The organism is Methylobacterium sp. Leaf102, assembly GCF_001422425.1.
In the GTDB taxonomy this organism is placed as follows: Bacteria; Pseudomonadota; Alphaproteobacteria; order Rhizobiales; family Beijerinckiaceae; genus Methylobacterium.
Window position 1 is genome coordinate 101,682 of record NZ_LMMX01000034.1, and the last position, 111,048, is coordinate 212,729.

Sequence of the window (111,048 nt, forward strand, 5' to 3'; positions counted from 1 at the left end):
AGCTCACCCCGGCCGCCGTGCGTGCGCTCGCCACCGGCCGCTCGGACATCCACTTCCCGAAGGTCCGGGTGGTGACCATCACGCAGCCCACCGAGACGGGGCAGGTCTACACGCTTCCCGAGATCCGCGCCCTGTCGGCCACCTGCCGGGATCTCGGCCTGCGCCTCCACATGGACGGGGCGCGCTTCTCCAACGCCTGCGCGAGCCTCGGCTGCGCACCGGCCGACATGACCTGGCGGGCAGGCGTCGATCTCCTGTGCTTCGGCGGCACCAAGAACGGCATGGCCGCCGGCGAGGCGATCCTGTTCTTCGATCCGGTGCTGGCCGAGGATTTCGGTTATCGCTGCAAGCAGGCGGGGCAGCTCGCCTCGAAGATGCGGTTCCTCTCCGCGCCCTGGGTCGGGATGCTCGAAGGCGGCGCCTGGCTCGTCCATGCCCGGCACGCCAATGCCTGCGCCCAGCGGTTGGCCGCCGCGGTGTCCGGCCTGCCCGACTGGTCCGCGATGTTCCCCGTCGAGGCCAACGCGGTGTTTCTCAGGGCGCCCGCCGACCGTTTGGAGGCGCTGCGCGACAGGGGCTGGCGCTTCTACACCTTCATCGGCGGGGGCGCCCGGTTCATGTTCGCCTGGGATTCCGACCCCAAACGGGTCGACGCCCTCGCGCAGGATATCCGGAGCCTCGGCCGACGCGCGGCCTGAGGCGCGTCAACGAAGAAGGGCCAGCCTCGCGGCTGGCCCTTCTTCGTTCTCGTGCCGAGTCGGTCGCTTATATTAATTTTCAGTGAGACCGACCCATAGGTCGGTCTCACTGAGGTCCGGCGGACGACCGCCGCCGCGCCGTCGCGCGGACAGGCCTCGATGAGTCAGGCTCATCAAGGTCAGGTATTACTCGGCCGCGCTCATCTCGGGGGTGAAGTGACCGCACCAATCGGCGGCGCCCACCACCGGCCACAGGCCGTGACCCTGCGGCTCCGGCTGGCTCACCGGGGGGTTAAACCGGCACAGGCCCTCGTCGGCGGCCGCAGCCGCGCCATTGACCTTGTGCTCGTCGAAGAACTTGCAGCTCTCACACTTGGCGTTCGCCATGACCGTCGCTCCTGATCGAAATCGGCAGCGTGGCTGCCTGCAGTTGAGAATTAGAACAGATCCAATCTGGCAGTCAACGGGCTTGTTGGCGGGCGGTTCCCATGAGGGGATTGGGGGCGGCATCCTCGTTCGGTATTCATCGCGCAGGCGGCCGAATCCCCTCGCCGGAACGGCGCGACGCAACCCCGACGCGGCCACGATGGCATCCTGCACGGGGTGGCCTGCCAGGGTCGGGAATCCAGGGGGTATGGCGAGGGGTGGCACGGCCTGCGCTTTCGTGTATGTTGCGCGCGCTTCGACCCGTGTGAACGGGGCCGGGGCACAAGCTGCTTGTGGACTGACCGTGCTGGACGACATCCCGGCACCGGCCTCCCGCAAGTGTTCGCGGCCCCCTGGTTCGCCGGGGCCCGCACGATCCGAAAAACCCACCGAAAGGGATAGCGATGTCGATCACGGCAGAGCGCAAGACCGCGCTCATCAAGGAATACGCGAACGGCGGCAAGGACACCGGATCTCCGGAGGTCCAGGTGGCGATCCTCACCGAGCGGATCACCAACCTCACCGGCCACTTCAAGACCCACGGCAAGGACAACCATTCCCGCCGCGGCCTCCTGAAGATGGTTTCGCAGCGCCGCTCGCTGCTCGACTACGTTAAGGGCAAGGACGAGGCCCGCTACCGCAGCCTCATCGAGCGACTCGGCATCCGCCGCTAAGCCGGCGTTCTCCACGCGGTTCCGGGCCCGGCCCGGGGCCGCGTTTCCATAGATCGGGATGCCGGAATGGGTCCGGCCCCCCGAAACCCGGGTGACTTGAAGGCGTGCCGGCCGGGGACAGGATCGCGAGGGGCTTTTCGGACACCGAGAAAGCCCCTCGCCATCTTGCCCCTGGCGGCGCCGGGTCCGCCCGACCGCATGATGGCAAGGACAAAAGAATGTTCGACGTACAACGCGAAGAGCTGATGTGGGGCGACCGCAAGCTCGTCCTCGAGACGGGCAAGGTCGCCCGCCAGGCCGACGGCGCCGTGATGGCGACGTACGGCGAGACCTCGGTGCTCGCCACCGTCGTTTCGGGCAAGGAGCCCAAGGCCGGTATCGACTTCCTGCCGCTCACCGTGAACTACCAGGAGCGTGCCTACGCCGCCGGCCGCATTCCCGGCGGCTACTTCAAGCGCGAGGGCCGGCCCTCCGAGAAGGAGACCCTGGTCTCCCGCCTCATCGACCGCCCGATCCGCCCCCTCTTCGTCGAGGGCTGGCGCAACGACACCCAGGTGGTGGTCACCGTCCTGACCCACGACCTCGAGAACGATCCCGACATCCTCGCCATGGTGGCGGCGTCCGCGGCGCTCACGCTCTCGGGCGTGCCGTTCATGGGCCCCATCGGCGCCGCCCGCGTCGGCTACGCCAACGGCCAGTACAGCCTGAACCCCCTGGTGGCCGATCTCGAGGCCTTCTCCCTCGACCTCGTCGTCGCCGGCACCACCGACGCCGTCCTGATGGTCGAGTCCGAGGCCAAGGAGCTGAGCGAAGAGGTTCTGCTCGGCGCCGTGATGTTCGGCCACAAGCACTTCCAGCCGGTCATCGAGGCCATCGTGCGCCTCGCCGAGAAGGCCGCCAAGGAGCCGCGCAACTTCTCGGCGCCCGAGAACGGCGATGTCGAGGCCGCCGTGCTCGGCGTCTGCGAGGCCGAGCTGCGCGAGGCCTACAAGAACACCATCAAGCAGGAGCGCTACGCCGCCGTCGACGCCGTGAAGGCGAAAGTGATCGCCGCCCTGTGCCCGGCGGACGGCGAGCAGAAGTTCGCGCCCGAGAAGGTCAAGGCCGCGTTCAAGGAAGCGCAGTCGAAGGTCGTGCGCTGGAACATCCTCGACACCGGCTCGCGCATCGACGGACGCGACGTGCGCACCGTGCGCCCCATCGAGTCCCAGGTCGGCGTGCTGCCCCGCGCCCACGGTTCGTCGCTGTTCACCCGCGGCGAGACCCAGGCCCTCGTGGTCGCCACCCTCGGCACCGGCGAGGACGAGCAGTTCATCGACGCGCTGGAAGGCACCTACAAGGAGACCTTCCTGCTGCACTACAACTTCCCTCCCTACTCGGTGGGCGAGACCGGCCGCATGGGCTCCCCGGGCCGCCGCGAGATCGGCCACGGCAAGCTCGCCTGGCGCGCCATCCACCCGATCCTGCCCCCGGCCCACGAGTTCCCGTACACGATCCGCGTCGTGTCCGAGATCACCGAGTCCAACGGCTCGTCCTCCATGGCCTCCGTCTGCGGCGCCTCGCTGTCGCTGATGGATGCCGGCGTGCCGCTCCGCCGTCCGGTGGCGGGCATCGCCATGGGCCTCATCCTCGAGGGTGAGCGCTACGCCGTGCTGTCCGACATCCTCGGCGACGAGGATCACTTGGGCGACATGGACTTCAAGGTGGCGGGCACGGAAGCCGGCATCACCTCGCTGCAGATGGACATCAAGATCGCGGGCATCACCGAGGAGATCATGAAGGTCGCCCTGCATCAGGCGCAGGAAGGCCGCGTCCACATCCTGGGCGAGATGTCCAAGGCCCTGACCGATGCCCGTCCCGAGCTCGGCGAGTACGCGCCGCGCATCGAGACCATGCAGATCCCCACCGACAAGATCCGGGAAGTGATCGGCACCGGCGGCAAGGTGATCCGCGAGATCGTCGAGAAGACCGGTGCCAAGATCAACATCGACGACACGGGTACGGTGAAGATCGCCTCCGCCGACGGCAAGGCCATCAAGGCGGCCTACAACTGGATCCGGTCGATCGTGGCGGAAGCCGAAGTCGGCATGATCTACGACGGCACCGTCGTGAAGTGCATGGAGTTCGGCGCCTTCGTAAACTTCTTCGGCGCCAAGGACGGCCTCGTCCACATCTCGGAGCTCGCCGCTAGCCGAGTCGCCAAGGTGACCGACGTGGTCAAGGACGGCCAGAAGGTGAAGGTGAAGTTCCTCGGCGCGGACGATCGCGGCAAGATCCGCCTGTCCATGAAGGTCGTCGACCAGGAGACCGGCGAGGACCTCACCGAGAAGCTCAAGGCCGAGCGCAACGCCGAGCAGGACCGCGCCCGCGCCCCGCGCCAGGACGCGTAAACGAGCGTCGCCCGGGTGCGCCACGGCGCATCCGGTCACCGAACGAAGGGTGCGGCTTCAGCGGGAGCCGCGCCCTTTTTCGTCTGCGCCGGCCGATCCCGGATCAGACTCCCGGCTGCCCGCGCCTGCGGCGGACCCGCTCCGCGCTCGGAAGGGCGTCGGGCACCAGCGTCGCGCTGACGGGGTTGGGCGTATGGTCCATGGCCGCGCCCGTATAGGCATCGACACCGACGCCGATGAGGCCGCCGGCCAGGAGGTTGCCGGCCATGCCGGCGGCTCCGGCGCCCGCCACCTTGGTCCGCACGGGGACCATCGCCGGCCGGTAACCCGGCTTGACGAAGGTGACGTCGAACTCGTCCGAACGCTCCACGTCGAGGGAGCATGGGGTCGCCGGGCAGGCATAGCCCTTGGTGGTGGTCATCGCCGCCCCCGAAGGCTCGGAGAGGAAGGCCATCTTCTCGGTGGTGCCACGCGTGATGCTTCCGCACGCGCCGACGCCCGCGGCGCACAGCACCGCGACGGACAAGCCCAGGATCTTCATCGAAATCGCTCCCCTGCCGCGTTCTCCGGCGGCGGAGACGTTGTGGGCGTAGGGCGGGAATTCGGCAAGGTCGACGCAATCAAGGCGTGTGAACCGGCCGCCGCATGCGTGAGACAATCGCCGTCGCGGAGGTGTGCGCCGTCGCGGAGGCGCGGCGTCCTGCACGGGGGTGGGCGGGGCACGGCGATTCGCTTCGCGCGGAACGCCAGCCCTCACACGGCGTTCGCCTCGCGACGCACCATGAGCACGTCGCAGGAGCACGTTCCAGAATGTCCGATCCGATGATCCCGAGCCTCTTCGAAGGTGAAGCCAACCTGACCACCACCGAGCGGGCCGTGTCCGTTGTCCTCGGCCTCGGCATCGCCGCCGCCGCGGCCCAGCCGCGCCCGAACAAGTTCCTGAGCCTCGCCGCCCTCATCATCGGCGCCGGCCTCGCCATCCGTGGGGCCACGGGCCATTGCCCGGTCAAGCAGCTGAGCCACACTGCCTGAACGAAGAAAGGGGCGCCCGAGGGCGCCCCTTCCACGTTCCGGCCCGAAAGGATCGGATATCAGAACGTGTTGGTGGTGCGGCGGCCGGCGATGAAGCCGTAGATGGCGAGCACCACGATGGCACCGACGACGGCGCCGATGAACCCTGCGCCCTGGTTCGGGCCGTACCAGCCCAGCGCTTGGCCGAGGAAGGTGGCGACGAAGGCGCCGACGATGCCGAGGATCGTCGTCATGATGAAGCCCGCGGGCTCCTTGTCGCCCGGCATGATGAACTTCGCGACGACACCGGCGACGAAGCCGATGATGATGGTCCAGATGATACCCATGGTGTGATCCTCGATACGCCGACGCCCAGACTTGGCCGTTCTGTGATCATGAAACGCCGCACCGCAGCACTGGTTGCGCCGGGAGTGGCAAGATTGTCGCAACGCGACCGTGCGGAGGCCGTCGCCCCCTTTACGGTCGCCCCCGGGACGCGGCACAACGCAGGCCCGTGGCCCGCGATGGATGGGCCGGCAGCCAAGGCATCTCGCTCAGCATGACGATCCAGCGCTTCGAATCCGGCCCGCGCATGAGCCAGGCGGTCACCTACGGCGACATGGTGTATCTCGCCGGCCAGACGGCCAACACCACTGTCGGCGCCGGCGTCACCGCGCAGACCCAGGAGATCCTCGCCAATATCGACCGGCTCCTGGCGCTCGCCGGCAGCGACAAGAGCCGCATCCTGCAGGCGACGATCTACCTCTCCGACATCGCGACCTTCGCGGAGATGAACGCGGCCTGGGAGCCCTGGGTCTCGCCCGACGACAAGCCGGCCCGTGCCACGGTGGAAGCCCGCCTCGCCGGCCCCGAATACCTCGTCGAGATCGTCGTCGTCGCCGTCAAGGCCGCCGCGTGATCCGCGCGCGCACCCGCCGCAGCCTCGTCGCCGGGGCGCTGATGGCCCTGGCGGCGGGCTGGGGCGGTCCTGCGCGCGCGCAGACCGCCGCCCCCGAGCGCGTGATCAACATCTACAACTGGTCGGACTACATCGACCCGAAGATGCTCGATGCCTTCACGAAGGAGACGGGCATCAAGGTCGTGTACGACACCTACGACAACAACGAGATTCTCGAGACCAAGCTGCTGGCCGGCCGCTCCGGATACGACCTCGTGGTGCCGTCGGGCCCGTTCCTGCAGCGCCTGATCCGGGCGGGGGTGTTCCAGCCCCTCGACAAGGCCAAGATCCCGAACCTCGTCCACGCCTGGCCCGAGATCACGGGACGGCTCGCCGCCTACGATCCCGGCAACGCCTACGCCGTCGACTACATGTGGGGCACCACCGGGATCGGGGTGAATCTCGGCCTCGTGCGCGAACGCCTCGGTGCGGCCCAGCCCCTCAACACCTGGAATCTCGTCCTCAACGGCGGCCTGCTGAACAAGCTCAAGGATTGCGGGGTCATGCTCCTCGATTCGCCCGAGGATCTGATCCCGAGCCTGCTGCCGGCCTACGGCCTCAAGCCCGACACCCGGCGCTGGGACGACATCACCCAGGTCACCGACGCCCTGTTCAAGGTGCGCGGCGCCGTGCGCAAGTTCCACTCGTCGGAATACATCAACGGCCTCGCCAACGGCGACCTGTGCTTCGCGGTGGGCTATTCCGGCGACGTGATGCAGGCCAAGAAGCGCGCCGAAGAGGCCAAGAACGACGTCGAAATCGCCTATTACGTGCCGCGCGAGGGGTCGCTCATGTGGTTCGACGCGTTCGCGATCCCCAAGGACGCCCCCCATGCGGCGGAGGCCCACGCCTTCATCGACTACATGATGCGGCCCGAGGTGGCGGCGGCCAACACCAACTTCGTCTCCTATGCCAGCGGCAACGCGGCCGCGAAGAAGTTCGTCAAGGCGGAGATCCTGGGCAATCCCGGCATCTACCCGGACGACGCCACCCTGCAGCGCCTGTTCGTCAACACCGCCTGGGACGACCGGACCCAGCGCTTCGTCACCCGGGCCTGGACCCGGGTGCGCACGGGGCGCTGACGCGCCGCTACGCGACGGCCGGCGGCTCGTCGGCCTCCGGACCCGTCGGCGAATTCAGGATGTCCTCGAGTTCGTCCACGAGCCGATCGATCTGATCGGGCGTCGCCAGGACCTTGAGGGTCTGGCCGTCCTGCGTCGCGAAGGCGAGTTCGATGTCCTCGCCCGAACGGGCGGCGAGGATGCGGGCGAGGCGGTGGGTGGCGCTCATGGGGATCTCCGGGGGTGAGGCGTTATCGGACGAGGAGGGCCACGGCCACGGCCGGGCCGCAGGTGGAGGCCCAATCGGCCCCCGTCGCAGGAAGCCGGTCGGCGATGAGGTCGGTGAGCGCCACGGCCGGACGGCCGAGGCGGGTCGCCAGACGCTCGGCGACGAACCGCCCGGCGCCGCAGATCACCAGGGGGGCGTCCGCCGGCAGGTCGCTGCGCGACAGCAGCAGCGCCGCCGCATCGTGGAGCGGGCGCAGCTGCGCCTCCGCGAAGTGGGCGGCGAGCGCCCGCCAGTCCGCGGGATCGCCCTCGCCGTGGTCGCGGCCGATGATGCGGGCCAGCCGGATCTCGCTCTCGGCCAGGGATTTGCCCTTGCCGTCGGCGCTCTGCTGCTGATCGGCGTCGTCGGGCAGGTCGCCGGTGATGCGGTAGACATCCGCCATCGTGGCGAAGGTCTCGGCCATGAGCCGGGTGCGTCGGCCCCGGAACGGGGCATGGTCGCAAAGCGCGATGAGGTGGGAGCGCACCACCCCCGTGTAGACGAGTTCGCCCGTCTCCAGGCGCTCGGCATCGCTGTAGCCCGATGCCGCCGGCGTCCCCCCGACGACGGGGATCAGGTCGGCGGTGGTGGAGCCGATATCCACGAGGAGCGCGTGGGCGTGGTGCCGGCCGACCAGGGCGGCCGTGGCGTGCCAGTTGGCCGACGCGATGTCGGCGGCGGCCGTGCGGGCGTATTCCGGCGCGAGGAGACCGGCGCGGCCGCCGTAGATCCGTACGGACCCTTTGAGATGGGCGGCGGCCCAGCCGGCGAGTTGCGCCACGCCGTCGGCCCGATCCGAAAAACAGTCGGTGAGTTCGCCCGTCATGGTGACGACGTGGTCGGCGGGAGCCCGCGCCCAGTCGGGGAGCTGGGCGAACGTCTCGTCGAGGGCCGGCAGGCCGCGCCACAGGCGGCACGGCGCCTGCACCACGGTCTCAACCCGGCCGCCGCACACGAGGGCCGCCTTGACATGGACCCCGCCGAGATCCCAGCCGATGACGGGCGTTTGTGCGGGGGCGGATGCTGCTGACACGGAGGCGGGCCTGGGAACGGAGAGCGGGATGGCGGACGGATTCGAGATCATTCCGGTGATCGACCTGCGCCACGGGCAGGTGGTGCGGGCACGGGCCGGCGAGCGCGCCTCCTATGCCCCGATCGTGACGCCGTTGGCAAAGGAATCGTCGCCCGGGGCCGTGGCGCGCGGACTCATGGCAGCGGTGCGCGCGACCCGCCTCTACGTCGCCGACCTCGATGCGATCATCGACGGCACCCCGCCCGACCGGGCGAGCCTGGAGGCGATCCGGTGCGCCTGCCCGGATGCGCGGCTCTGGGTCGATGCGGGCTTCTCGCACGCCGCCGGGGTGGACGCGTTTCTTGCCACCGGCCTCGGGCGGCCGGTGATCGGCAGCGAGAGCCAGACGGATGCCGGCTTGGTGCGGGCGCTCGGCGGGCGGGCCGTGTTCTCCCTCGACACGCGGGGGAGCGAGCGGCTCGGGCCGGATGCGCTTCACGACGAACCGGCCCACTGGCCGCGCGACGTGATCGTGATGACCCTGGGCCGGGTCGGTGCCGGGGCCGGGCCGGATCTCGACCGGCTCGCCGCCCTGCGGGCTTCGAGCCCGGCGACCCGCCTCTATGCGGCGGGGGGCGTACGCGGCCCGGCGGATGTGGCGGCCCTGGCGGGGATCGGCGTCGCCGGCGCCCTCGTCGCCTCCGCGATCCACGATGGTTCGCTCGGGGCGTAGTGCAAAAAGAAGGGGCGGCCGAAGCCGCCCCATCCGAAGAGTTCATCGTCCGAGGAAGATGGATGCCAGTCGCTGGATCAGGCCCCGCGGTGCGGGCGGAGGCTCACTCTGCCCAGGACTGCCCCCAATCTAAGCGTTCGACGCGAAGGGGTGCGAAGCCGAGTTGCGCTGCTCGGTGGCCTGAGCGGCGGTGGGCTCGCCCTTGACGGCGCGCTGGATGGACAGCTTGACGGCGTCGTAGTTGTACTTCTGGATCTTGGCGTCGTCGGCCGCTTCCCAGTGAATGAACACGCCGACCAGGATGAACAGGTCGTCGGCCTCGTCGGCGGGGATGATGCCCTCGGCGACGGCGTCCTGCACTGCCTTGGCGACGCCGTGCTGGGCGGGGCCGAACATCTGGACGGCCTGACGGGCGTCGTTGATGGTGACCTTGTTGAACATCAGGGTGTTCGGCTTGCAGGGCAGGTTCGGCGCGATGACCGCGAGCAGGCTGGTGAAGCCGTGCTTGTTGTTCACGAGGCCGTTGCAGAAAGCCGTCTCGGCCGGCGAACCGCGCGGTCCGATGATGAGATCGATGTGGGCGACCTCGTTGCCATCGCCGACGAGAGCCTCGCCGACCAGAACCTTGTTGATCTTCGCCATGTGGGGTTTCTCCCAGGAGTCTTGAAAAGACGTGACCGCCCTCGAAGACGAGCGCGGCCGAAAGCTATCCTTGTTCACGGCGTCCAGCCCCCGAAAGGGCGGACCGGTTAGCCCGGATCGCGGCGCGGACCCTACTCTGGGCGTTTGCCCGGAACAACCCTGCGCGAAGCGTGGTTTCCGGCAAATTATTTGATCTGGGCCGGAACAAACGCTGACGTTGGTGAATCCGCAGTCAGTGTTTCGTCGGCGCAGGTCAGACGAGCAGATGATCGAGGAACAGGGTCGCCACGGTGAAATCGGCGCTGGTGCCGGGGTTGAGTCCGGCCGCCTTCCAGGCTCGGTCCTTCGCCATCAGGGCGTCCACGGGCAGGACCGCGAGATCGAGGTCGAGGAGATCCACGGCCTCCGCGCGCAGGGCCTCGGCGACGGGCAGGCCGTGCTTGCGCGCCACGTGACTGTCCGGCACGCCGGCGAGGTAGGCGAGGAAGACGGCCGTCGTGGTCCACGGCGCCGACAGCCCCCGTGCCCGCGTCGCCGCCAGGGCCGGCAGGCCGATGTCGAAGAGATCGGCGAACCCGGTGACGTACGCGCGGGCGATGGCGTCGCGCGGGGCCGCCTCCGCCATGCCCGTCAGCAGGGCGGGCGGGGTCCCGGAGCCGGTCACGTCGTGGCGCTCGGCCGTGCCGAGGCCGCCGGGATTGGCCAGCCGGATGGCGGCGTAGACTTCCTCCGCGTCCCGTCCGTCGAGGCCGTCGAGCACCCCGGCCAGGGCGGCGCGCAGCGGCGTGCCGGCCTCGGCCGCCAGCGCCAGGGGCGCGCAGAGGAGCAGGATTCCCAGATTGGTGTTCTGGCCCACCGCCGCCAGGGTCGCCTCCATGGCGGTGCGGACCCGTGGTCCCACCCGCGTGCCGGTTCGTGCCAGATGCGGGGCCGAGACCTCGGCACTGATGACGAAATCGCGGGTGGCCATGCGATGGCCGTCGGCGAAGGCATGGACGTTGCCGGGTTTCAGGGCGTCGAGCTCGGCGAGGCAGCTCGCCCGGTAGGCTTCGCCGATGGCCGTGAGGCGGGTCATGCGCGCGGCCCTATTCCCGGAGCCCTCATCCCAGGGCCGAGACGAGGCGCGGGGGCCGCGCCGTCCGCACGGCGGCGAGGAAGCCGCGCGCGACCGCGAGCGCGATGTCGACCTCGACGACCTTCTGCAGGCCCGACCAGGCCGGCATCGAGTTGACCTCGAGGACGAGAAAGCCGCCCTCCCCGTCCTCGACGAGATCGATTCCCGTGTAGTCGACCCCCACTGCCGCCGCGGCACGCTCGGCGAGTTCGGCCGCCGCGGGCGGCATGGTCCAGGGCAGCGGCCGCCCCCCGCGGTGGACATTGGTGATCCAGCCGTCGCCCTCGCGGATCATCGCCGCGATGGCGCGGCCCTCGCAGACGAACACCCGGTAGTCGCGCCACAGGCCGTCGCTGCGGGCGACGTAGCGCTGGAGATAGTAGACCCGGGACACCGCGTCCTCGCCCGGCAGATCGTCGGGGGTCTCGATGAGCTGGAGCCCCTCCCCTTGCGAGCCGAACAGGGGCTTCAGCACCAGGGGCCGGCCGGGACCGGCCTCGCGGGCCACGATCTCGGCCGCCGCCGCGCGCTTGGAGACCACGAAGGTGTCGGGCGTCGGCAGGCCGGCGCGGTCGATGAGCAGGCTCGTCATCGCCTTGTCGACGGAGCGCTCGATGGAAGCGGGCGAGTTCCACACGGTGGTGCCCGAGGCGACGAGGGCGTGGAGCACGCCCAGCCGCATGGTGGTGGCCTCGAAGGTGCCGCCGGCCACGGTCCGCAGCAGGACGCCGTCCGGCAGGGCGTCGGGAAAACCCGGCACCCGCAGGGGCTCCCGTCCGCCCGTCCGAATGGCGACGTCGGCCAGGGAGAACAGCACCGGCTCCGCACCGAGATGCTCCAGGGCGGCCTTCAAGCGCGCCTTGTGCCAATTGCCGTTGTCGGCCGCGAGCCCGATCCGCATTGTCTTGTTCTCACACGATATCCGGATTGATCCGGCCGGGCTGCCGCGCAGTCCCCTCGCCCCGCTTGCGGGGAGAGGGCCGTGCCGATCCTGTCGTCGTCACGGCGAGGCGGCAGCCGAGGGTGAGGGGGCGTCGGCGAAGGAGTCTCGTCCGGAGACACCCCCTCACCCTCGCTTCGGCTGGCGGCGTCGCTGGCCGCCGGGGTCCATGCGGCCCTCTCCCCGCCCGGCGGGGAGAGGGGGCAGGCGCCCTGCCCCCGTGATCCACGTCAGCCGAACGAGGCTTCCACCAGCTCCGGCATCAGCCGGCCGCCGCGAAAACTCTTGCCCGTGGTGACGGAGGTGACGATGACCTCGGCCGGGCTGAACAGGGCCCCGTCGATCTTGTAGAAATCGCCGTTCACCCGGCCGAAGATGTCGGCGAAGGGCGCGCCGTGGTCGGCGGAGGTGGTCGACGGCAGCTGCTCGGCGAGTTGGCGGGCGTCCGCTTCGTCGGCCTCGACGTAGAGGTGAACCCGGCCGCCGTAGATGATGGCGTCGTTGGTGCGGCCCATGGCCTGGATGAAGTCCGGGTGCTGGGGCGACAGCGGCGCCGAGCCGAGGCCGTCGACGATCTTGTGCAGGTCGAACCCGACGGTGTGAGCCTTGTGCAGGGCCACTTCGAGGACGCGGGCGACCACCTGGGTCGCGCCCGCGAGACTCTGGGTCGGGGCGTAGATGAAGGTGAGCTGCGCCGGGCTGAGGCCCGTGGCCTCGGCCACCTTGGCGATCACGGAGGCCGGCGGGCCGCCGGCGGCTTCGAGCACCAGGGCGGTCTGGGTGGCGGTGTCCTTGTAGCCGAGCTCGGCGTAGAGGTCCTCCACCACGGCGACGGCGCGGCCTGGGCCGGAGCCGAGGGCGAAGAAGCCGGAATCCCCGGTCTCGTCGGCGAGCGACCAGCCCGCATACTGGCTGCCGAGGCAGGCGATGACCGGATCGGACGAGTGCACCACCACGGAGTAGGGCCAGGCCGCGACGGGGCCGGACGGCGCGATGGTGACGGTGCCGAGGCCGCCGAGGCAGATCTCGGCGATGCGGCGTCCGGCCTCGATGGAGCCGCGCACGGAGGCGCCGGCATCGACCATGCGGGCGCCGTCCTGCGTGGTCACGGCGAGGCGCAGCAGGCCGGCATCGGCGACGAGGCGCTCGACCAGGGGAGCGGTGAGCGCATTGACGCTCGGATAGGGGCTTTTGGGCGCGGTCGGACGCGTGGTCATGGGTGTTCCTCCGTCAGATCGAGCAGGGTCCGCAATCGGGCAGCCCGGCCTCGCAACATCTCTCTCGTGGCGGCCGAGTCCGTCCCCGTTGCGAACAGGGTACACAGGGGCGCGTCGCGCGCCACCGTGCTGCCGGATCTTGGGCGATCGCGCACGAAATCCGGCCAGTCGAGCGGCGGCATCGGCGCGTAGCCGGTGGCCGCGTAACAGATTTCCGTGGCCGCCGCATCCACCGGCGCTTCCTCCACGGCAGGCAGGCGGCCGAGGCTCGCCGCGATGTGATGGGCGAGCAGCGGCGTCGGGCGCCGGTCGAGGACGTCGAGGGTGGCGCCGGGGCGCGGGTTGATCTCGGTGAGCCACCAGTGTTCATCGGACACGAGCAGGTCGGCGCTGGCGAGGCCCCGCAGCCCGGTTTCCGAGACGATGCGTTCGACCGCCTCGGCGATCCGGTCGACCATGCGCGGGGCGAGGGCCGGCCCCTCGTGGCGCGCACGCTCCACGGCGCCGGCATAGCGGAACGGGCGCAGGGGCGTGGGCGCGCTCCACTGTTCCGTGACGCCGACGATTGCGATGTTCCGGCCGTCCGCCAGGAAGGCCAGGGCATGGGCCCGGCCCGGTACGCGGGCCTGGAAATAGGCGCCGGGTGGCGCCGGCCCGGCGGTCGCCGCCCGGATATGGGTGCCGCCCGAGCCGCCGGCCCGCTTCAGGAGCCATCCGGCCCGGTCGGGCACGGGATCGCGGGTGACGGCGGGATGGGGCACGCCGAGGCGGGCGCACAGGCCCGCGAAGCCGAGCGGGTCCTTGAGGCGCGCGACCGTGTCGGGCGCTGCGCCGAGGAGGCGGAACCGCGCCGCGAGGGCGGCCATGAGATCGGGCGTACCCTCGAAACCGCTGCCGAGGACGAGCCCGACCGGTGGCCGGTCGGCCAGGGCGGACAGGGCATCGAGGTCCGCGCTCACGTCCCGCCCGCCGAGGCGCCCGTCGCCGAACCGGCCCGAGGCGCGGCGGTGGTGCTCGGCGAGGTCGAGGGTGTCGTCGTCGCCGAACAGGTCGAGGACCAGCGGGCGAAACCCCGCCCGTCGCGCCGCCTGAGCGAGGGCACGACCGGATTGGGCGGCGACGAGGAGCGTGTCGACCGTTGCAGCGCCTGCGGGACCGGACAGGGCGCGCGCCTCGCCGATGGGGACGGGCCGAACCGGTTAGCCCGCGACCTCGACGGCCACCGTGTAGGCATCGCGAAAATCGAGGCAGAGGGGCTCCTTGGCCTCGAGCATGCGGCGGAACAGGCGCGACTGGGTCTGGTACTTCACGTTGCCCACCGCCAGCGCGCCGATGCCGACGCCCTTGCCCACCGGCAGGGGCACGTCGACGGCGTTGACGTCGATCCCGGCGATGCCGGCCGGGGGGACGGCGTTGACGTCGGAGGCCACGAGGAGGTTCGGCGCGGATTCGAGATCCTCCGCCGTGAGGATCGAGACCCCGGCGGGGCCGGCCGAGAGGATCACGTCGGCCTTCGTGATGGCGGCGCGCCGGGCCTCCACGGTGGACCCGTCCACGGACCCGACCTCGACGCCGAAGCGCCAGCGCATGGTGTGGGCGATCTTGCTGACGCGCTCCTCGCCGTCATGGCCGACGATGGTGGTCTCGGCCCCGTTGAGCGCCCCGATCACCGCCGCCACGTAGGCGACGACGCCGGCCCCGCCGAAGATCACGATGCGCTTGCCGGCGAGCTCCGTGTCGAACTTCGCCTTCAGGGCGCGGGTCACCTCGGCGACCATGGCCGCCCCAGTGGTAAAGGAGCCGGCCGGGTCGGCGAAGATGTGGTTGGCGAACGGCGGCACCAGGGCCTTCTTGGCCCGGTCGACCATGTCGAGGGCCTCCTCGGCGTTCTTGCCGGCGATGAAGATGCCCGTGCGCGTCCCGTCCTGGGGCGAGCGCGAAAAGATCGAATCCTGCACCAGGGACGTGACGTCGGGCAGGCTCGCGCCCGTGTAGGTCGCGATGGTCTCGAACCCGGCATCGACGGCCATGTTCACGTCGAACGGGCTCATGTGCTTGAGGGGCGTGATCATGTGCAGGATCGAGCGGGCCATGGCGGGTTTCCCTCCGTGCGGTCGCAGTCAGTTCCAGAAGACTTGCCCCGAGCGTGCGCCGGGGTGGTGAAATGTCAAAGCCGGTCGATGCGACGCCGGTCAAGGATCGAAGTAGGCCGCCCGCCTTAAAGCGGCGTCACCGTGGCGCCGGTGTTGCGGCCGCGCGCGATGAGGAAGCGCAGGGGGCCGGGCCGCTCCAGGGACGCGACCAGCCTTCGGGCCACGTCCTCCGACGGCACCAGGGCGAAGCCCGTCGGCCCCCACGAACTCTGCCCATAGCCGCTGATCCCCTGCGCCGCGACGGCGGAGAGCGCCTCGGCCACGGCGGGGCTGGCGTAGCGCCCCCCCTGGTGGGGGGCGAAATGGTCGCCGATGAGGCGCTGGATCCGGGTGATGCCGGCGCCGAATCCTTCGGGCTCGGCGGTGGCGGCGGCGGGCAGCACCTGCATGAGGACGAGGCGGCAGATTTCGGCGGCCTGAGCCTCGGGAAAGCGCGGCAGATCGCGAAAGGCCTCGGTCTCGTGGGTGCCGTGGACGCCGGTCATGCCGGTGTCGAGGATGAGGACGACGCGCCAGGCCTCCGGATAGTCGAGCCGCGCGATCACGGGTGGGGGCGTGCCGAGGCCGTCGCGGCCCCCGTCGACGATGAGTCCCCCTTGCGTGAACGCCGCCAGGCCGACGCCGGAGCGGTTGCCCCGGTCGAGGGCGTCGGCGAAGGCCTCCGGCGCGAAGGCCCGGCGGGCGAGGCGGGCCAGGGCCGCCGCGACGGCCAGCGCCAGCTGCGTGCCGGAACCGAAGCCCGCATGGGCGGGCATCGTCTCCTCGACGGTCAGCGCCGCGTGGCCCTCGATCCCGAGATGTCCGGCCGCCGCCAGGGCGTAGCCGTGCGCCCGCGCGGCTTCCGGGCCCGTCACCGTCAGGCTGGTCGCTGCGCGCGCCGTGAGGGTGACGGCCGGGGCGTCGAGGGCGAGGCCGAGGCTGCCGAAGCGTCGACCGAGCCCGCCGTGCAGGTCGAGGAAGCCGAAATGCAGGCGGCCCGGCGCGTGCACCCGCACGCCCCGCGTCTCCACGTCGTCCCCTGCCCCGTCCCCTGCCCCATCCGGGATCTGTGTCACGTCGATCCCTCTCGATCCTGCGGGCCGCATCATACGGCTCGGTCAATCGCGTCGCTGCGGAGCGGATTGCCCGGCAGCGGGCTTCTCCCACGGAGCGCGGACGCCTCGCAAGCGCCGCGAGCGCATCCATCCTCCGGCCTGCATCGCGCGGAGTCCGTCGGAAGTTTCGGTGCTGGGGCAAGTCAAGGTTCGGGCAAGCCAAAAAATTCCAGCCTCAATCGGTTCGGAGTCGGCCCCGGGACTTGCTTGGGGCGTCGCCCCGATGCAAACGTGCCGCCCGATCGTTCTGGACTGGCTCAGTCCCGCCGTGCGCGACCCCTGTTTTCGTGGTGTGTGCCGGGCTCTCGATTTTCCAAGGTGCAAAGTATGGCGGCCTGGGTGAAGGGTGGTGCGACGGATGCGGACGCAGCGGTGGAAGCCGCCGCGACCCTCCTCGCTGCGGCGCGCACGCCCATCGTGGCGGGCCTCTGTGCCGAGCTGAGCGCCGTGCGGGCGGCCTATCATCTCGCCGATGCCATCGGCGCTTCCGTCGATCCCTTGGCGGGCACGAGCCTCTACGCCGAACTGGGCTCCATGAGCCGGACCGGCGGGATGCTGACCACGCCGGCCGAGACCACGGGCCGGGCGGATGCGGTCCTCATCGTCGGCAACGCGCCGTGGGACCGGCCCATCGTCGGGGAGATCGCCGAATCCGCGCCGACGCGGGGACGCGCCGCCGGGGCCGAGCGCACCCTCCTGTCCCTGGGCGGTCCAGGCAACGGCGCGACCCGGCACGTGGCCTACCCGGCCGAGGCCGGTGGTCTCGCGGTCTCCGTCGCGCATCTGCGCGCCTACCTGAAGGGGCATCTCGCGGGTGAGACCGCCTATGGCGATCTCGCCAAGCGTCTCGCCGCCGCCCAGTACGGCGTCGTCCTGTACGACGCGGCCGAGCTCGGCGAACTCGGCGTCGAGATGCTCCAGGGCATGGTCAAGGACCTCAACGAGGTCACGCGCTTCTTCGCCCTGCCCGTCTCCGACCCGTTCCAGGGCCGTGCCCTCCTCCAGCTCGCGGCCTGGACCACTGGCCAGGCCCCCCGCGTCGGGTTCGGCCGCCACGTGCCCGAGCACGATCCCTGGCGCTTCGACAGCGCCCGCCAGATCGCCGCCGGCGAGGCCGATGCCGCCCTGTGGCTCGCCTCTCTCCCGGCGCCCCGGCCGGACTGGCTGGGCACCCTGCCCGCCATCGCCATCGTCGGCGAGGGCAGCCCCGAGGCCACGGGCGACGCCGCCGAGATCGTCATCGCCGTCGGCGTGCCGGGCGAGAGCGCCGGCGGTGCCCTGTGGAACGACCGGCGGGCCACCGTCACGTACGCGCCGCCCACGGGCCCGTCGGCCGAACTGACGGCCGCTGGCGTGCTCGGCGCCATCCAGGACCGACTCGTAGAGATGAAGGCCGCCTCATGCTGATCCGCATCCAGGGGGGACGGGTCGTCGATCCGACGGCCGGACGCGACGCCGTCGGCGACGTCTGGATCGAGAACGGCCGGGTCGTCGCCGCCTCCGAGCGCACGCCCGACCAGACCATCGACGCCACGGGTTGCGTGGTGATGGCCGGCGGCGTCGAGGTCCATTCGCACATAGCCGGCGGCAACGTGGTGATGAGCCGCCTGCTCCTGCCGGAGCTCTACACCAGCGAGGCGGCCCCCGAGGGCCATCCCTTCGCGCATGCGGGCGGCTCGGCCGCCTGGATCGGCGCGAACTATGCGCGGATGGGCTACACCATCGCGGTCGAGCCGGCGATGCCGCCGGCGAGCGCCCTCTCGACCCAGCTCGAACTCGCCGACATTCCGCTGCTCGATCGCGGCGCCCTCACGGTGATGGGCAACGACGACCACCTGCTCCAGCTCCTGCGCCAGCGCGAGGGCAAGGCGGCGGTGCGCGACCTCGTCGCGCTTGCGGTCGCCACCTCGCGGGGGCTGGGCGTCAAGTGCATCAACGCGGGCGGCGCCTCGGCCTTCAAGGACGGGATGCTGAAGCTCAGCCTCGACGAGGAGATTCCCGTCTACGGCCTGTCCACGCGCAAGATCATGACGGCCCTGCTCGATGCGGTCGAGGAGATCGGCGTGCCGCACCCGCTGCACGTCCATTGCAACAACCTCGGCATTCCGGGCGCCGACGAGTCGTTCGTGGATACCCTCGAAGCGGCGGAAGGCCGGCGCATCCACTTCGCCCACGCCCAGTTCTACGCCTACGGCGTCGCCGATCCCGAGAATCCGGCCACCGGTGGATTCCGCTCGGCGGCCGAGCGCATCACCGAGGCGATGGAGAAGCACCCCAACGCCACCTTCGACGTCGGCCAAGTCGCCTTCGGCCAGACCGTGACCATCTCGCTCGACATCCTGCGCCAGTTCGCGGGCCGCAAGGGTGCCAATCCGAAGAAATGGATCCTCACGGCGGGGGACGCGGAAGGCGGCGGCGTCGTGCCGTTCCTCTACAAGCCGCGCGGCGCCGTCAGCTCCCTGCAATGGGCCATCGGCCTGGAGCTCATGCTGCTCTCCAAGGAGCCGGAGCGCACGATCCTGACGACGGACCATCCCAATGGCGGTCCGTTCACGGATTACCCGCACATCATCCATTTGCTGATGGACAAGGAGAAGCGCGACCGCGAGATCGCCGGCCTCCATAAAGTCATTGGCGAGCGCTCGGGCCTGTGCGCCATCGAGCGCGAGTACAGCTTCTCCGAGATCGCGCAGCTCACCCGCTCGGGCCCGGCCAAGCTCCTCGGGCTGACGGATCGCGGCCACCTGCGCGAGGGCGCTCGGGCCGACGTCGCCATCTATCGCGACGATCGGGATCGCACGGCGATGTTCGCCCGGGCGAAGTACGTGCTCAAGGACGGGGTGACCATCGTCGAGGACGGCGAGGTCGTGGCCTGGACCTCCGGGCACACCCTCGAACTCACCGTCGAGTCCGACAAGGCCATGGTCGCCCGCTCGGAGACCTACCTGCAGGACCGCTTCGGCGCGGGCCTGAGCTCCTTCGAGGTGCCGGACGAGGCCTTCCCGAAGGCGGACGTGTTCGAGGAGGTCGCATGTCTGGCTTGAAGGACATGTCCGGCTTGAAGGATGGGCGTCGCGTGAGGACCGGTGGCTGACATGACGGAACTCACCCTCAACGGGATCCCGGTGATCGACACCTTCGCCGAGGCGTTCGACGTCGCCGGCACGGCGATCATCATCACCAACGATACGGCGAAGTGGGCGATGATCGCCGCCGTCACCATGACGGGGTTCGCCACGTCCGTGATCGGCTGTGGCGCCGAGGCCGGCATTGATTGCGAACTGTCGCCCGAGGAGACGCCGGACGGGCGCCCCGGCGTGCGCGTCCTGCTGTTCGGCTTCGAACCGAACGGCCTGAAGGACCAGCTCCTCAAGCGCGTCGGCCAGTGCATCCTCACCTGCCCGGGCACCGCCTGCTACGCCGGCGTCGACGGCCCCACGAAAATAAAACTCGGCGGCGCCATCCGCTACTTCGGCGACGGGTTCGCCGTGGCCAAGCGCCTGCCCGATCCCATCACCGGCCAGTCACGCCGCTACTGGCGCATCCCGGTCATGGACGGCGAGTTCCTGTGCGAGGACTTCGTCCGCGCCGTGGACGGGGCGGTCGGCGGCGGCAACCTGCTGTTCCTCGGCCGCAACCACGCCGAGACCCTGAAGGTCGCCGAGATCGCCGTCGATGCTGCCCGCACGGTCTCGGGCGCGATCCTGCCCTTCCCCGGCGGCATCGTCCGCTCGGGCTCGAAGGTCGGCGCACGCACCAAGGGCATGATGGCCTCGACCAACGACGCCTATTGCCCAACCCTGAAGGGTCGGGCCGGCACCGAACTCTCGGCCGACGTCGGCGTGGTGCTGGAGATCGTCATCGACGCCCTGACCTCGCACGGGGTCGCCGAATCCATGCGCGCAGCCCTGCATGCGGCCACCGAGGCCGGCGCGGCCCACGGGCTCGTGGCGGTCACGGCCGGCAATTACGGCGGCAATCTCGGCCGCCATCACTACCACCTGAAGGACCTGCTCTCGAAGGAGCCGGCGAGCGAGGCTGGAGCGGTATGAGCACCCTCACCCTGCGCCAGGAGCCGCCGGAGCGGCTCGATTTCCTGCACGTCACCCCCCTCTCCCTCAGCGGACTCAGCGAGACCGAGGCGGCGAAGCTCCCCGTCGGCACCAGCCGCCGGGGCCTGACCCTCGGCGACTGCTTCACCATCAGCCTCGACGGCTCCGAGGATCTCGTCATCGAGGGTGGCTCGTCGCGCCTCGACCGGGTCGGCGCTTCGCTGGACGGCGGCAGCATCCGGGTCGTCGGCGATGTCGGTCAGCGCCTCGGCGCGGGCATGCGGAACGGCACTGTCACGGTCACCGGCTCGGCCGGTCCGTTCGCGGGGTCGGGGGCCACCGGCGGCACCATCACCATCGAGGGAGATGCGGGCGACCATGCCGGCGGGGCGGTCTACGCCGCCAAGGCCGGTCTCGACGGCGCCACCCTGATCATCAAGGGCGCGGCGGGGGATCACCTCGGAGACCGCATGCGGCGCGGCCTCATCCTCGTCGGGGCGGCCGGGGCCCATGCGGGCTCGCGGATGATCGCCGGCACCATCGCGGCGACCTCCGTGGGCGACCACCCGGGCTTCGGCATGCGCCGCGGCACGATCCTCACGGGCGGCGTCGGTGCCCTCAGCCCGAGCTTCGTCGAGACCGGGACCCACGACCTCGTGTTCCTGCGCCTCCTCGCCCGGTCGCTGCGGCCCCTGAGCCCGGCCCACGCCGACCTCGCCGCCGGGGCGCTCACCCGGTACTCGGGCGATCTCGCGACCCTGGGCAAGGGGGAGCTCTGGGTATCGGCCGCCTGACGGCGGCTGCGACAGTCGTTCAGCCCCGGAACGAGGGCTACTATATTGCGTAAATCTCCCGTGCGGGCGACCTTTCCGTCCCGCCGGGAAGCATCATCGTGCTGGCCCGCGCGTCCAGTCCGACGCATTCCAAGGCGCAGCCGATGCTCATCCTGCTCTCGATCTGTCTCCTGTCCGAGCCGACACGTTGCCGCGAGGACCGGATCGATCTCTCGTTCGAGGCCCGCAGCCCAGCCGTGTGTCTGCGCAACTCCCAGAGCGCGCTGGCCAAATGGCAGGCGGAGCATCCGGAATGGCAGGTGAACCGCTGGCGCTGCGCCGTACGGGGGACCGTTCCGCGCGATCTGTGATCGCGTCGCGAACCCCGTCCCTCGCCGGCTGAGCCGCTGCACTTGCGAAAACTGGCTTTCTGCGCCTAGACATCCGCCATACCCGACGATGACCTGCGGATCATCTGTCGTGCATGGGAGGAAGTGGTAAGAATTGGCCGAACAATGCGCTCGCTGAAGGTTCGGTTCGCCCTTCTCCTCGGCAGCACGGCCCTGCTCGTCGTCCTGGCGGCCCTCGGCGTGTTGTGGTCGATCGGGGCGGCGGAGCGCACCATCGACCGGACCCTGGCGGCACAGGGGCGTCTCGAACTCCTGGTCGAATTGTCGGGCCGCATGACCCAGTACGGTCTCGCCGCCCTGGAGGCGGTGAGCAATCCGGACGCGCAGCCGGAAGGCCTGTCGGTTGCCCGTACCAACGTCGATCGCGCCCTGGTCGCCGTCGACGAGGCCCTGGGACGCAGCATCGCGGTCAGCGACGATCCCCTCGACCGGACGCAGTACGCCGCCCGTTCGCGCCCCCTGGCGCAGCTCCGCTCGGCTCGTGCCGTCCTCGACCGGCAGGTCGCCCAGATTCTGCGCCGGTCCGAGGACGAGCAGCGCAAGGGCGCGATCCGCGGCGCCCTCAACGGCTTCGGCGCCATGACCGGCCAGCCCCTCTCCTTCCTCATCGAAGTGGAGCGCCGTTCGATGATCGCGGGGTCGGATGCCGCGCGCGACCTGTCCGCGACCCTGCGGGTGGCGTCCCTGGCGGCGGTGGCGGCGGCGCTGGCCATCGTGTTCGGACTGTACCGGGCGGTGACGCGCCCGACGCTCGCGCGCATCGCGGCGGTGCGTCAGGCGGCGAGCGCCGTCGGCCGGGGCGAACTCGACACCCGCCTGTCCGTGGCGACCCGGGACGAGCTCGGCCTGCTCGTCGCGAACTTCAACCGCATGGCCGCCCGGCTCGCCCGGCGCGAGGGACGTCTCGCCGCCGACCGGGCCGCCCTGGAGGATACGGTCGCGGCCCGCACCACGGACCTGCGCGCCGCCAACGCGCGCCTGGAGGCCGTGGACCGTTCGCGCCGGCGGTTCTTCGCCGATGTCAGCCACGAGCTGCGCACGCCGCTCACCGTGATCCTGGGCGAATGCGACATCGCTGCCCGATCGGCCGGACGCCCCGGCATCGACTACGCGCCGGTGTTCTCCACCATCCGCAAGCGTGCCCTGCGGCTTCAGCGCCGGGTCGAGGATCTGCTCCGGGTGGCCCGGTCGGAATCCGGTCAGATCGAGCTCGACCGGCGGCCGGTCCTCGCCTCGGCGATCCTCGCCGACGCCGTCGAGGGCATGGCCTCCGAGGCGGCCCGCCGCCGCGTCGGCCTCGTCCTGGAACCCATCGCCACCGATGCGGTTCTCCTGGCCGACCGGGAATGGCTCCGTCAGGTTCTGGAAAGCCTGGTCGACAACGCGCTGCGGCATGCCCGCGGCTTGACCCGCGTCACCCTCGCGCTTTCGGTTTCCCTCGACGGCGTGGCGACCGTCACCGTCACGGATGACGGCCCCGGCTTTCCGGAGACGGGCGACGCCCTGTTCGAGCGCTTCCGTCGCGAAAGCCCGTCCGGCGAGAGCGGGTTCGGCATCGGCCTGGCCCTGGCGCGCTGGGTCGTGGAGCGGCATGATGGTGCGATCCGCTTGGGGGCCGGGCCTCAGGATCGCGGGGCGCAGGTCGCCCTCGCACTTCCCGTTTCCGACGAAGCAGCGTCGGCCTCCCATCGGACAGAGAAGGAAACCACGGCATGACGCGGGTCTTGATCGTCGAGGATGACAGCGACATTCGCGCCATGCTCGCGCGTGGCCTCGAGGCGGAAGGGTTCTCCGTGGGGGTCGCCGGCTGCGTCGACGATGCCCTCATCGCGGCGCGCGACTCGGCGCCAGAGGCCGTCGTCCTCGACATCACCCTGCCGGACGGCTCGGGCCACGATGTCTGCCGCTCGCTCCGCGAAGGCGGCTACCCCGGTCCGATCCTGTTCCTGTCGGCCCGCGACGAGGTCCGCGACCGCGCCGAAGGCCTGGCGCTGGGCGCCGACGACTACATCGTCAAGCCGTTCGTGTTCGACGAGCTCCTCGCCCGCCTGCAGACGCATCTCCTGCGCCGCAAGGAATCCGACGAGCCCCGCACCATCGTCACCGCCGGCCGCCTCGTCCTCGACCTCAACATCCGGCAGGTCGGCTTCGCGGATGCGACGGCGCGCCTCACCCCGCGCGAGGCCGAGCTCCTGGCGCTCCTCATGGACAAGGCCAACCAGCCGGTGTCGCGCGGCGACATCTTCGACAAGCTCTGGGCGGGCCAGGGTGGCCTGTCGCTGAATGTCGTCGATGTCTACGTGGGTTACCTGCGCACCAAGCTGTCGGACTTCGTTCGCTTGGGCGGCCCGGTCATCGTGACGGTCCGCGGACGCGGCTTCATGCTGGACCTCAAAGGACAGGATTTCCGGCACTGAGGGCGCGCCGAGTAAGCGCTTTCTGAGAGGATAGCGGGAGAAACCGGCAATTTAACGCTTGCCCTGCCGGGCGGAATTGTCGATATAGCTCCCGCGACAGAAACCACTGCGCCGTCAGTGTCTTACGATCTTCTTAAGGTCGATCGGGGCGCTGCTGTTCAAAAGAAACTCTGGAGAAACACCATGACCTGGGCTGCCCCCGTCGTTTCCGAGATCTGCGTTGGCATGGAAGTCACGAGCTACGAGTCGGCTGAGATCGATACCTTCAACTAAGGTTGTCGGAGCGAGCCTGAGGAGCGGGACAGCGTCGGTTCAGCCATGCATGTCGTGATCCTCGGCTCCGCCGCGGGCGGCGGCCTTCCCCAGTGGAATTGCCGCTGCCCCATCTGCTCCCTCGCCCGCGAGGATTCCACCCGCGTGAGGCCGCGGACCCAGTCGAGCATCGCCGTGTCCCCCGATGGGGATCGCTGGCTCCTGGTGAACGCCTCCCCCGATATTCGCCAGCAGCTGTTCGACACTCCGGTGCTGCACCCGCGCGAGGGCTTGCGCCACTCGCCGATCCATGCCGTGCTGCTCACCAACGGCGACGTCGATCACGTCGCCGGCCTGCTGACCCTGCGCGAGGGCCAGCCCTTCACCCTCTACGGGACGGCCGGCATCCTCGATTCGGTGAACGCCAACCGGGTGTTCGACGTGATGGCCGACGGGGTCGTCGCGCGCGAATCCATCGGCCTCGATGCGGCCTTCGAGCCGGTGCCCGGGCTCACCGTCACCCTGTTCTCCGTGCCCGGCAAGGTGCCCCTCTGGCTCGAGGGGGAGACCGTGGACCTCGGCGCCGAGACCGAGACCACCGTCGGCGCGATGATCGAGGCGGGGGGCAAGCGGCTCGCCTACATTCCCGGCTGCGCCCGCGTCACCGACCGCCTCAAGGCCCAGATCGCGGGCGTCGAGGCCCTGTTGTTCGACGGCACCGTTCTGCTCGACGACGACATGATCCGCGCCGGCGTCGGCACCAAGACCGGATGGCGCATGGGCCATGTGCCAATGACGGGCGAGAACGGCTCCATCGCGGCGCTCGCCGACATCGAAATTGGCCATCGCGTCTTCGTGCACATCAACAACACCAATCCGGTGCTGGTCGAGGATTCGGCCGAGCGCGCCTCCGTCGAAGCCGAGGGCTGGACCGTGGCCCACGACGGTCTGAGCCTGTCCCTCTGACGGCCCGCGGCGGCCTGCACCGGACCCGGTCGCACCGATTGTCAGGTGGGACACGCTGGCAATTTACTGCCCCAGCACCTATGTGGTGCGCAATATAATTGCGTTCGTGGTGTCGTTGGCCTGAGAGGGATCACGACACCATCTAGAAGAAGCGCCCAGGAAACGCCCACCGTTGGAGCCGGACAACGCCCATGACCGCGCCTTTCCCCACGCCCGTCGCCGATGAGACCCAGCGCCTCCTGAGCCCCGAGGAACTCGCGGCGGCCCTGCGCGACATCGGCGCGAAGCGCTACCACAACCTGCATCCGTTCCACCGCCTGCTGCACGACGGCGAGTTGAACAAGGATCAGGTCCGTGCCTGGGCGCTCAACCGCTACTATTACCAAGCCATGATCCCCATCAAGGACGCGGCCGTGCTGGCGCGGATGGAAGATGCGAGTCTTCGCCGGATCTGGCGCCAGCGCATCGTCGATCACGACGGTGATGCGCCCGGTGACGGCGGCATCGAGCGTTGGCTCAAGCTCGCCGAGGGCGTCGGTTTTTCGCGAGCCTATGTGGAATCGACCGAAGGCATCCTCTCGGCGACCCGGTTCTCCGTGGACGCCTACGTCCACTTCGTGAAGGAGCGCTCGCTGCTGGAGGCCATCGCCTCCTCGCTCACCGAGATGTTCTCGCCGACCATCATTTCCGAGCGCGTCGCCGGAATGCTGAAGAACTACGACTTCATCACCAAGGACACCCTGGCCTACTTCGATAAGCGCCTCACCCAAGCGCCCCGCGACGCCGACTTCGCCCTCGACTACGTGCAGAAGCACGCCACCACCCCCGAGTTGCAGCGACAGGCAATGGCGGCGCTGACCTTCAAGTGCAACGTTCTGTGGACGCAGCTCGACGCCCTGTATTTCGCCTATGTCGCCCCAGGCCTCACCCCGCCCGACGCCTGGACCCCCGGCACCGGTCTCGTCCCCGAGACCGTGACCGCGCAGGCGGCCGGTACCGGCACGCTGGGTCCGCACGACGTGCCGCGCCTGCCGCGCGGCGTGCGCCTGCGCCACGACACCGTGCGCGGCGAGCACGTGCTGCTCGCCCCCGAGCGCACCTTCGACCTCGATGCCAACGCCGTGGCGGTGCTCGAATTCGTCGATGGGACCCGCACCGTGCGCGACATCGCCGGCCTGCTGGCGGAGAAATTCACCGCCGACCGCGCGGTGATCGAGGCCGATATCCTCGTCATGCTGAACGATCTCGCCACCAAACGGGTTCTTGAGCGATGAACGCGATCACGCCGACCGCCCCCGTCCTGCCGGCGCCCGTCGGGCTCCTGGCCGAACTGACGCATCGCTGCCCCCTGCGCTGTCCGTACTGCTCGAACCCGCTCGAACTCGACCGGCGCTCGGGCGAACTCGACACGGCGATGTGGCAGCGCGTGCTGACGGAGGCGGCGGCTTTGGGCGTACTCCACGTCCACCTCTCCGGCGGCGAGCCGACGGCCCGCAACGACATCGTCGAGATCACTCAGACCTGCGCGAAGCTCGGCCTGTACTCGAACCTCATCACGTCCGGCGTCGGCGGAGCCCTGGCCAAGCTCGACGCCCTCTACGACGTCGGCCTCGACCACGTGCAGCTGTCGGTGCAAGGGGTCGATGCGGCCAATGCAGAAAAAATCGGCGGGTTGAAGAACGCGCAGCCGCAGAAAATGGCGTTCGCCGAGCGGGTGACCCAGCTCGGCCTGCCGCTGACGCTCAATTCCGTCATCCATCGCGGCAACATCCACGAGGTCGAGGGCTTCATCGATCTCGCCGTGAAGCTCGGGGCCAAGCGCCTGGAAGTGGCCCACACCCAGTATTACGGCTGGGCCTACGTCAACCGCGCCGCCCTGATGCCGAACAAGGCCGAGGTCGATCGCTCGATCCGCATCGTCGAGGCGGCGCGCGAGCGCCTCAAGGGCCAGCTCGTCATCGACCTCGTGGTGCCGGACTACTACGCGAAGTACCCCAAGGCCTGCGCCGGCGGCTGGGGACGCAAGCTCATGAACGTGACGCCGGCCGGCAAGGTGCTGCCGTGCCACGCCGCCGAGACCATCAAGCAGCTCGAGTTCTGGTACGTCACCGACCACTCGCTCGGCGACATCTGGGCGAACTCGCCGGCCTTCACCGCCTATCGCGGCACCGACTGGATGCAGGAGCCCTGTCGCTCGTGCGACCGGCGCGAGAAGGATTGGGGCGGCTGCCGCTGCCAGGCGTTGGCGCTCGCCGGCGACGCCGCCGCCACCGACCCGGCCTGCTCGCTCTCGCCGCTCCACGCCAAGGTGCGTGATCTCGCCACGGAAGAAGCGGCCGAGACCCCGCCCGACTACACCTACCGGACCATCGGCAGTAACGTGCAGCCCAACGTGCGTACGCCGCTCAACGAGGACGTGTCCCTTTGAAGTCTGCGACCCTTGCCGCACTGCTGATGCTGGCGGCCACCTCCGCCCTGGCCCAGAGCACGCCCCCGACCGAGGCTCCAGCCGTCGCCAAGGCCAGCACGGGCGCTCCGAACGCCTCCGACCTGCTGTTCGAGCGACCGCAGATGCAGAACGTGCCCCCCGGCACGAAGCTCACTTACGGCTACATCCGCCGCAGCGGGATCTCGAAGGGCCCGTTCGGGCCGCCCCTGGACGATACGATCAAGCTGGGCGTCGAGGCCGGAAAGAGCGCGGACAGCCGTGATATCCGGGTCGAGATGTTCTCGGGTGCCAACCGTTTTCCCGCCGGCCCGTTCGAGAACATGCCGGGCAACCCCGTGATGACCCTGTTCCTGGAGCATCACCTCATCGACATGGCACGGGTGCTTTCGGCCAACCCCCGCTACATCAAGAATGCCATCCGCAAGGGCCTTCGCGACAACGCGACGGTGACGCCGACCACCATCGACTACAAGGGGCGGACCGTGTCCGCTTGGCGCATCGAGACGCAGCCTTTTCTGGACGATCGGATGAAGGAGCGCATGCGCGGGATGGAGAACATCCGCTATACTTTCGTGACGTCCGATTCCGTGCCCGGCGAACTCGTCTCCATCGAGGCGCAGTCGAAGAACGCCGAGGGTGGCGAACTCCTGGAAGAGAACCTGACCTATGTTCCGAACGCTGGTTGAGCGTCTCGCCCTCCCCGCCCTTCTCGTCGCCGGCCTCGCCGGTCCGTTGCAGGCGGCGGAGCTTGAGAACGACTATCCGACCGAGACCCGGGCCGATTACATCTTCGGCTGCATGGCGGCGAACGGGCAGTCCCGCGAATCCCTGTCGCGCTGCTCGTGCTCCCTCGATGCCCTGGCGTCGATCCTGCCCTACGACCGTTACGTCCAGGCCAGTACCGTGCTGTCCATGCGTCAGGGCATCGGTCAGCGCGCCAACGAGTTCAAGTCGACCAAGGTCTTCGACGACAAGGTCGCCGAGCTCCGCCGGGCGCAGGCCGAGGCCGAGATCCGCTGCTACCGCGGCGGCGCCTGACGATCCACACAGCGGGAACGCCCGGACCCGACGTCATCCATGGGGATCGCCGCCGTCCCGGGCATTCACGCGAGCCTGCCCCCAGATACGCCCCGTGGACCCCTACCGGTCGGTCCACGGGGCGTTCTCCTGAGTGGTTCAGCTCTCGCCGCGCGCCACCCGGGCTTCGTATTCCGGCAACTCGATCTGGCCTTCCTTGGCGACGCGCGCCTTGTCTTCCTCGGGGATCACGTCGGCCACCATGTCGAGGCGCTTCCAGAGCGCCAGCGGCGTCTCCTTGTCGGGCGTCGGCACGTACTTGTTCTGTGCCACCTTCTGGTACTTGTGGATGTAGCGCGGGCAGTTGACCCACGCCTTGGTGACCTCGACCCGCACGAGATACTTGGCCTCGGTGTACTCGGCCATCAGGGGGTCGTCGCGCAGCATCCGGGCATGACCCTGGACGCGGACCCGATGCGGGGTCTCGAAGTCGATGAACAGCAGGCCGACCTTGGACTGACCCTCGATGTTGCCCATCGAGTACCACATGCCGTTTCCGTCGAAGCCCGGGAAGACGAGGGTGTTGTCGTCCAGCACCTTCACGAAGCCAGGGCTGCCGCCCTTGTAGGAAACGGTGGGCATGCCGTCCGGATCGACGGTGGATAGGAAGAACATGTCCCGGCTGTTGATGAAGGCGGCCTCGTCCTTGCCGATCCCGTCATGCACCCAGCCGGTGTCGAGGCGCTCGGCGAGCTTGACGGTGTTGTACTCTTCCTGAAGCGCGCGATGCGCGTCGTAGTAGAGCGATGCCATGGGTGTCCTCCGTGTGTCGGCCGCTCTCGAGGTGGGCGGCCGTTGCGGAGATGATTGCCGGGATTTTCGGTAGATCACAACAGCGGGGCGCGCCCTTCTCCCCTCCGCGGGAGAAGGTGGCCCGCGAAGCGGGTCGGACGAGGGGGGCTACGATGGCGAACGTGGCGCTGCTCCTCTCCCGGTCGCTCCGCGACCACCCTCCCCCACGAAGGGGGGAGGGTTTCGCGCACGAAAAAGCCGGCGCCGCTGTCGCGACGCCGGCTTCATACATGGGGCGCAGCCGAGCAGAGCACGGCTGCGCCATCCCGAAAAGAATCAGTTCTTGGCCTTGTCGACGAGGGCCTTCTCGGAGATCCACGGCATCATGCCGCGCAGCTTGGCGCCGACTTCCTCGATGGGGTGGGCAGCGAGCTTGGCGCGGGTGGCCTTGAACGAGGTCTGGCCGACCTTGTTCTCCAGCATCCAGTCGCGGGTGAACTTGCCCGACTGGATGTCGTTGAGGACGCGCTTCATCTCGGCCTTGGTCTCCGGCGTCACGATGCGCGGGCCGGTGACGTACTCGCCGTACTCGGCGGTGTTGGAGATCGAGTAGTTCATGTTGGCGATGCCGCCCTCGTAGATGAGGTCAACGATGAGCTTCACCTCGTGGAGGCACTCGAAATAGGCCATCTCGGGAGCGTAGCCGCCCTCGACCAGGGTCTCGAAGCCGGCCTTGATCAGCTCGACGAGGCCGCCGCAGAGGACGGCCTGCTCGCCGAACAGGTCGGTCTCGCACTCTTCCTTGAAGGTGGTCTCGATGATGCCGGCGCGGCCGCCGCCATTGGCCGAAGCGTAGGACAGGCCGAGGTCGTGGGCGTTGCCGGAGGCGTCCTGCGCGATGGCGATCAGGGTCGGCACGCCGCCACCCTTGAGGTACTCGCCGCGCACGGTGTGGCCGGGGCCCTTGGGGGCGACCATGAGCACGTCGAGGTCCTTGCGCGGCTCGATGAGGTTGAAGTGCACGTTGAGGCCGTGGGCGAACAGGAGGGCGGCGCCCTGCTTCATGTTCGGCTCCAGGGACTCCTTGTAGATGTCGCCCTGGAGTTCGTCCGGGGTGAGCATCATGACGACGTCGGCCTGCTTGGCGGCGTCGGCGACGTTCATCACCGTGAAGCCCTCGTGCTCCGCCTTCTTGGCGGTGGCCGAGCCCTCGCGCAGCGCGATGACGATGCCCTGCACGCCGGAATCGCGCAGGTTGAGCGCGTGGGCATGGCCCTGGCTGCCGTAGCCGACGATGACGACCTTCTTGCCCTTGATCAGGTTCAGGTCGGCGTCACGATCGTAATAGACCCGCATGGCGGTACCTTCTCTTTTCTCTCGATTGAGCATGAGTGCGCTCCGGCGCCCTCATCTGAAACAGCATCCGCGCGGCCGTGCGATCCGGGCAGCTTTTAGCGAGACGATTCCCTTGACGAAAGGGGAATCGTCATCCGAGCGGCGTTCTACGGGCCTTACGCGGGCAGGCGCAGCCCTTTACGCGGGCAGGCGCAGCCCTTTACGCTGGCAGGCGCAGCCCTTTACGTGGGTAGGCGCAGACCTTCGCGGGCAAAGACGGCCCGCACGGCGGGGCGCGCCGCCATGGCGCGGGCATGCGCCGTCCAGTGGGGAAAGCGCTCCGCCATGTCGAAGCCGAGGGCCGGGCCACGGCCCCAGGTCCAGAACAGCAGCAGGTAGGGATCGACCACGCTGTAGCGGTCCCCCAGAGCCCAGCCGCCGTTCGAGAGCTTAACGTCCGTCATGGTGAACAGGTCGCCACACGTATCGGCGCCCTTGGCCGCGATGGCCGGAAACGCGTCCTCGTCGGCGGTGTAGCGCTCCGGCCGCCGGACATGGGCATAGGCGATGTGATGGTTCGTCGAGAGCCATGCGAGCCACTCGTCGGCGCGTGCCTGATCGCGCGAATCCTCCGGCCATAGGCCCGCCTCCGGATGGAGGCGCGCGACGTGGCGCAGGATCGCCGTGTTCTCGGTCAGCACCCAGCCCTCCTGCAAGCTCTCCTGCAAGCCCCCTTGCAAGCCCCCCTGCACGAGGGCCGGCACGCGCCCGCGCTCGTTGACGGCGAGGTACTCCGCCGCACGCTGATCGCCCTTGGCCAGATCGAGCCGCACGGTCTCGAACGGCGTGCCGGTTTCCTCCAGGGCGATGTGCGAGGCCAGCGAGCAGGCGCCGGGGGCGTAGTAGAGGGTGGTCATGCCGATGTTCGTTTCCACGCATTCAGAGATCGAGGTGCAGACCAAGAAGGTTTGCGACCGTGCCTCGGACATCCTTCAGGACATCCGCGGGGACTTTCCCGATCGGTCGGAAGCCACGCATCGTGCGATCCACGCAACGGATCTGATCGCACAACACGGCGCCGCTCACGGCGAGTCCGTCCGGCAGGATGACTTTGGTCGGCCAGGGAGCCACATTCGACGTCACCGCACAGATGATCGCGGTGGCGTTTCGCTGGTGGAAGCCCCGGTTGGTGAGAACGAGCGCCGGCCGCACACCGGATTGCTCGCGGCCCAGAGTCGGGCGCAGGTCGACCCAGACGAGATCCCGGGCATCCGGCAGGGCCGCTTCAGCGGCTCCAATCGTCATGGATGATCTCCGTGCCGACGTCCGGCCCCCAATCAACGAGCTCCGGCCGATTGGTCGGGCCGAGACGATCCATCTCCGCCAACATCTCGTCGAGTGTGGGGACACGGCCGCGTGGGCTGATCTCTACGATCTGCCCATCGCTCAATCCGTTCTCGCGACCCACCTTCGCGGGAATCCGGATCACGAACTCATCCCCTGTCCGGTTGAGCTTGGCCTTCATGACGAGAGCCCCTTCCTCCGGAGGCAGGACAGTACCACCGTCGAGAGAAAAGCCTCACATCGCCTCCGACCCGCGTCCCATGGCGGCGATGCCCGTGCGCGAAATCTCGACGAGGCCGATCACCGTCATCAGGCCGATGAAGCGGTCGATTTCCTCGGTGGTGCCGGTGACCTCGAACACGAAGGAATTCAGGGTCGCGTCGAGGGTCTTGGCCCCGAAGGCGGCCGCGAGGGTCAGGGATTCCGTGCGGTGCTCGCCGGTCCCGGCCACCTTCACGAGGCAGAGTTCGCGCTCGAGGGACTGGCCCTGAAGCGTCAGGTCGACCACGCGGTGCACGGGGACGAGGCGGTCGAGCTGCGACTTGATCTGCTGGATCACCGCATCGGTGCCCGTGGTGACGATGGTGATGCGCGAGATGTGGCGCGCGACCTCGGTCTCCGAGACGGTCAGGCTCTCGATGTTGTAGCCGCGACCCGAGAACATGCCCGAGATGCGGGCGAGCACGCCGGGCTCGTTGTCGACGATGACCGCGAGGGTGTGCCGGTTGATGGGCTCGACCCGGCCGGCGTCGGGGTAGTGGGTGTTCATCGCATTCATGGCTTGCCCCAGTTCCAACTCTTCGCTTCTTCGCCCATCCGGGTCCATGCTGGACCCGTTCCAGACGTCATGATACCGCGCCGCCATGGACAGTCGCCAGCGCACGCTCGCCGCCGTGAGGCCCCACGGCCGGACCGGCGTCGAACTCGGTCCCCTCGACCGGCCCCTCGTGCACCGCGGCGACGGCGACATCCTCTACGCCGACCATCTTTCGACGGACGACCTCGCCCGGAAATACGCCGGCCATGCCGCCGCCGGCCCGCGGGCCCGCGGCGCCCTGGTGGAGGTCGATCTCGTCCTCGACCGCCAGACCCTCGCCCAAGCCCTCGGAGACCGTGGTCCCGTGGACTACATCGTCGCCTCGCACGTCATCGAGCATCTGCCCGACCCCGTCGGTTGGCTGAGGGATTGCGCCGAGGCCCTGCACGAGGATGGCCTCCTGTTCCTGGCCGTCCCGGATATGCGCTTCACCTTCGATCGCGGCCGCACGCTCACCACCGTCGGCGACCTCGTCGGCGCCTCCCTCACCCGCCCCACGGGGCCGAGCCCGGCCCAGGTCTACGAGCATTTTTCCCGCGCGGTGCAGGTGGATGCCAAGGCCGTCTGGGCGGGACGCGAGACCCGCTTCCCCCTGTTCACGGGACACGGGCCCGAGGCCGGCCTGGAGCATGCGCGGCGTATCTACGAGGCGGGCGGCACGATCGATGTGCATTGCAGTGTCTTCACCCCCGACAGCTTCGTGTCCGTCCTCGGCGAGGTGATCGCCATCGGTCTGGTGCCGTTCGCCTTCGCCGAGTTCACGCCGACGCAGCCCGGCGAGATCGAGTTCTTCGCGCTGCTTCGCAAATGCGAAGGACTCGCCCCGGCCAAGCGAGCGGCGTTCACCTCTCGGTCCGACCGGCCGGCTCCGCGTCCGGCCGCGCCGGGCTGGCGCAGCCGCCTGTCCAACGCGCGCCGCCTCGGCGTCCCGCGCTAGGGAACGGGGCACGGGAGACGCCCGGCGGGATGCGGGTCAGACCAGCATCTTGCCCTCTTCCGAGATGATGTCGCCGATCTCGGCGCCGGTCTCACCGAGGTAATCCGACAGGATCATCTCGTTGTGCGCCTTGCCCGACGGGATCATGGGGAAGCAGTTTTCCTTCTTGTCGACGACGCAGTCGAAGATCACCGGGCCGTCGTAGTCCAGCATCTCCTGGATCGCCGCGTCGAGGTCGCCGGGCTTCTCGCAGCGGATGCCCTTGGCCCCGTAGGCTTCCGCCAGCTTGACGAAGTCCGGCAGGCTCTCGGAGTAGCTCTGCGAGTAGCGCGAGCCGTGCAGCAGCTCCTGCCACTGGCGCACCATGCCCATGTACTCGTTGTTCAGGATGAAGATCTTGACCGGCAGGCGATACTGCACCGCCGTGGACATCTCCTGGATGTTCATCAGGATCGACGCCTCGCCGGCGATGTCGATGACGAGCCCGTCCGGATGGGCGAGCTGCGTCCCGATGGCGGCGGGCAGGCCGTAGCCCATGGTGCCAAGGCCGCCCGAGGTCATCCAGCGGTTCGGCTCCTCGAACTTGAAGTACTGCGCCGCCCACATCTGGTGCTGGCCGACCTCGGTGGTGACGTAGGTCTCGCGGCCCTTGCAGGCCTCGTAGAGGCGCTGGACAGCGTATTGCGGCTTGATGATCGTGCCCGACGGCCAGTAGGCGAGGCAGTCGCGCGCCTTCCAGGTGCGGATCTTGCCCATCCAGGCGTCGAAGCGCTCCGGGTCCGGCCGGGTCGGCAGGGCCTTCCAGGCGGCGAGCATGTCTTCCAGCACCGAGCCGCAATCGCCGACGATCCCGACATCGACTTTGACGACCTTGTTGATCGAGGAGGCATCGATGTCGATGTGGATCTTCTTGGAGAACGGCGAGAACGCATCCAGGCGCCCGGTGATCCGGTCGTCGAAGCGGGCACCGACGCAGACCATCACGTCGCACTCGTGCATGGCGAGGTTGGCCTCGTAGGTCCCGTGCATGCCGAGCATGCCGAGGAAGTTCTCGTCCGAGGCCGGGAAGGCACCGAGACCCATCAGGGTCGAGGTCACGGGAAATCCGGTCTCGGCCGCGAGTTCGCGCAGCAGGGTCGAGGCGTGCGGGCCGGCGTTGATGACGCCGCCGCCGGTATAGAGGATCGGCCGGCGCGCGTTCGCCATCAGCTCGACGGCCGCCTGGATCTGGCCTGCGTCACCCTTGAACGCCGGCTTGTAGGTCTTGTGGCCGTTCTGGGTCGGACGCTCGTAGAGTCCGCTGGCGAACTGGATGTCCTTCGGCAGATCGACGACGACGGGGCCCGGCCGCCCGTGCGAGGCGACGTAGAACGCTTCGTGCAGGATGCGCGGCAGGTCGGCGATGGATTTGACCAGATAGTTGTGCTTCGTGCAGTGGCGCGTGATGCCAACCGTGTCGCACTCCTGGAACGCATCGGTGCCGATGAGGTGCGTCGGCACCTGTCCGGTGATGCAGACCAGCGGGATCGAGTCGAGCAGGGCGTCGGTGAGGCCGGTGATGATGTTGGTGGCGCCCGGTCCCGAGGTGACGAGGACGCACCCGACTTTGCCGGACGAGCGTGCGTAACCTTCCGCCGCGTGGACCGCGCCCTGCTCGTGGCGCACGAGAACGTGCTTCAGGGTGTCCTGATGGTAGAGCGCGTCGTAGATCGGCAGCACCGCGCCGCCGGGATATCCGAACAGGGTGTCGACACCCTGATCCTGAAACGCCCGGATGACCATTTCGGCCCCAGTCATGACCTCGCCGCCCATCGTCCTGCTCCTCGAACTCTGTTCTGAAATCCGTGTCGTCTCTCGTCGCGGCAACAAAAAAGGGCCCCGAAGGACCCTGCATGCGCCACCATCCGGATCGCGGTCCCTGGTATCAGGACCGCCCCGTCGGTGGCGCTTTCGTTACGATGAGGATGGCACGCATCGGAATGACCGTCTGATCTCTTCACCCGCCAAACCGACGGATCGAATTTCGTGTCGCGTGTCGTAGCCGATCCGCCCCTCAGGGTCAACGCGGATCTACTCGGCGGGAACTTCGCCCAGGACGGCGCCGGTCCTCGGATCGGCATCGAACTTCATCCGGCGCCCGTTCTTGATGCCCTCGCCGTCCCAATGGCCATCGTCGGCTTCTAGTTTGATGATCTCCGAATAGCCGGCGGCCTTCAGGGCCTGCTTGGTCTGTGCCGGCGTGAGCCAATCCGCACCAGGCGTCTCCGCGAAGGCGACGCGGGGGCCGAGGGCGAGGGTCACCATGAGGGTGAGGCGCGTCAACCGTCGCATGCGAGATCCTGTCCTGTGTGGGAGCGCGTCCCCGTCCGACGCACGATCCATCTAGGGCGCTCTCCGCCGAAGTGGATGCCGGTTCGGCGGAAAAGAGCGCGGCTCCAGGCCGGTGGCGTTCGGGGGCATGGGGACCTCGAAAACACACGACCTTGGGCCTGAAGTGTTTGCCCGCCCGGCCCTGGCCGTCCTATCTGAGACGTGCTGAATGCCAGCGCGTCGAACCTCGCCCCGCCCGCGATGCCATCATCGGAAAATTCCCTGTCGACCACAACGGCCCTGCTCCTCCTCGACGTCGCCGGAAGTCCCTGCGCCCTGGTGCGGACCTCCGTGCGCGAGGTGCTGCCTCTGCCGGACCTGCATGCACCCCCGGCGACGGGCGGTCCACTGGCGGGCTTCCTCGACCTCGGCGGCGTGCCTGTGCCGGTGGTCGATCTCGCCCGTCTCCTCGGCCTCCCGGCCCGGGACGGCGCGGAAGCGGACGACCCCTATAGCCACCTCGTCCTCGCGGCGGACGCGACCGCGGCCTTCCTGGTGGATCGGGTCGAGGATCTCGTCGTCGTTCCGAGCACGGCGATCCAGCCCGTGGCCGAGACCCGCACCCTCAACGGCTGCGTCACGGCCGAGATCACCCTCGGCGACCGCATGGTGCATGTCCTGGACCTGGCCCGTCTGCTCACCGCCGAAGAGCGCCAGCGCCTGGACGACCTCACCCGCGCCGCGGCCGGACGCCTCGCCGCATTCGGGCGGATCCCTGCATGAAGCGGCCCGACCGGTTCGGCCCGCAATCCGACCCGGCCTTCCCGGCCCTCAAGGCTCGGATCATCGCGCGAACCGGCCACCACTACTACGCCGACAAGGACGACCTCCTGCTGGATCGCCTGCGCAAGCGGTTCAAGGCCAACGGCCTGCCGGACTGCGCCGCCTACGCGGCTCTGTTGAACGACAGGGCCCTGGGCGAGGCCGAATGGGCGGCCCTCGAGGCCGAGATCACCATCGGCGAGACCTTCTTCTTCCGCTACGCCGAGCAGTTCGCCGCCCTGCGCGGCACCATTCTGCCCGGCCTGATCGCGGCGCGGGCGCATGAGCGTTCCCTGAAGATCTGGAGCGCCGGCTGCTCGACGGGGGCCGAGCCGTATTCCCTCGCGATTCTCCTCCACGAGCTCCTCGGTCCCGCCCTGCCCGATTGGCGCATCGCCATCACCGGCAGCGACATCAGCACCGCGGCCCTGGCGACGGCGCAGGCCGGCCTCTACGGCCGCTGGGCCCTTCGAACCCTGCCGCCCGAGGAGCGGCTGCGCTACTTCACGTCCGGCCCGGTCCTGCCGGGTCCGGGCCGGGAGGGAACCTACACCCTGCGCACCGACTACCGCCGGATGGTCCGCTTCGAGCGCCGCAACCTGATGGAGCTCGTCGACGGCACCGCGCCGCCGCACCTCGCCGACTTCGATCTGATCCTGTGCCGCAACGTGCTGATCTACTTCGAGGCCGAAATCGTGCTGGGGATCGTGCGCGGTCTCGGGCGGCGCCTGCTGCCGGACGGTTGGCTTCTCATCGGCCACGCCGAGCCCAATCCCGCCTTCGCCCAGACCCTCGAACCGGTGAACCTGCCCGGCACCGTGGCCTATCGCCCCCGGGGGGCCGGCGAGCCGGTGATGGTGCAGCCGCCCGTCCCCTCCGCCCCGTGGGAACCCACCCTTCCCTGGATCGGCGAAGGGGCGAGCGCAACCGATCTTCGGAGCGTGTCGGACCCGTTGCCGGTCTGCCCGACCGGTGGGACGCTGGAGGTGGGGGCAGATGCGGACGGGGCGGGGCGGGACGCTTCTCCTCGGAACGACATCGCTCCACCGGTGACCCTCGACGACGATCTCACTCGGATCCGCACCCTGAGCGATGCCGGCGAGACCGGCCAGGCTTGGCGCAGGGTCCGGGCGGCCCTTCGTGCCGCTCCGATGGCGGCGGTCCTGCACTATTACGATGGGCTCCTCGCCCGGACCCTCGGGCGCGACGCGGAGGCCGAAGCGGCGCTGCGACGGGCTCTCTACCTCGATCCCGGCTTCGTCATGGCGCATTATCAGCTCGGCCTGCTTCTGATCGCCATGACGCGGCCGGCGGAGGGCTGCCGTTTCCTCGACAATGCCATCCGCCTCGGCGAGACCCTGCCGGCCGTGGCGCATCTCGCCGAAGCCGACGGGATCGGCCCGCGGGAACTGGCGCAGAGCGCGGCCCTGGCGCGTTCCACCCTGGAGGATCTTGCCGAATGAAGGCCATCCCAAGAACGTCCGCCATGAACGTCACCCCATGAACGGAGCCGCCGAAGCCGCCCGCCGACGGGCCCTGCGGGAGGCCCGCACGCGCGCCCTCGCGGGGCGGGATCGGGCCGCGGGGCAGCGGGTGACCCTGCGCTCGTTCCTCGTGTGCGCGTGCGGCGAGGATCGCTACGGCCTGCCCCTCGCCCAGGTCGCCCAGGTCCTGCCCGCTCGCCCCGTCACGGCGGTGCCGGACGCGCCCGATGCCCTCCTCGGCGTCGTCGCCCTGTCGGGCCGGGTGGTGAGCCTGCTCGGGCTTGCGCGTGCGCTGGGACGCCCCGGTGCCGCCGAGCCCGGAGCCGGTCATATCGTGGTCCTGCGCGGTGGTGCGGCGGCCGTGGCCCTGGCCGTGGACCGGGTGGAAGGCGTCGTCGCCATCGCGGCGTCCGACCCGGACCTTCCGAACGCCACCGAAAGCCTCCTCGATCCGGCCGTCGCGGGATTGGGTCCCGGGGCGGTTTCGGGCTATGCCCCGGCGGGAACCCATGGGGGCGACGGCTTCGTCGCCGTCGATCTGCCGCGCCTCCTCAGGCGCTACCTGTCCTGAGTGTCCCTCGGAGAACGCCCGCCGCACCGTCGCGCTCGGAACGAGAGCCGACGGTGATCGGGCGTTCCGGAAGGCACTCCGGCGCCACCTGCCCGGTGTGCGTCGGTTTCGTGGAGCCTTGAGCCAGCCTGTGTCGATCTCCATCGGAAAACGCATCCTCCTCGGCTTCGTCGCCATCACCGTGGTGATCGTGGCGCTGGGCCTCTACGCCCTCGACCAGATCAGCGCCGTGCGCGACAACATGAACACCATCGTCAAGCGGGACCTGACGGTGGCGCGCCAGCTCGACGACCTCGGCAACAAGGCCCGCGACATGGGGCTCTTGCGGCGCAACGCCGTGATGGCGGCGCTCATGCGCAACCGCCCGGAGGCGGAGCTGATCCAGATCGTCGAGACCTGGCGGCGCATGGGCCAGGAGGCCGATGCGCTCTTCGGCGAGGTGGTCCGGACGGCCAACGGGTATTCCGCCACGGCGCCGGCTCCGGCGCGCGCCGCGGCCTGGAAGAAACTCGCCGAGACCGCCGAGGCGGCGGCCGGCGACTTCCGGCAGTTGCGCGCGGTCAGCGAGCCGCAATTCACCGCCATCGCGGCCAGGGACGCCGAGGCCATCGAGGCGCGCAACGAGCCGATCAACCGGATGCAGGAGGTGCTCCTGGCCGACATCGAGCGCACCCGCGAGGCCCTCGACGCCGGGATCGCCGCCGGCCAGCAGCGCGCCGCGGAAATCTACGACCGCAGCCTGTGGTCCGTCATCCTGACCCTGGCCGCCAGCGTGCTGCTCAGCATTCTCATCACCGCCCTCATCCGGCGGGGCGTGGTCAAGCCCTTGGAGGACGTGATGCAATTCGCCGAACGCGTCGGCGGCGGCGACCTGTCCGGCACCCTGGCGACGAAGGGCGACGACGAGATCGCCCGGCTCGGGCGCACCCTCAACGGCATGGTGGCCGGGCTCGCCGATCTGGCGCGCACCAACCGCGCCGCGACTGCGGATCTCAACGCGGCGGCGGCGGAGATCCGCGCCTCGGCCCAGGAGCAGGCGGCCTCCGTCGAGGAGCAGTTCGCCGCCGTCCAGGAGACCGCCGCCACCGTCGACGAGATCACCCATTCGGGCGCCCAGATCGGCAAGCGCGCCGGCGAGGTCATCGCCACGGCGCAATCCACCGCCCAGACCTCGCGGGCGGGCCTGCGCGCGGTGGCCGACACCGCCAAGGCCATGGAGGCGATCCGCGAGCAGGCCGAGGCGGTGGCGGGCAACATCGTCGCCCTGTCCGAGAAGACCCAGGCCATCGGCGACATCATCACCACCGTCAACGACATCTCGGAGCGCACCCACCTCCTGGCGCTGAACGCCGCCATCGAGGCGGCGGCGGCGGGCGACAGCGGGCGGAGCTTCGCCGTCGTCGCCTCGGAGATGAAGCTGCTCGCCGATCAGGCCAAGGCGGCGACGGGGCAGGTCCGCACGATCCTGGGCGAGATCCAGCGCGGCATCAACACCTCGGTGATGCTGACCGAGGAGGCGGTCAAGCGCGCCGCCGCCGGCAAGGCCCGCTCGGACACCACCCAGAGGACCATCGAGGAGATCACCGCGAGGGTCGAGGAGAGCGTCCAGACCTTCCAGCAGATCGTCGCCTCGACCAACCAGCAGCAGCTCGGCATCGAGCAGGTGATGGGCGCCCTCCAGAACATCCGCCAGGCGAGCCAGCAGACGGCAGCCGGCACCCGCGAGGTCGAGGCCGCCTCGGCCAATCTCACCGAGCTGGCCCAGGCCCTGATGACCCTGGCCGAGCGCTACCGGCACTGAGTGTCTCTCACAAAACTCCCGCTGCAACGCCGTATTCGAGGCGAGAACCGATGATGACCGGGAGTTTTGTGAGGCACTCTGAGACGCGGGAGGCCGAGGCCATGAAACGAACCCGCTTCCCGAAGGGCCCGGGCCCGCTTCCGCACGTGCGTTCGCACCTGCGGAAGCGGGCCTGAGCGGCGAGCCGAACCGGATGGACATTCGCCAACTCCTCCTCGCGGCCTTCGAGGTCGAACATCGCGAGCATATCGACGCCATCCGCGCGGCCCTGGCCGGGGCGGCGGAGTCCCGCGACTGGAACGACGTGTTCCGCCGGGCGCACAGCCTGAAGGGGGCGTCGCGGGCCGTCGACCTGCCGGCGGTGGAGGCCGTGGCCCATCGGTTGGAGACCCTGTTCGACCGCATCGTCGAAGGCGGCGGCACCCTCGACCGGGGTGCGGAGGCCGCGGTCCAGCTCGCGCTCGACCGGATCGAGGCCTATGTCGGCGGCCTTACCGACGGGGTCGGCGCGCCGATGCCGGACGATGCGCTGCAGGCCCTCGACCGCTGCCTCGACCCCGGATCCCCCGTGGCAGCCGCGCCGGATCCGGCGCTCCGGCCGGCCGAAGCGCCGCCGGCCGTTCCACCCGCCGCCCCTGCGCTGACCGCGCCCGAGCCGGCGCCCGAGGCCGGCGCGCTGCTGCGCGTCCCGGCCGAGGCCATCGATGCCCTGACCCGGGCGAGTCACGAGCTCGCGAGTGCCCTCGGGGGCGAGGTGGTCCTGGCCGAGGGGCTCGCCAGATTGACCCGGCGGGCGGGCGACCTCGGCCTCATGGCCGAGCGGTTGCGCGGGACGGCGACGGCCGCGACGTCCCTGCGCGACCTCGAGACCGGTCTGCTCGCCCTGGCCCGCGAGGCCGCCGACCTGTCGCGGGTGCGCCTCACCGTCGCCTCCGCCGTCGAGGCGGCCGCGGCCCGGGTGGCCGAGCACGCCGAGCGCCTCGCCCTCGTGCCGGCCGAGACGGTGTTCGGCGGGTTTCCCCGCGCCCTGCGCGAACTCGCCCGCGAGGGCGGGCAGGAGATCGCCGTCCAGACCACCGGCCTCGATCTTCCGGTGGAGCGCTCGATGCTCCAGGCCCTCAAGGATCCGGTGCTGCATGCCCTGCGCAACGCCCTGAGCCACGGGGCCGAAGCCCCGGAGGCGCGCGCCCGCAGCGGCAAGCCGCCGGCCCTCGCCATCGGCCTCGACGTCGCCGTCCGGACCGGGCGTCTCGTCGTCACGGTCCACGACGACGGGCGCGGGCCGGATCTGCGCGCCATCGCCGAGGCCGCGCGGCGGCGGGGGCTGGCGGCGACGGAGGACGATCCCGACGCACTCCTCGCCCTGGTGTTCGAGGCGGGGCTCTCGACGGCGACCGAGGTCGACACCCTGTCGGGGCGCGGCATCGGCCTGTCCGTGGTGGCCGACGCCGTCCGCCGCCTCGGCGGCCAGGTCCGCCTGAGTCCCCGAGCGCCCTGGGGCACCGAGCTCGCCATGACCCTGCCCCTGCAGGCGGCGCGGCGTGCGATGCTCCTCGTCGAAGCGGGGCAGGCGACCTACGCCGTGCCGAGCGCCGCCGTGGAGCGGGTGATCCGGTTCGATCCGCGCGACCTCGACCGGGCCATGGGCCGGCCGGTCCTCAGGGTCGTGTCGGAGGGCGGCGCAGGCGCCACCCTGCCGGTCCTGGCGCTGGCCGATCTGCTCGGTCGTCCCGGCGGCCGGCCGCCCGAGGCGGGGGCCGCCGTCGTCCTGCGGGCCGGGGGGCGGCGCGTGGTCCTCGTCGTCGAGACCCTGCGCGAGGTCCGCACCCACCTCGTCCTGCCGGCGCCGCCCATCGGCGCCGACCCGCGCCTCGTCTCCGGCACGGTGATCCTGGGCGACCGCCCCGTCCTCGTCCTCGAACCGGACGGCCTCGTCGCCCGGGCGGCGGAGGCCGGATTTCAGGCCGGACCGGATGCCGCGCTCCTCCCCGGGGCGGAGCGCGGAACGATCGGTTCGGCCTCACGTTCGAACAACCTCGCGAACAACATCGCCGCAACCCCGGCGACCATCCTGGTCGTCGACGATTCCATCACCACCCGCACCCTGGAGAAGGGCATCTTGGAAGCGGCCGGTTACCGCGTCGTCGTCTGCGTCGACGGGCAGGACGCCATCGAGCGCCTGCGCGCCGGGATCGAGCCCATCCGGCTGGTGCTGGCCGATGTCGAGATGCCGCGCCTCGACGGGTTCGGCCTGCTGAAGGCCATCCGGGCGGAGGAATCCGTCGCGCGCCTGCCGGTCATCCTGATGACCTCGCGGGGCGATCCCGAGGACGTGGCGCGCGGCCTCGACCTCGGGGCCGACGCCTACCTGACCAAGCAGAGCTTCGACCAGCGCCGTCTCCTCGAGACCATCGGGCAATTGCTGTGACCGGACCCGCGACCCCCGACACGCCCCGCGTGCGGGTGATGCTCGTCGAGGATTCCCTCGTCGTGCGCCAGCTCCTCATCCACATCGTCGGGCGCGATCCGCGCCTCGAGGTCGTGGCCGCCGTCGCCTCGGGCGAGGAGGCGCTCGCCACCCTCGCGTCCGCCCGGCCCGACGTCATTTCCATGGACATCCGCCTGCCGGGCATCGACGGCCTGGAGACCACCCGCCGGATCATGGCCGAGCGGCCGACGCCCATCGTGGTGGTGGCCGACGCCATCGAGGATTCGTCCCTGCGCATCTCCATGAACGCCCTGCGGGCCGGCGCCCTCTCGGTGGTGGAGAAGCCGGTGGCCACCACCCATGCGGGCTACGAGACCGTGGCCACGGAGATCTGCACGCAGCTGCGCATCATGGCCGCCGTGCCGGTGATCCGCCGCCGGCCCATCGGTGCGGAATGGGCGGGCCGGCCCCGCGACCTGCGTGCCCTGATCCCCGCCATCGCGTCCGAGGCACCGAGCGTGGTCGCCATCGCGGCGTCCACGGGCGGCCCTCCGGCCCTCGCCCGGGTCATCGGGGCGCTGCCCGAAGCTTTCCCCCTGCCGGTCCTCGTGGTCCAGCACATGGGTGCGGCCTTCATGGAAGGCTTCGCCGCCTGGCTGAACGGCGTCGTCGCCCTGCCCGTCGCCGTGGCGCGCGACGGCGAGCGCGCGGCCCCCGGCCGGGTCTACGTCGCGCCCGGCGACCGCCACCTCGAACTGGCGCCCGGCGGGGGCCTGCGCCTGACCGACGCCGACCCCGTGGGCGGGCAGCGCCCGGCCGCCACCGCCCTGTTCCGCTCCCTCGCCCGCCATGCCGGTCCGCGCGGGGTCGGCGTGCTGCTGACCGGCATGGGCGAGGACGGCGCCGTTGGGCTCCTCGACATGCGCCGTGCCGGGGGCGCCACCATCGCGGAGGACGAGAGCACCGCGGTGGTATTCGGCATGCCGGCCGCCGCGATCCGGATGGGAGGCGCCGGCACGGTGCTGCCGCTGGACCGGGTGGCTTCCCATCTCGCCAGGATCGTCGCCGGCGGGGGCATGCCGTGAGCGAGCCGGCCCGCCTTCTGCTCGTCGAGGATTCCGAGACCCAGGCCCTCGAATTGCGGCTGCTGCTCGAAGGGCACGGCTTCTCCGTCGAGCGCTGCGCCACCGCGGAAGCGGCCCTCGACCATCTCAACACCCGCCTGCCCGACCTCGTGGTGGCCGACCACCACCTGCCCGGCATGAACGGCGACGAGTTCGCCCGCCAGCTCCGCCTGTCCCTGCGCACCCGCGCCCTCCCGCTTCTCATGCTGACGGGGGCGCGCGACGGCGAGCGCCAGGGTTTGGAGAGCGGCGCCGACGCCTACGTGGCCAAGTCCGCCGACCGCGACATCCTGATCCTGCGCATCCGCGCCCTCCTGCGCGAGCGCCTGGGCGGCGGCTCGGAGGCGCCCGGCGCCTCGGGGTTCCGGCGCGGGCGCGTCCTCGTCGTCGACGGAAGCGCCACCTACCGCACCTTCCTCGCCGGGCTGCTGGCCCACGAGGGCCACCTCGTCAGCGTCGCCGACACCGCCGAGGCCACCCTCGCCGCCCTCGACGCCGACGGCGCCGCCTTCGACTGCGTCACCATCGATCTCCTCGGCACCGCCTATGACGGCCTCGGCCTGTGCCGGGCCGTCGACGCCCGCCGGGCCGCCGACATCGCCGCCCGCGAGGCCGGCACGCCCACCTTCCACGTGGTCGGCATCGCGGGCAGCACGCCGGCCAAGGATTTCCTCGTCCAGGCCTTCGCGGCCGGTGCCGACGACGTGGTGTCCAAGATCGACGGCGACGTGCTGGTGATGCGGGTGCGCAGCCTGGTGCGGCGCAAGCTCCTGGAGGAGGACAACCGTCGCATCGCCGGCGAGTTCGGCGCCCGCGAACGCGCCCTGGAACGGGCCCGGGCCGAGGCCGAGGCGGCGGAGGCCCGCGCCGCCCTCGCGGGTGCCCTGGAGCAGGCGAATTCGGATCTCGCCACCGCCAACCGCAAGCTCACGGATGCCCAGGCCAAGCTGGTGCAGGCCGCCAAGATGGCCTCGCTGGGCGAACTCGTCGCCGGCATCGCCCACGAGATCAACAACCCGCTCGCCTTCATCCTCGCCCACCAGGGCACCGTGGAGCGCCTGCTGACCGAAGTGGCCGCGGACCCCGCCCCGGCCGACGCCCCGCGCCTCCTGAAGAAGTGCGGCGACCGCGTCGGCGCCATGCGGATGGGCCTGACCCGGATCCAGGACCTCGTCCTGAATCTCAGAAAATTCTCGCGCCTCGACGAGGGCGAGCGCGCCCTCGTCAACGTGCCCGACGCCATCGAGACGGTGCTGGCCCTGATCCAGCACAAGCTCGGCGACCGGATCGGGGTGGTGCGCGACTTTTCCGGCCGGCCGGAAATCCACTGCACCCCGGCGCTCCTCAACCAGGTGGTGATGAACATCCTCGGCAACGCCGCCGACGCCATGCCGGAGGCCGGCACCATCACGATCCTCACCGCCAGTACCGACGAGATCGACGAGATCCGCATCTCGGATACCGGGCCGGGCATTCCCGAACCATTGCGCGAGCGGATCTTCGAGCCGTTCTTCACGACGAAACCTGTCGGCGCGGGCACCGGCCTCGGTCTCGCGATTGCCTACTCGGTGGTACAGGCGCATAGCGGCACGCTCACGGTCGAGGCCGCCCCGGGCGGCGGAGCCTGTTTCATCATCGGCATCCCCCGGCAGGCGCGGTGAGCATGTCCAAAGCTACGATCCTCGCCGTCGACGACGAACCCGACATCCTCATCGCCCTCGAGGACCTGTTCGAGGACGAGTACCGGGTCCTGACCACCAGCCGTCCGGCCGAGGCCCTGGAGATCCTGGCGGCCGAGCCCGACATCGCCGTCATCGTGTCGGACCAGCGCATGCCGGGGATGACCGGCGACGCCATGCTGGCCCAGGCCCGCGGCCTGCACGACGCCCAGGCGATCCTGCTCACGGGCTACGCCGACATGAGCGCCGTCATCAGTGCCCTCAACCAGGGCGGCATCACCGGCTACGCCACCAAGCCCTGGGACGCCGATCTCCTGCGCGGCGCCGTGCGCCAGGCCTACGAGCGCCACCGCCTCGGGCGCGAACTCGCCACGGAGCGCGCCCTGCTCATGGGCCTCCTGGATCACTCCGAGGATGCGATCTCGTTCAAGGACGGACAGGGCCGGTTCGTCCGCCTCAATGCCCGCAAGGCCGAGCGCCTCGGGCGAACGACCGCCGAGTGCCTCGGGCGCACGGAGGCGGCGCTCCGGGGCGACCCCGCGAGCACGGACCACGCCGGCACCGAAACCGACGGGGCGGCGGAGGCCGACGCCCAGGCCATCGCGGCGGGCCGGCCGACGGAGACCGAGATCACCGAGGGGCCGGAGGGGGCGGAGCGCTGGAGCCACGTCGCCCGGGTGCCGATCCGCGGCGCCTCGGGCGCGGTGGTGCATCTCGCCACCATCGAGCGCGACGTGACCGAGCACCGGCTTCTCGAAGCGCGCCTGCGCCAGTCGGACAAGATGCAGGCGCTGGGCACCCTCGCGGGCGGCATCGCCCACGACTTCAACAACCTCCTCACGGCGATTCTCGGCAGCCTCGAACTCGCGACCCCCAAGATCGCGGACCAGCCCCGCGTGCTGCGCCTCGTCACCAACGCGACGCAGGCGGCCCAGCGCGGAGCGACCCTGACGAAGCGCCTCCTCGGCTTCAGCCGCTCGCGCGACCTCCGGCCCCGGGCCGTCGACCTCAACCACGTCATCGCCGGCATGGGCGAGTTGCTGGGGGGGAGCCTCGGCGGCCTCGTGGGGCTGACCCTGCGGCTCGACCCGGCCGCACCCGCCGCCCGGGTCGATCCCGATCAGCTCGAACTCGCGGTGCTCAACCTGTGCATCAACAGCCGCGACGCCATGCCGGAGGGGGGGAGCATCACCGTCTCGACCCGGATTTTGGCCCTGCGGGACGATCCCGACCTGCCGGATGGCGACTACGCCGCCATCGAGGTTGCGGACACCGGCACCGGCATCCCGCCGGCGATCCTGCAACGGGTGTGCGAGCCGTTCTTCACCACCAAGGCCGTCGGCCAGGGCACGGGGCTCGGCCTCGCCATGGTGTTCGGCCTCGCCCAGCAATCGGCCGGGCGCCTGCGCATCGCCAGCGAGGTCGGCGAGGGCACCCGCGTCGAACTGCTGCTGCCCCGCACCGAGGCCGAGATCGTGGGGGAGGCCGCACCCGAGCCGGCCCCGGCGGCGCCCGTCCAGGCCGCACGCATCCTCGTGGTGGACGACGACCCCGAGGTGCGTCACGTGACGGCCTCGTTCCTCGCCACCTTCGGCTACGCCGAGAGCGAGGCGCCGGACGGGCCCTCGGCCGTGACCCTGCTGGAACGGGACCGCTTCGACCTCGTGGTGGCGGATCTGGCCATGCCGGGCATGACCGGCGTCGAGCTCGCCGCCATCGTGCGCGCGCGATGGGCCGGCGTGCCGGTGCTCATCCTCACGGGTCACGCCGAGGCGATCCCGATCCCGGCCGACCTGCCGGTGCTGCGCAAGCCCTTCGAATCCGGCGATCTCGCGGCCGAGGTGTCCCGCCTCCTCGTCCCCGGGCCTTGACGGCGCCGCCCGCCCGGCCGGGCAGGCGTTGCTCCCCGGGCGTAATCGCGCCAAAGCAGTCCGAACCGTCATCCCATCCGACAGAGCCCCCGTGCCCCCTCCTCCCTCGAAGCTGCAGACCCTGCTGCCCGATCTCGGGCAACGCGTGCTCGTGATGGGCATCCTCAACGTCACGCCGGATTCGTTCTCCGACGGGGGGCGCTTCGCCGATCCCGGGCCCGCCCGCGCCCAGGCCGAGACCCTGGTGGCCGAGGGGGCGGCGCTGATCGACATCGGCGGGGAATCGACCCGGCCGGGGCATACCCCCGTCTCGGCCGAGGAGGAGCAGGCCCGCATCCTGCCGGTGATCCGCGACCTCGCGTCCCGCCTGCCCGTGCCGATCTCCGTCGACACCTACAAGGCCGCCACCGCCCGCGTCGCCCTGGAGGCGGGTGCGCGCATCGTCAACGACGTCTGGGGCCTGCAGCGCGAGCCCGACATCGCCCACGTCGCCGCCGATCACGGCGCGCCCGTGATGGTGATGCACAACCGCGAGACCATCGAGCCCGGGATCGACATCGTCGCCGACATGCTGCGCTTCTTCGAGCGCTCGCTCGCCATCGCTCGGCTGGCCGGCATCCGCGACGCCGACATCGTCCTCGATCCGGGCATCGGCTTCGGCAAGAGCTGGGAGCAGCACCTGGACGCCCTGCGGCGGCTGCCCGAGATCGTCGCCCTCGGCTTTCCCGTCCTCGTCGGCGTCTCGCGAAAGTCCCTGCTGGGGCGCCTGCACAACACCGAGACGAAGCCCGTCGACCGCCTGTTCGGCTCGCTGGCGAGCCACGTTCTGGCCGCGACCCTCGGCGCCGGGATCGTGCGCGTCCACGACGTCGCGCCCCATGTCGATGCCCTCCGGGTGGTGGATGCCGTGATGAGGCCGGAGCGATGACCCTGTCCCATCCCGGCGACCGCATCCTCGTCCAGCGCATCGCGGTCTTCGCCTATCACGGGCTCCTCGAGGAGGAGGCGCGCCTCGGCCAGCGCTTCTACATCTCCCTCGAATGCCGCCTCGACCTGGCGCCGGCGGGCCGCTCCGACGAGGTCGCTCACACGGTGAGCTACGCGGACCTCACCGAGATCGTCACCCGGATCGCGACCCAGCGGCGCTTCGCCCTCATCGAGGCTCTGGCCGAGGCCATCGCGGCTGAGATCCTGTCGGCGCACGAACCCATCCGGTCCGTGAGCGTGCGGGTCGACAAGCCGAGCGCGCCGGTACCGGCGGTGATCGAGGGCGTCGCCATCGAGATCGTCCGCCACCGGGCCGGAGACGCGTCGTGAACGCCGCCTATCTCGGCCTCGGCTCCAACATAGGCGACAAGGCCGCGACCCTCGCCGAGGCGGTGGCGCGCCTCGCCGTGACGCCGGGCATCCGCATCACCGCCCGCTCGGCCGATTACCGCACCCCGCCCTGGGGCGACACCGACCAGGATTGGTTCCTCAACGCGGCCTTGGGGCTGGAGACGAACCTGTCGCCGCACGACCTCTTGGAGGCGGGCCTCGCCATCGAGACCGCCATGGGCCGGGTGCGCGAGCGCCGCTGGGGGCCGCGGGTCATCGACATCGACGTGCTGCACTATGCCGGCGCCACCATCGACGACGCCCGCTTGGTCCTGCCGCACCGGTTCGTCCGCGAGCGCGCCTTCGTGCTCGTGCCGCTGGCCGAGATCGCCCCCGACCTGGTCATCGGCCCCGAGACCGTGGCGCAGGCGCTCGCCAAGCTCGACACCACGGGCATCGAGCCGGTCTGATCAGGGGCGGATCTCCACGGGCGTGCCGACATCGACCCGGGCGTAGATGTCCGCCATCTCGCCATTGGTCACGCCGACGCAGCCGTTGGTCCAGTCGACGAAGCGGTGCAGGGGGCCGAACCACGAGAAGCCGTTGAGCAGGCCGTGGATCATGATGTCGCCGCCGGGCTCCCGGCCCTCCGCCGCCGCCACGGCCGCCTGCTCCGGCGTCGGATAGGACACCTTGAGCGACAGGTGGGCGACGCTGCGCGGGTTGCGATACGCGATCGCATAGAGCCCCTCCGGCGTGCGCCCGTCGCCCTCGCGGGCCTTCTGGCCGACGGGCGCGAAGCCGAGGGAGACCGGATAAGTGGCGAGCACCCGTCCCTCCCGCAGGAGGGTGAGGCGCCGCGCGGCCTTCTCGACGAGGACGGCGTCGGCCCGGTCCGAGACCGGCACGAGGTCCGGCTCGACGCGAGTCCATTGCTGCCGGTCTGCGACGACGGCGACCGTCCCGAGACCCACGACGACGGCGGCGGCGAGCCACCATCGCCGGGTCCGGGGCGGACGTGCGTCCGTCATCTCAAGGGGATGCCGGGGCGAGGAGCTTGTTGCCCTCTTCCTCCAGCAGCGGCACGTCGAAGTCCCGCAGGACCTTCTCGATGTCGGTGCGACGCTTGCGCAGGATGGTGTTGAGGCTGCGCTTCCAGTCGTTCTCCTCCATCCGCACGCCGAGGGCGATGCGGAAGGTGAGCGGTGGCCGGTCGGGCTCTTCCAGCAGCGGCACCACCGCCATGGGCACGCCGCTCTGTTTCGCCAGCCAGCCGGCGGCCGGCCCCCACAGGATCGCCGCGTCGATCCGCTTCTCGGCGAGATCCGCGATCACCTCGGCCGCGATGGTCTGGTGTTTGCGCGCCGGGTCGAGCTGGTAGGGCGCGTAGGCCTTCATGGTGCTGACGAGGCCGAGTTCACCCATGCGGTTCACCGGGGGCGTGCCGCCGATGACGCCGATGGCCTTGCCCTTGAGGCGCGCATCGTCGAGGCGCGTCACCCCGTCGAGGTCGCCCTTGCGGGTGACCAGGGTGTAGGCCGAGCGATAGTACGGGTTGGTGTGCTGCACGAGTTCGCCGCCGGACGCCGACCCCATGATGAGGTCGCACAGGCCGGTGCCCAGGGTGTTGCGCACGAAGCCGGGTCCCTGCGTCAGCCAGTAGTAGCGGACCTTGACCTTCAGCTCCTCGGCGATGATCGCCGCGATGCGGTTCTCGAACCCGTCCTCCTTGCGCTGGGAGAACGGCATGTTGCCCGGATCGCCACAGACCCGAAGGGTGTCCGTGGTGACGAGGTCGGGCAGCGATTGCGCCAACGCGGGTCGCGCCCCTGCTGCGGCGAGCAGGAGCGCGAGGACGAGGCCGGTGGTCGAGCCTGTGCGGGTCATCAGCCGCCCAGGCACTCCTTCTCGGCCTTCTTGGCGGCCTCGGGCTTCTCTTCCTTGTCCGTCGGGCGGACGCGCGGCATGGCGCCGGAGGCACGGGCCTTCAGGTAGGTGTAGAGATCGTCGGCGTAGCACATGACGTTCTTGTTGTCGCCGAAGGCAGGCATGACGTTGGTGCCGGCCGCGCTGACATCCTGTTTGCCGCCGGCGATGACGCCGATGAACTCCTCGTACGACAGGCGCTTGAGCGAGTCCTTGAGGGCGGGCGCGTAGGTCGAGCCCATGGCGTCGGGGCCGTGGCAGACGTGGCACTCGGCGTGATAGCGGCGGTAGCCGGAATAGGCGTACCAGTCGAACTTCTTGCCATCGTTGCTGATGTGATAGGTCGGAGCGCCGTCCTTGTCGAAATACTTGCCGTCCTCGACCTTCACCGCCTGATACTTGTCGAGCAGCTTGGCGTCCTTCTCGGGCGCATTGGGATCGAGTTGGTTGACCAGGGCCGCATCGGTGGGCTTGGCGTCCGCGGTCTTGGCGTCCGCGGTCTTGGCATCAGCCAGCTTGGCGTCCTGCGCCTGGACGGCAGCAGTGGATGCGAGCGCGAGAACGAGGGCGGCCACGAGCGGACGGATGGCGGCTTTGCTTTGGTACTGCAACGACGTTTCTCCCAGGAGCATCCATCGGCCCGTTCGACCGATGTTCGAATTGTTCTTGATAATGACCTAATCATAAAGATGCCGGCGCGGAAACCCGCGCCGGCACCCTAACCTTCAAAGCTTCGTGCGACCGATTAGTTCGGGAGCGCGAACACGGTCAGCTGACCGCCGAGGTTGGTGTAGTTCGAGAGGGCGGCGTAGCCACCCACCGCGCCGAGACCGGCGTTCGGGTCGGTCAGGCCGGCCGCGAGGCCGATGCCGGCCCAGCCACCGACACCCGACAGGATGCCGACGAACTGCTTGCCCTTGTGCTGGTAGGTCATCACGTTGCCGATGATGCCCGACGGGGTCTTGAACTTGTAGAGCTCCTTGCCGGTCTTGGCGTCGACGGCCTTCAGGTAGCCCTCGAGGGTGCCGTAGAACACCACGTCACCGGCGGTGGCAAGAGCGCCAGACCAGACCGAGAACTGCTCGGAGTTCGACCACTTGATCTTACCCGCGATGTTGTCCCAGGCGATGAAGTTGCCCATGCCGCCGTGGCTGTTGGGGGCCGGGTACATGGCCAGCGTCGCGCCGACGTAGGGCTGACCGGGGGTGTAGGACACCCGGAACGGCTCGTAGTCCATGCAGACGTGGTTGGTGGGCACGTAGAACAGCTGGGTCTTCGGCGAGAACGCCGCAGGCTGCTGGTCCTTGGTGCCGAGAGCGGCGGGGCAGATACCCTTGGAGTTGGTATCCTCACCGTTCTGCTCGGTGGAGTACTTGGCCTGGACGAGCGGACGACCGTAGGTCTTCGAGCCCTTGTCCATGTCGACCTTGGAGGCCCAGTTCACCACCGGATCGAACTTCTCGGCGACAAGGAGCTCGCCGGTGGCGCGATCGAGGGTGTAGCCGAAGCCGTTACGGTCGAAGTGGGTGAGGAGCGGACGATCCTTGCCGTCGACCTTCTGATCCGTGAGGATCATCTCGTTGATGCCGTCGTAGTCCCACTCGTCGTGCGGGGTCATCTGGTAGACCCACTTGGTCATGCCGGTATCCGGGTTACGTGCCCAGATGGTCATGGACCACTTGTTGTCGCCCGGACGCTGCTTGGGGTTCCAGGTCGAGGGGTTGCCCGAGCCGTAGTAAACGAGGTCCAGCTTCGGATCGTAGGAGAACCAGCCCCAGGTGCAGCCGCCGCCGGTCTTCCACTGGTCGCCTTCCCAGCTCTTCAGCGAGGAATCCTTGCCGACCGGCTTGCCGAGCGAGGTGGTCTTCTCGGGATCGACGATCAGCTGGTCGTCGGGACCGACGGAGTAACCGCGCCAGGCCTTCTTGCCGGTCTTAGCATCGTAGGCCGTGACGTGGCACTGCACACCGAACTCGCCGCCGGAGATGCCGACGATGATCTTGTCCTTCACGGGCAGAACGGTAGCGGTGTTGGTCTCACCCTTCTTGGGGTCGCCGTTGACGACGGACCAGTTCACCTTGCCGGACTTGGCGTCGAGCGAGACGACGGTGGTGTCGGCCTGGTGCAGGATGATGTTGCCATCGGCGTAGGCGAGACCACGGTTGACCGTGTCACAGCACATGACCGGGATGACCGACGGGTCCTGCTTCGGCTCGTACTTCCAGACGATCACGCCTTCCTTGTCGAGGTCGAGGGCGTAGACGATGTTCGGGAAGGGGGTGTGGACGTACATCATGTTGCCGACGACGAGCGGGGAGCCCTCGTGGCCGCGCAGCACGCCGGTCGAGAACGTCCAGGCGACCTGGAGTTGCTTGACGTTGCTGGCGTTGATCTGGTCGAGCTTGGAATAGCGGGTGTTGCCGTAATCGACGGTCTGAAGGACCTGCTCGGCCGGGTTGGCCGTGCGCTTCAGGACGTCTTCGTTGGCGAGGACCGGGCTAGAGGCCACCAGGCCGGCGCCCAGGGCGAGAAGGTGAACCGCTCTCATGCATTCCTCCGACAAGTCTTGACACCGAGCGTTCGCAGATCCGGAGATGCGCGAGTTTTCGATGCGACCTGCTGTTTGCGACAGGGACAGATAACGCTTCCGTAGCGGGCGGAGGGCCGAACCGAACCATGAGGTCCCGGGTCGATCCCCCTGGCCGAGGGCCGCTATCCCTTTGCGGCGCCCCTCGAAACCGAAGCTTGAATGAACTCTAAGAAAAATTCCGGGGCCGTCAACTCGCTTTGTGAGGGTTTCCTGAGGCTAGGCCAAAGGTCGTAATGCTACGACCTTGGTGAATCGACCCCTAATGCTGCGGCGCAACCGATGTTGCGGTGCAAAAACAGCGATCTTGTTACCAAAGCTTTTTATAGGGCGGACGGGATCTTATGCGCGAAACGCATGCGGACATGCGGAATGCATGCGTGGTCCTCGATTCCGGCTGGATTCGGGCCGAACGCGCCCTTGGCTTCGGTCGGGCGCCGCCGGTAGCCCCGGGGACATGCAGGATAGTGCAGGCGGGTATTCCGATCGCCGTATCGGTGGAAAGCCGCGGAACCCGCGCGACCCGTCACGTCCACGGGCGATGCGTTGTCTCGCCGCATCGGAGGCGCGGCGGCTTTTCCGGGGACGCCGACGCCTCCGCGGGCCCCTTGTCGGCTCAGACGGCGATGATGCCGGGGTAGCGGCCGGCCAGATCGGCCCGGGTCGCGTCCGCCCAGGGCCGGTCGCGGGCTTCGCGCGGGCGGTCCAGGGCCACGGTGGCGACGCGGCGCGCCGGTCGGGCCGACACCAGAACGAGCCGGTCGGCGATGGCGATGGCCTCGGCGACGTTGTGGGTCACCATCAGGACTCCCATGCCGGTTCCGGTGACGCTGTCGACGACCAGACCGCGCAGGGCCGCCGCCGAGGCGTCGTCGAGGGACACGAACGGTTCGTCGAGGACGAGGATGCGCGGGCTCTGGGCCAAGGCCCGCGCCAGGGCGACGCGCCGGGCCATGCCGAGGGACAGGGCGCCGGGATAGCGACGCCGCCACGGGGTCAGGCCGAGGGACTCGAACAGGGCATCGAGATCGCGGCCGCGCGCGGTGCGCGGCAGGGCGAGGCGCACGTTCTGCTCGACGGTGCGCCAGGGCAGCAGGCGCGGCTCCTGGAACACCATGGCGATGCCGGCGGTCTCCGGGTCGGGCGTCACGCTGCCGTCGTAGGCGGTGTCGAGGCCGAGCAGGATGCGCAGGGTCGTGGTCTTGCCCGCCCCCGAGGGGCCGATGAGGCAGGTGATCTCGCGCGCGTGAAGGGAGAAGCCCAAGTCCCGCACCGCCTCGACGGGCTCGGGGCCGCCGGCGCCGTAGATCTTGGAGCGGATGTCGACGGTGAGGGCCGCGGGCCCGGCGCCGCCGGCGGACATGGGCTCAGCGCCAGCGTCGGACATGGGCTTCGAGGCGCTGGAGGACGAGAATGTCGATGGCGATCATCACGCTCATGAACACGATGCTGTAGCCGACGATGGCGGCCACGTTCAGGCTCTGGACGAAGTAGTAGTTGATGGCGAAGCCGACCCCGTTGGGCCGTCCCAGCAGCTCGATCACCAGGACGATCTTCCAGGCCAGCGACAGACCGGAGCGGGCGGCCGCCACCACGAAGGGCTGGAGTTGGGGCACCAGCACGTGGGCGATCCAGGTGCGCCGGTCGAACCGGTAGGTCCGGGCCATCTCCTCCAGTTGCGGATCGAGGCCGCGCGCGCCCTCGCGCAGGATCACGGCGACGTTCGGCAGCTTGTTGAGCACCACGGCCAACACCGCCGCGCCCTCGTTGAGGCCGACCCAGATGTAGGCCAGCACGGTGATGACGAGCGCCGGGGTGTTGAGGAGGATGAGGAGCGGCGTGTCGAGGACGAGGTTGAGGCGCCGCGACCGCCCCAGCGCGATGCCGAGCAGCACGCCCAGCACCATGGCGAGCACGAAGGAGATCCCGACCCGCGCGAGGGTGATGCCGACGTTGGACCACAGGTCGCCCGAGGCGGATTCGCTCTGGATGAAGCTCAGGATCGCGAGGGGCGCCGGCAGCAGCCGCGAGCCGGCCGCGACGGCGGCCGCCTGCCACCCGGCCAGCAGGACGAGGACCGAGACGAGGCGGGTGGCGGTCCCCATGTCGCTAGAATCTCATCGTGCTAGGCAGGCTTCGCGGGAGTGGGCACCGGTTCTGCGTCGAGAACCCGAGTCGGTTCGCGTCGGGGCGCCGAAGCGAACCGGCTCAGAGAGGCGCAGAGCGGCTCCGGCGCGCGGTCGCGTGCGTCAGCCATTCGCCGTGCCGTCGTAGTACAGGTCCGGCGGCAGGGCGGTGCCGGCGCCGACGAGGCGCTCGCCCCCGAGCCGGGCCAGGACGCCGTAGAGACGCTCGCCGTCGGCGCGTTCGGCGGTGAGCGCCCGGCGCGGGATGCCGGCGAGGAAGTCGCGCTTCAGGGCCTCGAAGGTCGCCTCGTCCTCGGCCGCCATGAGGGGGCGGACCACGTCCCACGCCGAGGCGTCCTGGGCGAGCATGTCCTTGGCCGCCTTCGATGCGCGGGTGAAGCCCGCCACCGCCTCGGGCTTGGCCGAGACGGTCTCGCCCGCCAGGAGGTAGCCGATCAGCGCCATGGAGCCCGTGGCGCCGAAGGCCCGCATGATGTCGTCGGAGCCGATGATGCGCCGGAAGCCCTTCGGCTCCAGGCGCGCGCAATAGGTCCAGTACAGCAGGCCGGCGTCGAGTTCGCCCTGCTCGAGCTTGAGCGCCAGGAGGGGCGGCGCGCCGAACGCGATGGTGGCCTCGGTCTCGAGGTCGAGGCCGGCGGTGTCGCGGGCCTGGGCCTTGAGGAGGAGCCAGTTCTTGTCGAGCGGCCCGCCGGCGACGCCGATGCGCTTGCCCTTGAGGTCCTTGAGGGTGGCGATGGGACTCTTGCCCGGCACCATCAGGGACCCCTCGGTGGTGGAATAGGGAAAGAACCGCATGGCGCGGCCCTCGTTGCCGAGGCGGGCCGCCCACAGCAGGTCGCCCACGATGGTGTCGACCTGACCGCCCTGGAAGGCGATGCGGGCGGCATCGTTGCCGGCGAGCTTGACCACGTCGAGGGTGAAGCCGTTGGCCGTGTCCAGGCCGCGGGCCTTGATCACGGCGGCCTCCCACGACACCGTGCCGAAGGGCAGGCTGCCCACGGAAACCCTGGGGGGCGCGGCCCGGGCCGGGCGAGCGGCCAGGGGCAGCAATGCCGCCGTCGCGAGCAATCCGCGCCGTGACAGCATCGGCGGTCCCTCCCTTATTCTGTTGAGAGTCTCAATAGGATGTCCCGGTTCGGCCGTCCACCGGCGCGCCCGCGCCGGCGCTGAGGCGAAACGGCCCGCGCGTTTGCGCGGGCGTCCTTTCACGGGCGTCCTCGCGCGGACGTCCTTGCACCCGCGCCCCGCCCGTCGCAGGGTCGCCGCCAGGCGCCCGGCCGACGCCGGGCCACGGGAGGATCCACCATGGCCGAACCGCGCGAACCCGTCCTCGACGACGCCACCATCGAGGCCCGCCTCGCCGGCGAGCTGCCGGCCTGGCGCCTCGAGGACGGCTGGATCAAGCGCACCTACAAGACCGCGAGCTGGAAGAGCACGCTCATGGTCATCAACACCGTGGGGCACCTCGCCGAGGCCGCCTGGCACCATCCCGACCTCACGGCCTCCTACGCCTGGGTCGAGGTGCGCCTGACCAACCACGCCGCCAAGGGCGTGACCGAGAAGGACTTCGCCCTGGCGCGCAAGATCGAGGAGGTGGTCGGCTGGCAGCCCGGCACGGAGGGCGGCGCCCTCGAGGGCACCCCGACGGACCCGCGCTTCGCCTACATCAAGCACGACAAGTAGGGCGCGCGTCTCACCGCTCCGCCTTCACCCGGCGGCACTCGGTCTTGAGGTAGGCGGTCTTCCCGACTTCGTCGCGAAGGTCCGTGCGGGCGATGATCTCCTGCCAGCCGTTGGTGCAGCCGAGCTCGTTGGCGACGCGGACCTTGCGGACCTCGCTCGCCCTGTCGTCGGTGCAGCCCTCGATGGGGATGCCGTTGGCGCAGACGAGGACGACGGCGATGAAGGCGTTCACGGGCGGGCTCCGGCTGACAGACGCATCATCGGGTACGCGCAGCGCCGCGCCCCGGTTTCAGCCGATCTCCGGGTCAGCCGATTTCCAGGATCGTGTCGGGCGAGAACGTGGCGCCCTCGACCGGGTTGGCGACCCAACGGGTGCGCCCGACCCTGAGATCGTGGCCTGCGTGGAAATGACCCGAGATCCACACATCCGGGCGTGCGGCGTCGGGCAGGTCGTCCAGCACCGTGGTGGCGTAGAAGGCCGGCAGCCACCACGGCACGCCGGGCGCCCCGCGAAACGCATCCACCGCCGCCGTGCCGGCCGGGTGGTGGGTCACGCACACGCTCGGCCCGTCATGCGGCACCGACAGGGCCGCGACGAGCCCCGCCCGCTCGCGCTCATGCGCCGCCATGGCGTCCCGCGGCGACCACACCGAGCCGTCGCCGTTGCGGATGGCGCCGCGGAACTCGCGGGACCCGGTGACGGGGTCGGTCATGCGCGCGGCGGCGTAGGCGACGGGGTCGGCTGGCCGGTCCGGCGTCCCGGCGTCGCACCAGCGCCCGGCGAGGCGCCAGTCGGTCCACAGGGTGGTGCCGGTGAAGCGCACCCCGTCGAGGATCACGGACGCGCCCCCCTGGAGCAGGTGGATGGTGTGCCCCGCCTCGTTCAGGCGCGCGACCTCGGCCTCCAGGGCGGCGAGGAGCTGGGGCGCCGTGCGACCGTCGCCCGTGGGGGCGTAGCGCTCGTGGTTGCCGGGCACCAGCACGATGGGCCGGCCCTGCGCCAGGGCCACCACGGCCGCCAGCCCCCGCTCGGGATGGCCCTCCCACAGGTCGCCGGCGCAGGCGAGGACATCGAAGGCGGGGCGCGGCAGGGGGATCACGTCGAGGCGGCGACGCTCGAGGTGGAGATCCGAGATCGGAAAGACGCGCATGGAGTTCTGGAGCCTCGGACTTTCAGGAAGCCGTCTTCACGCGACCGCCCGTGAGCGACCGTTCTGCCTCAAGCCACCGTTTTGGCCGCGCGCCATTCCGCGCGGGCCGCCCGGAGGATGTCCCCGGCCGAATCCGCGTTGAGGACGGCGATGCCGGCGGCGGCGACGAGGTCGGGCCAGGGGGACAGGGTCAGGGCGGTGACGAGGCCGGCGGCGATGATGGCGAGGTTGGCGTAGGCGTCGTTGCGGGCCGAAAGGTAGGCCGCCCGGGTCAGGCTGCCGCCGCCGTCGCGGTGGCGCGCCAGCATCGCCGCGCAGACGAGGTTGACGCCCAGAGCCGCGAGCCCCGTCAGGGTCAGCGCCAGGGGCGCCGGCGGGGTCAGGTCTGAAAACTTCTCGTAGGCCGCGTAGGCCGTGGCGAGGCCCGGAATCACCAGGATGCCGGCCAGCACCATGCCGAGGCGGGCACGGTTGCGGACGCTCCAGCCGATTCCGGCGAAGATCAGCAGGTTGATGGCCGCGTCCTCGAGGAAATCGAGGCTGTCGGCGATGAGGGCGATGGAGCCGATGGCGAGCGCCACGGCGATCTCGATGCCGAAGAACCCGAGATTCAGGGCCGCCACCCGGGCGACGACGGGACGGAGCGCGGGGGTGGGCGCGGGCTTCATCACGCGGCCGGGTCGATCGGGACGGGAGATTCGGTCACGGGGCCATCCCTGAAGCATCGTCCCCGAAGGCGTCGGTCGGCGTTCGGGACAGGACGAGGCCGAGCCTCCGCGCGCCTCATCTCATCCTGCGCCTCTTCGCCGATGCGCCGCGCCCTGTCGAGGGGGCGGCCGCCCTTCCCCGGAGACTTCTAACTACGGGAGACCTCCAACCATGGGAGATCTCGAATCGTGGGAGATCTCGAATCATGGAAGGGACCGGGGCGGGCCGGAGATCGGCGCGACCGATCAGGGGCCGCGCGCGATGCGCCGGTTGCGCACGTCCTTCAGCGCGCGCCGATGGGTTGGAGAGATCCCCGGCGGCGTCGGCGGCGGGGCCGGCTTCGGCAGGACGGGGGTCAGGGTCCGCACGCGAGACGACAGGGCCGGATGGACCGGTGCGCCCTGCGGCCGCCCGGGCGCCGGCCAGCCCATCGGGGCGGCTTCCCAATCGACCGTGATGGGCCTCGGCGCAGCGGGCCTGCGCGTTCGACCGGTGCGCCGCGGCTGCTGCGAACGGCACGCCGCGACCGTGAAGGCGACGAGGGAGCCGGCGAGGCAGGCGCAGGCGAGGACGAGGATGTCCGGCCTCGGCGTTTCGCTCACCATCAGGCCGACGAGCCCCGTCACCGAGAGCGCCGACCCGATATGCCGGGGTGCGAAGGGGTCGAAATCGGTCATGCCCGACACCCTCGGCCCTGGGGATCACGAAAGCGTGAAGTCAATCCTTCGAATTGTCCCGGCTCTTTCCCCGGTACCCTGGCGCACCGCGTCCATCCATCCCGCCTGCGCACACGTCGGTCTGGTCCCGTGGGCCGCAGGCGTCCTCCTCCTCCGGAGAAGAGGCCTCAGGGTTCGCGAAACCCCGTCGGCAAGCCGTCGAGGCTCACTGCATTCTTCTCGGCGCGATAGGCACGAAGCCCGGCTTCTCCCTTGGCCTCGGCCCAACGCGCGAGAACCGGGCGTTCGCCCGCGTACGCGAAGAGCGGGACGCCGTAGCCGCAGCTCGTCTGCACGAGGTCGATCGCGAGGGACACGACCTGACGGGCCCCGAGAAGTTCCACGCCTCCGTAGAAGCGGTCGAGAAACCCCGCGTAATCCGATGACCCCCGGAACGCGACGCGGCCTTTTCCATAGAGCCGAAGAATCGACGGCGGGCCGTCGAACGCGCAGAACATGAGGGTCACCGGGCCGTAGGCCCTCACATGGGCGGCCGTTTCGCTGCCGCTGCCGGTCAGGTCCAGATAGGCGACATGGTTCGGGTCGAGCACATGAAGGTGTTCGGTCGGCCGGGGCGAGATGTTGGTGCGCGCGCCCAATGCCCCGGAGCCGGTGAAGAAGATCTTCTGCGATGCGATGAAGTGCTGATGCGTGTCCTCCATCGCGGGGAACTGCTTCGCCATGCTGGCCTCGTCGATCGGTTCGCTGTCCGGCAGAGTTTGCGCACGAAGAGCCACCCGTGCGGCGCCATCGTGGCAGACCCAGGGTCGTCTCCGTCACGTGCCGCGGTGTCCGTGAAGGCTCGACCGGTTCGGGTGAATACGGGCCGCGCGGCGGTCCGAGACTGGATTTGGCCGCGCGCCTGTGCGAGGCGAGCGTGACCTGCCGCGCGTCCCCGGACGTGCCGCCGACGCATGCGTGCCACAAACGGAACGAGACGGGGGAACTGCCCATGATGCCAGAACTGCGCGTCCTGTACTTCGAGGACCTCGAAGTCGGCCTGTCCGAGACCCTCAACAAGGAGATCTCGTCCTCCGACGTGGTGGGCTTCGCCGAGATCACCGGCGACCGCAACCCGATCCACCTGTCCGAGCACTTCGCGGCCCGTACGCCGTTCGGCACCCGCATCGCCCACGGCCTCTACACCGCCGGCCTGATCTCGGCGGTGCTCGGCACCCGCCTGCCCGGCCCCGGCGCCATCTACATCAGCCAGACCCTGAACTTTCGCGCGCCCGTTCGGATCGGCGACACGGTTCAGGTCACCGTCGAGGTGGCCGAACTCGTGCCCGAGCGCCGCCGCGCCCGCCTCAAATGCACCTGCTCCGTCGCCGGCGAGATCGTGCTGGACGGCGAGGCCCTGGTGAAGGTGCCGACCAAGGCCGAGGCCGACCCCCTCGCCATCCGCATGGGCGGCCGCCCGCCGAGCGCCTGACCCGGCCGCACCCCCGACCCGGCCCGTGACCCCGATCCCCATCGACAGCCCGGCCGACGCGCGCCTCGCCCCCTACACGGCCATGCGCGAGCGCGATCTCGTCGGGCGCGCGGGCCGCTTTATCGTCGAGGGCGACGTCACCCTTCGGGTGATGGTTTCGCAGAAGGCGCGGTTCTCGCTGGAATCGATCCTGCTGTCTCCGGAGCGGGTGTCGGGCTTGGCCGACATTCTGCCCGATGCCGTCCCGGTCTACGTGGCCGACAAGGCCGTGATGAGCGCCATCACGGGGTTTCCGATCCATCGCGGCGTTCTGGCGGTGGGGCTGCGCGGCCTGGAGGGCGCCCTCGCGGTGCCGCCCGCCCCGGCGCCGGCCCTCGTCGTCGGCCTCGTCGGATTGACCAACCACGACAATGTCGGCGGCCTGTTCCGCAACGCCGCCGCCTTCGGGGCCGACGCGGTGCTCCTCGACGCCGACACCTGCGATCCCCTCTACCGCAAGGCGATCCGGGTCTCGGCCGGCGCGGCGCTCACGGTGCCGTTCGGGCGCCTGCCCGACGGTGCCGCCTGTCTGGCCTTCGCACACCACCACGGCCTCGTGCCCCTGGCGCTCAGCCCCGCCGGGGGCGAGACCCTGTCCGACCTGACGCCGCCGCCCCGCGCCCTCCTGCTCCTCGGCACGGAAGGCCCCGGCCTGCCCGAGGCGCTCATGGCCCGCGCCCGGACCATCCGCATCGCCATGGCGCCCGGCTTCGATTCCCTCAACGTCGCCACCGCCGGGGCGCTCGCCCTGCACCACCTCGCCGCGCACCGGTTGGGATGATGGCATTCCGCTCGATTTTCCACGGGCGCAGCCCCGAATCACCCCCCGCACCGGCACGCGACAATCCGTGGCTCTTGCCCTGCCGGTCGCTACGCTCAAGATTGCACCCGTGTGCCGGTCGGTGTGCGTGGTAAAGCCGGATCGGGCCAGGGGGCGTGATCCAGGCGATCGATGGGGAGTTGTGAGCGTTGCTGCAGTCACGGGATGGCTTGCGGACTTTGTCCGGACGCCGGGTCATCATCGTCGGCGCCGGTCCCGGCGGCCTCGCCACGGCCCTGCTGCTGGCGCGGGCGGGCGTCCACGTCACGCTCCTCGAAAAGGACCCGGCGGTGGGCGGCCGGACCAAGACCGTCGAGGCCCCGGGCGGGTACCGCTTCGACATCGGACCGACCTTCTTCCTCTATCCACAGATTCTCGCCGACATCTTCGAGTCCTGCGGTGAGCGGCTGGAGGACCACGTCAAGCTCGAACGTCTCGATCCGCAATACCACCTCGTCTTCGAGGAGAATGGCGGGATCTCGGGCACGATCCAGGCCACCAACGACATGGCGCGCCTGGAGGCCGAGGTCGCTCGCATCGCGCCGGACGACGCCAAGAACGTCCGAAAGTTCTTCTCCGACAACCGGGTCAAGCTGAAGTTCTTCAAGCCGGTGCTGGAGCAGGCGTTCCACACCCTGCGCAGCATGGCCTCCCCGGCGATGATCGCCGCCCTGCCCCATCTTCATCCCGGGCGCAGCGTCGACAAGGACCTTCAGCGCTACTTCGCCGATCCGCGCGTGCGCCTCGCCTTCGCGTTCCAGACCAAATACCTCGGCATGTCGCCGTTCCGGTGCCCGAGCCTGTTCACCATCCTGTCGTTCCTCGAATACGAGCACGGCGTCTATCACCCCGTCGGCGGCTGCGGCGCCGTCTCGGAGGCCATGGCGGGGCTGGCGCGCCGCATGGGCGTCGACATCCGCCTCGGCGCCAGCGTCGACCGGGTGCTGTTCGAGGGCAAGAAGGCGTGCGGCGTCGTCTGCGGCGGGGAGACGATCCCTGCCGACGCGGTGGTGATCAACGGCGATTTCGCCAAGGTGATCAAGGACCTTGTCCCCCAGTCGCACCGCCCGCGCTGGCGCGACGCCAAGATCGAAAAGGCGCGCCTCTCGTGCTCGACCTTCATGCTCTATCTCGGGATCGAGGGCCCGGCGCCGGAGGCGCTCGGCCATCACACGATCCTGCTCTCGGAGGATTACGCCCGCAACATCCGTGAGATCACCGGCGGCATCCTGCCGATGCAGCCCTCGCTCTACGTGCAGCATGCGGGCTTCACCGACGGCGGCATGGCGCCCCCCGGCCACACCAGTCTCTACGTCCTCGTGCCGGTGCCGAACCTCAAGGCCGACATCGACTGGGCGACCACGCGGCAGACCTATCGCCGCCTCGTCCTCGACCGCTTGAAGATCCTCGGCCTCGGCGACATCGAGGAGCGCATCCGCTACGAGCGCATCGTCGACCCGACGGAGTGGCGCGACGACTTCTTCGTCCACGAAGGCGCCACTTTCAACCTCGCCCACGACCTGATGCAGATGCTCTACTTCCGCCCGCACAACCGCTTCGGGCCCGGCCTCTACCTCGTCGGCGGCGGCACCCATCCGGGCTCGGGCCTGCCGGTGATCTACGAGGGCGCGCGCATCACCGCCCGCCTGCTCATCGAGGAGTTGTCGGCCGGCCGCGTCGGCGCAGAAGCGGCCGGCGTGCCGAACACGGCGCCGCTCGCCACCTCCGGCGACGCCGCGTGACGCATCTCATCGCGGGCGCCGCCTGCCTCGCCCTCTGCCTCATCGCCGGGTCCGCCCGGGCGGCCACCGTCGAGGTGACCGTGGACGGGATCGAGCCCGTGCCCTCCACACTCTACGTCGCCCTGTGCCAGGGCGGCCTGTCGGAGGCCGAGTGCCGGACCGGCCAGGACGCGCCCGTGCGGGCCGCGAGCCAGCGCGTAGTGTTCGAGGGTGTGGCGCCCGGCGCCTACGCGGTGGCGGCGTTCCAGGACCTGAACGGCGACCGCCGCCTCGACCGCACCGGCCTCGGCCTGCCCACCGAGCCCTACGGCTTCTCCGGGGCGCCCGAGCGCACGGCCCGGCCGGATTTCGCCCGTGCCCAGATCGCCGTGCGCGAGCCCGGGCTGGCCCTGCGCGTGCGCCTGGTCCGCGCCCTGCCCCGCCGCTGACCGCCCCCGTGCCGTCCGACGCACCCCTGGTCGTGGTCCGGGGGGCCACCTTGACCTACCGCGACCGGCGCGTCCTCGACGGCGTCGACCTCGACCTGTGCGCCGGCCGCACCGTCGCGCTGCTCGGCCCCAACGGGGCCGGCAAGACCTCTCTCATGCGCCTCGTCGCCGGGCGCCTCGCCCCGCAGGCCGGCAGCGTGCGCATCGCCGGGTGCGATCCGTTCGCGACCCACGCGGCCCGCCGGGCCATCGGCTGGGTGCCCCAGGACATCGCCCTCTATCCCCGCCTCACGGTGGCGGAGAACCTCGACGTGTTCGCCCGCCTCGCCGGCCTCGGCCGGACCGCGCGCCGCGCCGCCGTGGCGGAAGCCCTCGACCTCACGGACATCGCCGACGTCGCCGGGCGCCCCGTCGGCCTGCTGTCGGGGGGCTACCAGCGCCGGGTCAACATCGCCGCGAGCCTCATGGCCCGGCCCCGCCTCGTCCTCCTCGACGAGCCGACGCAGGGGGTCGATCTCCACGCCCGCGCGGCGATCCACGCCGTGCTGGAGCGCCTGCGCCGCGAGGGCGCCGCCCTCCTCGTCGCCACCCACGACTTCGCCGAGGCCGAGCGCCTCGCCGACCGGGCGACCTTCCTCGCGCAAGGCCGCATCGTACGCGAGGGCGCCCTGCCCGACCTCCTGGGCCGCCTCCGCGACGGCGCCCCCGAGCACGAGATCGCGTTGTCCAGCCCCGCCCTGGGCCCCGCCGAAGCGGCCCTGCGGCACGCCGGATTCGGCCCCGTGGACACCGGCCTGACCTGGCGGGCGCATCCGGGCGCCGGCTCGCGCCTCGAAGCCGCCGGCTCGCGCCTCGAAGCCGCCGGCCAGCGCCTCGAAGCCGCCGGCCAGCGCCTCGAAGCCGCCGGCCAGTGCCTCGAAGCCGCCGGCCCGCGCCTCGACGCGGCCGCCCTGCTCGCCGCCCTGCGGGCCGAGGGCGTCCCCGTCGCCGAGATCCGCATCCGCGCGCCCGGCCTCGAGGCGGTCTACCGCGATGCCCTCGGCCTGTGGGACCCGGCCGACCCCGTCCGCCTTCGCCGCCAGGAGAGCGTCGCGTCATGATCGCCGCCGCCTTCCGGGTGATGCTGCTCGGCCTCGTGCGCGACCGCGCCGCCCTGGTCATGGCCTTCGTGCTGCCGACCGTGATCTTCGTGATCTTCGCCGCTATCTTCTCCGGCGCCATCGGCGAGCGCATCCGCATCCATCTCGGCCTCGTCGACCTTGCCCGGACGGCGACGACGGAGCGCCTTGCGACGGCCCTGGAGGCCGACCCGACGCTTCGGATCGCCCGCCTGTCCGTCAGCGACGTCGCGGGGGCCACCGCCGCCGTGCGCCGGGGCGAGGTCGACGTCGCCCTGGTCCTGCGCGGCGACCTCGATGCCGCCCCGGCCGGCGCCGCCCCGGCCGACCAGCCCGTGGTGCTCGTCGAGAACCCGGCACGGGCGCTGGCCACCCCCATCGCGCTCGGCCAGTTCCAGCGGGTGCTGAACGCGGCCCTGCCGGACGTGGTGCTGGCCCGGATCGTCGCCGACGTGGAGCGGACGGGCAAGATCGGCGCGGACGAGCGCGCCTTCCTGACCCAGGCCTTCGCCGAGCAGCGCGCCCGCAAGGAGCCGTTCTCCTTCGCGTCCCTGGTGGAGCTGCGCACCACGGCCACGGGCGGCGGCAACGACCGGGTGAGCTACTACGCGGGCGCCATCGCGGCGGTGTTCCTGCTGTTCGCCGCCATGCAGGGGGCGATGTCCCTGGTGGAGGAGCGCCAGGGCGGCCTCGCCGACCGCCTCACCGCGGCGCCCGGCGGCCTCGCCGTCATCGTGCTCGGCAAGTTCGCCTTTCTGGTCGTCCAGGGCATGCTCCAGGCCGGGCTAATCTTCGCCGCCGCGAGCCTCTTGCACGGCGTCGACCTGAAGCCCCACTGGGGGGCGTGGCTCGTCACCACGTTCCTCGTCGCCGCCATGGCGGCCGGACTGGCGCTGGCCGCCTGCGCCGCCGCCGCCACCCGCCAGCAGGCGCACCTCGCCTCGACCTTCGGCGTCCTGCTGCTGTCGGCGGTGGGCGGCAGCATGGTCCCGCGCTTCCTCATGCCGCCCTGGCTGCAGCAGGCGGGCTGGTTCACCCCCAACGCCTGGGCCATCGAGGCCTACCAGACCGCGCTCGGTGAAGGCGTCTCCGCCGCCCTGCCCGCCTGGGGCGTGATGATCGCGGTCGCGGCGGTGAGTTTGGTGGCGGCCGTGGGGCTGGTTTCGCGCCGGGTGACGTGAGGGGGGGCTCCCGTTGAAGTTGTGGCGCGCACGTGGCATCGTGCGCGACGATGATGGAGCCTTCGATGGCCGATTCCCGCTTCCGATCGATCGAGTCCGCGCTGACGGACATCGTCAGGGATGAACGTATCCTCGGGGGAACACCCGTGCTGGCGGGCACGCGTATTCCGGCCGAGACCATCGCCGCCTATCTTCGCGTCGGCCACACGCCCCTGGAGATCCGGGCCGATTATCCCGCCCTGCCGGCCGATGGGATCGCGGCTGTCGAGGCCTGGGCCGCCGTCGAATACGGGTCCGATTGGAAGTCCGCGGTGGTCAACGCCCGCGCGTGATCCGACTGCTGATCGACGAATGTCTCTCGACCGCCCTCGTGGCCGTCGCCCGCGAATGCGGTTACTCCGTCGATCATGTCAGCTACCTGTGCCTCGCGGGGTATCAGGATCGGAGCCTGATCCCCGTGATCGAAGCGGGCGATTATTGCTTCGTCACCAACAACCGCTCGGATTTCCTGCGTCTCTATGGGCGCCAATCCTTGCACAACGGCTTGATCGTGATCGTGCCGAACACCCACCGCAGGGCACAGATCGAACTCTTCGGACGCGTGCTCGATGCCCTGAGCGATGGACTCGATCTCATCAATCATGTTCTGGAGATCGAGGCCGACGGCCGCATCACCTACGCTCCTCTACCGTGACAGGGCTAATCTAAGACAGGGCCAAGCGTCGGATCGTCGGTCGCGCCTCCACGCCGCCGCGACGGGGTAACGCGTTGACCCCCGTCGCCGGCGGCCTAGCTTCAATCGTACAGAGCGGCTTTCGTCCGCACCGGGAGTAACGTGAACATGCGGGCTGGGTCTTCGGTCGCCGTCGTCGGCGCGGGGTTGGGCGGCCTCGCGGCGGCCTGCGTGAGTGCGGCGCGCGGCCACACGGTCACGCTCTACGACAAGAACGACTGGCTCGGCGGCAAGGCGGCGGTGCTGCACGAGGGCGGGTTCCGGTTCGACATGGGACCGACCATCCTCACGGTACCGAAGGTGCTGGAGCGCATCTTCCAGGAGGCCGGGCGCGACATCCGCGACTACCTCGACCTGCGCCGCCTCGATCCGCAATGGCGCTGCTTCTTCGACGACGACACCCGCATCGACCTCATGGCCGATGTGCCCACCATGGCGGCCTCCATGGACCGGTTCGCCCCGGGCACGGGCGCCGGGGAGGGCTACACGAAGTTCATCGAGATCTCCGAGCACCTGCACGGCGTCTCGAACAAGTTCTTCTTCTGGAAGGCGGTAGAGGACCTGTTCGACACCATCGACATCCGGGCCAACATGAACCCCGGAACCCTGCGGGACGTGCTGTCCCTGCGCATGGGCTCCTCGGTGGCCGGCACCATCCGGTCCAAGGTCAAGGACGCGCGCCTCGCCCAGATGCTCGACCACTTCGTGCAGTATGTCGGCTCGTCGCCCTACGGCGCGCCGGCGGTGCTCTGCGCCATCGCCCACATGCAGACGGCCGAAGGCGTGTGGTACCCCATGGGCGGCACCCGCGCGGTGGCCGAGGCGTTGTCGAAGCTCGCCGGCGAGCTCGGCGCCACCCTGCGGCCGGGCGACGAGGTCACGGGCATCGCCATCGAGAACGGCGCCGTGAAGGGCGTGCGGACCGCCGCCGGCACCACGCCGTTCGACGCCGTGATTTCCAACATGGACAGCGTGCGGACCTACCGCGAGCTCGTCGGCGGCGCCGTCGGCAAGGCCTACGAGAAGAAGTCCTTCGAGCCGGCCTGCTCGGGCGTGGTGCTCTACCTCGGTCTCAACAAGCGCTACGACCACCTCAGCCACCACGACTTCGTCTTCTCCCGCAACCCGGAGGAGGAGTTCGACTACATCTACCGCAAGGGCGAGCCGGCGCCGGACCCGACGGCCTACCTCGCCGCCCCCTCCTCCACCGATCCGAGCGTGGCGCCGGAGGGCGGCGAGGCCCTCTACGTCCTCGTCCACACGCCCTACCTCCGGCCGCATCACGACTGGTCGAAGATGTTCCCGGCCTACCGGCAGGTGATCCTCGATAAGCTGAAGCGCACGGCCGGCATGCCGGACCTGGAGGAGCGCATCGTCGTCGAGCGCCACCTCACGCCGCAGGACATCCACGAGCGCTACAAGGTCTTGAACGGGGCGATCTACGGCCTCGCCTCCCACGGCAAGTTCATGGGCGCGTTCAAGCCCGGCAACCGATCGCGGCAGGTGCGGGGGCTCTACCTCGCCGGCGGCGCGGCTCATCCCGGCCCCGGCATGCCCATGGTGATGATGTCGGGCTGGATCGCGGCCGACGCCCACGATACCGATGCCCAGACGATCGCGTCCCTCGAAAGGAACCGGGCGAGCGCTTAGGGACCGGACGGTGTCGGCCCCGGCCCGCTCGCGGTTCGTATGGCGGTTCATGGTCGGTTATTTCGACCGGTTCCTGCGCCGCCACATGAACGCCCTGCGCCTCGCCCGCTGGGGCGTGCCGGATTGCGCCGGCCATCCCGGGCCCGTCGTGGTCTATTGCAACCACCCGGCCTGGTGGGATGCCGCCGTGGTGATCCTGCTCGCCGGGCGGCTGTTTCCGAAGCGCGCGAGCTACGCGCCGTTCGATGCCCGGATGCTGGCGCGCTACGCGATCTTCGCCCGCATCGGTGCCTTCCCGGTGGACCTCGACTCGGCGCGCGGCGCGGCCCAGTTCCTCCGCTCATCGCGAAACATCCTGGCGCAGCCGGATGCGATGATGTGGATCACCGCACAGGGGCGCTTCGCCGATGTCCGCGCTCGGCCCCTGGACCTCCGGGGAGGCGTCGCCCGCCTGCCCGAACTCGGACCCGACACCCTGTTCGTGCCCCTCGCCCTCGATTACGCCTTCTGGGAGGAGCGCGGCGCCGAGGCTTGCGCCGCCTTCGGCGCGCCGATCCGAGCTTTCGACCTCCAGGCCCTCCCCCGGCCCGAGCGCCTCGCCCGGATGGAGGAGGCGCTGACGGCGACCCTCGACCGCCTCGCCGCCGACGTCATCGCCCGTGACCCCGCCCGCTTCACCGCCCTCGTCTCGGGCGCCAAGGGGGTCGGGGGCGTGTACGATTGGGGACGGCGCCTGCGCGCGGCCCTGACGGGGCGCCGCTTCGAGCCCGCCCACCGCGTCGAGGAAGATCTGTTGCGCGAGAAAGACCGCACGCCGTGATCCTCGCCCTCGCGATCGCTTCGGTGCTGCTTGCCCTCCTGCCGGCTATTCTCACCGCCGTGAACCTGTTCGCCCTGCGCACGCCGGTGCCCGACACCGCTCGCCTTCCGGCGTCGGGTGGGAGCCACGGGTTCCCACACCTTCCAGGAGAGGGACAGGGTGAGGTGTGTGGATTGTCCGGAGATGTCCCACACCTCACCCCAGCCCTCTCCTTGCAGGAGAGGGGGGCGGTCGCGGCTCACGGCGCCCCATCGCCGACGTCTGAATCCCATCAGCCGGGCGCTGACAACGAAGCGCCCCGCGTGTCGATCCTCATCCCGGCCCGGGACGAGGCCGCCACCATCGCCCACACCGTGCGGGCGGCGCTCGCCAGCATGGGCGTCGCCATCGAGGTGCTGGTGGGCGACGACCATTCCACCGACCCCACCGCCGCCATCGTGCGGGACATCGCCGCCACCGACCCGCGTCTGTACCTCGTGGAGATCCCGCCCCTGCCCGAGGGCTGGACGGGGAAGAACCACGCCTGCGCGGTGCTGGCCGGGGCGGCGCGCGGGGCGCACCTGCTGTTCATCGATGCCGACGTGACCCTTGCGCCGGCGGCGGCGGCGGCGCTGGCCGCCTACGCCGTCCGCACGGAGTCCGCCCTCGTCAGCGCGGTGCCGCGTCAGCGCATGGGGACGCTCGGCGAATGGCTCACGGTGCCGATGATCGGCTTCCTCCTCGTGGGCTACCTGCCGGTGCCGATGATGCGCGCCTCCCTCCGCGCGTCCCTCGGGGCGGCCTGCGGCCAGCTCGTCCTCGTCGACCGGTCGGTCTACGCCGCCACCGGCGGGCACGGCGCCATCCGGGGCTTCCTCCACGACGGCGTGCTGCTGGCCCGCACCTTGCGCGGGGCGGGCCACCGCACCGATCTCGTGGCCGGGCACGCGCTCGCCACCTGCCGGATGTACCGGACCTGGCGCGAGTGCTGGGCCGGCTTCTCGAAGAACGCCCACGAGGGCATGGCGACGCCGCGCGCCTTGCCCGTCTGGACCGGGCTGCTGTTCACCGCCCACATCCTGCCGGTGCTGCTGCTGGTCCTGTTCGGCTTCGGCCTCGTCGCGCCCGGGGCGGCGGCCCTCGCGCTCGTCGCCTTCCTGCTCTCCCTCGGCACGCGCGCCGCGATCACGCGCGCCATGCGCGAGCCCCTCGTGACGATCCCGCTGCATCCCGTCGCCGTCGCCGTCGCCCTGGCGATCCAGTGGAACGTGCTCCTGCGCCGCAAGGCTGCCGGCGCCGCCGTGTGGAAGGGCCGGAGCTATCCGCTGAACGGGGCCTGATCCGTCTCTTCGGCGATCCACGCCGCCGTGTCCGGGTCGGCGCCCACCACCGGAAGATGTAGGATGATCGGCGTCTCGTAGGGGTGGCGTTCCTTGAGGGCGGCACTGAGCGGCTCGGCCAGGGCCTCGCGGCTCTTGATCAGGGCCACCACCTCGTCGGCCCGCTCCACCGCGCCCTTCCAGGCATAGACCGAGCGCATCCCCGGCAGCACGTTGACGCAGGCCGCCAAACGCAGGCGCACCAGGGCCTCGCCGACGGCGAGCGCCATCTCGGCATCCGGGAAGGTGGTGTAGACGAGGAGTGGACGCTCCATGCTATGGGTCCTCCAGCGATGGGTCTCGTGATCGCGCAGCGGCGGGTGTGCCGGCCACCGGCGCGTCCCGTGGCGCGATGCGACGCCGAGCGTGGTTGGGTCAACAGGGCGGACGAGGGTTCATGTCGCGGCGTTTCAACACGATCGCGTTCATCGCGAGCCCGACGCCGGATGCGCGCCAAGCGGCCGACGCCCTGATGCGCCGCTACGACCACGTGCCGCCCGAGGAGGCGGACGTGGTGGTGGCGCTAGGCGGCGACGGCCTCATGCTCCAGGCGCTCCATCGCTTCATGGATGCCGGCACGCCGATCTACGGCATGAACCGCGGCACCGTCGGCTTCCTCATGAACGAGTACCGCGAGGAGGACCTCCTCGAACGGCTGGAGAACACCAAGCGCAGCCGCATCCATCCGCTGCTCATGGAGGCCGTGGACACGGAGGGGCGCCGACACCGGGCGCGGGCCCTCAACGAAGTCTACATGCTGCGCCAGACCCATCAGACGGCGAAGCTGCGGATCTCCGTCGACGGCCACGTGCGCCTGCCCGAACTCATCGCCGACGGGGTTCTGGCGGCGACGCCGGCCGGCTCCACCGCCTACAACCTGTCCGTGGGCGGCCCGATCCTTCCCCTCAACGCCCGCCTGCTGGCGCTGACGCCGATCTCGTCCTTCCGCCCGCGCCGCTGGCACGGGGCCCTCCTGCCCGATCACGCCCGCATCTTCATCGAGGTGCTCGACGCCGAGCACCGGCCCGTGGCGGCGGTGGCCGACCACACGGAGTTTCGCCGGGTCGCCACCGTGGAGACTTGGCTCGACCACGCCACCAACCTCGTGCTCCTGCACGACCCCGGCCACAGCCTCGACGAGCGGATCCTGCGCGAGCAGTTCGGCTGACGCCTCGGACGGTCGGCCGACGCCTCAGGCCGCGAGGCGGACGCGCTCCCGGTCGGCGCGGTAGCTCGCCACCAGGGCGTTCGGGATCGTGTCGAGGATATCCGCGACGGTGGCGGCGCGGGCGGCCTCGTCCGCACGCTCGGCCGCCCGCTGCTTTTCCGCCCGGTCCTCTTGGAACTGCGCCAGGATCGCGCGCGGCAGGGCTTCGAGGATGAGGCCGACGGGATCGCTCCGGGACGCGACGGGCGCGTCCTCGGCCGCGACGGCGTCCGGGATGTCGGTCGAGGCGGACGCGGCGTCGCCGTCGGCGATGGGCCCGAGGGCCGGCGGGGCTTCGCGGCTCTCCGGGGCTTCGGGCGCCTCCGGCAGATCCGCAAGCTCCGAGTCCCCAAGCTCCGAGTCCGCGTCGTTCGAATCCGCGAGGGCCATGTCCCCGAGGTCCAGGGGCGCGTGCTGCTCCGAGGCCGTCGGCCTCCCCCAGGTGGGCTGCGTCTCCGGGCGCGGCGCGGTCTCCGAAGGGTCGACCGCGGCCGCGGGGGGCTCCCGGTGGCCGGTGATCTCGGCGGTCTCCCGAAGCATCCGGCTCATGGCGGCCGCGTGCTGCGGAACGGGCGGGACCTGCTGCTGCGCCTCGCGCCACTCGGCGTCGAGGATTTCCGACTCGACCGCCCGCAGGTCGAGGGGCTGCGCGTCGACGTCCGTCGTGTCGAAATCCTGCGGGTCGGAGAGGAGCCCGTCGAACGCCGGCATGCCGAAGATCCGCGCCTCGGGGAAATCCGTCGCCGCCGGGGGCGCCAGGGCCGCGCGCTCGGTCATCGTCCGGGTCCGCGTACGCGCGGCGTCGCGGGCCGCTTCCGCCTCGAAGCGGGCGAGCAGCGCCATCACGCCCTGGGCCTCGGCGAAGGGCATGCTCTCGCAGGCGGTGAGGGCCCGCTCGATCATCAGGCGCGACAGGGCGGCGCCGTGGGCGGCGGTCTCGCCCCGGCCGGCCTCGCGCCAGGCCGAGAGGGCGGCGGAGAAGGCCGGCAGCAGGGGCTCGGGCAGGCCGGCCTTGCGGTGGAGGGCAGCGTAGGCGGCGTTGGCCCCCTCGTGCATGAGGCCCGCGACCCGTCCCGCCGGGAGGCCGGCGAGGTCGGCAAGGGCCGTCTCGGCGAACGGCATGTGGCCCGACAGGATCGCCCGCAGGATCAGGCCGGCGTTGAGCTGGCCGTGCCGGCGCAGGTGGGCGACGAGGCGGGCGAGATCGATGGGGTGGGCACCGACGCTGAAGGCCAGGGTCGCGCGCTCGCGCGCCTCGCGGCCGGCCCGCTCGCCCCGGGCGGGCGTCAGCCAGCCCGACGCCACGGCGAGGCGCGCCAGGGATTCGGCGACCCGGTCCGTGCAGGCCTGGCGGACTTCGAGGGGAAGGTGGGGCCGCGCCAGCACCGCCTCGCGCAAGGCCGCGTCGTCGCCGTGGCGGGCGACGAGGCGCAGGAGGCTTCCGGTGGTGACGCCGGCGCTGTGGTTGCCCACCAGGGCCGTGAGGGCGACGGGGCCGGCGATCTCCGCCATGGCGCCCGCCACCGCGTGCGACAGGTCGCGCCGCTCGGCGATGGCCCGGCGCGTGGCCTCGCCGCCGATGGCGACGCCGTCGACGAGGTCGGCATCCGTGAGGACGGGGGAGCGCCTGAGGACGATGCCGGCGATGTCCGGCAGGTCCCCGGCCAGGGCCACCACGAGGGAGCGCGGCGCGGTGGCGCTCGCCGCGCAGGCTTCGGCCAGCGCCCGGCGCACCATGGGGGCGGGATCGTCGAGGAGCGCGAGGATCGTGGCCTCGGTCTCGCCCGCCGTATCGGGGGCGAGGCCGCCGTGCAGGGTGGCCCGCACCAGGGCGCCGGCCGCCTCCGCCCGGCGCGCGGCCGAGGCGTGCTGCGTCAGGGCGAGGAACTGGCGGATGATCATGGGCCGCTCCGGGCGGTGAAGAGGGAGGAATCGAGGGGGGCGCCGGTCCGGGCGACCGAGGCGGTGGTGAACTCGGCCGGCCGCCGCGGCGGCAGCGGCGCGTCCACGAGGGCGGGGCCGGATGCGGGCGTCGAGGTCTGCTCCGCCTGGGTGGCGGAGACCGCCGTGGGGGCCGCCGCCGCCGTCGGCGCCGGTGCAGTCGCGGGCAGGACGGTGTCCGCCGTGCCGTCCGAGCGCGGGAAGTAGGTCGGCGCGGGTCGGCCGTCGGTGACGGCCCGGCCCTGCTCCGACGCGGCTCTGCCTTGCCAGAGCTTGGCCACCCCCTCCGAGATGGCGCCCTGGCGCTTGTCGGTCTGGAACAGGGAGCGCAGGCCCCCGTCGAGGGAGGCGTAGGCGGTGGGAGCCTCGGGCAGCACGATGGGGCTCGCAGGCGCCGATCCGCCCGCCTGGGCCGCAGACGCGCCCACGGGACCCGCCGTGGTGCGGGCCGTCGACAGGAGTGCGTAGAGTTCGGCGGCTCCCCGTGCCCGACCGGTCTTGTCGTAGAACAGGTTGCGGTTGGCGGCGGCCGCCTCCGGCATGTCGAGGGCGGCGACGCGGGCCGGGCTGGCCTGGGCGGTGTTGATGAGGGCGGCGGCCCCGCGGGCCCCGAGGACGTGGGCGGCGTAGAGGTCGCCCCCCGTGGGTTCGCGGCCCAAAGCCGCCGTCAGGGCCTCGCCGTTGCGCTGGGTCAGGGCGCCCGCCAGGGTCGCGGCGGTCTTGGGGTCGCGGCGCAGATCGAGGATGGTCTGGCGTGCGTCCGGGTCGGCCACCGTGTAGGTGCCGTCGGGGCGCGTCGTGATGGCGTCGGCGTAGGTCTGGAGGCCGAGCTTCGGCCCGGCGTTCTTCATGGTGCCGAGCCAGGTCTGCTCGATGAACTGGAACAGGCCCGTGGCCGAGGAGGTCCCGGCCTTGGCCGTGGGATTGAGGGCGGATTCGCGCTGGGCCGTCGCCAGGAGGTAGTCGAAGCCCACCCCGGAGCTCTGCGCCCCGTCCCGGATCGCCTCGACGACGGCCGAACCTGCGCCCGAGGCCGTGCCCGACGCCGCGCGCGTGCCCGCATCCCGGGCGGAGCCGGTGTCGCGGGCGGTGGCGGGGGGCGTGGTGAACAGGAACATGCGCCGTCCGGCTGAAGGCACGGCGCCGTGGTGGCGGCCTGTCCTTCGGGTCGGACTTTGCTCAACTATGGTAAAGGAAGCTTAAAGGGGTCGCGGCCGGGACATTGTTCAATCCGGCGCAAGGTAGCGTCGGCGCGCCCAGCCCAGGAGTGGGCCGGCCTTGACCCGGCACCAGGTCAGGCCGCTCGGGGTGTCGCTGGTGCAACCGAAGCCGCGCAGGCGCGCGCCGGCCGGCACCTGCCCGAGGGACGGGGCGGCGGCGTCCGGCGTCTCGCGGATCGTCAGGCCCTCGCCCCGCGGCAGGCCGTCGACCCGGAAGGCCTCCACGGCGTGGGCGGGTCCCGCCAGGACCAGGGCGATCAGCATGAGGGGCAGGCGCATGGCGGGCTTCAGGAGCGGTGCACGCCCATCATCGCCGTCAGGCCGCCATCGACGGGCAGGACCGCGCCGGTGACGTAGGCGGCCCCCGCCCCCATGAGGAAGACGGCGAGCGCCGCCACCTCCTCCGGACGGGCGAAGCGCCCGGCGGGGATCTGGCGCTCCATGCCGGCGCGGTGGGCGGCGTAGGGGGCCATCATGCCGGTGTCGATGAAGCCCGGCGCGATGACGTTCACGGTCACGCCGCGCTTGGCCGATTCGATGGCAAGCGTCCGGCAATAGGCGATGAGCGCGCCCTTGCTCGCCGCGTAGGCGGCGTTGCCGGGGTTCGCCCGCAGCGCCGCCACCGAGCCGATGGCGACGATGCGGCCCGAGCGCGCCCGGATCATGCCGCGCACCAGGGATTTGGCCAGCCGCGTCAGGGACCAGAAATTCACCTGCATGGCGGCTTCCGCCCGGTCCTGATCGAGCATGGCCGCCAGCGCGTCGGAGGATTGCCCGGCATTGTGGACGAGGCCGTAGAAGCCCGTCTCCTCGTGATCCGCGCAGAACGCCTCGAGGGCGTCGCGGTCGGCGAGATCGAGGGCGTGGGCCGTTACCGCGCGGTCGGGATGGGCGGCCGCCAGCTCGGCCACCAGGGCCTCGGCGGCGGGCGCCGACGAGCGGTAGGTGAAGGCGACGTCGTGGCCGGCGCCGACGAGCGCCCGCACCAGGGCGGCGCCGAGGCCGGACGCGCCGCCGGTGACGAGGATGCGGGTGCTCATGCGGGCTCGTCCCCGAGCACGAGGCAGGTGTTCTGCCCGCCGAAGCCGAAGGAGTTCGAGAGCACGCGGGACACCCGCGCGTCGCGGGCGGTGGCGACCACGTCCAGCGGGATCGCCGGGTCCGGCACCAGGTAGTTGATGGTCGGCGGGATGCGGCCGTGCGTGATCGTGAGGAGCGAGACCACGGCCTCGATGGCCCCGGCCGCCGTCAGGGTGTGGCCGATCATCGACTTGTTTGACGAGATCGGCAGGCGGCCGATGCGCGCCCCGAACACGGCGGCGCAGCCCATGGCCTCCATCTTGTCGTTCTCCGGCGTCGAGGTGCCGTGGGCGTTGACGGTGTCGATGGCGTCGGGGCCGACACCGGCATCGTCGAGGGCCGCGCGGATCGCCGCGATGCCGGGCGCGCCGTCGGGGCTGGAGCGGGTGCGGTGGAAGCCGTCGCCCTTCTCGCCGCAGCCGAGGACGTAGCCGAGGATCTTTGCCCCCCGCGCCCGCGCGGATTCGGCGTCCTCCAGCACCAGGGCGCCGGCGCCCTCGCCCATGACGAAGCCGTCGCGGTTCTTCGAGAACGGCTTCGAGGCGCCCTCCGGCGGGTCGTTCTGGGTGGAAAGGGCGGAGAGCAGGGAGAAGCGGATCAGGGATTCGGGGTTCACCGAGCCGTCGGTGCCGATGCACAGGGCCGCCGTCACCTCGCTCCGGCGGATCGCCTCGACGCCGAGCTGGATCGCGGTGGCCCCCGAAGAGCAGGCGGTGGAGAGCGAGATGGGCGAGCCCCGGGTGCCGAACCGGTCGGCGATGTTCTCCGCCACGGTGCCGAAGATGAAGAGGTCGTGCCACGCGTCGAAGCGGCGGCTGGCGGCGGCGCGCTGGAGGTCGGCGTAGGTGATCGGCCCGTCCTGGCCCGACGCCACCGCCATGGCCCGGCGCTGGGGCCATTCCATCTCGACGGGCGGCACGGCGATGAACAGCGCACCGGGAAAGTCGCCCTTCGGACCGAGTCCGGATTGCGCGACGGCCTCCTCGGCGGCGGCTTCGGCGAAGCGCTGCGACAGGGCGGGGGCGACGAGCGGATCGGTGTCGAGGAAATCGACGGTGCCGGCGATGCGGGTGCGCAGGCCCTCCGTGGGGAAGCGCGCGATGGTGTGGATGCCCGAGCGCCCGGCGGTGAGGGCCGCCCAATTGTCGGCCTGGCCCTGGCCGAGGGACGTCACGATGCCGAGGCCCGTGACCGCCACCAGGGGGCGGCCCTTGCTGTCGCGAAAGGAAGCGTTCGTCATCGCGCCGTTCTACACCGTTTCACGGATCTTGGGGCCTGGGGCCGGGGTACCGCTCTCCCCCACGTGACCTACCGAATCCGAACGCATGTCGCGTTCTCGCCGTCGTCGGGGCAGCGGGTTACGGACGGCACCCGGCTTCAAGGGGCGATGCGCAACGGGGCTCCCTCTCCTGAAAGGAGAAGGTTGGGTTGAGGTGTGCGAACACTCCGAAAGGGTCACACACCTCACCCTGTCCCTCTCCTTCCAGGAGAGGGGACCTGCGCTGCCCGAGAGAACTCTGAACCCTGGCAGCCACTCGGGTGAAATCCCAGTGCCGTCCATCAGGCCGCACAGACGCGGAGTACGCCCTCGCCGCGGCGGTGGCCGATGGTGGTGACGGCGACCTCGCGGGCCCGACCCTGCGCCACCAGCCCGGCCGCCAGGGCCGCGCCGAAGGGCGCCGTCACTTCGAGCGTGTGGCCGGTGATGTCGCCGAGCGCCGTCACGGGGATACCGGGCGCGAGGCGGCCGAGGGCCGCGCCCTCCTCCGCCGTGATCCCGTCGACGCCCGTGGCGCCGGAGAGGACGTGGTCGGGGGCCTCGAATCCGGCGTCGCGCCACAGGGTCTCGACGCTCCGCGCCGTGGCGCCGGGCGCGCGGAGGGTGCGGTCGCTGCGAACCGGCATGAGCCGGGCGAGCGCCTTCGCGCCGCGGGCGCGGGCGTGGTCGGCGGATTCGAGGACCAGGAAGGCGGCGCCGCTGCCGAGGATGAACCCGCCCTCCCCTTCGCTCTCTCGGGAGAACACCGGGCGGAAGGGTTTGGCGCGCAGGTATCCGCCCATCTCGTGGACCACCATCACGTCCGGCCGCTCGGCGCTGTAGGAGCCGCCCACGAGCATGCAGTCGACCTGGCCCGAGGCGATGCGGGCCTGGGCGATGCGCAGGGCATCGGTGCCGGCGGCCTCCTCGCCCATGAAGGTGCGGGACGCGCCCGTGACCCCGTGGACGATGGCGATGTTGCCGGCGAGCAGGTTCGAGAGCTGGGCGAGGAACAGGGTCGGGCGCAGGTCGTTGAGCAGGCGCTCGTTGAGGTAGGCGCCCGGGTCCGCGGCGTCGCGCAGGCCCGAGAGGATCGCGCCGTCCACCTCCGTGTCGCGCTCGCCGCCGCCGCAGGCCACGACGAGGTGCATGGCGCCCTTCAGGGCCGCGTCGTCCTTCAGCCCGGCGGAGTCGAGGGCGAGGCCGGCGGCATAGACGCCGAGGCGCTGCCACGGCTCCATCTGGCGCTGGTCGGATTTTTTCGGGATCTGCCCGTCCAGCGCCAGCGGCGCCACGGGATGGACCGTGTAGGGGGCGAAGCGCTCGGTGTCCGTGCGGGCCGGGGCGCCGGCGTCCAGGGCGTCGAGATGGGCCGCGATGCCCTCGCCCGCGCAGGAGACGAGACCGAGGCCGGTGACGACGACGTCGTTCATGCTGGCTCCGGTTCCGTCGTGAGCCCCGCGAGAGCCAGGAGGCCGATCCGCTGCGCCCGCGCCCGCATGGGCGCGTCGAGGCCGTCGGGGAACGGCATGGTGCGGAAGCGCAGTTCGGCGTTGCAGAGCGGCTTGCCGTCGTGCCGGATGGCCGCCTTGGTCACGGCGTAGCCCGAGCCGTCATGCTCCAGGCTCGCCTCCACGGCGAGCTCGGCGCCGGGCCCGACGAAGGCGCGGAACCGCGCCTTGTCCACGCCCATGAGGAACGGCATCTGGCGGAAGTCGAGATGGGCCAGGATGAGGTAGCCCGAGGCCTGCGCCATGGTCTCGGTGAGCAGCACGCCCGGCACCAGGGGGTGGCCGGGGAAGTGCCCCTCGAAGACCGGGCTCTCCAGGGGCACCCGGGCCACGGCCTCGATCCGGCCGGCGGCCCGGTCGAGGACCGTGACCGCGTCGATCATCTCGAAATATTCGAGCCGCATGGCTTAGCCCCGCCCGGGCGTCTTCAAGCCTTGGCGGCCTTCTCGGCCACGAGGGCGTCGATGCGGGCGCAGAGGTTCTTGAGGACGAAGTATTCCTCGGCCGGGACCTTGCCCTCGTTGACCTCCTGGGTCCAGCGCTCGAGGGGCAGCTTGATCCCGAAGGCCTTGTCCACCGCGAAGGCGATGTCGAGGAAGGCGAGGCTGTCGATGCCGAGATCGTCGATGGCGTGGCTCTCCGGCGTGATGGTGTCGCGCGGGATGTCGGCGGTGTCGGCGATGATTTCCGCGACGCGGTCGAAGGTGGCGGTCTGGGTCAGGTCGGACATGCGTTCTCGCCGTGTTTGCTGGATATCCCGCCGCCCCGTTCCGCGCCGACGTGGGGCGGACCTCAAGGCCGGCCCATGATGCCCGGTGCCCCCGGTCGCGCAGCATGCCCTGCCGGACGACGCCGCGCGCCGTCCCCGAAAGATGAAGGCGGTCCCTTACACGAGGGGGGTAGACCGGGCAACCGTGCCGCTTGCCCGGGGCGGCCTCCGGATCGTGAGCGCGGGGTCATTCCGCACACGGCGTCGGCGGCCTAGATGAGGGCTCGGCCGTCCGCCGCGGGCGCCGCCGTCCTCCGAGGCTTTCCCATCCATGCCCCTTCCCCCTCGCACCGCCGATCCGGCGCCGGCTCCCCCTCCGCCCGGTGCCCTGACGCCGCGGGCGCAGGGCGTCGCCCGCATCCTTCTCGTGGTGGGTCTCGCCGCCCTCGGGCTCTGGGTGCTGCACCCGTTCCTGCCGGCCCTGGCCTGGGCGGTGATCCTCGCCATCGCCCTGTGGCCCCTCTACGCCCGGGCCGAGCGGCGCTGGCCGCCGGGACGGCACAACCTGCTGCTGCCGAGCCTGTTCACCCTGGGGGTCGCCCTGGTGTTCCTCCTGCCCCTGGTGGTGCTCGGCATCGAGGCGGCACGCGAGGCGCACGACGTCGTCGCCCTGGCGCGTTCGGCCGAACAGACCGGCCTGCCGGTGCCGGAGGTTCTTTCGCGCGTTCCCTTCGGCGCACAGGCGAGTGCGTGGTGGGCGGCGAACCTCAGCCATCCGCAGGCGGGCGCCGACCTCCTGCACCACCTCGACAAGTCCACCGCGCTGGGCCTGTCGCGCAGCCTCGGGGCGCAGATCGTCCGGCGCAGCGTGCTGTTCGGCTTCAGCCTCGTCGCCCTGTTCTTTCTGTTCCGGGACGGGAAGCTCGTGACCGCCCAGGTGCTCACGGCGAGCGCCCGCCTGTTCGGCCCGCGCGGCGAGCGGGTCGCCCGCCAGATGGTGGCGTCGGTCCACGGCACCGTGGACGGCCTCGTCCTCGTCGGCCTCGGCGTGGGCGTGGTTCTGGGGATCGTCTACTATTTCGCCGGCGTGCCGCACCCGGTGCTGCTCGGCGCGCTGACCGCGGTGGCGGCCATGATCCCGTTCGGCGCGCCCCTGGTCTTCGGCGCCGCCGCCCTGGTGCTCCTCGCCGCCGGCTCGGTGGTTCCGGCGGCGGTGGTGGTGGTGGCGGGCTTCGTCGTCACCTTCGCGGCCGATCACTTCGTCCGCCCCGCCCTCATCGGCGGCACGACGCAGCTGCCGTTCCTCTGGGTGCTGCTGGGAATCTTGGGCGGCGTCGAGACCTTCGGGCTGCTGGGGCTGTTCCTCGGCCCGGCCGTGATGGCGGCGCTGATCCTGCTGTGGCGGGAGTTCACGGGCGGAGACGCGCAGGCGGCCTGAAGTCCTCCGACGCCTCCTGTTCGTTCTTTTCATCCCGAGCGGCTGCACCGTCGCGGCGAGGAATGATCTCGGATCGACCCCGCATTCTGGTGCCCTCCCCCAAGACAGGCGAAGCCCGTGCCTGCCCTGGAGGACGGGTTGGTGGGGCTTCGCCTTAGACGAGGAACACCGGGGCGTTAGTGGACGCCTTGTTGAGCGCGATGCCGTGCTCGCAATCGGACTTCGCGACGTAGCTCTCACTGCTCTTCGAGATCTCCTCGCCGTTCTTGGCGTAGTAGACCCAGTACCACTGGCCCCTGGTGTCCTGCTTCAGCTTGTAACAGGGATAGGTCACGCCGCTCATTGGTTCCTCCATCATCACGGGCGCCGAAGTCTCTCGACGCCCTGTTGCCAGCCAACTCTAGGTTGGATTAATGATGGATTTGTTTACCTGATCGACTGCATTCAAGGGGGCCGAAACGAAAAAGGCCCCGTCCTTGCGGGCGGGGCCTTCGTTCATCGGAGGGCTTGCCGATCCTACGCCGCGAGCGAGCGCAGTACGTACGGCAGAATCCCGCCATTCCGATAATACTCGAGCTCGTCGAGGGTATCGATCCGGCAGGTCAGCGGGACGTCGCGCTTGGTGCCGTCGGCGGCGGTGATCTGGGCCACCAGGGTCTGGCGCGGTTTGAGGTCGCCCGAGAGGCCGAGGATCGTCACGGTCTCGTCGCCCTTGAGGCCGAGGGTCTCCCAGCTCGTGTCGCCCTGGAACACCAGGGGCACGATGCCCATGCCGACGAGGTTCGAGCGGTGGATGCGCTCGAAGCTCTCGGCCACCACGGCGCGGACGCCCAGCAGCTTGGTGCCCTTCGCCGCCCAGTCGCGCGACGAGCCGGTGCCGTATTCCTTGCCGGCGAACACCACCAGGGGCGTGCCCTCGGCCTGATACTTCTGCGCCGCGTCGTAGATGAACATCCGCTCGCCGGAGGGCTGGAACAGGGTCCAGCCGCCCTCGACCACGGTGCCGGCCTCGTCGCGGACCATCTGGTTCTTGATGCGGATGTTGGCGAAGGTGCCGCGCATCATGACTTCGTGGTTGCCGCGCCGGGTGCCGTACTGGTTGAAGTCCTGCACCCGGACCTGATGCTCCTGCAGGTAGGCGCCCGCCGGCGAGTTCGCCCGGATGTTGCCCGCCGGCGAGATGTGGTCGGTGGTGATGGAATCGAGGAACAGGCCAAGGATGCGGGCGTCGACCACGTCCTCGACGGGGGCCGGGGTCTTGGTCATGCCCTCGAAATAGGGCGGGTTCTGCACGTAGGTGGAGGTCGAATCCCACTTGAAGGTCTCGGCCTCGGTGACCTCGACGGCCTTCCAGTAATCGTCGCCACCGAACACGTCGGCGTAGCGCGACTTGAACAGGGCCGAGGTGATGTTGGCCTCGATGAACTCCGCGACCTCCGCCGTCGAGGGCCAGATGTCCCGGAGGTAGACCGGCTGGCCGTCCGACCCGGTGCCCAGGGGCTCGGTGGCGAGATCGATCTGCATGGAGCCGGCGAGCGCATAGGCGACCACGAGGGGCGGCGAGGCGAGGTAGTTCGCCCGGACGTCGGGGTTCACCCGGCCCTCGAAGTTGCGGTTGCCCGAGAGCACGGCGGCGGCCACCACGTCGTTGTCGTTGATGGCCTTCGAGATCGGCGCCGGCAGCGGCCCGGAATTGCCGATACAGGTGGTGCAGCCGAAGCCGACGAGGTTGAAGCCCAGCGCGTCCAGCGGCTGCTGCAGGCCGGCGCTCTCGAGGTACTCGGCCACCACCTGGGAGCCGGGGGCCAGCGAGGTCTTCACCCAGGGCTTCGAGCGCAGGCCCTTGGCCACGGCGTTGCGGGCGAGGAGGCCCGCGCCGATCATCACGCTCGGGTTCGAGGTGTTGGTGCAGCTCGTGATGGCGGCGATGACCACGTCGCCGTGGCCGATGTCGAAGTTGGCGCCCTCCACCGGGTAGCGCGTGGCGATGTCGGCGGCGCGCTTGAACTCCGTCTCCATGGAGCCGGCGAAACCGGGTTTGGCCGCATCGAGGAGCACCCGGTCCTGCGGGCGCTTGGGGCCGGCCAGCGACGGACGCACGTCGCTCATGTCGAGCTCCAGGGTGTCGGTGAACACCGGGTCCGGGGTCTGGGCGTCGCGCCACATCCCCTGCGCCTTGGCGTAGGCCTCGACCAGGGCGATGCGCTCGTCCGTGCGGCTGGTGACGGTGAGGAAGTCGATGGTCTTCCGGTCGATGGGGAAGAAGCCGCAGGTGGCGCCGTATTCGGGGGCCATGTTGGAGATGGTGGCGCGGTCGGCCACCGCCATGTCGTCGAGGCCGGGGCCGTAGAACTCCACGAACTTGCCGACCACGCCCTTCTTGCGCAGCATCTGCGTGACCGTGAGCACGAGGTCGGTGGCGGTGGTGCCCTCGGGGAGCTTGCCCGACAGCTTGAAGCCGACGACCTCGGGGATCAGCATCGACAGGGGCTGGCCCAGCATGGCGGCCTCGGCCTCGATGCCGCCGACGCCCCAGCCCAGCACCGCGAGGCCGTTGACCATGGTGGTGTGCGAATCTGTGCCGACGAGGCTGTCCGGGTATGCGACCGGGAAGGAATCGCCGTCGCCCTGCTTCGTCCAGACCGTCTGCGACAGGTATTCCAGGTTCACCTGGTGGCAGATGCCGGTGCCGGGCGGGACCACCGAAAAATTGTCGAAGGCCGACTGGCCCCACTTCAGGAAGGTGTAGCGCTCGCCGTTGCGCGAGTATTCCAGCGCCACGTTGTCGGCGAGAGCCTTGGGGGTGCCGAACTCGTCGACGATGACCGAGTGGTCGATGACGAGGTCGACGGGCACCAGGGGGTTGATCTTCTGGGGGTCGCCGCCCAGCGCCACCATGGCGTCGCGCATGGCGGCGAGATCCACCACGGCGGGCACGCCGGTGAAGTCCTGCATCAGCACGCGGGCGGGCCGGAAGGCGATCTCGGTCTCGGTCTTGCCGAGGTTGCCCAGCCACGCGACGGTGGCGGAGATGTCGTCCTTCTTCACCGAACGGTTGTCCTCGAACCGCAGCAGGTTCTCGAGGATCACCTTCATGGAGAACGGCAGGGCGGTGGCGTCGGCCAGGCCCGCCTTCTCGGCATGGGGAATCGAGTAGTAGGTGTAGGACTTGTCCCCGACGGTGAGGGTCTGGCGGGACTGGAAGCTGTCGAGCGATGCCACGGCGTTGATGATCCTCGCGAGCGGTTGGTCGAACACGCGCAGGCATAACCTGCGCCACGAAAGCTGTGCTCGGCTGGGTGCGCTGGAATGCGCGCGCCGCTCCGGGGGTGCCCGGACAGGTTGTTGCGCGAAGGACGGTTTGGACGCCCTGAGACTCGCGCGGCGCAGCCTGACGCCCGTATAGAACACTTCGAAACTGGCCGCTACCGGTGGGCTGACAGAGCGGTGGGTCTGTCGTCGCCGGGAGGGGGCTACGCCGCGGCGAGGTGCGCGAAATCCGCGCCTTCGGCCACGTGTTCGGAAGCGTCGAGGATCTCGATCCCGACGACACGTCCGGCGGCATCGAAATCGAGCATGATGCCCGGACGCACTTCCTCGCTCCCAACGATCGTGGCGTCGGCGAGCTGCACGTAGAGTGCGTCCGCCTCACGGTCATACCGGGATTTCATGCGTGCCGGGCCCCCGCCCACGATCGAGGGATGCTGTGATCACGTGAAAGGTTGAGGCCGAGCGTATCACATAAACGACGCGAAGCACGCGGCCGTCCCGTTCGGGCAATGCGCGGAAGGCCCGCCGTCGATCCGGATGCAAAGGATCGGGCTCCACGGCATCCGGGGTCAGGATCGTCCGCTCCACCCAAGCCTCATCCAGGGCACGCAGGGCGATCTGGTCCCGTGCGTGTTGGGCGTAGGTGATGGTCGGAGCAGGCATGACACCCGTGTGTGAACGATCGCGCGCCTCGGTCGAGGAAAGCCCAATCGTTCACGCTCCACAACGGATTCTCGGCAAAAGCACGTTTCGGTTGTGGGTGGGCGGGCGAAGGCGGATCGCAGACACGAAGGGCCGACGCAGGCGGCGAGGGTCTGACGACCTTTCCGCGCATGGGGTCTCGCCACTGAACGATCCGCGTGCGATGGGCGGGGTGCCGAGCGGTGCGAGGCTCTGAATTTGTCGCATGGACCGGATCGGCGACTGGCGCGACATCGTTCCGTGGCCGGTTCGACGAGGCTCATGATCCAGGACCCCCCGTGCGGCTGACCGCCCAGACCCTCGCCGTCCGCCGCTCCGGCCGCCGCATCTTTTCGGACGTGTCGTTCACGCTCGGCGCGGGCGAGGCCCTGATGGTCACCGGCCGCAACGGTGCGGGCAAGTCGACCCTGCTCGCCGTGCTGGCCGGTCGCCTCAAGCCCGAATCGGGGACGCTCACCGTGCACGAGGTCGGCGAGGCGACCCTGCCCGAGTGCCTGCACGTGGTCGGCCACCGCGACGGCCTGAAGAGCCCGCTGACGGCGGAAGAGAACCTCGCCTTCGCCCGCGATCTCCTGGGCGCGCCCACCGCGAGCCCGCGCGCGGCCCTGGAGGAACTCGGCCTCGGCCACGCGTTGCGGCTACCGGTGGCCTACCTGTCGGCCGGCCAGCGCCGCCGGGTGGCGCTGGCCCGCCTCCTCGTCTGCCGGCGGCCGCTGTGGCTCCTCGACGAGCCGACGGCGGCCCTCGACGTCGCCTCGCAGGCCGTGCTCGCCGGCATGATGGCGCGCCACCGGGCGACGGGCGGCCTCGTCATCGCGGCGACCCACCAGGCGCTGGGCCTGGAGGGCGCGCGCGAACTGCGCATCGAGGCGGCCAGGAGCGAGGCGGCCAGGAGCGAAGCGGCCAGGAGCGAGGCGGCGGCGACGCCGTCCGACGCTGCGACCGGAGACGTGTGGTGGTGATGCGCGCCCTGAAGGCCCTCGTCGCCCGCGACCTCGCGCTCGCCGCCCGGGTCGGCGGCTCGGGGGCGCTCTCCCTCGTGTTCTTCCTGATGATCGTCGCCGTGGTGCCGTTCGCGCTGGGGCCCGACCTCAACCTGCTGTCGCGGATCGGGCCGGCCATCCTGTGGCTGGCCGCCGTGCTCGCCACCCTCATCGGCCTCGACCGCCTGTTCCAGGCCGACGAGGAGGACGGCTCCCTCGACCTGATGACCGGCGCGCCCGTGCCCATGGAACTCGTGGTGCTCGCCAAGGTGCTGGCCCACTGGCTCACCACCGGCCTGCCCCTCGCGCTCGCCGCCCCCCTGTTCGGCCTCCTCGTGGCGCTCGACGGCACGGCCATGGCGGCCACCAGCCTGACCCTGCTCGTCGGCACCCCGGCCCTGACCTTCATCGGCGCCGTCGGCTCGGCCCTGACGGCCTCGATCCGGCGGGGCGGCCTCATCCTCGCCGTCCTGGTGCTGCCCCTGATGATCCCGACCCTGATCTTCGGCGTCTCGGCGAGCGAGGCGGCGCTCGGCGGCACGGTGCCGTTCACGACGCCGCTGGCCATCCTCGCCGCCCTCAGCCTCATCGCCGGCGTCGTCGGGACCCTGGCCTCCGCCGCAGCGCTCCGCTGGAGCGAGTGAGCGCAGCGCCGAGACAGCCGTCGCTCGTGTAACGTGGATTGGTGTGACCTTCGGCCCCGCGAACCAGGCCGGGGCAGGGCGCTTGTCCCGTGGACGGCCCCCCGGGGCCCCGAGCGACGAGAGCCCGCATGGTCGATTACCCGAAGCCCCCCTTCCCGCAGCCGCCGATTCCCTATCCGGGCCGGTCCGCCGAGATGACCCCCAAGCCGGATCACGGCGAGGAGAGCTACCGGGGGTCGGGCAAGCTCACCGGAAAGGTCGCGCTCATCACGGGGGGCGACAGCGGCATCGGCCGGGCGGTCGCCATCGCGTATGCCCGCGAAGGCGCCGACATCGCGCTCAGCTACCTCGACGAGCACGACGACGCCCGGGACACCGCCGCCTGGGTCGAGCGCGCCGGCCGCCGCGTGGTTCTGCTGCCGGGCGATGTCGCCGACCACCGCCATTGCGCGGCCCTGGTCGACAAAACCGTTTCCGAGCTCGGCCGCCTCGACATCGTAGTAAACAACGCCGCGTTCCAGAAACTCGCCGACACCCTCGAGGAGATCGAGATTGCCGATTGGGACCGGCACTACGCCGTCAACGTCCACGCGATGTTCTACATCCTCAAGGCCGCCTCGCCGCACCTCAAGGCCGGGGCGTCGATCATCAACACCGCTTCGGTGAACGCCAAGACCCCCGTGGAGCAGCAGCTCGCCTACTCGTCCACCAAAGCGGCCATCACCAACATGACCGCCAACCTCGCCCGGATCCTGGGTGCGCGCGGCATCCGCGCCAACGCGGTGCTGCCGGGGCCGATCTGGACGCCCCTGATCCCCTCGACCATGTACACCGAGCAGGTGGAAAAGTTCGGCTCGATGACCCCCGCCGGACGCCCCGGCCAGCCGGCGGAACTCGCGGGCGCCTACGTGCTCCTCGCCTCCGACGAGGGTAGCTACATGAGCGGCGCCATGATCGCCGTGACGGGCGGCATGGTCACCCTCTGAGGGTTTTCTGCGAGGCCTCTATCGCTCCGGAGCCGGTCGTGGCCGGGCGGTCCGGACATCGGGGCAGGCGGAAATCGCCCGGTGCGCCGTCCGGACGGCCGGGCCGTCCATGATCGGAGAGGCGACACGATCCCGGCACCTCGTCTAATCCCGCCTGGGAGTCGACAAGGTGTCGCGGGCCGATAGCCGGCCCTACGTCCGGTCGTCCCGCGCCATAGTTAGGAGTTCCTATCCATCGCGATGGGGGAAACCATGAAGCCAATCGTTCTCGGCACGGTCCTGACACTTGCGCTCTCGCTCGGCGCGCATGCGCAGGACATGGGTGACGCCGCGGCGGGCGAGAAGGCGTTCGCCCCCTGCAAGGCCTGCCATCAGGCCGGCAAGAACGGGGTCGGCCCCAATCTCGTCGGTGTCGTCGGCCGCGCCGCCGGAACCTACGAGGGCTACAACTACTCCGCCGCCCTCAAGGGCTCGGAGATCACCTGGGACGACGCCAATCTGCACGAGTGGCTGAAGAATCCCAAGGCCAAGGTGCCTGGAACGAAGATGGTCTTCGCCGGCTATTCCGACGACAAGAAGATCAACGACGTCGTCGCCTACCTCAAGACCCTGAAGTAGATCCCCTGCCGGCTCCACCCCCGATGGCCGGGAAGGAGCCGGCGTCTCCCCTCACGCCGGGTCGGCGTCGATCCGGATCTTCAGGATCGCGTAGGGCGGCGCCTGCCGATCGGTGCCGTTGTTGTATTCCGGCCGGCGGTTCACCTGGGCGGCCGAGATGTGGAGCCAGCGGTCGGGGGTGATCCAGAACGTGTCGGCCCAGATCAGGCGCGGGTCGGCGGCCAGGATCTCGACGGTCCCGTCGGGGCTGCGCCGGCCCACCGCGTTGAATTCCTGCAGGGCGAGGTACACCCGGTCCTTCGAATCCGTGGTCAGGCCGCCGGTCATGCCCTTCTCGCCGAGATCGTCGACCCCGGCCGCCACCCCGGCATCGGTGACCTGCGGGTCGAGCAGGGCGGCGGTGTCGACGGCGTAGAGGTGCCGGCCGATGAGGGGGGCGTAGTACAGGCGCCGCCCGTCGGGGGAGAGCGCGATGCCGTTGGCGCCGCCCTGGACCGGACGGGGCGGGGCATCGCCCTTGCGCTGGACAACGGCGCGCCCCTCGACGAACTTCGTCAGCCCCTTCTGCGACTTGGTGCTGGCGTGCCCGTGCAGGCGCCGCACCACCCGCCCGGTGGCGAGGTCGACGGCGAGGAGCGCGCCCTCCCCGTCCTGGCCCTGGTCGGTGATGTAGGCGCGGGCGTACCCGTCGCGGATGTCGATGCGCAGGTCGTTGAGGGACGAAGTCGGGGCGATGCCGGATTCCAGCGGCACCACCCGCAGGATGCGGTTGCCGACGATGTCCATCTGCACCAGCTTGGCGCCGCCCTTCACCGGCGGCCCCGAGCCGTCCGGCAGTCCGGCATCGAGGAGCCACAGGGTGTCGTCCCGGTCGAACACGCCGTTGGGGACGTGGAAGAAGCGTGTCTGCGCCTTCTCCGGATCGGGCTGGTTGGTTTCCAGATCGGGATAGGGCCGCACGGCCCCGCCGGGCAGGACCTCGCCCACGGTGTAGGGCACCTTGGCGTCGAAGCGCGGCATCATGATGAAGGCGCGGCCACCGCGCGCGATGGCGAGGCCCGTCGGCGTCGAGGGCGCATCGGCCACGAAGGCGAGTTCGAGGCCCGCGGGCGTCCGGTCCGTCGTCACGCCACCGGTTTTTGACTCGTGAGCGCCGGATTCGGATTTCGCCGTCGCACCGGAGGCGGACAGCAGAGCGGCCCCGGTGAGGCCGGCGGCGAGGAGGTCGCGTCGGGCGAGGGTCATGATGGGTCTCGGGTGTTCGAAGGGGATGAGAGCTCAGCCGTGGGCGGCGCCGCGGACCCGGAGGTCGATGGCCAGGATGGCGGGGCCGGACGCGATGAAGAGGCGGCGGCCGTCGGGGCCGCCGAAGGTGACGTTGGCGGCATCCGTGGCGGTGGCGATGCGGCCGAGGCGCCGTCCGTCCGGCGTGTAGACCCGGACGCCGTCGCCGCACGCGGCGTAGACACGCCCGTCCGCATCCACCGCGAGCCCATCGGGCACGCCCGCGTCCAGGGTGGCGAAGGTGCTCGGGGCCCCGAGCGTGCGCCCGTTCTCGACGGGGAACGCCAGGATGGCGCGGGCGCCTTCGGGGTTGAGGGAGGCGCCGGTCTCGCTGACGTAGAGGCGGCGCCCGTCCGGACTGAAGGCGAGGCCGTTGGGCTGGTCGAGGGCGTCGCTCATGCCCGTGAGCGTGCCGTCGGGGTCGATGCGATAGACCCGCCGCGCGGCCTGCGCCGGTTCGCGCACGATGCCCTCGTCCGGCATGGAGATGCCGAAGATCGGATCGGTGAACCAGAGTGCGCCGTCGGGCGCCAGCGCCACGTCGTTGGGCGAGTTCAGGGGCTGCCCCCCGTAACGGTCGGCCAGGACCGTGAGGGACCCGTCGGTTTCGGCCCGCACCACCCGCCGGCCCCGGTGCTCGCAGGTCACCAGGCGTCCCTTGGCGTCGAGGGTGTTGCCGTTGGCGTTGTCGGACGGGTCGCGGAAGGTTCTGGTCTTCCCGTCGTCGCCGATGAGCACCATCCGGTTGGACCGCACGTCGCTGAAGACCAGGCCGCCGAGGTGACGCGCGTAGCACGGCCCCTCGCACCAGCGTCCCTCGGAATACAGAGAGGTGAGGCGCGCGTCGCGATCGACCACGGCCGCGAAGTCCGGATCGTCGACGTGCAGGACCGGTGCGGCGGCCGCTTCGCGCGGCATCGCCGTCAGGGCGAAGCCGAGGGCGGCCCGGCCGAGGAAGGTACGTCGGTGCATCGTCGCCCTGGGTTCGAGGAAGCGGCGGGCGGCCCCGTGAGGCCGCCCGGTCGTCGGGGTCAGCGCGCCGGCCGGGTGGAGCCGGTGGCGTCCGGGGCGGCGGGCTTGAAGCTCCAGAGGTCCGTCGGCAAGGCCGCCGGCGCGTCGGGCTTGTAGAAGGCCGAATCCTGAATGCGCGAGGTGGTGACGTAGAGGGTTCCGTCCGGGCCCTCCGCGAAGGTGTCGGGCCAGCGCAGGCGCGCGTCCTTGATCAGGGTGGCGGTCGCGCCGCCCTTGGCGGAAAGGTCGCGTACCTTGATGGAATCGTCCTGGGGCGAGGTGATGTACATCCGCCCATTCGTCCGGGAAATGATCAGCCCGTCCGCCGGGCCGTTCTCGCCCACGGTCTCGATCTTGCCCGAGAGGCTCTTGTCGGCGAGCGCCGTCGGCATCAGGGCCGTGGTGACGCCCTCCGCCAGGGCTTCCGTCGGCAGGCTGTAGAGGGTCTTGCCCTTGATCGCCTGCCAATAGAGGGTCCGGCCGTCGGGCGAGAGGGCGATGCCGTCGGCCGCGAACTCGACGCCGCGCCCGTCCGGCCGGCGCAGGGGCTTGCCGTCGTAGGTCACGGTCACGCCCTTGTCCGCTTGCGTCGAGAGATCGCCGTCGAGGACGCGGCGGGCCTTGCCGCTGGCGAGGTCCACCACCACGAGGGCGCCCTTGGCCCCCGAATCCGTGAGGTAGGCGGTCCTGCCATCGGGCGAGAAGCGCACGTCGTTGAGATAGGAGCCCTGCGGCGCCACCGTCTCGTCGAACGCGATGGTGCGGGCCGGCTGGTTCGTCCGGAGGTCGATCTCGACGAGCTTCGCGCCGCCCGGCACCAGGGCGCCCATGGCGGGGGCAGCGGGATCGAGGACCCAGAGGTTGCCGTCCGGGCCCGCGACCACGCTTTGCACGCAGACCCAATGATCCTTGGCCGAGACCTCGTCCTTCTTCGCGTTGCGCCAGGAATTCCAGGCGGCATCGGGGAACGGCACCACCTTGCCGTCCTTCACCTCGGCGACGGACACCTCGGTGTCCTCGGTCCATCGCGGAAAATTGACGAAGATCCGGCCGTCCTTCGACACGGTGACGCCGGTGACCTGATGCTCGAAGCTCGCGACCTTCGTCAGCGCATCTCCGGCCGGCACGTTGCCGGTCGGCGTGCCCCCGGGGGCCGGTTGCGCGCGGGCGGGAGATCCGCCCAGAGCCGTACCGACGGCGAGGGCGGTCAGGAGAGAAGTAGCGGTCGTGTGTCGGGTCATTGCGATCTCACGGGGCGGAAAGGCTCGGGATTCGTGACGACAACGCACGCACCCGCGGCCAAGCTTCATCCCGGCCGAAACCTCGTCCCGTCCGCTCGTCTGGGGTGCGGCGAACGGGCGCCGGATGTCGCGTCCGTCCGGTGTCGAGGGATCGCCGAGGACGGCGACGGATCTCGCCGGGTCGGCGTTGGTAGTCGATGGTCCTTCGCCGCGAGGCCTTGCCAGAAGCCAATGACCACTTCGGCGAAGAGGCTAACGGTCCGGACCGCGACACGGGCCGACCGAGCGGATCTACTGTGCTTTCGACCTGTATGTGGGAATGGATGCGCTGCCGTCCGGCCTGATCGACTATGTTCCGCTATCATTTGATCTTATCTCAAGATAACCCGAACTCTTATTTGAGGATCATCGGATAACGTATTCGTGATCAATAATTCGCGTGGCAGGCGAGTGTCCGCGACGATCAGACATTGGAAAATGTCTTTGGCGATTGAGGGATTATTAAGCGCAACTTGCCATACGGGTCCTGCACGCGCTGGGGGTATTCCAGCCCAGAGGGAGAAACCGAGATGTTTGATTCCGGCAGTCGCGCCACGCTCGATGCGATCGATCGTTCGCAGGCGCGGATCGAGTTCGATCTGAAGGGTGCGGTGCTGGACGCGAACGGGCTGTTCCTCGACCTGCTCGAATATCCCCTCGCCGAGGTCCGGGGCCGGCATCACAGCCTGTTCGTCTCGCCCCAGGAGCGGGAGAGCCCGGCCTACGAGACGTTCTGGGCGGCCCTGCGTGCCGGTCAGTTCCAGGCGCGCGAGTTCATGCGGACCACGAAGAGCGGTCGCGAGATCTGGATCCAGGCGTCCTACAATCCGGTCCTGAACCGGGCCGGCAAGGTGGTGAAGGTGGTCAAGATCGCCACCGACATCACGGCCCAGAAGCAGCGCATCGCTTCCTACGAGGGGCAGATCGCGGCGATCAACCGCTCGCAGGCCGTGATCCACTTCACCCCCGACGGGGTGGTCACCGACGCCAACGCGAACTTCCTCGACGCCCTCGGCTACCGCCTCGACGAGATCAAGGGACGCCACCACAGCCTGTTCGTCTCCCCCGAGGAGCGCGACGGTCCGGCCTATGCCGGGTTCTGGCGCAGCCTGGCCGGGGGCGAGGCCCATTCGGGCGAATTCCGCCGGTTCGCCAAGGGCGGCCGCGAGGTCTGGATCCACGGGGCCTACAATCCGATCCTGGGGGCCGACGGCAAACCCTACGCGGTGGTGAAGTTCGCCAACGACGTCACGGCCCAGGTGAACGATCGCAACCGCCGCCGCGACGGCCAGCGCCTCATCGACAACGACCTCGCCCTCATCACCGATGCGATCTCCGGCGTGAGCCGTCAGGCGGCATCCACGGCCGAGGCCGCGGCGCAGACCTCCGGCAACGTCCAGGCCGTGGCGGCCGGGGCCGAGGAGTTTTCGTCCTCCATCGAGGAGCTGAGCCGGCACGCCGTCGAGGCCAAGGGCGCGGCCGACGAGGCCGTGGCCCGGGCGGGCGAGGCCGGGACCATCATCTCCGGGCTCACCGCCTCGGCCGAGAAGATCGGCGAGGTCGTCACGGTGATCCGCTCCATCGCCGACCAGACCAACCTGCTGGCGTTGAACGCCACCATCGAGGCGGCGCGGGCCGGCGAGGCGGGCCGGGGCTTCGCCGTCGTCGCCGCGGAGGTGAAGGCGCTGGCCAACCAGTCGTCCCGCGCCACGGAGGAGATCGGCACGCAGATCGCGGCGGTGCAGGCCTCGACGAACCGGGCCGTGCACGCCATCGAGGCCATCGGCCGGACCATCGGGCATCTCAGCGAGATCTCCCTCAGCGTCTCGTCGGCGGTGACCGAGCAGGCCGCGGTCACCCGCGACATGTCGGTGAACATGCAGAACGCGGCCCAGAGCGTCGAGCTCGTCCGCCAGACCATGGACGGCATCGCCCGGGCGGCCCACGACGTCGACGCCTCCGTCCAGGCGGTCAGCGGCGCGGCGCGCGCCCTGGCGTGACGATCCGGAGCGGCAGCCCCTCCGGGTGCGCCGCCGCTCCGCTCACCCCAGATCCTGCAGGTGGCGCGCGGCGATGAGCGAGGCCGCCGTGCGGTTCTCGACGCCGAGCTTGGCGTAGATCCCCTCGAGGTGCTTCGTCACCGTGCGCGGGCTCAGGCCCAGGATCTCGCCGATGTCGCGGCTGGCCTTGCCGCGCGACAGCCACAGCAGCACCTCCGCCTCCCGCCCGGTCACGGGCAGGCGCGCGCGCAGGCGCTCGATCCCGGCCTCCACGGGGTCGCGGGCGAGGCGCAGAAGGATCTCGTCGCCCGTGCCCCCGATGAAGCTCAGGGTGTGGGCGACGCCGTCGCGGTCCGTCAGGGTCAGGGGCGCCGAGACCGTTCCGGCGACGGAGCCCCGCAGCCAGTCCCGCCCCTGCGGCGGCAGGCCGCCCGCGCCCGGGTCGCCGAAGCCCGCGAGCAGGCGCGCCGCCTGGGGGGTCGACCACAGCACCGCCCCCTGCCCGTCCACCGCGAACAGGGTGCGGCCGGTGGTGTCGAGGGCCGCGCGCGCGCTCTGGGCCGCCCGGGCGCCCGCGAGGTGCACCCGGATGCGCGCCAGGATCTCGTCCGGCGCGATGGGCTTCGTCACGTAGTCGACGCCCCCCGCCTCCAGGCCCTTCACGATGTGCTCGGTCTCCGACAGGCCGGTCATGAAGATCACCGGCACATGGGCGAGGTGGCCCTTGGCCTTGAGGTGGCGGCAGGTCTCGAATCCGTCCATGCCGGGCATCACCGCGTCGAGAAGGATGATGTCGGGGGTGATCTCGTCGACCAGCGCCAGGGCGAGGTCGCCCGCCACCGCCACGAGCACCGTGGCGCCCGAGCGCTCGATGGCGTCGGTGAGGAAGCTCAGGGTGTCGGGGGAATCGTCGACCACCAGGACGATGTCGCGCTGGGGCTCACGCATGGCCTGCGGGCTCCGGCTCGGCCGCCGTCGCGGGCGTGTCTTCGTTCACTGACCCGTGCTGGGGCGCGGGCGCTTCCTGAGCAGCGGGCGTGTCCTGAGCCGCAGGCGCTTCCTGGGCCGCGGGCGTGTCCTGGGCCGCGGGCGCTTGCCGCAGTGCTTCGAGCACGCTCATGACGCGGCGCAGATCGTAGGCCGCCACGAGGCCGCGCATCCGCGCCAGGAACGCGGACGGCGGATCGGGCTCCTCCGCCATCCGCGCGAGCTTGGCCTCCAGGCCGCGGACGTGGCCGATCCGGGCGAGGCGCAGGAGATCCGCCACGGCGTCCGGCCGGGGCGGCGGGCCCGCTTCGTCCGCGGCGGCGGGCGGCATGTCGGACGCGGGCGACGGGTCCGGCGCGCTCCAGGCGAGGCCGAGCAGACCGGTGACGATCTCCAGAAAATCGCGCAGGTCGAATGGCTTGGCGATGATGGCGTCGTGGGGCGCGTCGTGCCCGCGCGACGGGCTGATCTCGTGGACGTTGGCCGACATCATGGCGATCCGGGCGGTCTGGCCGGCCTCACGCAAGGCCCTGCCCAGGACCCAGCCGGTCATGCCCGGCATGGCGATGTCGAGGAGGAACAGATCGGGCGGATGCCGGGCGGCGAGGTCGAGGCAGGCGGGGCCGTCGGCGGCCTCGATCACGATGAGCCCGAGGGGTTCGAGGATGTCGCGCATGAGGCCGCGATGGGCGGCGTCGTCGTCGGCGACCAGGATGGTGCGGCGCGCACCCGTGTAGGTCCGCGGCACCGCGGACGCCTGGGCCGCCAGCCGCACGGGTTTCGGCCGCGCCACGGAGGCGAGCATGAGGCGCAGGCGAAAGCAGGTGCCCTGCCCCACCGTGCTCTCCACGGTGATCTCCCCGCCCATGATCTGGGCCAGCAGGTGCGCGATGGTGAGCCCGAGGCCGGTGCCCGGGGTGGTCAGTGCCGCCGCCATGGAGCCACGCTCGAACGGCTCGAACACCCGCTGCAGATCGTCGGCCGGAATGCCGAGGCCGGTGTCGCGAATCGTGAACACCGCGATCTGGCTGCGATAGGCGAGGTCGAGGGCGATGTGTCCCTTCGGCGTGAACTTCACGGCGTTCGACAGGAGGTTGAGCAGGATCTGGCGCAGGCGCTTCTCGTCGGTGGCCACCACCACCGGCAGGGTGTCCGGCCGGGTGAAGCGGAACTCGAGGCCGGCGCCCTCGGCCTGCAGGCGGATCATGTCGCCGATCTGATCGAGGAAATCCGAGAGCCTGATTTCATCGCGATGAATCTGCAGGCGACCCGCCTCCATGCGGGAGATGTCGAGGAGCCCGTCGATGAGCCCCGACAGGTGTTGGGCCGAGCGCCGGATCACCCGGATGCCGTTCTGGCGCGGCGCCGGGATGGAAGGATCGCCCTCCAGCAATTGCGCGTAGCCCAGCACCGCGTTCAGCGGCGTGCGCAGTTCGTGGCTGATGCCGACCACGTAGCGGCTTTTCGCGAGGTTCGCCGCCTCGGCCGCCTCCTTGGCCTGCTGGAGCTTCAGGTCGGTGATCTTATGGGCGGCGATCTCGGCCTGGTAGAGCCCGGTCTGGCGGGCGGTCTCCTCCAGGGCGACGTGGCGGCTCTCCTGGGCGAGCACGAACAGCCACGCGACGATGCCGAGGATCACGATGAGGATGAGGAACACGGAGGTGAGCGCAGCGGCCAGCATGTCCCGGTGCTCGGGGTGCTCCGAGACCGCGCCCGCATGGACGATGCCGAGGATCAGCGCTACGGCGCTGACCAGTGTGAGCATCAGGGCGAGGTAGCGCCCGAGCGGTGCGCCGATCCAGATCGCCGTGCGGGCCGGCAGGACGCGTGCGAGGACGCCCTGCGCCTGGGCATCGAGGCGACCGTGCGGCTTGCACAGGTCGCCGCAGCGGGCATCGAGGGAGCAGCACAGGGAGCAGATCGCCCCGCCATAGGCCGGGCACTCGGCCATGTCCTCGGGCTCGAACGGATGCTCGCACACCCGGCAGGTGATGGCGGCCGCGCCGTTCCAGTCGGTTTTCGGGGTTCGCGCGAGGTAGTAGCGCCCGCCCGTGCCCCACGCGATGGCGGGGGCGGCGGCGAAGGCGACGACGAGGGCCAGCATCGGGCCGAACGGCGTGAGCGTGACGCCGAGCCAGCCGAGATGCGCGGCGAAGCCAGCGCCCATGGACAGGGCCATGGCACCCGTGCCGACGGGGTTGATGGCGTAGAGGTGCGCCCGCTTGAACTCGATGCCGGGGGGCGACAGGCCCAGCGGCTTGTTCACCGCGAGATCGGCGCTGAGCGCCCCGACCCAGGCCGAGACCACCACCGCGTAGAGGCTGAGGGTGCTGGCCAGGGTCTTGTCGATGCCGAGTTCCATGAGCAGGAGCGCGATGGCGACGTTGAACACCAGCCAGACCACGCGCCCCGGATGGCTGTGGGTGAGGCGGGAGAAGAAGTTCGACCACGCGATGGAGCCCGCATAGGCGTTGGTGACGTTGATCTTGATCTGCGAGACCACGACGAACACGGTCATCAGGGCGATGGCCCAGGGGCCCGGCGCGACCACGTAGCCGAAGGCGATCGTGTACATCTGCGTCGGTTCCGCCGCCCGGTCGGCCGGCACACCGTGGCGCAGGGCCAGGATGGCGAGGAACGAGCCGAGCAGGATCTTGAGGAAGCCCGGGACGATCCAGCCCGCCCCCGCACCGAGCACGGCGGCCCACCAGCGGCGCTCCCCGCCGGGTTCCATCGCGGGGACGAATCGCAAAAAGTCGACCTGCTCGCCGACCTGCGCGAGCAGCGCCAGCAGGATGCCGGTGGCGAGGCCGAATCGGGCGAGATCGAACCCGCCGGCACCGGTTTCCCCGGCATGGCCGAGCCACTCGCCCACGGGCGCCCCGCCCTGCCAGACGATGCAGGCGAGCGGGAGCAGGTTGAGGACGATCCACAGGGGCTGGGTCCAGATCTGGAACCGGCTGATGAGCGTGATGCCGTAGATCACCAGCGGAATCACCGCCACCGCGCTGACGAGGTAGCCGAGCGCCAGGGGCAGGCCGAAGCACAGTTGCAGGGCCATCGCCATGATCGCCGCCTCGATGGCGAAGAACAGGAACGTGAAGCTCGCATAGACCAGCGAGGTCACCGTCGAGCCGATATAGCCGAAGCCCGCGCCCCGGGTGAGGAGGTCGATGTCCACGCCGTAGCGGGCCGCGTAGGCGCAGATCGGCACGGCGGTGGCGAAGATGATGAGCACCACCACCACGAGGGCCGCGAGGGTGTTGGTGAAGCCCAGGGCGAGCACCAGGGTGCCGCCGATGGCCTCCAGCGCCAGGAACGACACGGAGCCGAGCGCCGTCTGCGCCACCCGCAGGCCCGACCAGCGCCGCGCCGCCTTGGCGGTGAAGCGCAGGGCGTAGTCCTCCAGCGTCTCGTCGGCGACGAAGCGGTTGTAGTCGCGCCGGATCGGCAGGATGCGCTGGTGCTGGGGCATGGGTCGGCACGAGGGTAGCACGCGCGGACCCTGTTCCCGAGGCGGGGTGAGCCGCATCGCTTGGTTTCGATTCGCGCATGCGTTCGATGCGCGAAAAGGCCGTCACGATGGGCCTCCGCGCGGGCCCGCTCCATACGCAAGACTGCGTATCGACCGCACCGCACCATGCGGCCTAGCCTTTGCGTATCGATCCACGGCCCTTTCGACGGGCCGGGCGACGACGATCAAGGATTTTGGGCACGATGGCAGAGAGCAAGGGCAACGGCCTGCAATCGGCGCTGCGGCGCAGGCTTCTCATGGGTCTCGCCGGCGTGCCGGCCATCGCGCTGATGCCCCGGATGGCGTTCGCGGCGGGCCCGGCGACGGCCACCGTGAACACCACCGGCCTCGCGGTGACCGACACCGAGGTCACGGTCGGCATCCTGCATTCCGCCACCGGCACCATGGCGATCTCCGAGACCGGCTCGATCCAGGCCGAGAAGCTCGCCATCGCGCAGATCAACGAGGCCGGCGGCGTGCTCGGCCGCAAGATCAAGATCATCCAGGAGGACGGCGCCTCCGACTGGCCGACCTTCGCGGAGAAGGCGAAGAAACTGCTGGTCAACGACCATTGCGCCGCCGTGATGGGCTGCTGGACCTCGGCCTCGCGCAAGGCGGCGCTGCCGGTGTTCGAGCAGTACAACGGCCTGCTGTACTACCCGACCTTCTACGAGGGCCTGGAGCAGTCGAAGAACGTCATCTACACCGGCCAGGAGGCCACGCAGCAGATCCTCGAATCGCTGAACTGGGTCGCCAAGGAGAAGGGCGCCAAGACGTACTTCTTCATCGGCTCCGATTATATCTGGCCCCGCACCTCGAACAAGATCGCCCGCAAGCACATCGAGAACGTGTTGAAGACCAAGGTCGTGGGTGAGGAATATTTTCCGCTCGGCCACACGCAGTTCAACTCGGTGATCAACAAGCTGAAGCTCACCAAGCCCGACGTGATCTTCACCGACGTCGTCGGCGGCTCGAACGTGGCGTTCTACAAGCAGCTCAAGGCGGCCGGCATCGACCTGTCGAAGCAGACCCTGCTGACCATCTCGGTGACCGAGGACGAGATCGACGGCATCGGTGGCGACAACATCGCCGGGGCCTATTCCTGCATGAAGTACTTCCAGTCGCTCAAGAACCCCAACAACGAGAAGTTCGTCGCCGCTTTCCACAAGATGTGGGGCGAGAAGACCGTCATCGGCGACGTGACCCAGGCCGCCTATCTCGGACCGTTCCTGTGGAAGATGGCGGTGGAGAAGGCCGGATCCTTCGACGTCGACAAGGTGGCGGCCGCCTCCGCCGACATCGAGTTCAAGGAAGCTCCCGAGGGCTACGTCAAGATCCACCCCAACCATCACCTCTGGTCCAAGACCCGCGTCGCCAAGGCGCTGCCGAACGGCCAGTTCGAGGTGGTCTACGAGAGCAAGGACCTCATCGAGCCGAACCCCTTCCCCAAGGGCTACCAGTAGGACCGCTCTCCGCGCCCGCTGGATCAGGTCCAGTGGGCGCGGGTCCCCTCTCCTTCCAGGAGAGGGAGCGCGTCGCGCCTCTTTCGAGATGACCGCGCCCGCAGCCTCCCACGGCCCAATGCTTGCAACGCGATGGCCGAATCCTTCGGAAGGTCGAAAAGAATGCTCGGCGACTATTCCCTCACGGACCTCAGCTCGATCTTCGTGATGCAGGGCTTCGCCGGGCTGATCCTGTTCTCGGTCTACACCCTGATGGCGCTGGGCCTGGCGATCATCTTCGGCCAGATGGGGGTGATCAACATGGCGCACGGGGAGTTCATGATCCTCGGCGCCTACATGACCTACCTGTGCTCCGGGTTCTTCCAGACCCACCTGCCGGCCCTGTTCCCGGCGTACTTCTTCGTCGCCATGGCGCTGGCCTTCGTGGCGTCGGGAGCCCTCGGGATGCTGGTGGAATGGGCGCTGATCCGCCACCTCTACAAGCGCCCGCTGGACACCCTGCTCGCCACCTGGGGCCTGTCGCTCATCCTGCAGCAGGCCTACCGGACGATCTTCGGACCGCGCGAGGTCGGCGTCGAGTTGCCAAGCTGGCTCATCGGCTCGGTGCAGGTCACCGACACCATCGAGATCCCCATCAACGGCATGTTCGTGATGGCGATCACCCTGCTCATCACCGCCGGCGTCGCGCTCCTCATGTACCGCTCGCGCTTCGGCGCCCAGGTCCGCGCCGTAGTGCAGAACCGGCCCATGGCGGGCGCGGTCGGCATCGACACCGAGAAGGTCGACCGCCTGACCTTCGGCCTCGGCTGCGGCATTGCCGGCATTGCCGGGTCGGCCTTCACCATGGTGGGCTCGACGGGGCCGACCTCGGGCCAGCTCTACATCGTCGACACCTTCCTCATCGTGGTCTTCGGCGGCGCCGCTTCGCTGCTCGGTACCATCGCGTCGGCCTTCTCGATCTCGCAGACCCAGTCGACCCTCGAATTCTTCCTGTCCGGCTCCACCGCCAAGGTGATCACGCTGCTGGCCGTCGTCGGCATCCTGATGCTGCGGCCGCAGGGTCTGTTCACCCTCAAGGTCCGGCGCTGAGGAGCTTCCTGTGATGACCAGCCCGAAATCCACGTCGACCGTCCACGACAACCCGTTCATGAAGCCCATGGAGTGGATCAGCCTCGCGCTGCTGGCCGCCGTGATCTTCCTCGTGCTGCCGATGCTCCTCGACGCCTTCCGGCTCAACCTGGTGGGCAAGTACCTCACCTACTCGTTCGTGGCGCTGGGCCTCGTCATCTGCTGGGGCTTCGGCGGCATCCTCTCCCTCGGCCAGGGGGTGTTCTTCGGCCTCGGCGGCTACCTCATGGCCATGTACCTGAAGCTCGAAGCGTCGAGCGTCGAGAACACGAAGATCCAGTCGACGCCGGGCATCCCCGACTTCATGGACTGGAACCAGATCACCGAGCTGCCGTGGTTCTGGAAGCCGTTCACCAGCCTGCCCTTCACGATCCTCGCCGTGATCGTGGTTCCGGCGTTCTTCGCCTTCGTCATCGGCTCGGCCATGTTCCGCCGGCGCGTCGGCGGCACCTACTTCGCCATCATCACCCAGGCCATCGCCGCCATCCTGACGATCCTCATCGTCGGCCAGCAGGGCTACACCGGCGGCATCAACGGCATCACCGACCTGCGCACCCTGAACGGCTGGGACATCCGCACGGACCGCGCCCACAACATCCTCTACTTCGTCAACGGCGGGCTGCTCGTCGCCTGCATCCTGTTCGCCAAATACGTGAAGCGCTCGAAGCTCGGGCGAATCCTCGTCGCCATGCGCGACAAGGAGGACCGGGTCCGCTTCTCCGGCTACCCGGTGGCGAGCTTCAAGACCTTCGCGTTCTGCCTCGCCGCCGTGTTCGCCGCCATCGGGGGCGCGATGTTCACCCTGCAGGTCGGGTTCATGTCGCCGTCCTTCGTGGGCATCGTGCCGTCCATCGAGATGGTGATCTACGCGGCCGTGGGCGGGCGCCTGTCCCTGTTCGGCGCCGTCTGGGGCACGCTCCTGGTCAACTGGGCCAAGACCACCTTCTCGGAGAGCTTTCCCGAACTCTGGCTGTTCGGCCTCGGCGGCCTGTTCATCCTCGTGGTCCTCGCCTTCCCGAACGGTCTCGCGGGGATCTACCGCACCTATGTCGAGCCCCGCCTGACCCGGCGCGTGAAGGCCCTGGAGCCCGCCCCCGCCGTCGCCCTCCCCCACGCGGCCGAGTAGGATTTTTCGGAATGAACGCCGCGCTGCTCCCCTCGCACATCATCGGTGCCGCCCCGGCGGAGAAGAACTTCCTCCTGGCGGTGGAGGGCCTGACCGTCTCCTTCGACGGGTTCAAGGCGGTCAACGACGTGTCGTTCTACGTCGACCCCAACGAGATCCGGGTGATCATCGGCCCCAACGGCGCCGGCAAGACCACGGTGCTCGACCTCATCTGCGGCCGCACCAGGGCCAGTTCCGGCTCGATCAAGTACAAAGGCACGGAGCTCACCAAACTCTCCGAGAGCGCCATCGTGCAGGCCGGGGTCGGCCGGAAGTTCCAGACGCCGTCGATCTACGACGACCTGACCGTGTTCGAGAACCTCGAGATCTCTTATCCCCGCGGCCGCTCGGTGTTCGGGGCGCTCACCTTCAAGCGCGACGCCGAGGTCCGCGACCGCATCGAGGAGGTCGCCGGCATGATCTTCCTCAAGGACCAGCTGTTGGAGCGGGCCGAGTTCCTCAGCCACGGCCAGAAGCAATGGCTCGAGATCGGCATGCTGCTGATCCAGGACCCCGAACTTCTCATGCTGGACGAGCCCGTCGCCGGCATGAGCGTCGGCGAGCGCATCAAGACCGCAGAACTCCTGAACCAGATCATCGTCGGCCGCTCGGTACTCGTCATCGAGCACGACATGAAGTTCGTCGAGGACATCGCCCACCGGGTCACCGTTCTGCACCAGGGCAAGGTCCTGTCGGAGGGCTCGATGGACCGGGTCAAGAACGACCCCAAGGTCATCGAAGTCTATCTCGGCCACTGAGAGGGAACGGGTTCATGCTCCAGACCACGCCCGGCCCCTCCCCCGCGCCCTCTATCCAAGCGGGCGTCCAGCCGATGCTGGCGATCGGCGATCTCCACGCCGCCTACGGCCAGAGCGAGGTGCTGCACGGCCTCGACATCCGGGTGGCGCCCGGCGAGATCGTCGCCGTGATGGGCCGCAACGGCATGGGCAAGACCACGCTCATGAAGACCCTGATGGGGATCGTGCCGGTCAAATCCGGCTCGATCCGGGTCGACGGCACGGAGGTCGGCGCCCTCAAGAGCCACCAGCGCGTCGCCAAGGGCCTCGCCTACGTGCCGCAGGGCCGCATGATCTTCTCCGCCATGACCGTGCAGGAGAACATCGAGACGGGCCTGACGGTGACGAACGAGCGCCGGGTGCCTGGCGAACTCTACGAGATGTTTCCGGTGCTCCTCGAGATGAAGGGCCGGCGCGGCGGCAACCTGTCCGGCGGCCAGCAGCAGCAGCTCGCCATCGCGCGCGCATTGGCCAGTCGCCCCAAGGTCCTGCTGCTGGACGAGCCGACGGAAGGCATCCAGCCTTCCATCATCCGCGAGATGGGCCGGACGCTGAAGAAGATCCGCGACGCGCGCGGCCTCTCCATCGTGGTCTCCGAGCAGGTGCTGAGCTTCGCCCTCGATGTCGCCGACCGGGTCCTGGTCATCGAGAACGGCCACATCGTCCACGAGTCCCTGCGCGCCGACATCGACGAGGCCCAGGTCGCCCGCTTCCTCTCGGTCTGAGTGTTTCGGGGCCCCACCGGGCCCTCCGACTCCAAAATCACCTCTTGCGCGGCGCCGGATGACCGGCGCGCGCGAACGGGGACGCATGTCCTCACGTCCAGGGCAAGTCCCGAAGTTAGGGAAGGGAGCACGAGACGATGGCAGAGACCCTGATCAAGGTCGATCTCACGCAGTCGGCCTACGACAACAGCATGGTGCACAATCGCTGGCACCCCGACATCCCCATGGTGGCGATGGTCAAGCCCGGCGACGACTTCATCGTCGAGACCTACGACTGGACCGGCGGCTTCATCAAGAACAATGATTCCGCCGACGACGTGCGCGACATCGACCTCTCCATCGTGCACTTCCTGTCCGGGCCCATCGGCGTCGAGGGCGCCGAGCCCGGCGACCTCCTCGTGGTCGACCTCCTCGACATCGGCGCCAAGCCCGAGAGCCAGTGGGGCTTCAACGGGTTCTTCTCCAAGAAGAACGGCGGCGGCTTCCTCGACGAGCACTTCCCCCAGGCCCAGAAATCGATCTGGGACTTCGAGGGCATGTTCACGAAATCCCGCCACATCCCCGGCGTGCGCTTCCCCGGCCTGATCCATCCGGGCCTGATCGGCTGCCTGCCCGATCCCAAGATGTTGGAGACCTGGAACACTCGCGAGAAGGCCCTGTTCGACACCGACCCCAACCGGGTACCGGCTTTGGCCACCCTGCCCTTCGCGCCGACCGCCCATATGGGCCGGCTGAAGGGCGAGGCGAAGGACAAGGCGGCCGCCGAGGGCGCCCGCACGGTGCCGGGGCGCGAGCATGGCGGCAATTGCGACATCAAGGACCTGTCGCGGGGCTCGAAGATCTACTTCCCCGTCTACGTGCCGGGTGCCGGCCTCTCCATGGGCGACCTGCATTTCAGCCAGGGCGACGGCGAGATCACCTTCTGCGGCGCCATCGAGATGGCCGGCTGGGTCCATCTCAAGGTGAGCCTGATCAAGGATGGGATGGCCAAGTACGGGATCAAGAACCCGATCTTCAAGCCGTCGCCGGTCACGCCGAAGTTCGACGATCACCTGATCTTCGAGGGCATTTCCGTCGACGAGCACGGCAAGCAGCACTACCTCGACGTAACCGTCGCCTACCGCCAGGCCTGCCTCAACGCCATCGAGTACCTGAAGAAGTTCGGCTATTCGGGCGCCCAGGCCTACTCGATCCTCGGCACGGCGCCGGTCCAGGGCCATATCTCCGGCGTCGTCGACATCCCCAACGCCTGCGCGACCCTGTGGATTCCGACGAAGATCTTCGAGTTCGACATCAATCCGGGCGCCGACGGGCCGACGAAGTTCCTCGACGGCTCGATCCAGATGCCGCTCTCGCCGGATCTTTGAGCATGCCGGTCTACGATTACAGTTGCGCCGCCTGCGGTCCGTTCACTGTGCTGCGCCCGATGGCGCAGTTTCAGGATCCGCACGATTGCCCGGATTGCGGCTCGGAATGCGGCCGCGCCTTCCTCAACGCGCCGAACCTCGCCTCCATGGATGCGGGCCGGCGCAAGGCCTTCGCCACGAACGAGCGGAGCCAGCACGCGCCCCGCAAGTCCTCCGGCCACGGCCCCGGCTGCGGGTGCTGCGGCAGTGCCAAGCCAACATCCAACCCCACGGCCGCCAAGAGTTTTCCGAACGCGCGGCCTTGGATGATCAGCCACTGACGCGAAGCACCCTCTCCCCTCTGCGGGAGAGGGTGGTCGCGCAGCGACGCGCCGGGACGAAGTCCCGCAAGAGAGGCAGCGCCGCCCCTTCCGGAAACACCTGTCCCGACCCCTCTCCCGCCTGCTCCGCAGGCACCCTCCCCCGCGGAGGGGGGAGGGTTCGTCCCCCCCTGAGGAGCACATCACGCCATGATGCACGGAGACATCTCGTCCAGCGCCGACAGCGTCGGCGTCGCGGTGGTGAACTACAAGATGCCCCGCCTCCACACCAAGATGGAGGTGCTGGAGAACGCAAGCAAGATCGCCGACATGCTGGTGGGCATGAAGTCCGGCCTGCCCGGCATGGACCTCGTGATCTTCCCCGAATACTCGACGCACGGGATCATGTACGACGCGGCCGAGATGTACGAGACCGCGACCTCCATCCCGGGGCCCGAGACCGAGATCTTCGCCGCCGCCTGCCGCAGGGCGAAGGTCTGGGGCGTGTTCTCGCTCACCGGCGAGCGCCACGAGGAGCACCCGAACAAGGCGCCCTACAACACCCTCATCCTGATGAACGATCAGGGCGAGATCGTGCAGAAGTACCGCAAGATCATGCCCTGGACGCCCATCGAGGGCTGGTATCCGGGCGACCGGACCTACGTCTCCGACGGTCCCAAGGGCCTGAAGATCAGCCTCATCATCTGCGACGACGGCAATTACCCGGAGATCTGGCGCGACTGCGCCATGCGGGGCGCCGAGCTCATCGTCCGCTGCCAGGGCTACATGTATCCGGCGAAAGAGCAGCAGGTCCTGATGTCGAAGGCGATGGCGTTCGCCAACAACACCTACGTGGCCGTGGCCAACGCTGCCGGCTTCGACGGGGTCTACAGCTATTTCGGTCACTCGGCGATCATCGGCTTCGACGGGCGCACGCTCGGCGAGTGCGGCGAGGAGGAGATGGGCATCCAGTACGCCGCCCTGTCGAAGTTCCTGATCCGCGATGCCCGCGCCCACGGGCAGTCGGAGAACCACCTCTTCAAGCTGCTCCACCGCGGCTACACGGGTATGATCGCCTCCAAGGAGAACCGCCACGGGCTGTCGGAGTGCCCCTACGACTTCTACCGCCGCTGGATCGAGGACCCGGACGGCACCCGCGACGCCGTGCGGGCCATCACCCGCCCGGGCGTCGGGACGGAGGAATGCCCCATCGAGGGCATTCCGTTCGTCGGCAAGGGCGAGGGCCCGCCGGATCCCCACTGAGCGTCACGGCCGGAACGCCCGCTGCACCGGAGCGCGGACGGGCCTGATCCAGGCCCCCGGGGCTGCGCGCCACGAGCCTCGAACGGTGTCCCCGATGGCCGCGCCCGACAGCGCGGCCATCGGTGTTTTCCGGCTCGGCCGTTGCGAGGAGCGGTTCCCGGTTGTCCCTCTGCCCTTGAGCGGGTTCCGTCCCGCCGCGGGGAAGGTTTCGCGCGTAAGGTTTTTCCCGACGAAGGTTACCGGTTAAGGCGTAGGATATTTTTGTGGCGGCTCTCAAATAATCGGATTACGCTTTTCTCGGTTCGCGGCTCAGCTTTTTAAAGGGCATTGGGTGGAATGGTGGCGCCGTTGGAAAGGTAATCGATCCAAGACATGATACGCTGACCGCAAAACAATTGCAGTTGCGGCAAGTTTCCGGTTTTTCACCCCAAGGCGTTCAACGGTCGAGGTTGAAGACAAAGGCGGTTTTTACCGTGATAAAAATCACCTAGGGATTGGACGTATTGCCATGACGCAGATATTCGTGCGCCCCGAACAAGCAATCCCCGAGGACATCGACGGTCGGCCCAGACCGGGTTTCGTGTCGTCCGCCCGGCGCGAGGGGCGTGTGCGGAACGAGACCGTAGCCGACGACAAGGCCGACGACATGGCCGCGCTCCTGGCGGAGCACCGCAAGGCCATCGCGCGCGGAACGCGGTCCCCGGCCGGCGCGAACGACGCGGGCGGTTTGTCTCAGGATCTTCACGATTGCGGCGGTTACCACCTCGCCCTGCTCCAGATCTCCCTCAAGCTCCTCGAAGCGTTCGTTCCGGAAGGGCGGGCGCGGGCGCATCTCGACCGCACGAAGACCCAGCTCGCGCGCTTCGCCGCCGACCTCGGGTCCATCGCGGCCGCGCAGCCCTCCGCCCCCCGGAGCCGACCGGATCGCGCGCCGCGCGGCGATGTCCGATCCGGTGCGGAGTGTCGCGACCTCGACGCGTTCCTCACCGAGACCCTGGACGCGTGGTCCCTGGCCTCAGGCCTGCCGGTGGCGTTTCGCTGCAACCGGCCCCGCCTGCGCCTGCCCATCGCCCTCGAGCAGCCCCTGCTGCGGATCCTCCAGGAATCCCTGACCAACATCCTGAAGCATGCCCGCACGGCGAGCCGGGTCGCCGTGGACCTGACCGTGCGGCGCGGCGTCCTCACCCTGACCATCGGCGACGACGGCTGCGGGTTCGATCCCGTCCCCGTCCGGGCGTCCGGTGCCGACGATCCCGCGGCGTCCGGGATGGGATTGCCCGGCATGGCCGCCCGGATGGCCCGGATCGGAGGAAGCCTCGTGGTCGACACGGGGTGTGGGCGGGGCACGCGGATCCGGGCCCGCCTGCGTCTGCCGCACCCGGTCTGACGCGGCGGTGGACGAGACGGCATCCGGGACGAGCGCGGAGACCGGCATCCGGATCGTTCTCGCCGACGACCACCCCGCCATCCTGGCCGGCCTGCGGTCGGTCATCGACGGCACCGACGGCATGCGCGTGGTGGCGGTGGCGAGCACCGGGTCTCAGGCCTTACGCCTGATGCAGGAGTTCGGGCCGAGCGTGGCGGTAATCGACATCGCCATGCCGGACATGACCGGCGTGGTCCTGGCCCGCAAGGTGGCCGCCCTGGCCCTGCCGACGCGCCTCATCGCCCTCACGGCCCACAACGACCGCACCCTGGTGCAGACCGCGTTCGAGGCGGGCGTGCGCGGCTACGTACTCAAGGGTTCCCCCATCGACCACCTGCTCCACGCGATCCGGGCGGTGACGACGGAGGGCTTCTACCTCGATCCGACCATCGCCGGGCAGCTGTTCGATCCGCGCGCCGCGCAAGGGCGCCGCCGCGCGCCGACGGAGGACGGGGCCATCCAGCCCGCCCTGACCCAGCGCGAGAGCGAGGTGATCCGCCTCGTGGCGCTCGGCCACACCAACAAGGAGATCTCCGGCCAGATCAACGTCACCACCAAGTCCATCGAGACCTACAAGATGCGCGCCTGCGACAAGCTCGGCATCCGCACCCGGGCGCAGATCGTGCGCTACGCCCGGCTTCAGGGCTGGCTCGCCGAGCCCTGAGGCGGATCGGCGGGGACGTCTGGGGCGGGCGCGTCCAGGCTGGCGGCGAGCACGGGCAGGAACTGCCAGAGGTCGCGGTTGAGCCGGGCGAGCTGGCGGTTGACGTCCGTGAGTTCGCGCACCCGCGCGTCGTCCATGGCCCGCTGGGCGCCGAAGCTGAGGCGGCCGCCATGCTCGACGATCCGCATGGTGTTGGTGTGGGTGATCTCGCCGTGCGCGTTGACCACCGACATGGCGTGGGTGAGGTCGTTGCGGACCCTGGTGGCGGCGTTGAAGCGCCGGATCAGGCGTTCCAGCGTCTGCGCCGTGGCCGGATCGGCGAGCTTCACCGAAGCGAGCCGGCGGATCAGGTCGAGGCGCGCCCGGCTGGTGTTGAGGGTGGTGAAGACGATGGCCGCCGTGATCTCGTCCGTGCGCAGGAGCAGCATCAGGACGTAGACGAACACGCTCTCGGTGTTGGACCAGCTCAGGCCGAGATTGCCGATGAGGCTGAGGATCTGCGTCTGCCGCAGGGCGGCGTCGCCCTTCGGAGCCTGGAGCGCCTCGAAGTCCGGGGCGGCCGGGAGGTCCGTTCGCATGGGGCCGCTCCTGTTCGGGGCCAGTCTTCTTCGAGGCCAATCTTTTTCGGGACCGGTCTTCGGCCGCAACGATACGCCGAACCCGCAAGGCTCGCGCGGGCCCCGGCCCGTCATCCGCAAGAATTCATCGGTGGATGATGCGTCGAATCACGTCGTCCGGCGTCGATGGTCCGGCACGAAGGAGGTGGCTTGAATTCCGGCGTGGCCGGGCGGACCATCGCGCGACCGGCCTCGATCGGTCGGCGGACGCCGCCTTCGAAGAGTCCCGACATGGCGCATCTCACCGACCTGTGGCTCGCCCGGCGCGGGCGCCGGGCCGCCCTGCGGATCGTCCGCCCCTACGTGGAGCGCACGCGCTGGCGGCGCGGCTCCGATCCGGGCGAGGCGTGGATGGAACCCTACGCGCTGGGCTTCCTCACCTGCCTCGTCACCCTCGTGGCCCGCCCGGTCATGGGCGGTGCGCCCGGCGAAGTGCTGGGGCTCGTCCAGGCCGAGGCGTGGGCGGCGCTGACCGGCCTGCCGGCGGGGCCCGTCGGCGAGCGCGTCCTCACCCTCAGCCTGGCACAGGACCCGGACTTCACCCTCGGGATGGGCGACGCCCTCCTGTTCCATTCAGCCCATCGGGGCAGCCATCAGAGCTGGACGCCGGACGGGCTCTCCGAGCAGACCGGCGCGCAGACGGTCCTCGATCTGTGGGACAGCCTCATCGGCGTCCGCATCGAGGCCGGGCCGCTCCGCGCGACCGCTCCGTAAGCCCTGGATACGCGTCGGCGCCCGCAGTGCAAACGCGAGCAGCCGAGCGGTTCTATTGCAGTGCGAAGGGATCGTCCAAGTATTCCCCGGGCAGGAATCCAACTCTCAGCGCGTTCCGGTTTTCCTGACAAAAAGTTTACGTTTTTTTAACACTTACGAACCGCGGCCATTCTGCAAAG

At 70.1% G+C, this 111,048-nt stretch carries 113 protein-coding genes (1 of these 113 cut by a window edge); 62 read left to right on the forward strand and 51 right to left on the reverse strand.

Annotated features, from left to right (window positions below):
- Positions 1-698, forward strand: the 3' portion of a protein-coding gene (locus ASF27_RS14995; protein ID WP_056361343.1) for a low specificity L-threonine aldolase. Its footprint begins 364 nt before the window's first position; 698 of the gene's 1,062 nt are visible here — the last part of the coding sequence; its start codon lies off the left edge, out of view; it ends in the stop codon at positions 696-698.
- 186 nt (positions 699-884) lie between these two features.
- Here ASF27_RS14995 and ASF27_RS15000 read toward each other — a convergent pair whose 3' ends face one another.
- A complete protein-coding gene (locus ASF27_RS15000; RefSeq protein ID WP_056175135.1) occupies positions 885-1,085 on the reverse strand; it encodes a hypothetical protein in 201 nt (66 codons plus the stop codon).
- Positions 1,086-1,528: 443 nt separating this feature from the next.
- Between ASF27_RS15000 and rpsO the strand changes: the two genes are divergently transcribed.
- Positions 1,529-1,798: a 30S ribosomal protein S15 gene (gene rpsO, locus ASF27_RS15005; protein ID WP_056175138.1), complete on the forward strand. Its 270-nt coding sequence runs from the start codon at positions 1,529-1,531 to the stop codon at positions 1,796-1,798.
- A gap of 218 nt (positions 1,799-2,016) precedes the next feature.
- Positions 2,017-4,188 (forward strand): polyribonucleotide nucleotidyltransferase, encoded by a 2,172-nt coding sequence (pnp, locus tag ASF27_RS15010; protein ID WP_056361347.1) that lies wholly within the window; start codon positions 2,017-2,019, stop codon positions 4,186-4,188.
- A gap of 103 nt (positions 4,189-4,291) precedes the next feature.
- Here pnp and ASF27_RS15015 read toward each other — a convergent pair whose 3' ends face one another.
- Positions 4,292-4,723, reverse strand: a complete 432-nt coding sequence (locus ASF27_RS15015; RefSeq protein WP_156467552.1) for a translation initiation factor 2 — start codon at positions 4,721-4,723, stop codon at positions 4,292-4,294.
- A 275-nt stretch (positions 4,724-4,998) separates the two neighbouring features.
- Here ASF27_RS15015 and ASF27_RS15020 point away from each other — a divergent pair, with 275 nt between their 5' ends.
- A complete protein-coding gene (locus ASF27_RS15020) occupies positions 4,999-5,220 on the forward strand; it encodes a DUF2892 domain-containing protein (RefSeq protein ID WP_056175146.1) in 222 nt (73 codons plus the stop codon).
- Positions 5,221-5,279: 59 nt separating this feature from the next.
- Here ASF27_RS15020 and ASF27_RS15025 read toward each other — a convergent pair whose 3' ends face one another.
- A complete protein-coding gene (locus ASF27_RS15025; RefSeq protein ID WP_056175147.1) occupies positions 5,280-5,546 on the reverse strand; it encodes a GlsB/YeaQ/YmgE family stress response membrane protein in 267 nt (88 codons plus the stop codon).
- 212 nt (positions 5,547-5,758) lie between these two features.
- Here ASF27_RS15025 and ASF27_RS15030 point away from each other — a divergent pair, with 212 nt between their 5' ends.
- Both ASF27_RS15030 and ASF27_RS15035 read left to right on the forward strand, forming a co-directional pair.
- Positions 5,759-6,118, forward strand: coding sequence for a RidA family protein (locus ASF27_RS15030; RefSeq protein WP_056361349.1), 360 nt, complete (start codon positions 5,759-5,761; stop codon positions 6,116-6,118).
- Positions 6,119-6,159: 41 nt separating this feature from the next.
- Complete coding sequence (locus tag ASF27_RS15035) at positions 6,160-7,239, forward strand: polyamine ABC transporter substrate-binding protein (protein WP_056361618.1); 1,080 nt, start codon at positions 6,160-6,162, stop codon at positions 7,237-7,239.
- A gap of 7 nt (positions 7,240-7,246) precedes the next feature.
- Here ASF27_RS15035 and ASF27_RS15040 read toward each other — a convergent pair whose 3' ends face one another.
- Entirely contained in the window at positions 7,247-7,447 is a 201-nt protein-coding gene (locus ASF27_RS15040) for a hypothetical protein (RefSeq protein WP_056175151.1), read from the reverse strand.
- Positions 7,448-7,469: 22 nt separating this feature from the next.
- On the reverse strand, positions 7,470-8,519 hold the full coding sequence (locus tag ASF27_RS15045; RefSeq protein WP_056361350.1) for a hydantoinase/oxoprolinase family protein: 1,050 nt from the start codon (positions 8,517-8,519) through the stop codon (positions 7,470-7,472).
- Positions 8,520-8,547: 28 nt separating this feature from the next.
- Here ASF27_RS15045 and ASF27_RS15050 point away from each other — a divergent pair, with 28 nt between their 5' ends.
- A complete protein-coding gene (locus tag ASF27_RS15050) occupies positions 8,548-9,231 on the forward strand; it encodes a HisA/HisF-related TIM barrel protein (RefSeq protein ID WP_056361353.1) in 684 nt (227 codons plus the stop codon).
- A 129-nt stretch (positions 9,232-9,360) separates the two neighbouring features.
- On the opposite strand, the gene fae is transcribed toward ASF27_RS15050, so the two are convergent.
- The 7 genes from fae to ASF27_RS15085 form a co-directional block, all read right to left on the reverse strand.
- Positions 9,361-9,873, reverse strand: coding sequence for a formaldehyde-activating enzyme (gene fae, locus ASF27_RS15055; protein ID WP_056175161.1), 513 nt, complete (start codon positions 9,871-9,873; stop codon positions 9,361-9,363).
- 253 nt (positions 9,874-10,126) lie between these two features.
- The gene (locus ASF27_RS15060; protein WP_056361356.1) at positions 10,127-10,948 is read right to left on the reverse strand and encodes a triphosphoribosyl-dephospho-CoA synthase; all 822 of its coding nucleotides are present in this window, start codon (positions 10,946-10,948) and stop codon (positions 10,127-10,129) included.
- A 25-nt stretch (positions 10,949-10,973) separates the two neighbouring features.
- Complete coding sequence (locus tag ASF27_RS15065; protein WP_056175168.1) at positions 10,974-11,888, reverse strand: RimK family alpha-L-glutamate ligase; 915 nt, start codon at positions 11,886-11,888, stop codon at positions 10,974-10,976.
- A gap of 269 nt (positions 11,889-12,157) precedes the next feature.
- Positions 12,158-13,144: a methenyltetrahydromethanopterin cyclohydrolase gene (gene mch / locus ASF27_RS15070; protein ID WP_056175171.1), complete on the reverse strand. Its 987-nt coding sequence runs from the start codon at positions 13,142-13,144 to the stop codon at positions 12,158-12,160.
- Positions 13,141-14,307, reverse strand: coding sequence for an ATP-grasp domain-containing protein (locus tag ASF27_RS15075; RefSeq protein WP_056361359.1), 1,167 nt, complete (start codon positions 14,305-14,307; stop codon positions 13,141-13,143). Before ASF27_RS15075 ends, mch begins: the two co-directional genes overlap by 4 nt.
- 36 nt (positions 14,308-14,343) lie before the next feature.
- On the reverse strand, positions 14,344-15,237 hold the full coding sequence (locus ASF27_RS15080) for an NAD(P)-dependent methylenetetrahydromethanopterin dehydrogenase (RefSeq protein ID WP_056175176.1): 894 nt from the start codon (positions 15,235-15,237) through the stop codon (positions 14,344-14,346).
- Positions 15,238-15,362: 125 nt separating this feature from the next.
- Positions 15,363-16,352, reverse strand: coding sequence for a beta-ribofuranosylaminobenzene 5'-phosphate synthase family protein (locus ASF27_RS15085; protein WP_056361362.1), 990 nt, complete (start codon positions 16,350-16,352; stop codon positions 15,363-15,365).
- A gap of 366 nt (positions 16,353-16,718) precedes the next feature.
- Here ASF27_RS15085 and ASF27_RS15090 point away from each other — a divergent pair, with 366 nt between their 5' ends.
- The 13 genes from ASF27_RS15090 (at position 16,719) to ASF27_RS15150 (ending at position 28,748) form a co-directional block, all read left to right on the forward strand.
- Positions 16,719-17,798: a hypothetical protein gene (locus ASF27_RS15090; RefSeq protein WP_056175182.1), complete on the forward strand. Its 1,080-nt coding sequence runs from the start codon at positions 16,719-16,721 to the stop codon at positions 17,796-17,798.
- Positions 17,792-19,435: a formylmethanofuran dehydrogenase subunit A gene (locus ASF27_RS15095; protein WP_056175185.1), complete on the forward strand. Its 1,644-nt coding sequence runs from the start codon at positions 17,792-17,794 to the stop codon at positions 19,433-19,435. Before ASF27_RS15090 ends, ASF27_RS15095 begins: the two co-directional genes overlap by 7 nt.
- 51 nt (positions 19,436-19,486) lie before the next feature.
- Complete coding sequence (gene fhcD / locus ASF27_RS15100; RefSeq protein ID WP_056361366.1) at positions 19,487-20,443, forward strand: formylmethanofuran--tetrahydromethanopterin N-formyltransferase; 957 nt, start codon at positions 19,487-19,489, stop codon at positions 20,441-20,443.
- Positions 20,440-21,237: a formylmethanofuran dehydrogenase subunit C gene (locus ASF27_RS15105; RefSeq protein ID WP_056305174.1), complete on the forward strand. Its 798-nt coding sequence runs from the start codon at positions 20,440-20,442 to the stop codon at positions 21,235-21,237. Before fhcD ends, ASF27_RS15105 begins: the two co-directional genes overlap by 4 nt.
- 98 nt (positions 21,238-21,335) lie before the next feature.
- Entirely contained in the window at positions 21,336-21,587 is a 252-nt protein-coding gene (locus tag ASF27_RS15110) for a hypothetical protein (protein WP_244473867.1), read from the forward strand.
- A gap of 144 nt (positions 21,588-21,731) precedes the next feature.
- Entirely contained in the window at positions 21,732-23,342 is a 1,611-nt protein-coding gene (locus ASF27_RS15115) for a HAMP domain-containing sensor histidine kinase (RefSeq protein ID WP_056175193.1), read from the forward strand.
- Positions 23,339-24,043 (forward strand): response regulator transcription factor, encoded by a 705-nt coding sequence (locus ASF27_RS15120; protein ID WP_056095386.1) that lies wholly within the window; start codon positions 23,339-23,341, stop codon positions 24,041-24,043. The genes ASF27_RS15115 and ASF27_RS15120 overlap by 4 nt, the downstream gene beginning before the upstream one ends.
- A gap of 183 nt (positions 24,044-24,226) precedes the next feature.
- Entirely contained in the window at positions 24,227-24,316 is a 90-nt protein-coding gene (gene pqqA / locus ASF27_RS15125; protein WP_018043604.1) for a pyrroloquinoline quinone precursor peptide PqqA, read from the forward strand.
- Positions 24,317-24,361: 45 nt separating this feature from the next.
- Positions 24,362-25,261 carry a pyrroloquinoline quinone biosynthesis protein PqqB gene (gene pqqB / locus ASF27_RS15130; RefSeq protein WP_056361369.1) on the forward strand — a complete coding sequence of 300 codons (900 nt, stop codon included), beginning with the start codon at positions 24,362-24,364 and terminating at the stop codon, positions 25,259-25,261.
- 191 nt (positions 25,262-25,452) lie between these two features.
- Positions 25,453-26,535 carry a pyrroloquinoline-quinone synthase PqqC gene (pqqC, locus tag ASF27_RS15135; RefSeq protein WP_056175199.1) on the forward strand — a complete coding sequence of 361 codons (1,083 nt, stop codon included), beginning with the start codon at positions 25,453-25,455 and terminating at the stop codon, positions 26,533-26,535.
- Positions 26,532-27,689, forward strand: coding sequence for a pyrroloquinoline quinone biosynthesis protein PqqE (pqqE, locus tag ASF27_RS15140; protein WP_056361372.1), 1,158 nt, complete (start codon positions 26,532-26,534; stop codon positions 27,687-27,689). The genes pqqC and pqqE overlap by 4 nt, the downstream gene beginning before the upstream one ends.
- Entirely contained in the window at positions 27,686-28,396 is a 711-nt protein-coding gene (locus tag ASF27_RS15145) for a hypothetical protein (RefSeq protein WP_244481021.1), read from the forward strand. The genes pqqE and ASF27_RS15145 overlap by 4 nt, the downstream gene beginning before the upstream one ends.
- The gene (locus ASF27_RS15150; RefSeq protein ID WP_056305168.1) at positions 28,377-28,748 is read left to right on the forward strand and encodes a hypothetical protein; all 372 of its coding nucleotides are present in this window, start codon (positions 28,377-28,379) and stop codon (positions 28,746-28,748) included. The genes ASF27_RS15145 and ASF27_RS15150 overlap by 20 nt, the downstream gene beginning before the upstream one ends.
- A gap of 138 nt (positions 28,749-28,886) precedes the next feature.
- Here ASF27_RS15150 and ASF27_RS15155 read toward each other — a convergent pair whose 3' ends face one another.
- From ASF27_RS15155 to ilvN, 6 genes are all read right to left on the reverse strand, one after another.
- Complete coding sequence (locus tag ASF27_RS15155) at positions 28,887-29,540, reverse strand: pyridoxamine 5'-phosphate oxidase family protein (RefSeq protein WP_056175212.1); 654 nt, start codon at positions 29,538-29,540, stop codon at positions 28,887-28,889.
- A 315-nt stretch (positions 29,541-29,855) separates the two neighbouring features.
- Positions 29,856-30,875, reverse strand: coding sequence for a ketol-acid reductoisomerase (ilvC, locus tag ASF27_RS15160; protein WP_056175215.1), 1,020 nt, complete (start codon positions 30,873-30,875; stop codon positions 29,856-29,858).
- A gap of 221 nt (positions 30,876-31,096) precedes the next feature.
- Positions 31,097-31,771: a glutathione S-transferase N-terminal domain-containing protein gene (locus tag ASF27_RS15165; protein WP_056361621.1), complete on the reverse strand. Its 675-nt coding sequence runs from the start codon at positions 31,769-31,771 to the stop codon at positions 31,097-31,099.
- A gap of 22 nt (positions 31,772-31,793) precedes the next feature.
- The gene (locus ASF27_RS15170) at positions 31,794-32,159 is read right to left on the reverse strand and encodes a type II toxin-antitoxin system PemK/MazF family toxin (protein WP_056361378.1); all 366 of its coding nucleotides are present in this window, start codon (positions 32,157-32,159) and stop codon (positions 31,794-31,796) included.
- Positions 32,140-32,379, reverse strand: coding sequence for a hypothetical protein (locus tag ASF27_RS15175; RefSeq protein ID WP_056361381.1), 240 nt, complete (start codon positions 32,377-32,379; stop codon positions 32,140-32,142). Before ASF27_RS15175 ends, ASF27_RS15170 begins: the two co-directional genes overlap by 20 nt.
- 54 nt (positions 32,380-32,433) lie before the next feature.
- Entirely contained in the window at positions 32,434-32,976 is a 543-nt protein-coding gene (gene ilvN / locus ASF27_RS15180) for an acetolactate synthase small subunit (RefSeq protein ID WP_056175221.1), read from the reverse strand.
- Between the two features lie 85 nt (positions 32,977-33,061).
- Here ilvN and ASF27_RS15185 point away from each other — a divergent pair, with 85 nt between their 5' ends.
- On the forward strand, positions 33,062-33,952 hold the full coding sequence (locus ASF27_RS15185; RefSeq protein ID WP_056361384.1) for a methyltransferase domain-containing protein: 891 nt from the start codon (positions 33,062-33,064) through the stop codon (positions 33,950-33,952).
- Between the two features lie 36 nt (positions 33,953-33,988).
- Here the strand turns inward: ASF27_RS15185 and ASF27_RS15190 are convergent, their stop codons facing one another.
- Together ASF27_RS15190 and ASF27_RS15195 are read right to left on the reverse strand one after the other, a co-directional pair.
- Positions 33,989-35,764, reverse strand: coding sequence for an acetolactate synthase 3 large subunit (locus tag ASF27_RS15190; protein ID WP_056305161.1), 1,776 nt, complete (start codon positions 35,762-35,764; stop codon positions 33,989-33,991).
- Positions 35,765-36,022: 258 nt separating this feature from the next.
- Complete coding sequence (locus ASF27_RS15195; RefSeq protein ID WP_056261423.1) at positions 36,023-36,283, reverse strand: PepSY domain-containing protein; 261 nt, start codon at positions 36,281-36,283, stop codon at positions 36,023-36,025.
- A 240-nt stretch (positions 36,284-36,523) separates the two neighbouring features.
- On the opposite strand from ASF27_RS15195, the gene ASF27_RS15200 reads away from it, so the two are divergent.
- The 11 genes from ASF27_RS15200 (at position 36,524) to folK (ending at position 49,829) form a co-directional block, all read left to right on the forward strand.
- Entirely contained in the window at positions 36,524-37,045 is a 522-nt protein-coding gene (locus ASF27_RS15200; protein WP_056261426.1) for a chemotaxis protein CheW, read from the forward strand.
- Entirely contained in the window at positions 37,042-38,547 is a 1,506-nt protein-coding gene (locus ASF27_RS15205; RefSeq protein WP_056261430.1) for a protein-glutamate O-methyltransferase CheR, read from the forward strand. Before ASF27_RS15200 ends, ASF27_RS15205 begins: the two co-directional genes overlap by 4 nt.
- Before the next feature lie 37 nt (positions 38,548-38,584).
- Positions 38,585-39,139 carry a chemotaxis protein CheW gene (locus ASF27_RS15210; protein WP_056361386.1) on the forward strand — a complete coding sequence of 185 codons (555 nt, stop codon included), beginning with the start codon at positions 38,585-38,587 and terminating at the stop codon, positions 39,137-39,139.
- Positions 39,140-39,269: 130 nt separating this feature from the next.
- Positions 39,270-40,940 carry a methyl-accepting chemotaxis protein gene (locus ASF27_RS15215; protein ID WP_056175240.1) on the forward strand — a complete coding sequence of 557 codons (1,671 nt, stop codon included), beginning with the start codon at positions 39,270-39,272 and terminating at the stop codon, positions 40,938-40,940.
- 193 nt (positions 40,941-41,133) lie between these two features.
- Positions 41,134-43,368, forward strand: coding sequence for a response regulator (locus ASF27_RS15220; protein WP_056361390.1), 2,235 nt, complete (start codon positions 41,134-41,136; stop codon positions 43,366-43,368).
- A gap of 38 nt (positions 43,369-43,406) precedes the next feature.
- The gene (gene cheB, locus ASF27_RS15225; RefSeq protein ID WP_056361624.1) at positions 43,407-44,453 is read left to right on the forward strand and encodes a chemotaxis-specific protein-glutamate methyltransferase CheB; all 1,047 of its coding nucleotides are present in this window, start codon (positions 43,407-43,409) and stop codon (positions 44,451-44,453) included.
- Positions 44,450-46,153 carry a response regulator gene (locus ASF27_RS15230; RefSeq protein WP_056361392.1) on the forward strand — a complete coding sequence of 568 codons (1,704 nt, stop codon included), beginning with the start codon at positions 44,450-44,452 and terminating at the stop codon, positions 46,151-46,153. The genes cheB and ASF27_RS15230 overlap by 4 nt, the downstream gene beginning before the upstream one ends.
- 2 nt (positions 46,154-46,155) lie before the next feature.
- Entirely contained in the window at positions 46,156-48,042 is a 1,887-nt protein-coding gene (locus ASF27_RS15235; RefSeq protein ID WP_056175248.1) for a response regulator, read from the forward strand.
- A gap of 154 nt (positions 48,043-48,196) precedes the next feature.
- A complete protein-coding gene (gene folP / locus ASF27_RS15240) occupies positions 48,197-48,970 on the forward strand; it encodes a dihydropteroate synthase (protein WP_200918867.1) in 774 nt (257 codons plus the stop codon).
- The gene (folB, locus tag ASF27_RS15245) at positions 48,967-49,359 is read left to right on the forward strand and encodes a dihydroneopterin aldolase (protein ID WP_056175254.1); all 393 of its coding nucleotides are present in this window, start codon (positions 48,967-48,969) and stop codon (positions 49,357-49,359) included. Before folP ends, folB begins: the two co-directional genes overlap by 4 nt.
- Positions 49,356-49,829: a 2-amino-4-hydroxy-6-hydroxymethyldihydropteridine diphosphokinase gene (folK, locus tag ASF27_RS15250; protein WP_056361398.1), complete on the forward strand. Its 474-nt coding sequence runs from the start codon at positions 49,356-49,358 to the stop codon at positions 49,827-49,829. The genes folB and folK overlap by 4 nt, the downstream gene beginning before the upstream one ends.
- Here folK and ASF27_RS15255 read toward each other — a convergent pair whose 3' ends face one another.
- From ASF27_RS15255 to ASF27_RS15285, 7 genes are all read right to left on the reverse strand, one after another.
- Positions 49,830-50,390 carry a L,D-transpeptidase family protein gene (locus ASF27_RS15255; protein ID WP_082479201.1) on the reverse strand — a complete coding sequence of 187 codons (561 nt, stop codon included), beginning with the start codon at positions 50,388-50,390 and terminating at the stop codon, positions 49,830-49,832.
- Position 50,391: 1 nt separating this feature from the next.
- Positions 50,392-51,246 (reverse strand): rare earth element methanol dehydrogenase accessory protein XoxJ, encoded by an 855-nt coding sequence (xoxJ, locus tag ASF27_RS15260; protein WP_056305146.1) that lies wholly within the window; start codon positions 51,244-51,246, stop codon positions 50,392-50,394.
- Positions 51,246-51,896 (reverse strand): c-type cytochrome, methanol metabolism-related, encoded by a 651-nt coding sequence (locus ASF27_RS15265; RefSeq protein WP_056361631.1) that lies wholly within the window; start codon positions 51,894-51,896, stop codon positions 51,246-51,248. Before ASF27_RS15265 ends, xoxJ begins: the two co-directional genes overlap by 1 nt.
- A 134-nt stretch (positions 51,897-52,030) precedes the next feature.
- Positions 52,031-53,833: a lanthanide-dependent methanol dehydrogenase XoxF1 gene (xoxF1, locus tag ASF27_RS15270; RefSeq protein WP_056175264.1), complete on the reverse strand. Its 1,803-nt coding sequence runs from the start codon at positions 53,831-53,833 to the stop codon at positions 52,031-52,033.
- Between the two features lie 655 nt (positions 53,834-54,488).
- A complete protein-coding gene (locus ASF27_RS15275; RefSeq protein ID WP_056361401.1) occupies positions 54,489-55,259 on the reverse strand; it encodes an ATP-binding cassette domain-containing protein in 771 nt (256 codons plus the stop codon).
- Entirely contained in the window at positions 55,240-55,977 is a 738-nt protein-coding gene (locus tag ASF27_RS15280) for an ABC transporter permease subunit (RefSeq protein ID WP_056175267.1), read from the reverse strand. The genes ASF27_RS15275 and ASF27_RS15280 overlap by 20 nt, the downstream gene beginning before the upstream one ends.
- A gap of 144 nt (positions 55,978-56,121) precedes the next feature.
- Complete coding sequence (locus tag ASF27_RS15285) at positions 56,122-57,105, reverse strand: ABC transporter substrate-binding protein (RefSeq protein ID WP_056175271.1); 984 nt, start codon at positions 57,103-57,105, stop codon at positions 56,122-56,124.
- Between the two features lie 219 nt (positions 57,106-57,324).
- Between ASF27_RS15285 and ASF27_RS15290 the strand changes: the two genes are divergently transcribed.
- A complete protein-coding gene (locus ASF27_RS15290) occupies positions 57,325-57,702 on the forward strand; it encodes a 4a-hydroxytetrahydrobiopterin dehydratase (RefSeq protein WP_056175274.1) in 378 nt (125 codons plus the stop codon).
- Positions 57,703-57,712: 10 nt separating this feature from the next.
- On the opposite strand, the gene ASF27_RS15295 is transcribed toward ASF27_RS15290, so the two are convergent.
- The 5 genes from ASF27_RS15295 to ASF27_RS15315 all read right to left on the reverse strand — a co-directional run bounded on the left by ASF27_RS15295 (position 57,713) and on the right by ASF27_RS15315 (position 60,960).
- Positions 57,713-57,934, reverse strand: a complete 222-nt coding sequence (locus ASF27_RS15295; protein ID WP_056175276.1) for a hypothetical protein — start codon at positions 57,932-57,934, stop codon at positions 57,713-57,715.
- 73 nt (positions 57,935-58,007) lie between these two features.
- On the reverse strand, positions 58,008-58,853 hold the full coding sequence (locus ASF27_RS15300; RefSeq protein WP_056305140.1) for a metallophosphoesterase: 846 nt from the start codon (positions 58,851-58,853) through the stop codon (positions 58,008-58,010).
- Positions 58,854-58,921: 68 nt separating this feature from the next.
- Complete coding sequence (locus ASF27_RS15305) at positions 58,922-59,524, reverse strand: cation transporter (RefSeq protein ID WP_056175282.1); 603 nt, start codon at positions 59,522-59,524, stop codon at positions 58,922-58,924.
- Between the two features lie 282 nt (positions 59,525-59,806).
- Positions 59,807-60,238, reverse strand: a complete 432-nt coding sequence (locus tag ASF27_RS15310) for a hypothetical protein (protein WP_056361405.1) — start codon at positions 60,236-60,238, stop codon at positions 59,807-59,809.
- A gap of 167 nt (positions 60,239-60,405) precedes the next feature.
- Positions 60,406-60,960 (reverse strand): hypothetical protein, encoded by a 555-nt coding sequence (locus ASF27_RS15315; RefSeq protein ID WP_056361406.1) that lies wholly within the window; start codon positions 60,958-60,960, stop codon positions 60,406-60,408.
- 269 nt (positions 60,961-61,229) lie between these two features.
- Between ASF27_RS15315 and croR the strand changes: the two genes are divergently transcribed.
- The 11 genes from croR to ASF27_RS15370 all read left to right on the forward strand — a co-directional run bounded on the left by croR (position 61,230) and on the right by ASF27_RS15370 (position 71,559).
- Positions 61,230-61,709: a 3-hydroxybutyryl-CoA dehydratase gene (gene croR / locus ASF27_RS15320; protein ID WP_056175651.1), complete on the forward strand. Its 480-nt coding sequence runs from the start codon at positions 61,230-61,232 to the stop codon at positions 61,707-61,709.
- 82 nt (positions 61,710-61,791) lie between these two features.
- A complete protein-coding gene (locus tag ASF27_RS15325) occupies positions 61,792-62,529 on the forward strand; it encodes an RNA methyltransferase (protein WP_056261630.1) in 738 nt (245 codons plus the stop codon).
- A gap of 188 nt (positions 62,530-62,717) precedes the next feature.
- Positions 62,718-64,310, forward strand: a complete 1,593-nt coding sequence (crtI, locus tag ASF27_RS15330; protein ID WP_056361410.1) for a phytoene desaturase family protein — start codon at positions 62,718-62,720, stop codon at positions 64,308-64,310.
- Positions 64,307-64,738: a DUF2141 domain-containing protein gene (locus ASF27_RS15335; protein WP_056175293.1), complete on the forward strand. Its 432-nt coding sequence runs from the start codon at positions 64,307-64,309 to the stop codon at positions 64,736-64,738. Before crtI (ASF27_RS15330) ends, ASF27_RS15335 begins: the two co-directional genes overlap by 4 nt.
- Positions 64,739-64,746: 8 nt before the next feature.
- A complete protein-coding gene (locus ASF27_RS15340; RefSeq protein ID WP_056361413.1) occupies positions 64,747-65,838 on the forward strand; it encodes an ABC transporter ATP-binding protein in 1,092 nt (363 codons plus the stop codon).
- Positions 65,835-67,037: an ABC transporter permease gene (locus ASF27_RS15345; RefSeq protein ID WP_056361415.1), complete on the forward strand. Its 1,203-nt coding sequence runs from the start codon at positions 65,835-65,837 to the stop codon at positions 67,035-67,037. The genes ASF27_RS15340 and ASF27_RS15345 overlap by 4 nt, the downstream gene beginning before the upstream one ends.
- Before the next feature lie 65 nt (positions 67,038-67,102).
- Entirely contained in the window at positions 67,103-67,369 is a 267-nt protein-coding gene (locus tag ASF27_RS15350) for a DUF433 domain-containing protein (RefSeq protein WP_056361418.1), read from the forward strand.
- Entirely contained in the window at positions 67,366-67,731 is a 366-nt protein-coding gene (locus tag ASF27_RS15355; protein ID WP_056361420.1) for a DUF5615 family PIN-like protein, read from the forward strand. The genes ASF27_RS15350 and ASF27_RS15355 overlap by 4 nt, the downstream gene beginning before the upstream one ends.
- A 147-nt stretch (positions 67,732-67,878) precedes the next feature.
- Positions 67,879-69,420: a phytoene desaturase family protein gene (crtI, locus tag ASF27_RS15360; RefSeq protein WP_056361421.1), complete on the forward strand. Its 1,542-nt coding sequence runs from the start codon at positions 67,879-67,881 to the stop codon at positions 69,418-69,420.
- A gap of 49 nt (positions 69,421-69,469) precedes the next feature.
- Complete coding sequence (locus tag ASF27_RS15365; RefSeq protein WP_056361633.1) at positions 69,470-70,240, forward strand: lysophospholipid acyltransferase family protein; 771 nt, start codon at positions 69,470-69,472, stop codon at positions 70,238-70,240.
- 212 nt (positions 70,241-70,452) lie between these two features.
- Positions 70,453-71,559, forward strand: coding sequence for a glycosyltransferase family 2 protein (locus tag ASF27_RS15370; RefSeq protein ID WP_082479219.1), 1,107 nt, complete (start codon positions 70,453-70,455; stop codon positions 71,557-71,559).
- Here ASF27_RS15370 and cutA read toward each other — a convergent pair.
- On the reverse strand, positions 71,538-71,873 hold the full coding sequence (gene cutA / locus ASF27_RS15375) for a divalent-cation tolerance protein CutA (protein ID WP_056175303.1): 336 nt from the start codon (positions 71,871-71,873) through the stop codon (positions 71,538-71,540). The genes ASF27_RS15370 and cutA overlap by 22 nt on opposite strands.
- A gap of 122 nt (positions 71,874-71,995) precedes the next feature.
- Here cutA and ASF27_RS15380 point away from each other — a divergent pair, with 122 nt between their 5' ends.
- Entirely contained in the window at positions 71,996-72,766 is a 771-nt protein-coding gene (locus ASF27_RS15380; protein WP_056261485.1) for an NAD kinase, read from the forward strand.
- A gap of 24 nt (positions 72,767-72,790) precedes the next feature.
- Here the strand turns inward: ASF27_RS15380 and ASF27_RS22390 are convergent, their stop codons facing one another.
- From ASF27_RS22390 to ASF27_RS15420, 8 genes are all read right to left on the reverse strand, one after another.
- Positions 72,791-74,707, reverse strand: coding sequence for a DUF2336 domain-containing protein (locus ASF27_RS22390; RefSeq protein ID WP_056361423.1), 1,917 nt, complete (start codon positions 74,705-74,707; stop codon positions 72,791-72,793).
- On the reverse strand, positions 74,704-75,864 hold the full coding sequence (locus ASF27_RS15390) for a transglycosylase SLT domain-containing protein (protein ID WP_056361425.1): 1,161 nt from the start codon (positions 75,862-75,864) through the stop codon (positions 74,704-74,706). Before ASF27_RS15390 ends, ASF27_RS22390 begins: the two co-directional genes overlap by 4 nt.
- 108 nt (positions 75,865-75,972) lie before the next feature.
- Positions 75,973-76,245: an SH3 domain-containing protein gene (locus tag ASF27_RS15395; protein WP_056261492.1), complete on the reverse strand. Its 273-nt coding sequence runs from the start codon at positions 76,243-76,245 to the stop codon at positions 75,973-75,975.
- Positions 76,246-76,253: 8 nt separating this feature from the next.
- Positions 76,254-77,006, reverse strand: a complete 753-nt coding sequence (locus tag ASF27_RS15400; RefSeq protein ID WP_056261495.1) for an SDR family oxidoreductase — start codon at positions 77,004-77,006, stop codon at positions 76,254-76,256.
- The gene (locus ASF27_RS15405) at positions 77,003-78,286 is read right to left on the reverse strand and encodes a beta-ketoacyl-ACP synthase (protein ID WP_056361427.1); all 1,284 of its coding nucleotides are present in this window, start codon (positions 78,284-78,286) and stop codon (positions 77,003-77,005) included. Before ASF27_RS15405 ends, ASF27_RS15400 begins: the two co-directional genes overlap by 4 nt.
- A 320-nt stretch (positions 78,287-78,606) precedes the next feature.
- On the reverse strand, positions 78,607-79,737 hold the full coding sequence (locus tag ASF27_RS15410; RefSeq protein ID WP_056361431.1) for a beta-ketoacyl-ACP synthase: 1,131 nt from the start codon (positions 79,735-79,737) through the stop codon (positions 78,607-78,609).
- Positions 79,734-80,219: a 3-hydroxyacyl-ACP dehydratase FabZ family protein gene (locus tag ASF27_RS15415; RefSeq protein ID WP_056361433.1), complete on the reverse strand. Its 486-nt coding sequence runs from the start codon at positions 80,217-80,219 to the stop codon at positions 79,734-79,736. The genes ASF27_RS15410 and ASF27_RS15415 overlap by 4 nt, the downstream gene beginning before the upstream one ends.
- 23 nt (positions 80,220-80,242) lie before the next feature.
- Complete coding sequence (locus tag ASF27_RS15420) at positions 80,243-80,545, reverse strand: acyl carrier protein (protein ID WP_056361436.1); 303 nt, start codon at positions 80,543-80,545, stop codon at positions 80,243-80,245.
- Between the two features lie 310 nt (positions 80,546-80,855).
- Between ASF27_RS15420 and ASF27_RS15425 the strand changes: the two genes are divergently transcribed.
- Complete coding sequence (locus ASF27_RS15425; RefSeq protein ID WP_082479204.1) at positions 80,856-81,962, forward strand: AI-2E family transporter; 1,107 nt, start codon at positions 80,856-80,858, stop codon at positions 81,960-81,962.
- A gap of 154 nt (positions 81,963-82,116) precedes the next feature.
- Here the strand turns inward: ASF27_RS15425 and ASF27_RS15430 are convergent, their stop codons facing one another.
- The 4 genes from ASF27_RS15430 to ASF27_RS21710 form a co-directional block, all read right to left on the reverse strand.
- Positions 82,117-82,296 (reverse strand): DUF1508 domain-containing protein, encoded by a 180-nt coding sequence (locus tag ASF27_RS15430; RefSeq protein ID WP_244473869.1) that lies wholly within the window; start codon positions 82,294-82,296, stop codon positions 82,117-82,119.
- A gap of 182 nt (positions 82,297-82,478) precedes the next feature.
- Positions 82,479-85,184: an aconitate hydratase AcnA gene (gene acnA, locus ASF27_RS15435; RefSeq protein WP_056361636.1), complete on the reverse strand. Its 2,706-nt coding sequence runs from the start codon at positions 85,182-85,184 to the stop codon at positions 82,479-82,481.
- A gap of 251 nt (positions 85,185-85,435) precedes the next feature.
- Entirely contained in the window at positions 85,436-85,594 is a 159-nt protein-coding gene (locus tag ASF27_RS15440; protein WP_244473010.1) for a DUF2283 domain-containing protein, read from the reverse strand.
- 22 nt (positions 85,595-85,616) lie between these two features.
- Complete coding sequence (locus tag ASF27_RS21710; protein ID WP_082479206.1) at positions 85,617-85,895, reverse strand: DUF4258 domain-containing protein; 279 nt, start codon at positions 85,893-85,895, stop codon at positions 85,617-85,619.
- Between the two features lie 317 nt (positions 85,896-86,212).
- Here ASF27_RS21710 and ccmA point away from each other — a divergent pair, with 317 nt between their 5' ends.
- From ccmA to ASF27_RS15460, 4 genes are all read left to right on the forward strand, one after another.
- On the forward strand, positions 86,213-86,896 hold the full coding sequence (gene ccmA, locus ASF27_RS15445; RefSeq protein ID WP_056361438.1) for a heme ABC exporter ATP-binding protein CcmA: 684 nt from the start codon (positions 86,213-86,215) through the stop codon (positions 86,894-86,896).
- Positions 86,896-87,561: a heme exporter protein CcmB gene (ccmB, locus tag ASF27_RS15450; RefSeq protein ID WP_200918861.1), complete on the forward strand. Its 666-nt coding sequence runs from the start codon at positions 86,896-86,898 to the stop codon at positions 87,559-87,561. The genes ccmA and ccmB overlap by 1 nt, the downstream gene beginning before the upstream one ends.
- A 128-nt stretch (positions 87,562-87,689) precedes the next feature.
- Entirely contained in the window at positions 87,690-88,547 is an 858-nt protein-coding gene (locus ASF27_RS15455) for an SDR family oxidoreductase (RefSeq protein WP_056261514.1), read from the forward strand.
- Positions 88,548-88,799: 252 nt separating this feature from the next.
- Complete coding sequence (locus ASF27_RS15460; RefSeq protein WP_056361441.1) at positions 88,800-89,165, forward strand: cytochrome c family protein; 366 nt, start codon at positions 88,800-88,802, stop codon at positions 89,163-89,165.
- A gap of 51 nt (positions 89,166-89,216) precedes the next feature.
- On the opposite strand, the gene ASF27_RS15465 is transcribed toward ASF27_RS15460, so the two are convergent.
- The 3 genes from ASF27_RS15465 to ASF27_RS15475 are packed head-to-tail and all read right to left on the reverse strand — an operon-like array spanning position 89,217 to position 92,701.
- Positions 89,217-90,410, reverse strand: coding sequence for an L-dopachrome tautomerase-related protein (locus tag ASF27_RS15465; RefSeq protein WP_056361444.1), 1,194 nt, complete (start codon positions 90,408-90,410; stop codon positions 89,217-89,219).
- Between the two features lie 33 nt (positions 90,411-90,443).
- Positions 90,444-91,421, reverse strand: a complete 978-nt coding sequence (locus ASF27_RS15470) for an SMP-30/gluconolactonase/LRE family protein (RefSeq protein ID WP_056361446.1) — start codon at positions 91,419-91,421, stop codon at positions 90,444-90,446.
- Positions 91,422-91,480: 59 nt separating this feature from the next.
- Positions 91,481-92,701 carry an L-dopachrome tautomerase-related protein gene (locus ASF27_RS15475; protein ID WP_056361452.1) on the reverse strand — a complete coding sequence of 407 codons (1,221 nt, stop codon included), beginning with the start codon at positions 92,699-92,701 and terminating at the stop codon, positions 91,481-91,483.
- A gap of 569 nt (positions 92,702-93,270) precedes the next feature.
- Here ASF27_RS15475 and ASF27_RS15480 point away from each other — a divergent pair.
- Positions 93,271-94,740, forward strand: coding sequence for a PAS domain-containing methyl-accepting chemotaxis protein (locus ASF27_RS15480; RefSeq protein ID WP_056261525.1), 1,470 nt, complete (start codon positions 93,271-93,273; stop codon positions 94,738-94,740).
- Positions 94,741-94,782: 42 nt separating this feature from the next.
- Here ASF27_RS15480 and ASF27_RS15485 read toward each other — a convergent pair whose 3' ends face one another.
- Together ASF27_RS15485 and ASF27_RS15490 are read right to left on the reverse strand one after the other, a co-directional pair.
- Entirely contained in the window at positions 94,783-95,688 is a 906-nt protein-coding gene (locus ASF27_RS15485; protein ID WP_056175345.1) for a DNA-binding response regulator, read from the reverse strand.
- Positions 95,681-99,202 carry an ATP-binding protein gene (locus tag ASF27_RS15490; RefSeq protein ID WP_082479207.1) on the reverse strand — a complete coding sequence of 1,174 codons (3,522 nt, stop codon included), beginning with the start codon at positions 99,200-99,202 and terminating at the stop codon, positions 95,681-95,683. The genes ASF27_RS15485 and ASF27_RS15490 overlap by 8 nt, the downstream gene beginning before the upstream one ends.
- 242 nt (positions 99,203-99,444) lie before the next feature.
- Here ASF27_RS15490 and urtA point away from each other — a divergent pair, with 242 nt between their 5' ends.
- From urtA to ASF27_RS15540, 10 genes are all read left to right on the forward strand, one after another.
- Positions 99,445-100,704 (forward strand): urea ABC transporter substrate-binding protein, encoded by a 1,260-nt coding sequence (gene urtA / locus ASF27_RS15495; protein WP_056175348.1) that lies wholly within the window; start codon positions 99,445-99,447, stop codon positions 100,702-100,704.
- A 162-nt stretch (positions 100,705-100,866) separates the two neighbouring features.
- Positions 100,867-101,793, forward strand: coding sequence for an urea ABC transporter permease subunit UrtB (gene urtB / locus ASF27_RS15500; RefSeq protein ID WP_056361455.1), 927 nt, complete (start codon positions 100,867-100,869; stop codon positions 101,791-101,793).
- Positions 101,794-101,806: 13 nt separating this feature from the next.
- Positions 101,807-102,958: an urea ABC transporter permease subunit UrtC gene (gene urtC / locus ASF27_RS15505; RefSeq protein WP_056361457.1), complete on the forward strand. Its 1,152-nt coding sequence runs from the start codon at positions 101,807-101,809 to the stop codon at positions 102,956-102,958.
- A gap of 11 nt (positions 102,959-102,969) precedes the next feature.
- Entirely contained in the window at positions 102,970-103,755 is a 786-nt protein-coding gene (gene urtD, locus ASF27_RS15510) for an urea ABC transporter ATP-binding protein UrtD (protein ID WP_056175359.1), read from the forward strand.
- A gap of 74 nt (positions 103,756-103,829) precedes the next feature.
- Positions 103,830-104,519, forward strand: a complete 690-nt coding sequence (gene urtE, locus ASF27_RS15515; protein ID WP_056361639.1) for an urea ABC transporter ATP-binding subunit UrtE — start codon at positions 103,830-103,832, stop codon at positions 104,517-104,519.
- 137 nt (positions 104,520-104,656) lie between these two features.
- Complete coding sequence (gene fmdA, locus ASF27_RS15520) at positions 104,657-105,886, forward strand: formamidase (protein ID WP_056361459.1); 1,230 nt, start codon at positions 104,657-104,659, stop codon at positions 105,884-105,886.
- A 2-nt stretch (positions 105,887-105,888) separates the two neighbouring features.
- Positions 105,889-106,206, forward strand: coding sequence for a zinc ribbon domain-containing protein (locus ASF27_RS15525; protein ID WP_056175365.1), 318 nt, complete (start codon positions 105,889-105,891; stop codon positions 106,204-106,206).
- A 189-nt stretch (positions 106,207-106,395) separates the two neighbouring features.
- Positions 106,396-107,448 (forward strand): aliphatic amidase, encoded by a 1,053-nt coding sequence (locus ASF27_RS15530; RefSeq protein ID WP_056361461.1) that lies wholly within the window; start codon positions 106,396-106,398, stop codon positions 107,446-107,448.
- A 508-nt stretch (positions 107,449-107,956) separates the two neighbouring features.
- Positions 107,957-108,835 (forward strand): ATP-binding protein, encoded by an 879-nt coding sequence (locus tag ASF27_RS15535; RefSeq protein WP_056361464.1) that lies wholly within the window; start codon positions 107,957-107,959, stop codon positions 108,833-108,835.
- A 7-nt stretch (positions 108,836-108,842) separates the two neighbouring features.
- A complete protein-coding gene (locus ASF27_RS15540; protein WP_056175373.1) occupies positions 108,843-109,538 on the forward strand; it encodes a response regulator transcription factor in 696 nt (231 codons plus the stop codon).
- On the opposite strand, the gene ASF27_RS15545 is transcribed toward ASF27_RS15540, so the two are convergent.
- The gene (locus tag ASF27_RS15545; RefSeq protein ID WP_056175376.1) at positions 109,514-110,116 is read right to left on the reverse strand and encodes a hypothetical protein; all 603 of its coding nucleotides are present in this window, start codon (positions 110,114-110,116) and stop codon (positions 109,514-109,516) included. The two genes, ASF27_RS15540 and ASF27_RS15545, sit on opposite strands and share 25 nt — an antisense overlap.
- Positions 110,117-110,386: 270 nt before the next feature.
- Between ASF27_RS15545 and ASF27_RS15550 the strand changes: the two genes are divergently transcribed.
- Entirely contained in the window at positions 110,387-110,869 is a 483-nt protein-coding gene (locus ASF27_RS15550; protein ID WP_156467548.1) for a hypothetical protein, read from the forward strand.
- Positions 110,870-111,048: the final 179 nt, after the last annotated feature.

What these genes read in the sequence shown, in the direction of transcription:
- ASF27_RS15175 (WP_056361381.1), bottom strand. Translation starts at nt 32,379, where the DNA reads ATGAAGGCCAAGCTCAACCGGACAGGGGATGAGTTCGTGATCCGGATT.
- folP (WP_200918867.1), top strand. Translation starts at nt 48,197, where the DNA reads ATGGGCATCCTCAACGTCACGCCGGATTCGTTCTCCGACGGGGGGCGC.
- ASF27_RS15035 (WP_056361618.1), top strand. Translation starts at nt 6,160, where the DNA reads ATGGCCCTGGCGGCGGGCTGGGGCGGTCCTGCGCGCGCGCAGACCGCC.
- ASF27_RS15205 (WP_056261430.1), top strand. Translation starts at nt 37,042, where the DNA reads ATGAAGCGGCCCGACCGGTTCGGCCCGCAATCCGACCCGGCCTTCCCG.
- ASF27_RS15155 (WP_056175212.1), bottom strand. Translation starts at nt 29,540, where the DNA reads ATGGCATCGCTCTACTACGACGCGCATCGCGCGCTTCAGGAAGAGTAC.
- ASF27_RS15080 (WP_056175176.1), bottom strand. Translation starts at nt 15,237, where the DNA reads ATGGCCCGCTCGATCCTGCACATGATCACGCCCCTCAAGCACATGAGC.
- ASF27_RS15275 (WP_056361401.1), bottom strand. Translation starts at nt 55,259, where the DNA reads ATGTCCGACGCTGGCGCTGAGCCCATGTCCGCCGGCGGCGCCGGGCCC.
- pqqB (WP_056361369.1), top strand. Translation starts at nt 24,362, where the DNA reads ATGCATGTCGTGATCCTCGGCTCCGCCGCGGGCGGCGGCCTTCCCCAG.
- ASF27_RS15545 (WP_056175376.1), bottom strand. Translation starts at nt 110,116, where the DNA reads ATGCGAACGGACCTCCCGGCCGCCCCGGACTTCGAGGCGCTCCAGGCT.
- ASF27_RS15050 (WP_056361353.1), top strand. Translation starts at nt 8,548, where the DNA reads ATGGCGGACGGATTCGAGATCATTCCGGTGATCGACCTGCGCCACGGG.
- ASF27_RS15460 (WP_056361441.1), top strand. Translation starts at nt 88,800, where the DNA reads ATGAAGCCAATCGTTCTCGGCACGGTCCTGACACTTGCGCTCTCGCTC.
- ASF27_RS15060 (WP_056361356.1), bottom strand. Translation starts at nt 10,948, where the DNA reads ATGACCCGCCTCACGGCCATCGGCGAAGCCTACCGGGCGAGCTGCCTC.
- ASF27_RS15105 (WP_056305174.1), top strand. Translation starts at nt 20,440, where the DNA reads ATGAGCACCCTCACCCTGCGCCAGGAGCCGCCGGAGCGGCTCGATTTC.
- ASF27_RS15210 (WP_056361386.1), top strand. Translation starts at nt 38,585, where the DNA reads ATGAACGGAGCCGCCGAAGCCGCCCGCCGACGGGCCCTGCGGGAGGCC.
- ASF27_RS15410 (WP_056361431.1), bottom strand. Translation starts at nt 79,737, where the DNA reads ATGAACGACGTCGTCGTCACCGGCCTCGGTCTCGTCTCCTGCGCGGGC.
- ASF27_RS15200 (WP_056261426.1), top strand. Translation starts at nt 36,524, where the DNA reads ATGCCATCATCGGAAAATTCCCTGTCGACCACAACGGCCCTGCTCCTC.
- ASF27_RS15030 (WP_056361349.1), top strand. Translation starts at nt 5,759, where the DNA reads ATGACGATCCAGCGCTTCGAATCCGGCCCGCGCATGAGCCAGGCGGTC.
- urtE (WP_056361639.1), top strand. Translation starts at nt 103,830, where the DNA reads ATGCTGGCGATCGGCGATCTCCACGCCGCCTACGGCCAGAGCGAGGTG.
- ASF27_RS15025 (WP_056175147.1), bottom strand. Translation starts at nt 5,546, where the DNA reads ATGGGTATCATCTGGACCATCATCATCGGCTTCGTCGCCGGTGTCGTC.
- ASF27_RS15120 (WP_056095386.1), top strand. Translation starts at nt 23,339, where the DNA reads ATGACGCGGGTCTTGATCGTCGAGGATGACAGCGACATTCGCGCCATG.
- ASF27_RS15380 (WP_056261485.1), top strand. Translation starts at nt 71,996, where the DNA reads ATGTCGCGGCGTTTCAACACGATCGCGTTCATCGCGAGCCCGACGCCG.
- ccmB (WP_200918861.1), top strand. Translation starts at nt 86,896, where the DNA reads ATGCGCGCCCTGAAGGCCCTCGTCGCCCGCGACCTCGCGCTCGCCGCC.
- xoxF1 (WP_056175264.1), bottom strand. Translation starts at nt 53,833, where the DNA reads ATGAGAGCGGTTCACCTTCTCGCCCTGGGCGCCGGCCTGGTGGCCTCT.
- ASF27_RS15345 (WP_056361415.1), top strand. Translation starts at nt 65,835, where the DNA reads ATGATCGCCGCCGCCTTCCGGGTGATGCTGCTCGGCCTCGTGCGCGAC.
- ASF27_RS15185 (WP_056361384.1), top strand. Translation starts at nt 33,062, where the DNA reads ATGGACAGTCGCCAGCGCACGCTCGCCGCCGTGAGGCCCCACGGCCGG.
- ASF27_RS22390 (WP_056361423.1), bottom strand. Translation starts at nt 74,707, where the DNA reads ATGATCATCCGCCAGTTCCTCGCCCTGACGCAGCACGCCTCGGCCGCG.
- pqqA (WP_018043604.1), top strand. Translation starts at nt 24,227, where the DNA reads ATGACCTGGGCTGCCCCCGTCGTTTCCGAGATCTGCGTTGGCATGGAA.
- ASF27_RS15170 (WP_056361378.1), bottom strand. Translation starts at nt 32,159, where the DNA reads ATGACGATTGGAGCCGCTGAAGCGGCCCTGCCGGATGCCCGGGATCTC.
- ASF27_RS15150 (WP_056305168.1), top strand. Translation starts at nt 28,377, where the DNA reads ATGTTCCGAACGCTGGTTGAGCGTCTCGCCCTCCCCGCCCTTCTCGTC.
- ASF27_RS15195 (WP_056261423.1), bottom strand. Translation starts at nt 36,283, where the DNA reads ATGCGACGGTTGACGCGCCTCACCCTCATGGTGACCCTCGCCCTCGGC.
- ASF27_RS15535 (WP_056361464.1), top strand. Translation starts at nt 107,957, where the DNA reads ATGACGCAGATATTCGTGCGCCCCGAACAAGCAATCCCCGAGGACATC.
- ASF27_RS15065 (WP_056175168.1), bottom strand. Translation starts at nt 11,888, where the DNA reads ATGCGGATCGGGCTCGCGGCCGACAACGGCAATTGGCACAAGGCGCGC.
- ASF27_RS15475 (WP_056361452.1), bottom strand. Translation starts at nt 92,701, where the DNA reads ATGACCCGACACACGACCGCTACTTCTCTCCTGACCGCCCTCGCCGTC.
- ASF27_RS15490 (WP_082479207.1), bottom strand. Translation starts at nt 99,202, where the DNA reads ATGCCCCAGCACCAGCGCATCCTGCCGATCCGGCGCGACTACAACCGC.
- ASF27_RS15040 (WP_056175151.1), bottom strand. Translation starts at nt 7,447, where the DNA reads ATGAGCGCCACCCACCGCCTCGCCCGCATCCTCGCCGCCCGTTCGGGC.
- urtA (WP_056175348.1), top strand. Translation starts at nt 99,445, where the DNA reads ATGGCAGAGAGCAAGGGCAACGGCCTGCAATCGGCGCTGCGGCGCAGG.
- ASF27_RS15255 (WP_082479201.1), bottom strand. Translation starts at nt 50,390, where the DNA reads ATGACGGACGCACGTCCGCCCCGGACCCGGCGATGGTGGCTCGCCGCC.
- fae (WP_056175161.1), bottom strand. Translation starts at nt 9,873, where the DNA reads ATGGCGAAGATCAACAAGGTTCTGGTCGGCGAGGCTCTCGTCGGCGAT.
- ilvN (WP_056175221.1), bottom strand. Translation starts at nt 32,976, where the DNA reads ATGAATGCGATGAACACCCACTACCCCGACGCCGGCCGGGTCGAGCCC.
- rpsO (WP_056175138.1), top strand. Translation starts at nt 1,529, where the DNA reads ATGTCGATCACGGCAGAGCGCAAGACCGCGCTCATCAAGGAATACGCG.
- folB (WP_056175254.1), top strand. Translation starts at nt 48,967, where the DNA reads ATGACCCTGTCCCATCCCGGCGACCGCATCCTCGTCCAGCGCATCGCG.
- ASF27_RS15290 (WP_056175274.1), top strand. Translation starts at nt 57,325, where the DNA reads ATGGCCGAACCGCGCGAACCCGTCCTCGACGACGCCACCATCGAGGCC.
- ASF27_RS15390 (WP_056361425.1), bottom strand. Translation starts at nt 75,864, where the DNA reads ATGTTCCTGTTCACCACGCCCCCCGCCACCGCCCGCGACACCGGCTCC.
- ASF27_RS15420 (WP_056361436.1), bottom strand. Translation starts at nt 80,545, where the DNA reads ATGTCCGACCTGACCCAGACCGCCACCTTCGACCGCGTCGCGGAAATC.
- ASF27_RS15365 (WP_056361633.1), top strand. Translation starts at nt 69,470, where the DNA reads ATGGTCGGTTATTTCGACCGGTTCCTGCGCCGCCACATGAACGCCCTG.
- ASF27_RS15190 (WP_056305161.1), bottom strand. Translation starts at nt 35,764, where the DNA reads ATGGGCGGCGAGGTCATGACTGGGGCCGAAATGGTCATCCGGGCGTTT.
- pqqE (WP_056361372.1), top strand. Translation starts at nt 26,532, where the DNA reads ATGAACGCGATCACGCCGACCGCCCCCGTCCTGCCGGCGCCCGTCGGG.
- ASF27_RS15325 (WP_056261630.1), top strand. Translation starts at nt 61,792, where the DNA reads ATGCGCGAGCGCGATCTCGTCGGGCGCGCGGGCCGCTTTATCGTCGAG.
- ASF27_RS15350 (WP_056361418.1), top strand. Translation starts at nt 67,103, where the DNA reads ATGGCCGATTCCCGCTTCCGATCGATCGAGTCCGCGCTGACGGACATC.
- pnp (WP_056361347.1), top strand. Translation starts at nt 2,017, where the DNA reads ATGTTCGACGTACAACGCGAAGAGCTGATGTGGGGCGACCGCAAGCTC.
- urtC (WP_056361457.1), top strand. Translation starts at nt 101,807, where the DNA reads ATGACCAGCCCGAAATCCACGTCGACCGTCCACGACAACCCGTTCATG.
- ASF27_RS15235 (WP_056175248.1), top strand. Translation starts at nt 46,156, where the DNA reads ATGTCCAAAGCTACGATCCTCGCCGTCGACGACGAACCCGACATCCTC.
- ASF27_RS15485 (WP_056175345.1), bottom strand. Translation starts at nt 95,688, where the DNA reads ATGCGTGAGCCCCAGCGCGACATCGTCCTGGTGGTCGACGATTCCCCC.
- crtI (WP_056361421.1), top strand. Translation starts at nt 67,879, where the DNA reads ATGCGGGCTGGGTCTTCGGTCGCCGTCGTCGGCGCGGGGTTGGGCGGC.
- ASF27_RS15310 (WP_056361405.1), bottom strand. Translation starts at nt 60,238, where the DNA reads ATGACCGATTTCGACCCCTTCGCACCCCGGCATATCGGGTCGGCGCTC.
- ASF27_RS15115 (WP_056175193.1), top strand. Translation starts at nt 21,732, where the DNA reads ATGCGCTCGCTGAAGGTTCGGTTCGCCCTTCTCCTCGGCAGCACGGCC.
- urtB (WP_056361455.1), top strand. Translation starts at nt 100,867, where the DNA reads ATGCTCGGCGACTATTCCCTCACGGACCTCAGCTCGATCTTCGTGATG.
- ASF27_RS15095 (WP_056175185.1), top strand. Translation starts at nt 17,792, where the DNA reads ATGCTGATCCGCATCCAGGGGGGACGGGTCGTCGATCCGACGGCCGGA.
- ASF27_RS15165 (WP_056361621.1), bottom strand. Translation starts at nt 31,771, where the DNA reads ATGACCACCCTCTACTACGCCCCCGGCGCCTGCTCGCTGGCCTCGCAC.
- ASF27_RS15415 (WP_056361433.1), bottom strand. Translation starts at nt 80,219, where the DNA reads ATGCGGCTCGAATATTTCGAGATGATCGACGCGGTCACGGTCCTCGAC.
- fmdA (WP_056361459.1), top strand. Translation starts at nt 104,657, where the DNA reads ATGGCAGAGACCCTGATCAAGGTCGATCTCACGCAGTCGGCCTACGAC.
- ASF27_RS15000 (WP_056175135.1), bottom strand. Translation starts at nt 1,085, where the DNA reads ATGGCGAACGCCAAGTGTGAGAGCTGCAAGTTCTTCGACGAGCACAAG.
- ASF27_RS15400 (WP_056261495.1), bottom strand. Translation starts at nt 77,006, where the DNA reads ATGAGCACCCGCATCCTCGTCACCGGCGGCGCGTCCGGCCTCGGCGCC.
- ASF27_RS15090 (WP_056175182.1), top strand. Translation starts at nt 16,719, where the DNA reads ATGGCGGCCTGGGTGAAGGGTGGTGCGACGGATGCGGACGCAGCGGTG.
- xoxJ (WP_056305146.1), bottom strand. Translation starts at nt 51,246, where the DNA reads ATGACCCGCACAGGCTCGACCACCGGCCTCGTCCTCGCGCTCCTGCTC.
- ASF27_RS15395 (WP_056261492.1), bottom strand. Translation starts at nt 76,245, where the DNA reads ATGCGCCTGCCCCTCATGCTGATCGCCCTGGTCCTGGCGGGACCCGCC.
- fhcD (WP_056361366.1), top strand. Translation starts at nt 19,487, where the DNA reads ATGACGGAACTCACCCTCAACGGGATCCCGGTGATCGACACCTTCGCC.
- ASF27_RS15315 (WP_056361406.1), bottom strand. Translation starts at nt 60,960, where the DNA reads ATGGCGAAGCAGTTCCCCGCGATGGAGGACACGCATCAGCACTTCATC.
- ASF27_RS15020 (WP_056175146.1), top strand. Translation starts at nt 4,999, where the DNA reads ATGTCCGATCCGATGATCCCGAGCCTCTTCGAAGGTGAAGCCAACCTG.
- croR (WP_056175651.1), top strand. Translation starts at nt 61,230, where the DNA reads ATGATGCCAGAACTGCGCGTCCTGTACTTCGAGGACCTCGAAGTCGGC.
- ASF27_RS15280 (WP_056175267.1), bottom strand. Translation starts at nt 55,977, where the DNA reads ATGGGGACCGCCACCCGCCTCGTCTCGGTCCTCGTCCTGCTGGCCGGG.
- ASF27_RS15300 (WP_056305140.1), bottom strand. Translation starts at nt 58,853, where the DNA reads ATGCGCGTCTTTCCGATCTCGGATCTCCACCTCGAGCGTCGCCGCCTC.
- ASF27_RS15470 (WP_056361446.1), bottom strand. Translation starts at nt 91,421, where the DNA reads ATGCACCGACGTACCTTCCTCGGCCGGGCCGCCCTCGGCTTCGCCCTG.
- urtD (WP_056175359.1), top strand. Translation starts at nt 102,970, where the DNA reads ATGAACGCCGCGCTGCTCCCCTCGCACATCATCGGTGCCGCCCCGGCG.
- ASF27_RS15525 (WP_056175365.1), top strand. Translation starts at nt 105,889, where the DNA reads ATGCCGGTCTACGATTACAGTTGCGCCGCCTGCGGTCCGTTCACTGTG.
- ASF27_RS15425 (WP_082479204.1), top strand. Translation starts at nt 80,856, where the DNA reads ATGCCCCTTCCCCCTCGCACCGCCGATCCGGCGCCGGCTCCCCCTCCG.
- pqqC (WP_056175199.1), top strand. Translation starts at nt 25,453, where the DNA reads ATGACCGCGCCTTTCCCCACGCCCGTCGCCGATGAGACCCAGCGCCTC.
- ASF27_RS15455 (WP_056261514.1), top strand. Translation starts at nt 87,690, where the DNA reads ATGGTCGATTACCCGAAGCCCCCCTTCCCGCAGCCGCCGATTCCCTAT.
- ASF27_RS15550 (WP_156467548.1), top strand. Translation starts at nt 110,387, where the DNA reads ATGGCGCATCTCACCGACCTGTGGCTCGCCCGGCGCGGGCGCCGGGCC.
- ASF27_RS15480 (WP_056261525.1), top strand. Translation starts at nt 93,271, where the DNA reads ATGTTTGATTCCGGCAGTCGCGCCACGCTCGATGCGATCGATCGTTCG.
- ilvC (WP_056175215.1), bottom strand. Translation starts at nt 30,875, where the DNA reads ATGCGGGTCTATTACGATCGTGACGCCGACCTGAACCTGATCAAGGGC.
- ASF27_RS21710 (WP_082479206.1), bottom strand. Translation starts at nt 85,895, where the DNA reads ATGCCTGCTCCGACCATCACCTACGCCCAACACGCACGGGACCAGATC.
- ASF27_RS15530 (WP_056361461.1), top strand. Translation starts at nt 106,396, where the DNA reads ATGATGCACGGAGACATCTCGTCCAGCGCCGACAGCGTCGGCGTCGCG.
- mch (WP_056175171.1), bottom strand. Translation starts at nt 13,144, where the DNA reads ATGACCACGCGTCCGACCGCGCCCAAAAGCCCCTATCCGAGCGTCAAT.
- cutA (WP_056175303.1), bottom strand. Translation starts at nt 71,873, where the DNA reads ATGGAGCGTCCACTCCTCGTCTACACCACCTTCCCGGATGCCGAGATG.
- ASF27_RS15220 (WP_056361390.1), top strand. Translation starts at nt 41,134, where the DNA reads ATGGACATTCGCCAACTCCTCCTCGCGGCCTTCGAGGTCGAACATCGC.
- cheB (WP_056361624.1), top strand. Translation starts at nt 43,407, where the DNA reads ATGCTCGTCGAGGATTCCCTCGTCGTGCGCCAGCTCCTCATCCACATC.
- ASF27_RS15285 (WP_056175271.1), bottom strand. Translation starts at nt 57,105, where the DNA reads ATGCTGTCACGGCGCGGATTGCTCGCGACGGCGGCATTGCTGCCCCTG.
- ASF27_RS15405 (WP_056361427.1), bottom strand. Translation starts at nt 78,286, where the DNA reads ATGACGAACGCTTCCTTTCGCGACAGCAAGGGCCGCCCCCTGGTGGCG.
- ASF27_RS15465 (WP_056361444.1), bottom strand. Translation starts at nt 90,410, where the DNA reads ATGACCCTCGCCCGACGCGACCTCCTCGCCGCCGGCCTCACCGGGGCC.